Origin of the sequence: Bilifractor sp. LCP19S3_H10, assembly GCF_052119185.1 — a bacterium.
In the GTDB taxonomy this organism is placed as follows: Bacteria; Bacillota; Clostridia; order Lachnospirales; family Lachnospiraceae; genus Bilifractor.
Genome location: NZ_JBQKFT010000010.1, coordinates 1 through 115,343, shown reverse-complemented (window position 1 = coordinate 115,343; position 115,343 = coordinate 1). Strand labels below are relative to the sequence as shown.

Sequence of the window (115,343 nt, the reverse complement as noted above, 5' to 3'; positions counted from 1 at the left end):
TGGTGCGCCGCAAAGGAATGACGCATCGTATGCGGTGTGATATCCTTTTCAATTCCCGCCCCCGACGCATAGCTCTTCAAAACCTTCCAGAATCCCTGCCGGCTCATCGGCGTACCGGAGCAATTGCAGAACAGGTACTCGCTTTCCTTCCCTTTCAGCAACTCCATACGGGCGGAATCCAGATACTCCTCGACAATAATCCTCGTTCCCTGCTCCAGCGGTATTCTTCTCTCTCTGTCATGATCACTGCATGTGAGGTAACCGAATTCCAGGTCCACATCCCCCATCTTCAGGTGAACCAGCTCGCTCACACGCATCCCGGTCGTATAAAGAAGCTGAAGCATAGCCCTGTCGCGCATTCCTTTCGCCGTTCTGCGGTCCGGAAGCGCAAGCAGCCGGTCAACCTCATCAACAGTCAGTATCTCCGGCGCCTTCTTCTCCACCTTCGGCGGTTTCAGATTCTCCGTCGGATCCTTCTGGATTCTCCGGCTGCGCACCAGGTACTGAAAAAAGGAGCGAAGCGAAGCAATGCTTCGCGATACTGTGGCGGCTGATTTGTGATTTTCCTCCAGATAGAGCAGGTAGGAATGCAGGTTCACCTCTGTCACCAGACAGAAATCACAGATCTCGTTTTCCGAGAAGTAATCCGCCGCTTTCTTCAAGTCTCGTTCGTAAGAGATCTCTGTATTATAGGAGGTCTCTCTCTCATTGTGCAGATACGAAATATATTCCTCTATCGCACTTTCCTGAATTGCATTTATCATAATACTTCAACCTTCTGTTTTAAAATATTATAAAAGCAATTCACCCTTCAAAATAAATCAATTATACGCAAAAATATTTTTAAATGCAAACGCGGAAAACCGCTGAAGCAGGCATAAAAACAGCTTTTCCTGTGCCTTCGTACCAGATGTACGCACGCTGTTTTGTTATGTCTACCATATCTTGTGCCACATTATTTTTTCACAAAAATTTTATTATTTTCTTGTGCGAAAACTACACGCACGTGCCCTTATTCTGTACGATTTTTATCCGCCTGCTCTGATTCGGCATCTTTCTGTTCCGCCTGCTCTGATTCGGCGTCCTTCTGTTCCGCCTGCTCTGATTCACCATGCTCCGGCGCTGCTGCGCCCGCTTCGATCCGCTCCGGATCTTCCTTCGCGGTCACAGATTCTGAATTCTCTATATTGCGGTCATTTTCCTCCGTCCCGGATCCGTCGTCTGGTTTTTCCGCTTCCTTTAACAGGCTTTTCACCGACCAAAGTCCGATCCAGATTCCGACAGCAATAAACACAATTCCGAAGATCACAAAAAGGATCTGGCGGCCTTCGGTCACCCCCTTCATCACATCACCGATTACCTTCACACCGAGATAGATCAGGTACGCGGCAGCCGCGATCCGTATCCCGTCCTTGAATTTCGAGCCCCTGCTCATATCCATGGATAAACACCTCCGATTAATTCTAAATCATTTTATGCTGCATCGCTGCTTCTAAGCTTTATATCCCTGCTGTTAACATTGTAAAACGTTTCGTTCCTTTTTGCCACCCCAAAAAGAATACCTCGCAGATCACCAGAGCTGCGCGTGTATCCGATATTCTCCCATGGCTGCAGAATTATTCTGCCGCAATCAGGGCGGCACCAATGGCTCCGCAGAGCTGCGCATATTCCGATACGCGGATTTTCTCACCGATCCGCCCGCTCAGAGCCTCTACAATTCCCCGGTTTCGCGCAACGCCTCCCGTCATCATGTACGCGCCTTCCCCGTGCACGCGTTTTACAAGGCCGGCGGTCCGGTTCGCCACTGAGACATTCAGTCCGTGAATGATGTCAGCGGTTGCTGTATTGCGGGCAATCAGCGATACTACCTCGGATTCGGCAAACACCGTGCACATACTGGAAATCTGTGTTTCATTCTTCCACTTCAATCCGATTCTGCTCATGTCCTCCATGGAAAGCTCCATGGTTTTTGCCATCATCTCCAGAAATCTCCCGGTTCCCGCCGCACATTTATCATTCATCACAAAGCTTTGAACCGTTCCGTTTTCGTCGATCCGGATGACCTTGGAATCCTGTCCGCCGATATCGATAACCGTGCGGACCTCCGGATCCAGATAATGCGCACCCCTGGCATGGCAGGTGATTTCTGTGACGGAAGCGTCACCGATTCCGATGGTCTCCCTTCCGTATCCTGTAGAGACGATGCCGCGCAGATCCTCCCGGCTCAGATGCGCCTTCCGAAGAGCCTCGTCCAGTGCCTTCTTTGCCCCGGATGAAGCGCCAGCCCCGGTGCTCACAATCGCCCATCCCGCGATCTTTCCGTTCTGGTCCAGTATAACGGCGTCCGTGCTGGACGAGCCGCTGTCCACTCCCGCCGTATAATTTCCCGTACCGCTCATACTCTTCCTCTCTGTCTTCAGATGAAGGCTCTCTGCAAAAGCTTCAAGCCTGGTAGAAATCTGTCCGCTGTTCTGGCCGGTTCCGTCAGTCTCGATCTTCAGGATCGGTTTCTCGGAATTCTTCTTAAGTGCGGCATATTCAAAGCCGTAATAATCACAGAACTTCATGGTGTGATACACAATGCCGAGCGAATTTCTGCCGAGTTCCCCGCGCGATTTCACATCTGCCATCCTCATGCAGGGCATCTGATGGAGAAGCGCATGTGCGTACGCGCGGATCAGGATATTCTCCGCGCCGGTCTCCGACTCTGTCCCGTTCTGTTTTTCCCTTCGGCAGGCCGCGAAAATTTCCTCAGGAAGCTCTACATTCCGGTTTCCGGTGCAGGTGTCGTCACGAACGGAAATCCCCGTTACTCTTCGGATCATCTCGGGGAACTCCTCCCGGCTGTGCGCTCCCTGCAGGCTGATGTATGCCTGTTCGGATTCGACATGCTCCTGACTGTTCTTTCTCTGAGACTCTGTCTTTACCGTCCCGCACATGCCGCATCCGGCAGCAGAGGGCCACTGCGAAAGCACTGCCGCTGCGTCAAATTGCTTTCCGCTGTACGCCGCGTATGCGGATATCAGGCCGCGGATCTGCCCTTCCATATATCTTTCTTCCGCCGCACCGGTCTTGTGCGGAAGATCGAGAAGATATAAAAACCTCTGGTTTCCCTGCCGCTTTAATATGTCATAGATTCTCTTCACCACGTCGCAGCAGCTGACCAGCACAAGCTCCTGAACCTCCGGATTCTGAGCGGCCTCCAGGATTCCTTTTCCGTAGCCGCACATATTCGGGTGGCCGAGGCTCTCGGCAGCTTCAAAAGAATCCCCCATCGGGGCAAGTCTCTGCGTCTGCTCGCCAAACCCCGCGAAAATCTCAAGCGGGGTGTATTTACACATGTAATATATCATCTGACCGTCCTGTTATCTGAATTTCTGCCTTATCTTTCATCCGACTGTCCTGTCATCCGAATTTCTGCCCTATCTTCCATCTGTACTTCCGGCTTTTCTGGCTTCCAGCATTTCGATAAACGCCTGCATCCGCGTCGCAATCTGTCCGTTGCTCGAATTTCCGGAATCGCATCCGTCACCGTCCAGAATCAGGGTCGGATACCCGTTTTCCTCCAGAATTGCCCTGGCATTCTGCGCCGCTGCCTGCGTCTGCTTGCAGCCCCAGTGACAGAAATACACGACGCCGTCCGCGTCCAGCTTCCGGCACATACTGAGACTTCTTCGGATTCTCCGGTCCGATGGTCCGTTAAATGAATCATAAACCAGCCGTTTCGCCATACTTTCAAACGGTTTCTCCGGATCCACCTCGCAATACTCGTCGTAGTTCATATCACATGCCACGACCTGACACCGGTCGCTGAAATTCAGCATTTCGCGGAGCGGCTTCTGATAAAAGGGAATGGTGTGCATCCACAGAATGCGGATTCCCCTTGACGGCTCCGCCTTCTTCAGATCCCGAAGAAGCGAATCCGCAAACCGCTCGACCTCCGGCATCCCGAGCAGAACATGATTTCCGAATACCTCATACAGCTCATCCGTGATGTCATTCGACAGATAGAGGTCATGCTTCAGCGTCTGACATGCGGCAAGCTTCTTCATGGTCCTTCCTCCAACCGCGACTCTTCGTTTCAGTTCTTCCATGTCAAGAGGCTTCTTCTGATCCTCCTCGAGAAACTTCGCGAATTCACGCAGCTGGTCCGCCGTGTACCGGACAGACTCCTCCGAGCACTCATACGGCACATCGATGTAGAAATGCGGCACATGGTAATGCTCCGCTGCCATGCGGAATGTCAGATTGTTGGCATCGCAGGCGAGAGAGGTGTTGACGATGAACCGCGGCCTTCGGATTACCTCCGACAGAATACCTCCCAGCAGAATCTTGTGATAGGAGCAGAATGTCTCCGGCACGCCCTCCTCACCTGCATAGTCAATGAATCCTCGTTCCGCGTCCGCGCCTGTAATATAACAGGACATCGCCTCTGCAACCATAGGATAGATTCCGTAGGTCTGAAGAAGTTCGCAGGGGGTAAAAATACTGACCAGCCCTGTTTTTTCCGGATGTACCAGAGGATGAATCACCGCATTCATCGATGTAACCGCCATGTCGTTTCTTGCCGGGCTGAGTTCTTTCGGCGGAAACTTCTTCAGCTGAACTCTTTTCGCATAATATGCGGCAAGGAGCAGCCTCCTTGCCGCATTGGGATGATCGGGAATCTGTGCGTCCACAAGATTGCCGAACTTCTGAATCATGTCTGCCATTACATTTCCTTCCTGTTTCCTCTAAGATCACTCGAATGTCCCGGGTTCTGAAAAAAACCTGTCACTGGCTGCGTACTCTTCTGTTCCACTTGAAACAGCTCCTGTACGTCGGGTTCATCCGATCTTGTACTTCAGGTTCATCTGGTCTTGTACTTCGGGTTCATCCGGTTCTCACCGTTCCTCCATAAAGTCTGACCCTGTATCTTCGCCGCTCATCAGATCCATATTGCAGTCGTAAACCATACCGTTCACCGCGTCCCCGAGCCATTTTGCCATGGTCTTCCCTGATTTCGTCAGAAAATAGAACCTCTTGTGCCGGACCGTAGTGTGAACAGTGCCCCCGAGGAACCATCTCAGATTCCGGAAATTGTAAATAAACATTCCGAATTTCGGTGTAATCTCCTTAAGAGAGCGGATCATCCGCTGCATCTCGCGGTAATACTCCTCCTGTACTTCCGCATTGGTTCCGTACTGATGAGTCAGCACGTCATTCAGGTAGGAGCTAAGCAGATAATCTCTCGGCGACCCGGCATACAGGTAACGGATCCGGTCGCCCCAGATCCGATACAGCTGCCGGTACCAGTCCACTGTGATATTGCCGGAGCCAAGCGGCTCCCAGTACACCGGATCCGTCTTCCAGACCTCCTTTGCTGTCTGCCTCCATTTTTTATAATTCAGCTGGCCGCTGTCCGAAAATACTGTCACATCTTTGCATTCCGGGTAAAAATCCTCGAGGATCGGTGTTGTGACGGCGGGAACCGCAAAGGCGCCTGCGCTGTCCCCTGCAATCAGAAGCTTGTCCGGCCTTGGAAAAAAAGCGGTCCCCGCTTTCATGCCTTCCGTGAAGTTCTCGTATCCATGGAAATGGAGGATCTGCTCTGTTCCGTCCTCTGCGATATAGTGAAAATCGTTTTTCCCGACGTGGAAATCACCGGTCGCGTAAGTAATGACAATGAAATTCCAGTCATTGAAGGGATTGTGCTGGTTTCCGATTTCCGTGATTCCTGTATTGATGTTCATGATCTGTGTGAATGGCCGCAGATTGTTCCAGTAATAATTCGGAAGCCCGGCTGCCACTTTCCCGCCCGTAACAGGACGCGCCGCGGTATATTCATTCCACGCGACTCCTCCGCCCGACAGAAAGACGCAGGTACAGTTGACTATGCCCTTTTTGATATAGATGTGGTACTCGGAGCCATCTCCGGACTTTCCACGGGGTATCGGGATCCGGTACCAGACATCCGTCTCCGGTTCCCCTTCGAGCACCGGAGATTCAAACCGCTTCTCGATCTCCGCGCCGATAACATTTTCCGCAAGGTCCCCGAGCCGTCCCATCGCACTCCGGCTCCGTTCTTTCTGTTCACCGTGATGTTCTTCCGGCTTCCCATGTGCTGAGATTTTCTCACCGAACGCTGTCTCGTATTCGCTTATCCACGATCTTTTTTTCTTTCCGCTCATTTCTCTGAATACCCGTGCCCGCTCCGCCGTTCTGAAAACATACCCGGGAAGCGGCTTTCTGCCTGAAGATCTTATCGATATCGCTATCATATCATTTCTGACCGTCCGCGCACAAGACGAAAGCGCCACATACTATCTAAGTCCCTGCGTCACTTGTTGCTGTTCACCAAACTATGTTCAGCAAGGATTTTACAGCCCTGTTATCCTTCGCATCTTTCGTGCTGCGAATGTTCCTGCCCTCTTGTGAACCAGCTCCCTGCGGACCAGGGACATTGCGGCTGGACTGATACACGAACATTGCGGTTCGACTGATACACGAGCATTGCGGTTGGTCTTATAGCGTAAAAAAAGCACAGGCCAAAGCCCGTGCGTACAAAAAATATGGGACCTACAGGGCTCGAACCTGTGACCCTCTGCTTGTAAGGCAGATGCTCTCCCAGCTGAGCTAAGATCCCATACACATATGAACTCCGAATCTGCCGTGAAGCAGTTCAGAATAAAGCGACCCGGATCGGGATCGAACCGACGACCTCCGCCGTGACAGGGCGGCGCTCTAACCAGCTGAGCCACCGGGCCACAAACTATTTTCTTATAATCAGGTAAGCAGTAAACACAAGGCTGTGTTTAAAATGGACCTTCAGGGACTCGAACCCGGGACCGATCGGTTATGAGCCGACTGCTCTAACCAACTGAGCTAAAGGTCCATAGAGCCGATGATCGGACTCGAACCGATAACCTGCTGATTACAAATCAGCTGCTCTGCCAATTGAGCCACATCGGCATAAGTCTTACCCGATTCATAAGAAGTGACCCGGACGAGAATTGAACTCGTGTTACCGCCGTGAAAGGGCGATGTCTTAACCTCTTGACCACCGGGCCTTATGTTATGCGTGCTTTACGGCACGCATGAAATATTAACATATTCTAAAGGCAAAGGCAAGGACTTTTTTAAAATTTCCTGCCTGTTTTTTGTTTGGTTTTTTTGTTTGGTTGCGTCACCGTGGAGAAACCACAACGAATTCTGTGTATGATATGTTTTTTTGTTTGTGTCACGGCTGCGCGACCTCTTCCAGAATACCTCTGTCAATCACAATCGTGCATTCATAATCCGGATTGATCTCCTTCATCAGACTGACAACCTGCCTCGCAACCTTGTGTTCCTGTTCCTGTGAATACGAGTAAGGAACGACCAGATCAAAGGAAATCAGAGCTTTTTCGCCCTCGAAATTCACCCTGAAATCGTGAAATTTGAGTTCCTCATCCAGGATGTTCAGAACCCGGGTGACCTCATTCCGGATCTTCAGCACTCTGCTGTCACTGAGTTCCACCGGATCGACATGGACGACGAGCACAACTCCCAGCTGATCCAGCACCTTCTTCTCGGCCTGGTCCGCAATATTGTGTCCCTCCTCCAGGGTGTGCTTCACAGACACTTCCACATGTATGGTCGCAATATAGCGGTTTGGTCCGTAGCTGTGTATGATCAGATCGTGCGCGCCCGCCACTCCGTCGACACTCTCGACGATTTTCCCGATCTTATCTGCCAGCTCGGGATCCATGGCTTCTCCGAGAAGGGGTTTCACGGTATCCCTTACGATTCCGACGCCCGCATAGATGACTACAAATGATACAATGAGCCCCGCAATACCGTCGATGTTGATATCAAAGAGAAAATACACGCCGATGGACACCAGTGTCAAAGTCGTGGTGATCGCGTCGAACAGAGAATCCATCGCCGTCGCGTTCATTACCTCCGATCCGATTCTCCTGCCGATTTTCCGGTTAAAAAAGTACATCCAGAGCTTGACTGCCACCGATATCAAGAGAAATACAATTGCTGCGGCGGAAAAGTTCAGTGCCTCAGGATTTTTGATTTTTTCAACGGAGCTTTTCAGAAATTCCATACCGACAGCTACAATCAGAACGGATATGAGCAGGGCGGCGATATACTCCATTCTTCCGTGTCCGAAAGGGTGATCCTTGTCGGAGGGTTTTCCCGCCATCCGCATCGCAACAAGACTGATCACGGAGGAAACCGCGTCCGACAGGTTATTGAAAGCGTCTGCGATAACCGCCATCGACATCATGAAGAGTCCTACGCTCAGCTTTACCGCAAATAGAAAAAAATTACAGACGATTCCGGTGATGCCCGCGAGAGTCCCGTAAGCCGTACGCACCCTGGTATCATCTGTATTCTGATAGTTCTTTACAAATTTCCGAATCAGAAATTCCGTCATCCTGTCCCCCTATGCCCGAGCATATTTGCATTTTCGTCGTTCTTCGATTCTACTCTGTCAGAGTATACCGTGTCAATCTGTCATTATAATTCTGTCTTTTCCTGTGGAACGCCCGGTTGCCGCGTCCCGGAAGCGCATGTGGCCTGTGCCGCAGATCAGTCCTGGATCCGGTGCAGACCGGTTGCCGCGCCCCGGAATCGCATGTGGCCTGTGCCGGTCGTAATATGCAATTTTTATGCCAGAATGCGCGCCGCAGCATAACCGGAATTCAGCACTGGCGCCGCTTTCGCCGGTTGTATTTTGCTCTCCGGAGTGTTATACTTTTTGCAACTTACATCTGACAGAACATCTTTGTTTTTAGATATATATAAAACCGGACTTCGTCAGATTCTGGTCATTACATCAACAGAATAAGCGGAGGTTTGAATAATGGCAGATAATCGAAATTTGACGATGATGACCGATCTCTATGAACTGACCATGATGCAGGGTTATTTCAAGAATCCAACCGATCAGATCGTCGTCTTTGATGCTTTTTACCGCAACAACCCATGCAACGGAGGCTATGCCATAGCCTGCGGCCTGGAACAGGTAATCGACTACATACGCAATCTTCATTTTTCTCCGGAGGATATCGAATACCTGAGAGGTCTCGGTCTGTTCGACGACGATTTTCTGGAGTATCTGAGAGGCTTCCATTTTACCGGGGATATCTACGCAATCCCGGAGGGAACCGTTGTCTTCCCGCGAGAGCCGCTCGTCAAGGTCGTTGCACCATTGATGGAGGCCCAGTTTATCGAGCCTGCACTTCTGAACATTATCAACCATCAGTCTCTGATCGCCACAAAGGCGTCCCGTGTCGTTGACGCCGCGAAGGGCGACGGAATCATGGAATTCGGTCTCAGACGCGCCCAGGGTCCGGACGCCGGCATCTGGGGCGCCCGCGCCGCTGTGATCGGCGGATGTATCGGCACCTCTAATGTCCTGACCGGCGAACTCTTCAATGTGCCGGTGAAGGGGACGCATGCCCACAGCTGGATTATGAGTTTCCCGGATGAGCTGACCGCTTTCCGTACCTATGCAAAGCTGTATCCTTCCGCATGCATCCTCCTGGTCGACACCTATGACGTACTGAAGTCCGGCGTACCGAACGCAATTCAGGTATTCCGGGAGATGCGCGACGAAGGTATTCCGATGAAGGGATACGGCATCCGGATCGATTCCGGAGACCTCGCATACCTCTCCAAAAAAGCTTATGAAATGCTTGACGGGGCAGGCTTCGGAGACGCGATTATCTCCGCCTCCAGCGACCTTGATGAATATCTGATCACGTCTCTCAAGCAGCAGGGCGCCCGGATCAATTCCTGGGGTGTCGGCACCAACCTCATCACTTCAAACGGCTGGTCCGCCTTCGGCGGCGTGTACAAAATGGCTGCCATCAAAAACAGAAATGACAGGGATTTTGTACCGAAGATCAAGCTTTCTGAGAATGTCGAGAAAATCACGAATCCGGGCAACAAGACCATCTTCCGTTTTTATGACAAACAAACCGGAAAAATCCGCGCAGATCTCATCGCCCTCGCCGATGAGAAGTTTGATCCCGAAAAGGACATCACGATCTTCGACCCGAACGCAACGTGGAAAAAGACAACGCTCAAGGGCGGAACCTACCGGATCCGCGAACTGCTGATTCCGATCTTCCGAAACGGGCTTTGCAGCTACGTTTCTCCCTCCACAATGGAAATACAAAAGATCTGTACAGACGAGAAGAACACGCTCTGGGACGAGACAAAGCGGCTCACGAATCCACAGGAGGTCTATGTAGACCTCTCGGACAGGCTGTACGAGATGAAGCAGAAACTTTTTCACGAAATGAGCAGAAAATAACGCATATCTGTCTGGTTTCGTATGCTCTGACTAAGGTGCAATATACCTTTACGCGGACATTTACTATGTCAAAAAATCATCTGCCCGGCTCACCGTTTCGCAGGAAAAGTACCTGCACGGGCCATCAGGCTAAACCTATGTTAAAGGGGCTGCCGCACGGATCACTTCGTGCGGCAGCCCCTAACTTTCTGCTATTCACAGGGTTATGTACCCTTCGGTCACCTTTCTACAAATCCCCTCTTCTTCTCCTGCTGTTTCAGAAAAAGGATCACAGCAATCAGAATTACAATTCCACACGGAAGCGAGATCCATGCCGATTTTGTAAATCCGGCAATAATATATGTCACAAATGAAATCGCCGCGCATGTCATAGCATAGGGCAGCTGTGTCATCACATGATTCAGATGGTTTGACTGCGCTCCTGCCGAGGACATGATTGTGGTATCCGAAATCGGCGAGCAATGATCGCCGCACACAGCTCCTGCCATGCAGGCGGACATCGCAATGATCATCATTCTGTAATCCGATCCCTCAAATACATTTACCACAATCGGAATCAGAATACCAAAGGTTCCCCAGGAGGTTCCGGTCGCAAAGGACAGGAACACCGCGATCAGGAAAATGATACACGGCAGCCAGTTCATGAAGCCTTCCGCGGAATTCTTCACGATGGCAGCGACAAATTCCTTCGCGCCAAGGCTGTCTGTCATCGCCTTCAGACTCCATGCAAAGGTAAGAATCAGGATCGGAGAGATCATCGCCTTGAAGCCCTCCGGTATGCAATCCATGCACTCCTTAAAGGACAGGACTCTTCTTACAAGATAGAGAATCAGTGTAATCACCAGTCCGACAAAGGAGCCGAGCACCAGGCCTACCGATGCGTCACTGCCCGCAAAGGCATCAATAAAATTCTTGCCGCTGAAAAAACCGCCGGTGTAGATCATGCCGATTACACAGCAGATCACCAGTGCGACAACCGGGATGATCAGGTCAAACACGGTTCCGCGGGAGCTGATCTTCTGACTTTCCGAATCCGCGTACGGACGATCCGGCGTTGTGTACAGATCATTGTTCTCAATCGCATTCTTCTCGTGTATGGCCATCAGACCATAGTCCGTTTTAGTTACGGTAAGCGTAATCATCATGGCAATCGTCAGCAACGCATAGAAATTGTACGGAATCGTCTGTACAAACAGAGAAATGCCGTTCTTTCCCTCCACGAAGCCGGAAACCGCTGCTGCCCAGGATGAAATCGGAGCGATGATGCAGACCGGAGCGGCAGTCGCATCGATCAGATAGGCCAGCTTCGCTCTGGATACGTGATGCTTATCTGTGACCGGCCTCATAACCGATCCCACCGTCAGGCAGTTGAAGTAGTCATCAATAAAGATCAGGCAACCCAGGAGAATCGTAGCCAGCTGTGCTCCTACTCTCGTCCGGATGTGTTTTCCCGCCCATTCTCCGAAGGCTGCCGATCCTCCGGCGCGGTTCATGAGCGCCACAAGGATACCAAGCATCACAAGGAATACCAGGATTCCGACGTTGTAGGAATCAGCGAGAACGGTAATGATTCCGTCCTGAAACACATGATTCAGTGTGCCCTGAAAAGAGAACCCGGAAAAGAGCAGGCCGCCCGCAAGGATTCCAAAAAACAGGGAGCTGTACACTTCCTTTGTGATCAGTGCCAGAACAATCGCGATGACCGGCGGGAGCAGCGCCCACGCCGTCTCCTTTACGGAATCCGCGGTTGTCGTAACCGCGGCGACAACCAGCAGAACAATCATTGCCGCAATAATAATAAACCAGATCATTTTCCTGGTTTTTGAAGGTTTCTTGTCCATTTTCATCCCCCTCAGACTTGTCTGTTATTTATATTCTCCCTCGGCGTTTTCCGAGATCGTCTGCTCCCTCATGGCTTCCTTGGTGTCGCCCTGGAAATCCCTGGAGATTCCCATTTTCTTCCGTTCCTTCTCTGTGTACATGAATCCCGGAAGTCTTCTGCCCTCTTTTAGCCACACTCTGTATTCCGCGATGGCGGCAAACACAACATCTCCGGACGAATTCAGCATCGTTTCAACCGAATCCTGTACTACCCCGATGATGAATCCGACAGCAACCACCTGCATGGCAATATCATTGGAGATTCCGAACAGTGAGCAGGCCATCGGAATCAGCAGCAAAGACCCGCCGGCTACGCCGGAGGCACCGCAGGCAGCAAAGGTGGAGAGCACACTGAGAATCAAAGCGGTCGGTATATCAACAGTGATCCCCATCGTATGTGCGCACGCAAGTGTCATCACGGATATGGTGATCGCCGCGCCGTCCATATTGATGGTCGCTCCAAGCGGTATGGACACCGAATACATATCCTCATCCAGGCCGAGGCGTTTGCAAAGTGACATGTTGATCGGGATGTTTGCCGCGGAACTTCTGGTGAAGAACGCCGTAATGCCACTCTCCCTGATACACTTCCAGATCAGCGGATATGGATTTCTGTGCAGATGAATCCAGGCAACAATTCCATTGACAAGCAGAGATTCGAAAGCCATGCATCCCACAAGCAACAGCAGCAGTTTTCCGTACGTTGTGAAAATGGAAAGACCGTTCTCATGCACCGTGGTGAACACCAGACCCATAATTCCGAACGGAGCGAAGTTGATGATCCAGCGCACCACCTGTGACACTGCCTCAGATACATTTGACATGAATTTTTTTGAGGTATCGGCGGCAAATTGCTTCATCGCAGCTCCAAACAGTGCCGCCCAGAACAGAACGCCGATATAATTCGCATTTACCAGTGCGTCGACCGGATTTGACACGACATTCATCAGCAGGTTTTTCATGACCTCTCCGATTCCCTGCGGAACGGTATCGGCCTGTGCCGCTTCCACACCGGTCAGTACCAGGGTCTGCGGAAAGGCGAAACTGGCAACTACTGCGACAAAAGCCGCCAGAAAGGTTGTCAGCATATACAGAAACAGTACGTTGCCGAACCTTTTGTCCAGCTTGCCGGATCCCTGCGCAAGAGCTCCGCTGACCAGAACAAAAACCAGAACCGGGGCTATCGCTTTCAGTGCGCCGACGAAGAGATTCCCCAGAATCTCAAGCCAGTTCCAGCCGGGAAGCAGAAAAGCGAGAGCAATACCAATGATGATTCCGCACAAAATTCGCAGAATCAGGCTGGTATCGTTATACTTCTTCGCAGCCCTCTTCAGAAAATTCAAAAAAGCCATACAATGTTCCTCCTCATTTTACGGAGCTGGCAGAAGCACAGCTTCACCCGTGTATTAACCTTGCATCATTTTACCACAGTGAAGCGCTGAAAAAAATACCTTTTATAGAACCTTAAAGTACTTTTATTGTTTTTATGCACCATTGCCGTTTTATTGTATTGCAACGCGCCGTTGGCGTTTTCTATTGTATTGAAACGCATCATTGACATTCGATATATCGCTTCAGTTCCCGGTATATTTTGTCCTCATCGGGAGGACATCCCATCACACAATAATCGAATTCCCTGGTGCACTTTCCGATCCCAAGCTTTCCTTTTTTCCCCTGCTGACCCTGACCAATGGCAATCTTGTCATTCAACTGATCCAGGAGACCTTCCTCCTTCAGACGGATCAGCGCCGGCACCAGACTCCCATAGCAGGCGCTGCAGGAATCCACCTCATCCACAGCATAGGCGACCTCAAGAACCCGGTTCTGCTCCGTTCTTGCCTCTTCCTCTCCGTCTTCTTCCGGCCGACTGATCCTGAAGGCGCCGTCTGCACCCTGGATTGTCACGATCTGCGCATGTGCAAAATCCGTACTGCCGATTCCCAGCCGTCCGGCTTCGATCACATAGGGGACCTCCTCCGGACGCAAGCCGAGCAGATAGCAGGCATAGCAGTCGGTCAGTACAGGATCCGCGGACGCCATGATGCAGTTCCTCACAAGCGGGTTCCCGCCCTCCTCAAAATCAGGGTCGCCGCAGATGTGATCAACCACAATAAAATCCTGGTGAATGCCTCCGGACAGATGAGCGATCGGGTCATGGAGTCCCATTTTGTGAAAGCGCCGCTTCTCCGAATTTGGAAGAAGCCCTTTCAAATTCTTCAGCGCACACGTCATCTTCGTCTGACAATGCCCCTTCAGGACCGGAACATTGATCAGAAAATCATACGCATCCACGACATCCGTGACATGGAGCTGCATACCGCAGCAGTCAATGACATGTGATTTCAGTTTCTGCGTATCAATAAAGGGCACACCATACGTTTCCGATATCGAGCGGTAACCGCAGTATTCATATGCCTCTGATGTCCGGTCACCCACCCAGGATCCCTCCGCAATCATCAGGTTTTCAAATCCGTTTTCCTGCAGGTACTCGATGATTCCCGCCACGATTTCCGGATGCGTTGTCGCTCCGAAATCCGCCGGAGAGGGGCACACCAGGTTCGGCTTGATGCAGATCCTGCGTTTCCGATCACGGATCCGTCCCGCGAGATCCGTACTTTTCAGAAGCTGGACCGTCATCTCCTTATACGCTGTTCCGTATATTTTCCAGATCTGATTGTCCTTCATAAATGAAATCCTTTCCTTTGCCGCAGGCGGAAGCCCACGATCTTCATGTTGTGGATAGCCGACTCATCTGACCTCTTTTTTTAATTGGCGGATCATATCTTCGCAGATCTCAGATGCGCTCCGTCCGTCCGTCGCGATGCGGATATCCGCAGCCGCCTCATACTTTGGCCGGCGCTTTTCCATCAGCTCAGCGATGTATTCTACATCTTTATGGTTCTCAAGCAGCGGACGGTCATGGCTGTCCTTCACACGCTCGAGGATTGTCTCCGGTTTCGCGTCAAGAAGCACAACTCTTCCGTTTTTCTTCATGGCAGTTACATTTTCCTCCCGCATCGGAACGCCTCCCCCGCAGGACACAACTGTATTGCGCTGGTTCTTCATTCCGACCAGCAGAGAGGTCTCAAGCTTCCGGAAATACTCCTCTCCTTGCGTCCGAAATATTTCCGGGATGCTCATGCCCTCCTGCTCCGCAATCATCCGGTCCATCTCAATCACCTTCATCCCATAGGTCTGATTGAGATATTTCGCGACGGTTGACTTCCCGGCGCCCATAAAGCCGATCAGGAAAATGTTGTAATCAAATAATTGTTCCATATCCGGATCCCCTATCTGTCTTATTCGTGTGGTTCCTGCTAAGTTACGTGATTCGTGCGCTGTCATGTGATTTATGCGCACTTACGTGATTCGTGCGCAGTCATGTGATTCATGCGCACTTACGTGATTCGTGCGCTGTCATGTGATTCATGCGCACTTACGTGATTCGTGCACAGTCATGTAGTTCGCGCGCGATCCTCTTCAATATTTCTACGACATCAGTCAGAAAAATACCGTTCCTTCACTTCCTCTACCGGCATATCCTCTCCGGTATACAGCTTGAATGCCGCCACTCCCTGCCAGAGCAGCATGCCCTTTCCGTTTATGGTCTGAAGGCCGTGTTCTCTCGCCTCACGCAGGAGTTTTGTCTCCTCCGGATTATAAACAGTGTCGGCAACCACAAGTCCTTCATGAAAGGCAGAAAGATCCTTGACCACACTCTGGTCATCGAGCGGCTTCATCCCGACAATCGTCGCGTTAACCATGATATCGCTGTCCTGAATCTCTTGTGTCATCTTTGCCACGTCCGCAAGATCATAGACGTTGATCTCACAGGTCGGAACCTCCGCCCTGATTCTGGCGGCCATATCCACCGTTCTCTGGAAGAAGTTATCCTTGATGTTAAATATAGAAATCTTCTTCGCTCCATCGAGTGCGAGCTGCACCTGGATTGCGGTGGCAGCTCCGCCTCCTCCGGCTATGGTCACCTTTTTCCCCTTTACCTCAACGCCATGATCCCGGAGATTATCAACGAATCCGACGCCATCGGTCATATGACCGATCAGTTTTCCGTCCTCGTTGACAATTGTGTTCACTGCTCCGATAATACGGGCAGCCGGCGAAAGCTCATCCATACACTTTGCCGCCGCAATCTTGTCCGGCATGGTTACGTTCATGCCGCGCATGTGGAAGAGCCGCATGGCATCGAGCGCCTGCGGCACATCATCCTCCTTCACATCAAAGGCTGTATAGACATAATTCAGCCCAAGTCTTTGAAAACTATAGTTGTACATGGCAGGTGAGCCGGAATGGCCGACCGGAGAGCCGATCAGAGCAAGCAGCGTCGTGTGACCATCAATCTTATAATCCATGATATATTCCTCCTGAGACTTTAAAATATTCTGTCGATATATTCTCCAGGCAGATAAATTTTGTTTTATTATAACTTTGCTCCAACACCGGCGCAAGATGGATTGTTCACATCGATGCTCCCGCCTGTCAGACACCCGGATGCTCTGTATCTGCTGTTTGACCGCTGCACACACGTATGCTCAGCACTTGCCACCTTAACGTTGCACACATATGCTCCGGTGCTCTTTCCGGCGCTCATTCCGGATCAATACATCGGCAACAATCTGTCTGTCAGCAATATGTCATTCCTGTTCAGCAGCCTCAGAACCGGCAGTTCACCACCTCATCCATGACAGGAATGGAAGGTGCCGCTCCCGGTCTTGACACCGTGACCGCGGATGCCCTCGCCGCCAGATCCAGCGCTTCCTCAGGTGTTCTTCCGCCAATGACGGATGCAAGGAAGTAGCCCGTAAACGTATCTCCCGCAGCTGTTGTGTCCACTGCTTTCACTTTGTAAATGCTTTTTCGGATGATCTCCCCTTTATAAATATATACAGAGCCGGCAGATCCCAGAGTCAGTATTGTATGTGCCTCCGGGAAAATACTTCCGAGCCCCTCCATCAGCTTCTCCGCATCGTCAGACGGATATCCCGTGATCTGTCCTGCCTCGATTTCATTCACAAAGAAATAGTCCACATATTCGAGAGGGAGGTCATTGATCTTTTCATTCATCGGAGAGGGATTCAACACGATTGTCATCCCCGTTTCATGCGCTTTCTCAATGATATACTTCAAATTGTTGATTTCATTCTGAAGGACGATCCAGTCCCCCTGTTCAAAATGGCACAGAGTCTGATCCACCTGTTTCTCCGTCACCGCCTGATTCGCACCGCCGAACAGAATGATGCAGTTGTCTCCATCATCCGTATTCTGTATGATCGTGTGTCCGACCGGTATGTCATCCAGGCACCGTACAAAATCAGTATTCACGCCCGCATCCCGTAAAACCTGAAGTAGAATTTCCCCTCCCTTTCCGATACATCCCGCATGGTAAACCTCAAGTCCCGCGCGGCTGAGTGCCACGGACTGATTCAGTCCCTTTCCACCCGGAAAAATATTCCTGTCTGTCGCAGAAAGCGTCTCTCCCCTGACAATCACGTGCGGCACCTTGTACACGTAATCTACATTAAGTGAACCGAAATTGATCATCTTCATAAATTAATATCCTCCTGCATGATCGCATGTTCTCTCCCGATGGCCCATCTTTTTCTTCCGCTGTTCCGGCAATAGAGAAATTGCATGGCAGTCTGACACACCTGCCGGTGCAGATACTCTCCGGACAGCGGACAGATGTTCGCTGGCTGCACTGTCAATCCGTTATTCATATATTCAATATAGCATATCCAGACACTATCCTAAATCTGCATTTTTTTATAAGCATCATTTATTTACAGTGAGCTCACAACAGCTCCATCAATACCCTGTTTCTTACGAAAGCATTGAAAGCCGACCGATACCGGATTATTACAGCGCTACTGTCCCATCAATACCCTGCTTCTCATGAAAGCATTGAAAGAGTTCTGCACGGTCCTAATATTACGAACCGATAACGCACGCATTATCCACACTTAAAATAAAATCATCTAAATTTAAAGTGAGATAGTAGAATTCGTCAGACATCTGCGTTAAAATACAATTACAAGAAACAATTTGTATTCCGGACAAGCAGATTCCGGAACCTTTGAATGGAGGGATATGAAATGAAAGCTATGAAAACAAATCAGTTTCATGCCGAAAATAATACAGCTTCCGCAAATCACCATCTGTCGCTTCAAAGGAAGCTTGCCATCGTGATTATGGCAATCGCACTCGCAACAATCGGCATTTTCTATTTTGTCTGCTACATCAACGGCGGCGATATGCGGTCCGTATACGAGGCGGTTCTTCCGTATCTGATGTCCGGAATTCTGGTCCTGAGTCTCGCGATAATGGGGATCAGTCTTCAGAAATGAACGCAAGAAACAGACCTCAGGAAATGAGACATAAGGAATGAAACGCAGGTATTGACACGTAAGAAATGAATCGCAGCAAAAATGCCGCACCTTTATCTCCCGAGATGGATTTGAGTTTTATCCATTCCGGAGCATAAGGGTGCGGCTTTTTCTGCCGGTTATATTCTTAACTTTATGTTTTCTTAGATTCCTCTGAAGGAGAACTCGATCTCCATCGGCTTCGTGTTGTCCAGGCGATATTCCGGATGAACCTGTGCGCCCCAGGAGTCATCTCCTCCAACGCCCATCTGAAGCCCGACTCTCACGCAGGTATGAACCGTCTCCGGAAGCTCGTTCGGATGCGATGCGCATTCCAGCTCCTCGGGCGTGTACGGAAGCGCGGAGAACTGCAGTCCGTTCACCTTGAAACGAAGGCCTCTTCCAAGACTGTCGGTCACCTCGGCCCATCTGACATCTGTGTGATTTCCGCACTCCTGCGGGCGAAGATACCCGGCCATACACTTATCGACAGTGGTCCGATAGACTCCGATTTTCGCGTTGCGGCGGTCCAGATAGGTTTCCTCAGGGCCCGCGCCGTACCATTTCAGATGATTCTCGTCAGCGTCCAGCATAAACAGCATACTGAACTCCGGGAGCTCTCCGATTTCCCGGGATGCATCCATCTGCATACGGACAGAAATCTCTCCGTCCGGCTTCACGGAATAGGTCACCAGGCAGTCCTTCGCCGGCATAGTCGCGAGATGATATGTGTACGTGACGGATACCAGATCCTCCGAAATGTCGATCTTGTAATCAGTCACCTGCCTCTCTTCCTGCGAAATCGTGGTTGCGAAAAGCCCAGCCTGTCTCCACTGTCCCGCGCGCATCGGGAAGAGGCATCCCATATCATTGTCTGTCATTGCTCTCCAGAAATTCGGGCGCGGATTTGCCTTGAACATTTCTCTTCCTGCATATACGTAGGAGACGAGACCGCCGTGGAGGTTAGAAAACAGAACACGGAAATGCTCACCGGAAACACCAAGATTAACCGCGCCCTTTACGACCTTCATCCTGCTGCCGGATTCCGGTTCCGTCCGGATATTATGGATTCCGGAAACGGAGTCTGTCTGTACATCCTTCTCACCAGAAGCGATCATCTTCTGCGCCCATGCAATCTCGGTGCCTGCCGGCGCCCAGGGTGTCTCCTCCCTGGTGACGAATGATACTGTGAGGGCTGCCTCTCCTGCCAAAACCGGTATCTCAACTGGCAGAGAAATTGTTTTCTCCTCCTGCGGTCCGACCGACACCGAAGTTTTCACACGGCAGATCTCGCGATCCTCCCCGGTCAGGGTAATTACGCAGTCAAACCGGTCTGTATTCGTAAACAGGAACTTGTTCTTTACAACAGCGGTGATTCCCGTGGCAGCGGTTCCGGCTGATCTGTCTGCAGATGCCGGATCCGAGGCCCTGACAGATTCCGCTCCAATGCTTACACAGATACTTTGATATCCGTTCCGAACCTCCTGCATCTTCGGAGATGGAGTCCTGGTATCTCCGTAGACGATTCCGTTTCCGGAGAAATTCCCGTCATGCGGACGGTCGTCAAAGTCACCTCCATAGCCCAGATATGTTCTGCCGTACCGATCCTTCCGGAGGATCGCCTGGTCGATATAGTCCCAGATGAATCCGCCCTGATACAGCGGATCGTCTTCCGCAAGCTCGATATATTTCAGAAACGCCCCGCAGGAATTGCCCATGGCATGCGCATATTCACAGCAGATATAGGGTTTCTCCCTGTGCTCCGACAGGAATTTTCGAATCTCCTGAACCGACGTATACATGGTACTGACCACATCTGTCGTGTCCGGATAGCGGTCATCGTGGGCCACTCCCTCATAGTGCACAAGTCTCGAAGCATCCTCTGCATGGAAAAAGCGGGACATTTCGTAGAGATCTTTTCCTCCCAGTGACTCGTTTCCGCAGGACCAGAGCAGCACGCATGCATGGTTTTTGTCCCGCTGAAGCATGCTGTTCGCGCGGTCCAGAATCAGATCCAGGTACTCAGGTCTGTCCCCGGGAACCGTCTCCTCGAGCGTGATATCGCCCCGGAATACCATGTCCCACAGCCCATGCGTTTCCAGATTCGTCTCGTCGATGACGTAGAGGCCATAAAGATCACAGAACCGGTAGAAAGCGGTCTGGTTCGGGTAGTGGCTCGTACGGACCGCATTGATATTGTTGCGCTTCATCGTCAGAAGATCGGTGCGAATCGTCTCCGCATCAATCGCCCTTCCCCTGTCCGCGCTGAACTCATGGCGGTTCACTCCGTTAAACACGATGCGTTTTCCATTGATATGCATCATATGATCAATCATCTCAAAACGGCGGAATCCGAAGAGCTCAAGGACGGTCTCTCTGCGGATATTTTTGTTGTCGAAGGCACGTATTCTCACCTGATACAGGAAGGGATCCTCCGCACTCCAGAGCCGCGCCTCACCGGCATCCAGAAGAATTTCCGCCCGATATACGGATTTTTCATCTTCTCTCGCATGAGCAAAGCGCTTTCCGGCGCCATTGATGGAATCCTCGGCCCCCTTCTCTTCTGTCCGCGCTTCCACAGGTCCGGCTTCCACTTTGTGAAGCTCCGCCTTCTTCACAGAGATTACCTTACCCTCTCTGTCTTCCAGTGATAGCTCAATGCTCCCCTCTTTCGTGGCACAGATTTCTGCCTTCAGAGAAGCGTGGCGATAATCATCTGCCACCTCCGGTGTGAGACGCAGATCGCTCACATGAAGATCCGGTATCATGATCAGATATACATCCCGGAAAATGCCGGAGAACCGGAAGAAATCCTGATCCTCACACCAGCTTCCCGCCGTAAACCGGAACACACGAACCGCCAGCTTATTTTCTCCATCCACGAGATATGGCGTCAGATCAAACTCTGACGGGGTAAAGCTGTCCTCACTGTATCCGATATAACTGCCATTCAGCCAGAGCGCGAACCCGCTCTCAACGCCTTCAAAGCAGATATGCAGCTCATGATTTTTCATGCCCTCGGGGACTGTAAAATACCGTACATAACTCGCAACCGGGTTGAACTCCTCCGGGATCTGTCCCGGTAAGATTTTCTCGATTCCGTCCCACGGATACTGGGTGTTGACATACTGCGGATGTCCGTATCCCTGCATCTGGATGTGCCCCGGAACCCGGATGTCCGCCCAGCCTCTGCAGTCATAGTCAGCCGCCTCAAATCCCTTAATCGCTTCCCGGTAATTCTCCGCATAGGAAAACTTCCACACTCCGCTCAGCAGATAACGGCAGTCAGACTCCTCCCATGCTTTTATGGGCTCACGCTCATAGAACATGTGATCCGAATGCGCCGGCAGACGGTTCTGGCTGAAGATCCGTGGATCTTTTACTATGTTGTAATCAAATTCTGTCATTTTCTTATTCCTTCCGTTCTCACACTGTATTCGGATTATTTAACGGCACCGGTAATACCTTCCGCAAACTGTTTCTGCAGTACGAAGAAGATGATCATCGTAGGAATGGAGCAGAAAAGTACACCGAGCATCAGCACGCCATAGTCTGTCGTATGACCCTTTCCGTTCTGAAATATCTGTTCTGACCGCATAGTTTCTGATCGCAGAATGCCCGACTGCACAACATCTGACCTCAGAATGTCTGAGCTTTCACGCTGGTGACCCGTCATCACCTCCGTCTTCTCAGTTTTCTTCCTTTCCGCGGGCTCTGTTCCCGACCCACTGGTTCCGGATATTCCAGAGTTTGTCAAAAGGCATCCCCGTCACCTTCTCGCATACGCGGATCTCCTCCGGCGTTGCCTCTGAGCTGTCCTCTCCTCTGCGTCTGCGGATCTCCTTCTTGACAATATTGAATTCCTTTTCTGTCATCGGGAAAAGATACCCGAATACAAATAAGAGTACGCAGAGAATAACCGGCATGAGTACAAAAATCGCCGCGATTCCCTTCTGTGTGAACGCGGACTGCCTCGCCCCTTCGTTTGCCAGCTTCTCACTGTAGCCGACCGCAGTGAGCAGAATACCGATCAGCCATGCAGAGAGCCCCGAGGAAATCTTCCTGGCAAAGGTTGACATCCCGGATACCACGCCGGGGCGGTGAATTGAAGTGATCAGCTCGTCCACATCAGGCATATCCGCCATGATGGCAAAGATACTTGTGAGCGTAGCCGCATTGCCGATTCCGATTCCGACCGCAAGCGCGAGAATCGGATAAATGCTGGCGCCCTCATAGGAGAACGGTATCAGAAGCAGTGTGCAGGCGACACGTATCGGAGCACCTATCAGGATCGTTGTACGCTTGGAGGTCTTCGCCATCACCGGGCCCCAGATCAGCATGCCGATCAGCTGCGCTACAATCAGAGCCGCCATCAGATAGGTGACATAGTGATTCTGATAGCCGTTAATGACGTCATCCACATAGTATACCGCCATTCCGGATACAAAATCCATGCCGCACTGCCCCGTCAGGTAGATTCCAATAAAAAGGCGGAATGACCGGCTGCGGAATGCGCTTGCCGCATGATCGAAGCTGCTGATCATTTTAGAGCGAACCGGCGCGTGATAATTCTCCCAGGTTCCCCCAACCGTGATCAGGCAGGTCACCAGGAACAGAAGTCCGAAGAGAACGCCGCAGCGAAGATACATGGTTGTCTTTGTCGTATCTGTGATCAGAAGCGTCGGAGCAACTCCGCAGACCATCGCTCCAAGCGTGGACCAGATCATACGGACATTGGAGAAACGTGATCTGGTGTCGTAATCATCCACCATGTCCGGCAGAAGCCCGTTATAAGGAACCATCAGGATCGTCGATCCGGTTGAGAACAGGCAGTACATAATCACATAGAAAATGAACATCGTGACAGGTCTGTCTGTGCGAAACGGTACCCACAGCGTGGCAAAGGTCAGCGCCGTCGCAAAGGAACCGATCAGCATATAGAAACGCTTGGCGCCCATCTTCGCGCTGGTCCGGTCCGCGATATTTCCCATGACCGGGTCTGTGACCGCGTCCCAGAAATGTCCGATCAGGGGAACCGTTCCGGCGAGCGCCGCCGGCATCCCGATCGCCTTGATCAGAAAGACAGAGAAGAACGCATTAATGATGACGAAGGCTCCTCCGTTGAAAAACTCACCCGCCCCGTACATGAACTGGGACGATAATCCTGTACTGTGCTTTCCTGACTGCATGTGTCACTCCTTTCTCATGGAGTCAAGCTCCTGGAACAGCTTCTCGTAGTAGTCCTTACGCACATCCGTCGCTGCATTGAAGATCTCATGCCGCGATGTCGGAAACTCATAGCGGTGCGTCTGCGGAAGTGTCCGGAAGAGATCACGGTATCCCTCAGGATCAACCAGATGATCCTGTCCCGCCATGAAGACAGCGAGCGGTGTCCGGATCTTCTGCGCGTCACGTATCAGTCTCGATGTCGCGTCCAGACTGGCAATTGACCAGCCGAATGTTGCTCCATAGGTCTGGTAGTTATCGTCCGCACACCGCATCTCAAACATGTAATCATAACGGGAACGCGACTGACAGCTGGACTGTTCAAAAATATTGACCCCGTCGAAACGGCTCTGTCCCGCCGAAAGCTTTTTCTTCATATGGAACAGCGTCACCAGAAACCGCATCGCCCGTATCTGCGCCTCAGAATAACCCTTTGTCTTCAGCTTCAGCATCGGGCTTGAAAGAACAGCACCCCTGAAATCGTCCGGATATTTTTCCAGATACAAACACGCGATCGCTCCTCCCATCGAATGGGCAAACAGAAGCCTTTGATGGCTGTCCGCCGAAACGACCTGATCATAGAATCCCTTCATATCTGAGACATACGTATCATAATTATCAATATGGACCAGATCTTTCTCCTTCAGTTTTCCACCGGACAACCCGTGTCCCCGCATCTCCGGAAAATAGAATCCGTATCCGTGCCTGTAAAAATACCAGGACATCTCATGATACTTGCCGTAAAACTCACAGAAGCCGTGAAACATCACCACGACAGCCGCTGCATTTTCCGGTATCGCATAATAGTAATGGATCCTTGTCCCATCGGAGGAGATAAAATAATTCTCCTTCACGCACTCCTCCCGCCATCGGCGGCAGGGCCCGTCCATTGCCTGTCTGTAATCATCTTCACCGAGGAATTCCATGATTATTTCCTCCTGAACAGCTCCAGCGCCTTCTTCGGATAATTTGTAATGACCGCATTCACGCCGGCATCCTGGCACATCTTCATGTACTTCTCATCGTTTACCGTCCAGACATTCACATCAATGCCCTTCTCCCTGCACTCCTCCATGAATCCTGGGAACTGAAGATTATAGAGCGCCGGATGAAGTGCGTCCACTCCGTGATTTTTTGCGTAGGAAGGCATGTCGAGTGTTCCGTCCGCATACAGGAATCCGGTCCTGGCATTCGGATCCAGTTCCTTGATCTTCATGACGGAATAATGATTGAAGGAGGAATAAATGACCCTGTCCTCATAGTGATTTTCCTGCGTCATTTTGACGATGGCATTTTCAATGTCCTTATAAAAAATGATTCCGGTCTTCAGCTCGATATTAATCACAAGACCGGTATCCCGGAGCGCGTCAAAAACCTCCTGCATCGTGGGAATCCGGGCTCCCTCATACGCCTTGTTGCCGTTGTCGAAATTCATCTTCTTCAATTCTTCCAGCGTATAATCCTTCACCCATCCGGCCCCATCAGAGGTACGGTCAATCTTTTCGTCATGGCATACGACAATCTGATTGTCACGGGTCAGCTGAACATCCAGTTCCACGCCATCGGCGCCCATCTCCGCGGCCAGTCGGAATGCCTCCAGCGTATTCTCCGGAGCATATCCACTTGCCCCTCTGTGTGCCCAAACAAAAGGTGTACTCATAATAAGCCTCCATTCAAAAGAAATGTTCTATTTCGCTGCATCTCAACAGAATATGATTCATACCCCATTGTGCTGCAACAGGATATGATTCATACCCCCATTGTACTGCAGCGAGAAAAAATTCACATCTCATTGTACCGCAACACCAGATAGAATTTCAATATTTTTACCTAAACTCCGAATTATGCTTATGTAAAAATTATACGTTTTCTACAAAACACCGGCCTCTCCGGCAAGTATTTCCCTGTTGATTCCTTGTTTTTTCGCACGTACTTATGATATAATAGCGTTAATTGAGAGTTAATCTTAAAGCGCAGAATGAGGGGGATACCGCTGCAGTATTAAATTCTAGCGAAATGGAGTGACCGATCATGGATAAGGAATCAATCAAGGCAATTATCGATGCCATTCAGGCAAAGAAGAACAGCACAACGATGAAGAAGGGTTCTCTGCTCAGAATTATTGCGATAGCCGTCGCCGCAACCGCTGCGGTCTGCGGAATTGCATACGCAGTATACCGCTACTTCACACCGGATTATCTGGAAGATTTCGATGACGAAGACTTTGACGATGATTTTGACAGCTATTTTGATGAGAACGACAAAGACGAAGAAGAGAAATCCTCCGGAAAGAGTTCCGATGAATCCGGCGAAGACTGACATCATCCGCTGAATGGATCGCCTCAGACCTGCGGATATCCGGCGGAAAAACCGGTATTCAATCATAAGCGACAGGCAAATGCGCTTAACTGCGATTTTGTTCCGGCGTGACAGCCGGTGTTCAATCATAAGCAACCGGGCGGTAAAGCGAGATAAAACGCGCTGCGCGAGTTTTATCTCGCTATCGCGACGCTCGCTGCACACGAATACTTCGCATTCGGCTGCGGCTCACTGTTCGCGTAAATTATACAAAGCTCCGACACATGATGTGCCGGGGCTTTTTTGAGGAGAAGTTATTTTTTTATCCGTTCTTAAGCCGTTATCATTAATCCACGTTATTATTCATTATTCATCCGTTATTACAACCGAAAGGATTTTATTTATGAAAAAAGGTGAGATCTACGAGGGCACTGTCGACCATATTTCCTTCCCGAACAGAGGACACGTCCTTGTCGCCGGGGAAGACAGTGAGGTAATTGTCAAGAACACTATCCCCGGCCAGACCGTACGCTTCCGCATCAACAAGAAGAAGGCCGGACGCTTAGAAGGACAGCTTCTGGAGGTTCTTCAGCCATCCGTTCTCGAGACAGCCGACCCCGGATGCAGTCTGTTTCCACGCTGCGGCGGCTGCACCTACCGCACACTTCCTTATGCGGAACAGCTTGCGCTGAAGGAAGGCGAAATCAAGTCTCTGATCAGCAGAGCGCTGGCCGAGGGCGGGCAGATCCGGAGCGACGGCTCCCCGGACTATGTATTCGAGGGTGTCAAACCGAGTCCCGCAGAAAAAGGTTACCGCAACAAGATGGAATATGCCTTCGGGGACATGGAAAAGGACGGCGAACTGACCCTGGGTCTTCACAGGAAGAACAGCACCTACGATATTCTGACGGCTGACCACTGCCAGATCGTGCACGAAGATTTCAACCGCATCCTCTCCTGCGTACTTGAATTCTGCCGGGCGCACCACTGGCCGTATTTCCATAAGATCTCCCACGAAGGATATCTGCGTCATCTTCTGGTGAGACGCGCATCCATAACCGGTGAGATACTGGTCGATCTTGTCACAAGCTCTCAGTATCCGGAGCAGGAAGCTCTTCAGGAACTGTGCGCGAAGCTGAGAGACCTTGACCTGGAGGGAACGCTAACCGGCGTTCTGCATACCGTAAACGACTCCGTCGCGGATATCATCCGTAACGATCGCACCGATCTGCTCTACGGAAGAGACTATTTCTACGAGGAGCTTCTCGGTCTCCGGTTCCGCATCACTCCTTTTTCCTTTTTCCAGACAAACTCCAGAGGCGCGGAGGTCCTTTACAGCACCGCCAGAGAATTTCTGGGAGATGTCGGGAATCAGACTGTCTTCGACCTCTACAGCGGTACCGGAACCATCGCGCAGATCATCGCTCCGGTGGCAAAAAAGGTCGTGGGTGTCGAGATCGTAGAGGAAGCCGTAGAGGCAGCCCGTGAAAATGCCTGCCTGAATCATCTCGACAACTGTCATTTTCTCGCAGGCGATGTTCTGAAGGTTCTCGACGAAATTCCGGACAAGCCCGACTCCATCATTCTCGATCCGCCCCGCGAGGGGATTCACCCAAAAGCCCTGCCCAAAATCATCGCCTACGGCGTCAACAAGATTATCTACATTTCCTGCAAACCCACGAGCCTTGCCAGAGATCTCCCGGTCTTTCTGACGCATGGCTACCGGCTGGAGCGAATTGCCTGTGTTGACCTGTTCCCCGCGACCGTGCATGTGGAAACGGTTGTCCTGCTGTCGCGGACCGGGATTTGATTCCGTTCACTCCTTCTGGTGCGCGAGGCGCTTGTCTTCGTAAAGCATGCGGTCCGCCGCGGCAGTCAGCTCTTTTGGCGGCATTGAAGAAGACATACACAGCGAGTATCCGACGCTGATCGAAAGACGATATGGAAGGTGGAATCTGTCTGCATCCCCCTCTACCTGCTGATGCAGCAGTTCCACAAAACTGCTGACCGGCTCCAGCGCACTCTGCGTACCAATGATCAAAAATTCATCGCCGCCCCAACGGGACAGGAATACCGGATATTTTCCCGAGACCTGTGTCAGAGATGATGCTATGGTCTGGAGTGCGCGGTCACCTTCCAGGTGTCCGTACTTATCATTGATCAGCTTGAACCGGTTCACATCAATCATAAAAAGATAGAAGCCATTGGATGCATCTGCCTTCTCGATGTATTCCTCAAGAATCTGATCGGAACGTCTGCGGTTGTTCAGGCCCGTCAGCGCATCGGAATAAATCTGCATCTCCTGTACATTGACAAAGAACAACAGCAGCGCTGAGAGGATACTCGGTGCCATTGTCGGTGTGTCCGGCACAATGCTGTCCAGAATGCCCGCGGCAAAAGGGAACAGAACGAATGTAATCATCGTGAAATATCCCTTCTTTATCGATCTGGACTTTGCACGTATTGATTTGATGACCGCATGTATTGTCACCAGCAGCAGGTAGATAAAATCAAATACCATGACCAGGTCATACAACGGTCCGTGATATTCGGATACAGCATCGCTGTAGAAGATCAGGCCCGTCTGCAGGGAACTGAAAATCAGTATCACAGATATAAGCATCGGTGCTGCTGTGACGGGCAGGAACCATTTTCTGCCAAACAGCTGGTGCTTCATCCGTACCTCCGAAAATAAATACCAGATAAAACACATCACCGGCTGACACGCAAGCCCGACCGCGTTCAGCACACTGCGCGCATGCCATGGCATATAAATCATGTGACTGGCACCGATTTCCCACAAACTGTCATCGATCATGAAGATACAGAAAACAGACAGAAGGAGTCTGAACAGATGAATCTCAAGCACTCCTGCCAGGTCATCTCCTGTATGGAACAAAAGAATAGCAGCACATATAAGACAGCTCAAATTTATGATCAAATAATTTACCGCAGCCATTTGTATCCGGTCACCGCCTTTCCACTCCCCTCCTGCCGGGAGATTCAATTAACAAAGCATTAACAAGCTGCAACAGCCAAGTGTAAAAGCAGAACGTGTTGAAATAGAACGTGTAATACGGAAAAAAGGAAGTCAGGCAAAAACCTGACTTCCCGATTATACGTAGCGAGAGGGAGACTCGAACTCTCGACACTGCGGGTATGAACCGCATGCTCTAGCCAACTGAGCTATCTCGCCATATTGAATTGCCGCGATGTGAGCGAAAGATATGGGACCTACAGGGCTCGAACCTGTGACCCTCTGCTTGTAAGGCAGATGCTCTCCCAGCTGAGCTAAGATCCCGTTTGCTTTGTTTCTTTCCTCAACTCGCTTTGCTATTATAACCTGATATTGTTTCAATTGTCAACACTTTTTTGAAAAAACATTTATGGCTTTTTTGAAAAAACATTTATGGCTTTTATGCACAGTTATGAAACATTTATGAAATGCCGAACCCAATGGGAAAGGGCTGCCTGATCGTCTCATTCAAATCAAGCAGCCCTCTTAATGAATATCCTGAAGTTTCACTGTATAACCTCACTTTCTATTCATTACACCATATTCACTTTTCTGGCAGATCTTCCGGATCAAATGTTTCTTCGCCTTCCGACTTCTCAGATCTCGTTCTTCGCTTATCGCACTCCTGCGATTTGATTTTTCTGTGAGTATTTTTTTAGCTTTATCAGTTAAATCCTATTGAGCTCGCATAACATTCAACTGCTTTCCCGTTCTCTGATTATCCGGCTTTCACTTTCCCATCGGACCATCCTCCTGAAGTAAATATATTCGAAAGAAAATCGGTAACTTTTATTCCTTATTGGTTATCTCTTTTCTTGAGTCTATAATACAGAACTAATTGAGATTTGTCAACCGTTTTTTGTAAATAATTTTATTAAAATATATTTGTCAGAGTATTCTGCATACTTAGTAATTTACCTGCTCTCACAAACAAGGCGCCCACGAGATAAAACACGCTGCGCGAGTTTTATCTCGCTATCGCGACGCTCGCCGCACACGAATACTTCGCATTCGGCTGCGGCTCACTGTCGCGTAAAAAGTGCGGAAGCCCACACCATACTGCCGTGTGAGCTTCCGCGCAATATTTTTATGATGTTTTCCACAACAGCTCTGCTCTAATCTGCCAATCTGCCATTCTGCAGTGCCGCTGTCTGTTCAGCCTCTGAACGCATTGATTGGACGAGGCGGCCGCAAAGGGGATTGTGAAGATGCTGTCGTCTCCTCAGCCTTTGAACTCATCGATTGCGTGACCGATATCATGACGGTAATACTTATTCTGGAAGTCAATCCAGTCCACGGCCTTGTAGGCGTTTGCTCTTGCTTCCTTCAGATCCTTACCGAGTGCCGTGACGTTGAGCACACGTCCGCCGTTTGTCACAATCTCACCCTTGTCATTGAATTTCGTTCCGGCATGAAAGACATAATATCCGGGCTTGTTCTTGAAGTTCTCAAGTCCGTGAATCGGGAATCCCTTTTCATAGGAGACCGGATATCCGTCGCTGGCAAGCACGACGGTCACACAGGCGTCATCCCTGAACTGCAGATCGATCTGATCGAGCGTACCATCAATGCATGCCTCGATGACATCGATAATGTCATTTTTCATTCTTGGAAGCACGACCTGTGCCTCCGGATCCCCGAACCGGGCATTGTACTCAAGCACCTTCGGGCCGTCGTCCGTAAGCATCAGGCCAAAGAAGATAATGCCCTTGAATGGGCGTCCCTCGGCCTTCATCGCATCCACGGTGGGCTGGAAGATGTATTTCTGGCAGAAATCGTCCACATCCTTTGTGTAAAACGGCGTCGGTGAGAAGTTGCCCATTCCTCCGGTATTCAGGCCCTGATCCCCGTCCTTGGCTCTCTTATGGTCCTGAGCGGACGCCATTGTCTTCACGATATTTCCGTCTACATAAGACAGAACCGATACCTCACGGCCGGTCATGAACTCTTCAATAACCAGTTCATCGCCTGCGTGGCCGAATTTTTTATCGACCATCAGCTCCTTCACACCGTCCTTCGCCTCCTGAAGGTTGTTACAGATCAGCACGCCCTTGCCCAGCGCGAGGCCGTCCGCCTTCAGAACAATCGGGTACTTCTGATTTTTCTCGAGATAGGCAATCGCATCCTCCGGAGATGTAAATGTCTCATAGGAGGCCGTGGGGATATTGTATTTCTTCATCAGATTCTTTGAGAATGCCTTGGAGCCCTCGAGGATCGCCGCATTTTTTCTCGGTCCGAAGACACGCAGTCCTTCCGCCTCAAACGCATCGACAATTCCGCCTACCAGCGGATCGTCCATTCCGACGATCGTCAGGTCGATTTCCTTTTCCCTGGCGAAGGCGGTCAGCTTATCGAATTCCATCGCCCCAATCGGAACGCATTCTGCCAATTCTGCGATTCCGGCATTGCCCGGCGCACAGTATATCTTTTCAACCTTCGGGCTCTGCGCAACCTTCCATACGATTGCATGCTCCCGTCCGCCGCCTCCGACTACCAGTACTTTCATTCCCATGTCGCGCTCCTCGCTTTCTTTTTATCCTGCAGGCAGCCGATCTGTATACAGGCCGCATACGCCCTATCCCATACCGGATCACCTGTCTGCACTCAAATCAATACCTGCGCTGTCGTTTCCTGTCAGAATGCCTGTACACCGACAGCATCCTCCGCGCAAATCATCCGCTGTTTATCAGAACTTCTCTGTCCCTGTGTGATCGCTCAGATCTCACCAAAGGTATAATCCCGGATCTGCACCTTTCCGTCTCTTACGGATACCCTTCCATTTGCGATCAGGTTAATCGCCTCCGGCATGATCTTCCATTCCGCCTGTTCCATTACGCGCCGCTGAAGGATCTCCGGCGTGTCTCCGTTCTGTACATAGACTGCCTTCTGAAGAATGATCGGCCCCGTATCCGTCCCGGCGTCTACGAAGTGAACCGTCGCTCCGGTCACTCTGACGCCACGCTCCAGCACCTTCTCATGCACATGCAGACCGTAATAACCAGTCCCGCAGAAAGCAGGGATCAGTGCCGGATGGATATTGATCATGCGATTTGGAAAGGCTTCCACCATCTTCTTCGGGATTACAACCATACAGCCGGCCAGAACCACCAGATCCGGATGATAGGACTGTGTCTTCTCCAGATATGCGTCCTCAAATTCCGCCCGGCTTGCGAAATCCGCAGGTCTTACCACCGCGGCCTCGATTCCCTTTTTCTTCGCCCGCTCCAGGGCATAAGCCTTCGGATTATTGCTGATCACTCCGACAACCTCGGCATTTGTAATTGTCCCGCTGTCAATTGCATCCAGAATGGCCTGCAGATTTGTTCCGCCGCCGGAAACCAGCACTGCGATTCTCAGCATTATTTTTCCCTCCTGCCCTTAGAATTTTTCGAAAACGCAGACCCTCTCTTATGCTCGCTTTGCGTGCGGCAATCCTGTCTGCGTTTTCGAATAGCTTATACACTACATCAGATCAGCTTTACGCCCTTCTCACCTGCTCTGATATGTCCGATCTGATAGGAATATTCGCCGGCATCACGAATTGCCTTCATTGTTGCGTCCACATCCTCCGGACGAACCGCCAGCACCATGCCGATTCCCATGTTGTAGGTGTTGTACATCACATGCTCGTCGATATCGCCTTTTTTCTGCATCAGTTTGAAGATCGGGAGCACCGGATAGGAGTTCTTCTCAATTTCTGCGTACACGCCGTCGCGGAGCATACGGGGAACATTCTCGTAAAAACCGCCGCCGGTGATATGACTGCAGCCCTGAATTCTGACGCCGGCCTTTTTGATGCTCTTGAGTGCTTTCACATAGATCTTTGTCGGCGCAAGAAGAACATCGCCCAGTCTTCCGCCGAGTTCGTCATAATAGGTGTCCAGTGATTCCGGAGTCATATCGAACACCTTCCGGACAAGTGAAAATCCGTTGCTGTGCACGCCAGAGGACGCGAGACCGATCAGTACATCTCCGTCACGGAGATCCGCTCCGGTGATCATATCCTTCTGATCCACTACACCGACAGCAAACCCCGCAAGATCATATTCGTCTGTGGGATAAAAGCCCGGCATCTCAGCGGTCTCGCCGCCGATCAGCGCTGCCTCGGACTGCAGACAACCGTCCGCGACTCCCTTGACGATCTCCGCGATCTTTTCCGGATAGTTCTTTCCGCACGCAATATAATCCAGGAAAAACAGCGGCTCGCCGCCCGCACAGGCAATATCGTTCACGCACATGGCAACGCAGTCGATTCCGACAGTATCATGCTTGTCCATCAGAAATGCGATTTTCAGCTTTGTCCCTACGCCGTCAGTTCCGGAAACCAGTGTGGGATGCTCCATGTTCTTGAACGCATCCGCTGAAAACGCACCGGAAAAGCCGCCCAGTCCGCCGAGCATTTCAGGACGCACCGTTTCCTTTACATATTTTTTCATCAGCTCCACTGATTTGTATCCGGCTTCGATATCTACTCCAGATGACTTATAATCCATTTTGTCCTCCATTCTTCTCCAGACAGACATATTGTGGCGCGGGCAAATCCCGCATGGCCTGGTGTTGTTCCTGTTGTTCCTGTTGTTTCTGTTCTTTCAGTTGTTTTTGTTCTTTCCGTCTTTTCGCATTTCCACATTCCCGGTGATTGCGTGGCAGCTGTGAGGGCAGCGAAGTGACGCGGAAATTTATACAGTTTGTGGTGCCCCGCCTGCGGGGCATGCAGATTTACTTTGTGTAGTTTCTGTAGCCGGTTTCCTGCAGTCTTGCGTCCTTTGCCACGACGCTCTTTCTGCCCTCTTCGCCGTAGTCCCGGATTTTCTGAAGAAGCTCCGGGTCTGAAACCGCAAGGATCCGGGCCGCAAGAATCGCCGCGTTCTTCGATCCGTCGATCGCAACCGTCGCAACCGGAATACCGGACGGCATCTGAACAATAGAATAAAGCGCATCCGTACCTCCGAGCGCCTTGCTGCTCATCGGTACTCCGATGACAGGAAGCGGGAAGAGTGCCGCAACCATTCCCGGAAGAGCTGCCGCCATACCGGCTCCCGCGATGATCACGCGGATTCCTCTCTCTTCCGCGCCCTTTGCCCAGGACACAAGTTCCTCCGGTTCTCTGTGAGCTGAAATAATCCGCATCTCATAATCGATTCCAAACTCCTCGAGTACCGCTGCCGCCTTGGACATGACTGCCATGTCCGAGTCACTTCCCATCACAATTCCAACTTTTGCCATCGTCTGTTATCTCCTTTCATTTGACGTCATTCATCATATCTGATTCCGTTAAATCTTTCAACGGCTCATTTAATTCTTCCGTTCCCGGAAGCACGAATTTTCCATTCCGAATCAGCGCAATCTCTTCTCCATCCGCCTTTTCCACGGTAATGCTTCCCAGTTCCTCATAGGGAATCGTGATATCGGTGTGACAGCCGAAATAAGCCTTGCCCGGGTCTGTTTTTCGCAGGATGGAACGCTCGTTATCCCTCGCGATGATTTCCTTGCCATCCGGATTATAAACCGCATTGTCTTCCTCCCAGCTATAGCAGGTATCGCCGAACGCGAAATGCGGTCCCATCTTTTCCGCGATCAGGATCGGCAGCTTGTCCGCGATCCCATAAATCTTCGCCATACGGTACGCCGTTGTATTGGTTCCAATGGCACATTCGCCCATTGGAAGTGACGCGTGATGGAACAGAATATTTTCCTCGATATAGCGGCGGTTTGCCTCCTCCGACGCGAAATTGCCGCAGCTGTAGCCGGCAACCATACCATCTCTGACCTCAATCTTCAGGTCCCGGTACTGGAATTCCCCGAGATAAACCCGGCTCACATGCAATACTCCGTTTGTCCCCTTCAGAACCGGAGAGGTGAATACTTCTCCGACAGGAATATTCACATCTGCCACACAGTTTTCAAAATTTGTCTGATGTTCCGGATCCGTCAGTGTGTGCAGTGCCACCCTGAGGTCGGTACAGTTGCCGTTCATTCCTCTGACACGGACCGCCGTGCCCTGATCCAGGGCGTCGATGAGCTTCTGCTGGATTTTCTGATACTTCCGGTAATCGAGATTATTGATCTTCACGGTTTCCCGGAAAATATCACGGAAGCGTTCTCCGATTGCGGGTACGGGATAGGCAATGATCGTAAAGCTTCGCTCCGATCCGATGATATAACGGTTCGTAATCTGTCCCGCCTCATTGTTGTACCGCACCTGCTCCTTCTGCTGCTCCTCGGTCAGAGCACAGCTGTGCCGGGATTCCGCCGGAGTGAAAGGCGTCTCACCAAACACATCCATACACGCCGGACCGCCGTGGACCTTCGCCAGGTCCTTGTATTTCTCGTATGCTGCCCGCAGTCCCTGCAGCTTCCGGGTGACGAACTTCTCGTCAAGGAAAATGCCTGCGTCATTTCGGTGGTCATATTCAAACTGAGGATTCGGCACGGCTCCGTAGTAGCCGATCCTCAGATGCTGTCTCTTATTCACCGCATGTGTGGCGGAGCGGTATATGACGCTTTCCAGCCCCATTTCCCGGAACTGAAGAACCGCCTGCCGCACAACCCGCTCGAAACCGAGCCGGTATCGGATGTTGACCGTCTTTTTTTTGCGGATGTCCTTGCGCCCGACCTCAAATCCGATCCGATACCCCTCCGTCCATGTGCGGGCAATCGACGCGATTTCATCCTCGGAGAGGGTGTTCAGAAATAACGCCGTCTGTTCCTCATTCTCTGTCACATATTCCCCAAACCGGTACAGATACCGCAGGTCGCCAAGATCCTCCTTCATGATGATGTCCCGTGCAAAGGAAAGTCCGGGATCCAGACATTCGCGGGTTCTTCTGTCCATCATCTCCGCGGAGTAATCACTGCAGTACCAGTACAGCGACTCCCGGATCAGTTCCGGTTCCGGAAGCTCACCGTCTGTAAACAGCTGATATACCTCGAGAAAAATTTCCAGAGAAATCAGCATGTCCCATACCTTGTCCTCAAATGCATACACAATGGTGCCTCGAAGTTCCATGTACAGAAAAGAAAAAAGCTGCCCGTAATCCTCACCGAGGGTATCCGCAGAGAAATCAGGATTTCCAAAGCTCTTCCCATAATTTTCTGGAAGTATGTCCTGATACATGCTGTGGTTCTGTTCTCTCAGCTCCTCCAACGAGGCATCCCTGAATTCTCCTCTTTCCTTCTTCAGCATCAGCTCCGCCATATCCGAGAGAAAAGCGGCCTCCTGCTCAAACCAGGCTCTGAAGAGTTCTCTCACCCTTTTCTCCCCCGGGATCTCTCTTACGCGTCCGAGCGCAAGTGAGAAGCGTTCCTTATAATCTTCGGTATCCGCAATAATCTGTTCGTTCCTCAAGGTTTTAAACTGCCCTTCCTGATATTTGCCGCAAGAATTTCCTGCATATAAGACCAGATCTCCTCTGATCCGGTTCCCGTCTTCGCGTTTCTTTGCCTGACCTGAGACTGGTTCACGCCATGCTCCCTCCAGTCTCCACCGCCGTTCGAATTGTTCAGAAGCATCGGCTGAAAATTATCCATCACATGCGCGAAACGGGCTTCCGGTGTCTCGTATGCGTCAAACTCCTCCCAGATTTCACGGAGCTTACGCCCCTGATCCTCCGGCAGAAGCCCGAATATCCGCTCCGCCGCCTTCATCTCCCGATCTGCTTCTGTCTTTTTGGCCTCAGCATCGTATGCGTAAGTGTCCCCGGCATCGATCTCCACGATATCGTGAATCAGTACCATCAGAATCGTACGCACAATATCAATCTCCTGATTGGAATACTCCCTGAGTATCCATGTCATGACAGCCAGATGCCATGCGTGGTCCGCGTCATCCTCACGGCGGCCGTGTCCTGTCAGATGGGTCTGACGGAGAATGTTTTTCTCCTTGTCAATCTCAAGAATAAAAGCAAGCTGTTTCCGGAATCGCTCCTGATCCATTTCCATATAAAATCCGCCTCCATTCTGCCGCACAGCATCACCGGCATTCACGGTCCTTCTTCTGACGCACATTGGCGCCGATATATCCTGTCCCCATTTCTGCAGGCACCTTAATCGGCGCTTATGTATTTTCTGCTTTCTGCCTCTGCTTTCTTTAATGAATGCCCAACAGGAAAAGCACAACCCACAGGATCGACATGATTCCTGAGGCAAGTGCCGCCAAGGTTCCTCTTTGAACGCTCTCGGATTTTTCCGACAGCGCACGCATACCCAGGTAAAACGCGTAGAAGGAAAAAAGCATCGCGATCAGCCCCGCGCAGCCGAGTGCAATCCCGCCCTGCGCCTGCACAATAAAGGAGATCAGAACCGTTACCAGAAGCACGCCTAACGAGATCACCGAGAGTGTCAGTGATACTCTGGTGTCCGTAAATTTATCCTTTTTGATAAAAGTATATTTTACATTTTTCTTCTTAATCATGCCGCCTCAGAACAACCCCTGATATTCCTCTGCGCCGTACTGCGCGTAGTAGCTCCGGATCGCCTGCTTCTGTTCATCCGTAAGCGTCATTCGTCCTGCCTGCTGATTTTCTCCGAGATAGCGGAAGACATCGGCCATCGAGACAATGGCCTTTGCCGGGAATCCGTACTTTTCAGTGATCTCCGAAAGCGCGCTTCTGGTTCCTTTTCCACGCTCCATGCGGTTCAGGGATACCATGAGCCCCTTGATCTGCACATCGCCCTGCGCCTGGATAATCGGGAAAGTTTCCTCGATCGACTTTCCGGAGGTGGTCACGTCCTCGATGATGACAACCCGGTCTCCGTCCCTGATTTCGCTCCCCAGAAGAATTCCCTTGTCGCCGCCGTGATCCTTCGCTTCCTTCCGGTTGGAACAGTACTTCACATCGACACCATACAGCTCACTGATGGCGATCGCGGTTACAACCGAGAGCGGAATCCCCTTGTATGCAGGTCCGAAGAGAATATCAAAGTCAAGCCCGTAGCTGTCATGAATGGCTTTTGCATAAAACTCGCCGAGCTTCTTCAGCTGCGATCCGGTTACATACGCGCCGGCATTCATGAAGAAAGGCGATTTTCTTCCGCTTTTCAGCGTAAAGTCTCCGAACTTCAGCACATGACTGTCAATCATAAAATCAATAAACTGTTTTTTGTATTCTTCCATCTTTATCTGTCGCTCCTTCCAATCTCCAGGAGACCGGCTGCACCGGTCTGCCGCGGCGGATAAGCCCATCGCCTCACACCTCATGTGAGCAGATCCATGCTGCCCATCGCCCCCGGATCTTTCAGTATCAGTACTGCCGCACATCATTCCTCAACTGCGCCGACCAGATCCTGTACGCTGTCGATTCCATTTTCTTCCAGGTATCGTTCGATTCCCGCGACAACATCCAGGGTTGCGCGCGGATTTATGAAATTCGCGGTTCCCACCGACACAGCCGTCGCTCCCGCGAGAATAAATTCCAGTGCATCCTCCGCGGACGCGATACCGCCCATTCCAATGACCGGAACATGTACCGCATGCGCCGCTTCATAGACCATCCGGACGGCAATCGGCTTTACGGCCGGCCCGGACATGCCTCCGGTCCTGTTCGCCAGGACAAATTTCCGGCGGTTCACATCGATTTTCATACCGGTCAGGGTATTGATAAGCGAAACCGCGTCTGCGCCGCCTGCCTCCACTGCCCTGGCCATCTCTCCGATATCGGTGACATTCGGACTGAGCTTCATGATGATCGGCTGCTTCGCCACTTTCTTACATGCTTTTGTGATTTTTTCCGCGACAGACGGAACCGTTCCGAAGGCAATTCCTCCTTCTCTGACGTTCGGGCAGGAGATATTGATCTCCAGCATATCCACAGGTTCATCCGCCAGCCGTTCCACCACTTCCGTATATTCCTCGACCGAATGGCCGCAGACATTTACGATGATTTTTGTGTCGTATTTCTTCAAAAATGGAAGGTCTCTCCTGCAGAAGACCTCAACACCCGGATTCTGGAGACCGATGGCATTCAACATGCCGCCGTACACCTCGGCCACCCTCGGTGTCGGGTTGCCGGGCCACGGCACATTGGCCACTCCCTTTGTGACAACGGCTCCGAGTCCGTTCAAGTCTATAAATTCACTGTATTCCTCGCCGGACCCGAAAGTTCCGGACGCGGTCATGACCGGGTTTTTCAATTCAATCCCGGCGATCTTCACGCTAAGTCTGTTCGTTGTTCCCATCTATCTGTGCCTCCAGCTGCTTCTGGTTTTCCTGCCATGTGCTCGGATAATCTCTCAGAGATCCAGAGTCATCACATTAAACACCGGTCCGTCCTTGCAGACCCTGGTATTCTTCACCTGGGAATGCTCATCGATCTCCCGTGTCCTGCAGACACATGCGAGGCAGGCGCCGATTCCGCAAGCCATCCGCTCCTCCATCGAAACCCAGCACGGTATCTGCTCCTTTTCCGCCCAGCCCTTCAGAGCGCGGAGCATAGGAAGCGGTCCGCAGGCAAAAATCACCTCCGGCTTCCTTCCATCGGCACGGATCGCGTCCATTACATTTCCTCTCGTTCCCACGCTTCCGTCTTCCGTCGCGATGATCGTATCGCCGTACCGGTCAAATTCGGACTTCAGAAAGCAGTCACTGCGATAACCGATGACGCTGATCACCTCTGTATCACGAATCTTCGCATTGACTCCGTCGGACTTTTCGGAAACTCTCTGCTCATCTTCAATCACATCTGACTGTTCCTCATCAAGTGCCGCGCTTTCGGAAAGTACTTTCGCCGTTTCCAGAAGCGGCGGAACTCCGATTCCTCCGCCAATCAGAAACACTCTCTTCCCCGCCGCTTCCTCGAGCGGGAAGCCATTGCCGAGAGGTCCCAGAATCTCCAGCTTTTCACCGGCACTCATCTGCGCCATCTCATCCGTTCCCGCCCCGGAAACGCGGTAGACGAGCCGGATCGTCTGCCGGTCCGCGTCTATTCCGCAGAGGCTTATCGGCCGCGGAAGCAGTCTGCTTTTGTCATTGAGAAAAACATTTACAAACTGTCCGGGAACTGCCTCGCCGGAAATTCCCGGCGCCTGGAGAACCATGTCATATATGCCGTCGCTGATCCGGTTCTGGCTGACGATTGTTGCCGTCTCCTTTACTTTCATATGTTTTCGCTGTCCTTTCAAAGATTCATCTGACTGCTTCCAGAGCACTGTTGATATCCCGGATCATGTCGACAACCGCCGCCCTGGAGGCATCCGCGAAATGGTCCTCGCCATACTCCGCATATTCTTCCTTCCGGTATGCACAGATGATTCCGCGGGAGGAATTAATAATCGCGCCGAGTCCGTCCTCATTGAAAAAGTCAGTGAGATCGGCGCCTTTTCCACCCTGCGCACCGTATCCCGGAACCAGTATGAAGGTCTTCGGCATGATTTTCCGGAGCATTCTTCCCTGTTCCGGATAGGTTGCTCCTACAACGGCGCCGATATAGCTGTATTCATCGCCCATCGCCTCGCGTCCCCACTCAGCTACCTTTTCACCGACCATCTCATACAGAGGCTTGCCATCCACCAGCCGGTCCTGGAACTCTCCGCTTGACGGATTTGACGTCTTCACGAGAACAAATATTCCCTTCTTCTCCTCGCGGCAGACCTTGATAAAAGGATTGATGCCGTCGCTTCCCAGATAAGGATTGACCGTTGCAAAATCCTCATGGAAACCGGAGTACTCTTTATTTCCGACCTTCACATGCCCGAGATGGCCGACGGCGTAGGCCTCAGAGGTTGATCCGATATCGCCGCGTTTCACATCTCCGATCACGACAAGACCCTTGCTCTGGCAATATGAAACTGTTCTCTCATAAACAGCCATCCCCGGTACGCCGAACTGCTCATACATCGCGACCTGCGGCTTCACCGCAGGGATCAGATCGAAGGTTGCATCTACAATTTCCTTGTTGAACTCCCAGACTGCCTCCGCAGCGCCTTCCAGCGTTTCTCCGTACTGATGGAATGCTTTTCTCTGGATAGATTCCGGCACGTAGGAAAGCATCGGATCCAGACCGACGACCACCGGCGCGTTCTTTTCTCTGATGTTCTGAATCAGGCGATTAATCATAGTACATTCTTCCTTTCTGATATACGATTTTCCCGCCGCAGATCGTGGTGTCGACCCGGCCGGTAACCTCACAGCCGTCAAACGGTGTATTTTTTCCCCGGGATTCAAATTCCCGCGCGTCAATCTTATAGGATACATCGGGATCGATGATCGTTATATCCGCTTCCTTGCCCTCTGCTAGAGATCCCCTCTGATCCAGATGCAGAATTTTCGCCGGACCGGCGCTCATCCGCTCCGCCATCTGCATTGGCGTCAGGATACCGGTTCTGACCAGATATGTGATCGTCAGCGCGACAGAGGTCTCCAGACCGACAATGCCGAAGGGGGCCTTTTCCATGGGCTGATCCTTCTCCTCGCGCGTGTGGGGCGCATGATCCGTGCTGATTGCCTCAAATACTCCCTCAGCCAGTCCCCTGCAGAGTGCCTTCCTGTCCTCTTCGGTGCGCAGCGGCGGATTCATTTTGTAGTTCGTGTCGCCGTGCACTCTGTCGCTGCTCGTCAGAATGAAATGATGCGGGCAGACCTCGCCGGACACATCCCAGCCTTTTTCTTTTGCCGCCTTCAGCATCTCGTAGCTTCCCTTCGTGGAGCAGTGACAGAGATGAAGATGCGTGCCTGTCTCATGAGCAAGGATCATATCTCTCGCGATGATGACATCCTCCACCGAATTTGTGATACCGGGCAGGCCCTCAGCTCTGGATATCTCATCCGCATTCACACAGCCGCCCTGAACGAGATTCCTGTCCTCGCAGTGATCCAGAAACGGAATGTTCAGTTCACGGCAGATTTTCATTGCCTCCCGCGCAAGCTCGGCGTTCATGACAGATTTTCCGTCCTCGGAAACAGCGGGGATTCCATGCTCCGCCATTCCTCTGATATCTGCCAGCTTTTCACCGGCCTGCCCCTCAGTGACCGCTCCGGCCTGAAGCACATGGATCGACGCGGTATGCTCCGCCTTATGCATCACATAGTCGATGCGGTCCGGGCTGTCACAAACCGGTTTTGTATTTGGCATTGCGACGATGGTGGTGATGCCTCCTCTGGCCGCCGCCTTCGAGCCGGTGGTCACATCTTCCTTCCAGGTAAGTCCCGGATCACGAAGATGCACATGCAGATCGATCAGCCCGGGCATGACCCACATGCCCCTTGCATCGATCTCCCGGTCCGCCTTCTCTGTTATATTTTTCGCGACTCTGGTGATTTTTCCTCCCGACAGATAGAGATCAGCGATGCCGTCAAAACGGGTGTCCGGATCGATGATTCTGCCGTTTCTAATCAGAATTGTATCCATAATGATTTCTGCCTTTCCGTATGAGGGACATCCGGCCGGATTTCATCAAACCCTCTTTTGTGCCTTTCCTGTCCCGGGCATAAATTTCCGTTTACAGTATACAAGATGGTGCCTGAGAATTCAAGGATCTCACTTCGCCTGGACATTGAAATGAGCTCCCGGAAAAAAGCGTGAAAAAGGCGGAAAAACTTTGCCGATACTGCCCCGGAGGCTGTTGAAGGGGCCACTGAAAAGAAAGCCGAATTGTTCAAATATTCTTGACTTTTCGACCTTTCAAACCTATAATCAAATCACGGTGAAAGCTTCACCGATTCATTATTTTTCTTAGTAAGTATGGAGGTACTTCAAATGAACAAGGGCACTGTTAAGTGGTTCAATGCTGAAAAAGGTTATGGTTTCATCACTGGTGAGGACGGAAAGGACGTATTTGTTCACTTCTCAGCAATCCAGGGTGAGGGATTCAAATCTCTGGACGAGGGCCAGGCTGTTTCCTATGATCTGGTTGAAGGCGCAAAGGGAATGCAGGCAGCAAACGTTGTTAAACTGTAATTTCAGCGAATGAACCCGAATCACTAATCCAGACATCGAAAGAATTGCTTTTCTTGTTACAGCATTTTGAAGCATTGATTTATATATAGAGATATTAAGTTACGCATCAAGTGTTTGCACACGTAATAATCAGTTCAATCGAAAAATCACCGTCTTCCGCTCCGGAAGGCGGTTTTTTTCTGCTGTCTCATCTCAAAAAGGCGCCCTGCTCTCGCAGAACGCCTTGTAGATCTTGTGCTATATTATTGCTGCCATACATAGTCCCTATGGCTGCTGCTGTAAAATATCTTTTATGCCTGCACTTCTTCTATGACTGCTGTCATGCATGGCACTTAAGGGCATTGACGGGAGAAATCATTCTCTCGTTCTGCCGGAATCCGTCACTGCGCAGCCGACGCCGATGATACGGATGCGTCAGAAGAAGCTGATGCGGCTTCACTGCTGTCGGATGCTGTCGCAGATGATGCTTCAGCTGAAGTGCTGTCTGAACCGGTCTTCTGCTCTGTGACATAGCTGTTCAAAGCTGTCGTGTAGGACTCGATGGCAGAGAGGTCAAGCTCCGTCGTCGTTGCCTTTGCCGTGGTTGCCTGATTGTTCTTTACGTTATTATAAACTGCCCAGCTGAACCAGCCGATCAGGAAACCGAAAACTACTACAACCGCAACTACGGTCAGTCTCGTTCTGATCTTTTCTCTCCGCATGATTTTCTTGCGGTTCTTTTTCTCTTCCTTATATAAATCGACCTTTTCCTGACTCATTCCAACATACTCCTTACCTGTCTCTTGATCCGGGCTCCGGCTGATTCGGGCAGAAATTTCTCAGCATCTGCCATAATTCCTGCGTCGGCCCAATGTAAACAGTATACAACAATTCCAATCAAATGCAAAGCACAATCCGTAAATTCCCGGATTGTGAGATACCCGGAAGTCTATTATAATGGATACTGTATTTCGGAGGTTTTTACTATGATCGCATTACAGATTGAACATGTCGGCAGCTTCATGAATCACCTTCTTCTGAAGGAAGCGTTCGACCGTTTTCTGGTCTCGGAAGCGCAGATCACAACCTTTACCACATTTTCCATCGACGGTCAGGCTCACCCCGAATATTATGAGGGCGACGCTTCAGATGGCGGAATCACGAATAAAGCCACGGACACACAGACACACCGGGAACCTCTGGTGCACTGGAAGGATATCCGCTCCTTCTGTGTACAGATCCTGAAAGGCCGGAGGCTTCCTCTCTCCTTCCGTTTTGTCTTCCAGCTGAGTGCCGGACAGATCCGGCGTTTTATGGAAAAGAACGAACTGAATTACGATCCGGATGATATCCTTGGACTGTTCCTGAACATTCAATACCGGAATCAGACACTGACAGTAACTACCGGATCCTCCCTCCGGGTCTTTACGCTGGATCACTCCGTTGACCAGGCGTGGGACCGGTATGTGCAGAAATTTTTCACCGCCTGCGGGCTCGACTGATCACCTTTAAATTGTTGTTGTACAAATACCGGAATGTGTTTTTTGTGTAAATACAAGGAAATATTTTATACGAATACCAGGAAAATGTTTTGCACGAACACAAAAGGAGCGGGAAAAACGCCCACCTCGCGTTTTTATCCCGCTCTGCTTTCAATCTTGCTTATTCAGATTTCTTCTCGTCCTTTGATTCCTTTGAAGTCTTCTTGGCCGGTGCCTTGGTGTCCTTCTTCTCCGACGCTTTCACTTCTTTCTTTGCTGTATCCGCCTTTTTGATCTGGGCTTTTCCCGCTGGCTTCGCGTTCTCTGCAAGCTTTACCATGATCTCATTGCTCCTGCTGATGAACTTTGTCATCTCATCCGGAGTCAGAGCGCGGTTGCTGATAACTGCCAGATCATAAAGCTGCTCACAGAAGAGGCTGACATCCTCGGATGCCTTATGCTCGAATACATATTTCACAAGCGGATGCTTTGCATTCAGAACAAGTGTCTGCTGTCCCTCGAGTTCATCCACGTTGATGTTCTTGTCCGCCATTCCGTACATGCGCATCATCTCGCTATAACGGCGCATCTCCTCGGAGATCGTGACCATGGCTGAAACACTGGGATCCTTCAGATTCTCCACCCGGACGGACAGCTGACTCTTGTTCAGAACCTTGCGGAAGAGCTCCTGCAGATCCTTGCTCTCTTCCTTCAGGGATTCACTGTCTTCCTTCATATCATCGGTGAGATCCGCATCGATTCTCTGGAAATGAAGATTTTCATTCAGCTGCTCCACATGGGAGATAAACGGAGCGTCGATGGTATGAACCAGCTTATAAGCCTGTTTCTTCTGGCTCCGGAACATGTTGATGTACTGGCTCTGCTGCACCTCATTTGTCACATAATAGATCGTGATCTTCGGCGCATCCTTCTTGTCGTCCTTCTGATCCGCCTCACCGGATTTACTCTCTTCTGAAGCTTCTGCCTCAGGCTTCTTCTCACCATCGGCACCCGTCTCAGATTCCTTCGCATCTGCTGCTTTGCTCTTGTCTTCTGCGCTTCCCCCTGTTTTCTCTTCCTCAGTCTTTTCAGGAGTATTGGCGGCGATGATATCTTTCAGCGTGTGATACTTGCCGTCGAGATCCTCATAGAGGATGTAATCCATCATTCTCTCAGAGAACTTGGGATCCTTCAGCGTTCCGAACTTGATGAACGGACTGATGTCGTTCCAGTATTTCTCATATTCTTCTCTCTTGGTCTTGCACATGCCTGAGAGCTTGTCCGCAACCTTCTTTGAGATGTAATCGGAAATCTTCTGCGCGAAACCGTCATTCTGAAGCGCGGAACGGGAGACATTGAGCGGCAGATCCGGGCAGTCAATCACGCCCTTGAGCAGGAGCAGATATTCCGGGATAACTTCCTTGATATTGTCCGCGATGAATACCTGGTTGTTGTACAGCTTGATTTTTCCCTCAATGGACTCGTATTCCGTGTTGATTCTCGGGAAGTACAGAATGCCCTTCAGGCGGAACGGATAATCCATATTCAGATGAATCCAGAACAGCGGCTCCTTGTAATCCAGGAATACATGGCGGTAAAATTCCTTGTACTCCTCATCCGTGCACTGACTGGGCTGTTTTGTCCACAGTGGATGCGTATCACTGATGGATACCGGCCGCTTCTGAATCTTTACCTGATTTTTCTCCGGGCTGGTCTCGACCTTTTCGGTCTCGCCCTTATCATTTTTCTTCTCCTCGTACTTCGCGTCCTCATGGATATGCTCAATGACAACATCGGTATCCTTGAGATCCTTTTCATCGATGATCTCTGTCTCCGGCTCTTTTGTCTCGTTCTCGAGATAGATTTCTACCGGCATGAAGGAGCAGTATTTCTCCAGAGTCTCACGCACCTTATACTCGTTAGCGAATTCCAGACTATCCTCTGCCAAATGCAGCGTGATTGTCGTTCCGGCCTCGGTTCGCGTTCCCTCGCTCATATCATACTCTGTTCCGCCGTCACACTCCCAGTGAACAGCTTCCGCGCCCTCCCGGAAACTCAATGTATCGATTTCCACCAGATCCGCTACCATGAATGCTGAGTAGAATCCGAGTCCGAAATGTCCGATGATCTGGTCGCTGTCCGCCTTATCCTTATACTTTTCCAGGAACTCCGTCGCGCCGGAGAAGGCGATCTCTGTGATGTCGCGGATTACCTCGTCCGCTGTCATACCAATTCCGTTATCGATGAATTTCAGTGTTTTTTCCTTATCGTTAACCGATACGGTGATCTTCGGCTTATATCCCTCCGGAAGCCTTACCTCGCCTACGGCATCCAGTTTTTTTCTCTTGGTTATGGCATCGGATCCATTCGAAATCAGTTCCCGGATAAAGATATCCTTATCCGAATACATCCATTTCTTGATTATTGGAAAAATGTTGTCGCTGTTAATCGACAGATTTCCATGTCTCATTTCCATACTAATACACACTCCTTTTCACTTTTAATCCTTCATTTTCGTGACATATCCCCGTCAGGAAAACGGATATCTATGTTATCGCCGCTGATGATCCGCTGTCTGTGGAAACCCGACTTCACGGACCATTCCGGCTGTGATTTCTGTCATTATGACCGGTATTCATTTTATACCCGACAAGTGTTATATTAGTACCCTTATTACAGAAAGTCAAGAAAAAATTAGCACTCGATTTTGTCGAGTGCTAGCAAGGTACTGTATAAGTCCAGTCGCAATGTTCTTGTCTCACGGGGAGCTTGCTCACCAGTGGGCAAGAACATTAGCGACGACAACAGGTATGAACACGAAGTGACGCGTAAGCGGCACGGAAGTGCTCATACCTGTTAGCGGCACGGAAGCTGCGAAGCAGCGAAGTGACGCGGGGACTTATACAGTGTGTGGCACAATGTATCGTATAGCCGGTACTGTATAAGTCCAGTCGCAATGTTCTTGGCTCACGGGGAGCTTGCTCACCAGTGGGTAAGAACATTAGCGACGACAACAGGTATGAGCATGGAGCGGTGCGAAGCAAGATTATCCGGTAAAATCGCCCGACAATATCTTCTCAAGATATTCCTCTACCGTCGGCGTATGGTCACGGCTAGCGCCGAGAATTTCCGGCTTAGCGTTGTCTACCGCAACCGGCCATCCAACCAGCTTCATCATCTCCATGTCATTGTAGTTGTCCCCGAACGCCATACATTCCTCCGGACGGATATCAAGCTTCTCCAGCAGTTTCCGGATTCCGGTTCCCTTATTCACATTAAGCGGCATGATATCGAGCCAGTCGTTTCCGCCCGTAACAACCGTTGCGTATCTTCCGAATCTTTCCTGCCAGAATGCTACTTCCTCATCGGTAAGGCCGTTCCTCTCATAAATGGAAATCTTGAAATACGGCTCCTCCGTCTTCAGAATATCCGGCACCAGTGTGACATTGTTGCCGACCACATCGCGCATATGATAGTAGTAGCTCATATCCTTCGGCTGAATGTAGCTTGTATTCACTCCCGACAGGAGCACCTCGGCGGACGGCGTCCTTATGATCTCCCGCATAATCTCCTGTCCAAGCGCCCGGTCCATCGTCACTCTGTGCACCATCTCGCCTTCATAGAAGCTGAGGCAGCCGTTCTCGCAGAGATACGCGATCTCGCTGCGAACAGGGGCAAAGAGTCTCTGCAGATTGGCATACTGTCTTCCGCTCGCCGCAAGAAAAATAATTCCTCTGTCAGTCAGCCTGTGAATCAGCTCGCAGGTATTGGGTTTCAGCCTTTGTGCGTCTCCCTGAAGCAGCGTCCCGTCCAAATCGCTTGCAATGAGACGGATATTCGACGGAATTCTTATCGATGGAATTCTTTTATCTGACATTTTCCTTTCCCCTCGAATTGAAACGATCCACAAGATCAACGATCTCCAGAGGATCATCGACAATATCGTCTGCCCGATATTCCTCAAGCTCTGTTCTCGGACGGAACCCCCAGGTCACCCCGACGGTAAAAAGGCCGGCATTATGGCCCGTGAGCATGTCGGTATTGGTGTCACCAAAGTACAGTGCCTCATTCTTATCCACCCCGAACTCCCTGAGGATCTCATAGACGCCCTGCGGATTCGGTTTGATCGGCACAGTGTCGGTCTGTCCCTGAATATGGTCGAAGGTGTCCAGTCCGAAGATCGCCGTCACCACATCGATTGCTCCCTGATGCATCTTGTTGGAAAATACTGCAAGACGGATCTTCCGTTTCTTCAGCTCTTTCAGCATCTCCACAATGTGCGGGTAAGGTTTCACATGATACAGCGAATTCTCGACAAACCATTTCCGGCACAGCGGTCTTCCCTCCTCATAATATTTCAGCTCCGGATCGCCCGCATCCTTCAGTGCCCTTTTGAGCGCATTATCAAGGCCATCCCCCGCGTAGTAATTGTAATTCTCCACCGGCATCGCAGGGAGCCCGAAATGCTCCAGTGTCATATTGACCGGACGCGCAATGGACTCCTGCGTCTTTGTAAGCGTGCCGTCAAGATCAAAAATACATGCCTTTATCATTTCCTGCTCTCCCTTTCTCTTTTCCGATATTCCCCAGTGTATAACGCTTCCCAAGGTTCCGCGTTCCGCAATTTTCTTCCCGTAAATCCGTATTCCAGGGCTCTGCGTCCCGTGATTCTGCTTCCCGCGAGTCTATTTTGGGCAGCTTCTCTATCCATGATTTCGCTTTCCCCAGCTCATCTTACTTTGTGACTGGCCAGGACAGCTGTAGCCCGTCTTTTTAACAGGATACCACAATCGAAGATATACTTCTTCATTATTTCTCTGTCCTTAAGGACATTTATTGCAAATCGACATTTTCAGTAAATGAGCAGAAAAAAGCTGCCGCACCTGCAGGAAGCAGGGATACAGCAGCCTTTTCATTATTCATGTCAGAGTCAATCTGCTCCGGCCTTCTTATATCCTTTGAAGGTTCTCCGGACCTCTTGTGCCTTCCGGAGTTTCTCCGGACCTCTTACGTCTTCTGAAGTTTCTCCGATTCTCTTATGCCTTCGGAAGCTTGAAGGAACTCTTCAGCGATACGATTCTGCCGAACACCGGCTTTCCGGGCTTCGACAGCTTCGCGTCAGCACAGAAGAAACCATTTCTCACAAACTGGAAGCTCTCATAGGGCTTTGCCTCTGCCAGAGCGGGCTCGACCACTCCCTGGAGAACCTCAAGAGAATCCGGATTGATATTCATCGTGCCGTCCTCATTGTACACGCCCTTTTCCTCATCGATCAGATTCTCATAGAGACGCATCTCCACCGGCTTTGCATCCGCCGCATTCACCCAATGGATCGTTCCCTTCACCTTGCGGCCGTCCGGGCTGTTGCCGCCACGGCTCGCCGGATCGTAAGTACAGTGGATCTCGGTGATTTTTCCATTTTCATCCTTGCGGAAATCAACGCACTTTACAAAGTAAGCCTGCATCAGGCGCACTTCATTGCCCGGGAACATCCGGAAATATTTCTTTGGCGGGTTCTCCATAAAGTCATTCCGCTCGATATACAGTTCACGGGAAAAAGTAACCGTGCGGCTTCCCAGCGCCTCATTCTCCGGGTTGTTCGGTACCGTAAACTCCTCGGTCTGCCCCTCCGGATAATTGTCAATGATCAGTTTTACCGGATCCAGGATCGCATACATTCTGGGAACTCTGGTCTTCAGATCATCCCGGATGCAGTACTCCAGCATCGCGTAGTCTGTGGAGCTGTTGGCCTTCGAAATTCCTCCAAGGCTGATAAACTTCTGTATCGATTCCGGCGTATATCCTCTTCTGCGGAGCGCAGCAATCGTGACTAGACGCGGATCATCCCAACCGTCAACGGTTCCGTTCTCCACCAGTTTCTTGATATATCTCTTACCGGTGACTACATTGGTCAGATAGAGCTTTGCAAACTCAATCTGCCTCGGCGGGTGCGCAAAGCCCACATTCTCCACCACCCAGTTGTACAATGGCCGGTGGTCCTCAAACTCCAGCGTACAGAGAGAATGAGTAATGCCCTCGAAGGCATCCTCCAGCGGATGGGCAAAATCATACATCGGATAAATGCACCATTTGTCTCCCGTATTCTGATGATGCAGATGAGCGATCCGGTAGATAATCGGGTCTCTCATGTTGATGTTCGCCGCTTTCATATCGATTCGCGCCCGGAGAACCTTCGATCCGTCCTCGAACTCGCCGTTTTTCATCCTCTCGAACAGATCGAGATTCTCTTCTACGCTTCTGTTCCGATTCGGGTCATCCCTTCCCGGCTCCGTCAATGTTCCACGGTACTCACGGATCTCATCTGCGGACAGATCACTGACATAAGCCTTTCCGTCGCGGATCAGCTTAAGCGCAGCCTCATACATTTTGTCAAAATAGTCTGATGCAAAGAACGGCCCGTTGAACTTCGCACCGAGCCACTCCACGTCACGCTTGATTGCCTCTACAAATTCTCCCTTTTCCTTCGTGGGATTTGTGTCATCAAAACGGAGATTGAACTGACCGTTATATTCCTTTGCGATGCCATAATTCAAAAGGATCGACTTTGCGTGACCGATGTGAAGATATCCGTTCGGCTCCGGCGGAAAACGCGTCATGACCGTGTCATATCTGCCTTCCTTCAGATCCTTATCGATTTCCTGCTCGATAAAGTTCCGGGAAACAACTTCTCTCTCTGTCTCACCCGATCCCTGTTCCTTAGAAGCTTCTTCGATCGCCATTGTGTCAGTTCCTCCTCGATTCCAGTATCATTTATCCGCCGGGGTGCGCACTGCTTCGGCAGATATCTAAAGTCTTTCACTGAGACAACATCATATCATAACTTTTTCAATTTTCAAAGCATAACCTTGCCCTGCGGCTGCCTTCATCTGCCTTTCATACAAACCGTCATCCTGCACGATATCTTCCTTTGCAAAGACTTGCGCTTGCGTGCAAAGGCTTAAACTTGCATAGCAAGGACCCGGGCTTGTGCCGCAGTGACTTAAGTTTGCGTCAAAATTTGAATTTTCTGACAAATTTTCATTGCATTTTGATGGAAAAAGTGATAACCTGAGAACTGATGGGAGCATAGCTCAGCCGGGATGAGCGTTCGCCTCACACGCGAAAGGTCACGAGTTCGATCCTCGTTGCCCCCACTATTCGACGCGTATCCGAGTAATCGGATACGCGTCTTTTGTCGCAGCGGGGTCTGTCTGTTTTTATTCCCAGCTGCTAGGCACCGCCTTCATAGCCTAATTTCACACCCACAGCATACTTTCACAACCACAGCAGAGCTCCCCATCCACAGCATAATTACACATTTACAGCACAGCTCCCCATCCACAGTATAATTACACATTTACAGCAGAACTCCGCATCCACAGCATAATTACACATTCATAGCAGACCGGAACGGTGCATGCGTGGATGGCTGCTGATCTCCGGGAAAACCGTCTCATCCCATAAAAAAGCCTGTCTCCGCATACACAGAAACAGACTCGCAGAATTTTCCGGTAATAATAAAAATATTTCCAACAACATGAAAAAAGATATATCCACCAGTGCCCGGATGCCCGGAATAAAAAGTTCCATACAGCATCACATCATACGCTACAGACTTTCAGACAGTAGTGTTCTCCTTCTCTTTGTCTGTCCTGGTATGCTTTGAAAGGCCGATTTTCGAATCCGGCTCATCCTCTTCCGATTCGTCTCCACCGGGGATCAGTGACATCAGCCACTTCCTCTTCAGGGTGACAAAAATCAGAACAGAGATCTGGAATCCCAGCGCAAGCACCATGAACAGATACTGCCCGTGCTTGATGAACCCGCCCGCGAGACAGTTGAAGAAAATCTGTATCCAGCTTGTAACAGCAATCGCAATAAAATAGTGAAGCGTCGTGATCGAAGATCCGGCAGCAATATACGGAATAATTCCATTCGGAAGAATAGGGAGCAGGTTCACAAAAGCAACCACAAACTCCGGTTTGGTCGTCTTCAGCTTTTCCTTGATCCAGCTGTTCTTGTTCTTCTTCACCGGCGCAAACCCGGCAATCTGATTACCCATCCTTCTCGCAAAAAAGAACACCAGAAGGTTTCCCAGCAAAAAGCCGAAGTAGCACATCAAGAAAGAATGGAACCAGCCATAGATTACACCGGATGCAATCTGAATTGCAAATCCCGGAAAGACTATACTGACAACCTGAAGCGCAGCCAGCACGATGATTGACAGCGGGCCCTTCCAGGAAGCTTCCCTATTGATAAACAATTCAATTTCCTTCTCGTCGCCGCCGCGCAGCAACTTCAGATACTGCGGGATCATGTCGCCGAATGCGAACCAGATCAGCAGCACAGCGACAGCAAGTACGCCGATATAAGCGAACAGCTTCCAGTGTTTTCTCCAGAAGCTGCTGAAATCCTTCTTTTCCATATATTCTCCAAATTCTGATTTGTATACCGCTTCTGCAGCAAAACAGGCTGAATCGGAAGTTCGGATACTTCCCCGCCGGAAAAACCGCATTATCTGCGCATCCGGCCAGACAACCATTAGATTATATAAGAAAAGATGTCTCCTGTCAAATTCAACATTCCCTGCAGGATATGAGCCGTTCCGGTCTCGGTAATACGCCTGATATCCCTTGTCCTGAAGTCGAACCATATCGGCTCCGCCAAGGCTGTACCGTCTCAGTAATACACCTGATATCCCTTGTCCTGAAGTCGAACCATATCGGCTCCGCCAAGGCTGTACCGTCTCAGTAATACACCTGATATCCCTTGTCCTGAAGTCCTTTGACCGTGCGCTCCCTCAGTATATCGTCAACAAAAATTTCTCCGCTCAGCACGACACGGTTTACCTGAATTCCATTCCCGGAAGCATCAGCCACTATATTTTCACACATCTTGACCGTCATCTCCGCTACCGCGTCATGAAATTCCAGTGCAAGCTCATCCGTCGGAATGCCGCCGTCCTTTGCCATGCGAAGATCTCCGATCAGACGCGGGCCGTCAGCAATCCACTCGCCGTTTTTCTTCTCCAGAATCATCCTTACCGGATACCGGTTCTTGAGAACATCAATCTGATGTGCCGCCATTCCAAATGTACCGTCATTCCATTTGCTGACCGCATTTTGGGCTGCCTCCACAAGCCTCTCTGCGCATTCACCGGGATAGGTATTCTCCTCGCAGATGCCGAGCACTGCCGCGGCTGCATCGAACAGCCGCAGAAGTGACGTCGAGATATAAGTGTCTCTTCCCGCGTCAAGTGCAATTGCGATCGTCTGGTGCAGATTCGGATCGAGAATCTGATCTGACTCATAATCCTCCCAGATCAGACCTCTGTCCTCTGCATCATTCATCATGCAGGCAAGTACCATCTGCGCGTTTTTCGTATCGTCCCTGCCTCCGAGAAGCTGAACCGGCTGCAGACACCCCATACGAATGTAGTTGCCGCTGCGCTCCGCGACCTCCGGCTCCTTCTCTTCCTCGTCCAGTTCATCATGCATCGGGACCGCATGAAGAGTCTCCCCACTGTCATCCGGTTCCTTCGTGTATTGAATCTTCAATATATGTTTTCTGTCTCCGAGCAGAAATTCTCCGCCCCATACTGTACCGTCTTCTCCCTGAATATTGTCATCATACACAACGTAGAGAGCGGGTCCCTGAATGTTGTATTTGTCAGCAATCGGTGCCACAACAGAGGTCAGTTTTTTCATATCCTCTGATTCGACTGTGTCCCTCTCGTGCTGTCCTGCTTCGTCGTTCAGTACAAATGTGATTTTATCATCCATGATCTCTGATCCCCTCTTCTGAGATAAGCCCTTTCATCAGTATCCGTGTAGCAGCCGGGATCCGGTTCAAAAGATTTTTCTAAGTCGTCCCATGCTGTCATCTGATTTCAAAATTATACCATTGCATGTACGATATGCAAATATATTTTATGTTTATAGGATTAGCGGACTTTTACCCGGTATTTTTTTACAATTTCGATGTTCTTAACCCGGGTAATGCCTGTGAAGTAAAACGTCAATGAAATATGCCCGGTGAAAATGTAATCTGCCAGTCCTTCAAAAAGCGGTTACAACGAGATAAAACACGCTGCGCGAGTTTTATCTCGCTATCGCGACGCTCGCCGCATACGAATACTTCGCATTCGGCTGTGGCTCACTGTTCGCGTAAAAAAACCCCGGAAGAACCTGTCTTCCGGGGGGATCTCATTACAGCTGATAACCAGACTCGAACTGGTGACCTCATCCTTACCAAGGATGCGCACTACCACCTGTGCTATATCAGCAATCGGTCGGTGTTTCTCACCAACGAGTAAGATCATATCAAAACGGTCTTCTATTGTCAAGCAGATTCTACATTTATTTTCGGCAGATTCTACATTTATTTTCGACAAGGTCTTCCATTCCTGAAGACAGGGGCTTCATTGCCGCCCCAGCCCGCCTTCAGTTATAAATCACAACCGTTGTACCGTAAGGCACATTATCATAAATATATTTTGCGTTTTCAAGCGCAAGCCGCACGCAGCCGTGAGATGTCGCTGCGCCCAGGGTTCCATCCAGAATGCGGACCGGCGAAGAAGACCCATCATAGATTACGGAATGGAATAAATAATCTCCGGAAATCTGGCTGTAATACCAGCATTTGGTGTTGCCGCTCCAGAAATAAAGTCCCTTTATCCCCAGTCTGTATACACCGGTAATCGTAGGCGTCGATGCTTTTCCATTGGAGCAAAGCCAGTACTTCTGGTTTTGCCAGTTATTCCTGCTTCCTGTATACACGCCTGTCCGATGAGCGGAACGGTCAACCATCAGAAGATACCCGGTAGAGCTTGAATATCCCTGCGCTATAGCATCCATACCAGCGTGAGGGTTGACATATTTCCAGAATGTATTTGCCGTACTTCCGGGCGCGCCGCTTCCCTTGGCCACTATTCGGATCTCAATCGCCTCCATACGATATCCATAACCGGCGGATCCGCAGTTCTCCCCGTTGCACGCCCATCCGGTCCAGCCGAATCTCTGCACATGCGTGCGATAATACACATCAAACAAATTTGCCATCTCACCGGTCAGCCGGATCCGAATCGCCTCCAGGCGAAGTCTCTTTCCTACTGTCCCGGTCATCACTCCGTCAGCTTTCCATTCTTTTTCCCATCCGGCTCTCTGTATATGGGAGCAGTACGAAATACCGCCCGTGAATCCGGTTGTGTTGCCCAGATGGATCTTCAGCGCCTCCATCCGCAGTCCCTGTCCGGTCGTCCCGCCAGTAGCCCCGTTTGAAACCTCTCCCAGACTCCATCCGTATTTCTGCACATGGGTCTGATAGGTTACTGTCGGGACGGTGAGATAAGCAACATTACGGGCGGCAGATCTCGCAGGTGCCGCCTCTCCCTTCTTCACAATTGCAACCTCATACGCCTCGACGCGGCGGCTCAGATTCGTTGTGCCGGCCAGCTCGCCGTTTTTCGCCCAGGCAAGCCACCCGAAGCTCTGCACATGCACGCGGTAATAAAGATCATACTTCTCCGCATCGGTTCCGGTCAGCTTCATGACAATTGCTTCGACCCTGAGGCTCTGTCCCGTCGTTCCCGCAGCTGCCCCGTCGCTCTGCCATCCGGTCCATCCGTTCCGCTGCACATAAGTATTATATGTGATGCCGAGATTCTGATCGCCTTTCACGCTGGCCCGGATTGCCTCAACACGAAGGCCTTTTCCCGTAGATCCCGCATATGTCTGTGTGTTTTCCCCGGAAACGACATCCTTGTCCGGCCATCCTGTCCGCTGAACATGAGCGGCATAGCTGACAACAGGTATATCCAGAGCATCGTCTTTCTCCTCTGTCTCTTCCCTCTTTTCTTCAGTAGATTCCTCAGTAGCACTCGCGCTTTCCGAGGATCCGGATACGGAATCTGTCCCCACGATTTCTGCTTCAACTGATTCATTCGAAGCATCTGTCACGGTGTTATCGCCCGCCTTCTCACCGGAATCTTCTTCAGATGAGGTTCCATTTTCTGGTGTACCGGTGTTTTCGGATGATATATTCTCCACTCCATTATCCGCAGATGTAACCGTGTTGTTCTCCGCGGCGTCGCTGCTATTCTCCGCACTGCCTGATGTGCCATCCAAAGAGTCATCCGTTTCTCCAGTTTCGGAAGATTTATAAGAAGCTGCTGTATCCTCTGCATAAACCGGACATGCCGCAGATATCACTCCAATGGCCGTTAATGTTGTGACAAGCTTTAACAGATTTTTTCTTCCCATAAGATCTCCCTTCTGCACAAACCATATTTTGGGCATTATAACCGCCGCGCTTCCCTTGGCTTTCTCCAGTATGAGTTACTTATATTATACGATACAGCAGGAATCCATGATATAAAAATATTATTCCCGGTACACAACCGGAAGCTCCCACTTCTCATCTCCCACACGGAGTTTGAAATCCGCCTGTCTGATTGAAAGATTTGGATTATAATAAGGATCTCCCTGAATAAGCAGATCCTTCCACTTTTCCGCGAACCGGTTAATCTCAGACTGGAATCTCTTCAGTTTCTCCCCCGTGTTGTCCAGGCCTCTGGATTTTGATTCAAAATGATAGAATTCCGCACCTGCGTCATATACGACCAGATACCCTTCCCGCCGCACACGCAGACAGAAGTCGATGTCATTGAACGCGACCTGAAATTTCTCATCCAGACCTCCGACCCTGTCATACACCTCTTTTTTTACCATCATACATGCCGCTGTTACCGCATTCAGATCCTGGGTGCAGATGGCCCGGAGTCCGTATCCTGCCAGTCCGCGTCCCAGTCCTGTGAACATGTGCCCGGCAATTCCGCCGGCTCCAATGATCACTCCCGCGTGCTGAATGGTGTCATCCGGATAGTACAGCTTTGCGCCGACGATTCCCACATCGCTGCGCATGCAGATATCAAGCATATCCTTCATGCTCTCCGACCGGATCATCTCTGTATCATTGTTCAAAAGCCACAGGTACTTCCCTCTTGCGAATCCTGCTCCGAAATTATTAATCGCGGAAAAATTAAACGGGCCCCTCCAGACCACTACCCGGGTATTTGCCTTTTTCTTCAGCTCTTCATAATAAGAAAAGGTCTGTTCTTCCGTGCTGTTATTTTCAACAATAATCCACTCAAAGTTCCGGTACACAGATTTTTCTTCCACAGATTCGATGCATCGTCTCAGATCCCCGACATGATCCTTATTCGGGACGATGACAGACACCAGCGGCTGTTCCGTCCAGCTGTAGACCGTGCGGTATACGCCGAGCACCTCTCCGATCCGTGCCTCTGCGGGAACGCCGATCCTCCGGTAATGAGCTGTCACTGCCTTTGCTCCGTTTTCGAAGGCGTAGCGCTTATGCTCTGGGTCAGCCGCGGTAGAATCCGGACTTTTTCTCCAGTGGTACAGCACTTTGGGAATATGACAGATTCTTCCGGCTTTCTCCGTGTACCGCAGAATCAGATCCTGATCCTGCGCCCCGTCAAATTCAGAATGAAACCCGCCGCACTGCTCATAGAGCCATCTCCGGAATACAAAAAGGTGGCAGATATAATTTGTGCTGCACAGAAGATCCGGATTGAAGTCCGGCTTGAAATTCGGTTCCAGATACCGGTCTCCTCTGTAACTGATTTTATCTTCGTCCGTATAGAGAATATCTATTTCCGGATCCTTACTGACGGCGTCAGCGCATTCATAAAGCGCGTTCGGCGCAAGCAGATCGTCATGATCACACAGCACCATAAAGTCACCAGCGGCCATCTCCAGCGCCGCGTTCGTATTCCCCGATATTCCCTCATTCTTCTCCAGGTACTTCACTTTTATCCTGGGATCCTTCCGGACATACTCCTCAAGAATATCCTGAAGCGGACTCCCGGCGGAAACGGACTGTCCCTCCTCCACATTCTCTGTGCTGTTTCCCGCGATGCTTCCGTCCGCAAGGCAGAGCTCCCAGTGCGGATAGGTCTGCTTCTCCACAGATTCGATCAGCTCTCTGAGAAATTTCTCCGGCGTGCGGTAAAGCGGGACGACGATGCTGAAGGTGACCGGATGATCAAAACGACGCTCTCTCTGCCTTCTCAGCTCCAGTGGCCCCGTCTCGTTTCTTCTCCGAAACGCCTTATAGTCATTCTCCGCAGTGAAGTGAACCCGATACCAGTTGCTGATTTTTCTTCCGGTATCGCGGACGCCGTTTTCTCTCAGGTAATGAAAGGTTTTCGATACAAGATTCATTTTCCGGTCTCCTGTCGAAGGCAGAATGGTCCGATGGTCAGAGAAAAATTCGGATTGTAGCAGGGATCTCCCTTCGCCAGGAAATCCTTCCATGTGGACTCAAATCGCTCCACCTCGGAGCGGAATCTCTCAACCTTTTCCCTGGTATCCTCCAGTCCTCTGGATTTGGACTCATAATGATAAAACTCCGCGGAAGGTTCGTACACAATACGTTTTCCGAGCGTGCCGACCTTCATACAGAAATCAATGTCATTGAAGGCGACCGCATACTCCTCTGTGAGCCCTCCTGCCGCCTCGAAAATTTCCCTTCTCACCATAAGGCAGGCAGCGGTAACCGCGCTGTAATCCTGTGTCATCACTGCGCGGCCCATATATCCCGGATCCCGGGAGGAGAGGTTGCAGAACGCATGTCCCGCAACGCCTCCGAATCCGACGATGACGCCGGCATGCTGAATCGTGCGGTCCGGATACAGAAGCCTTGCTCCTGCGATCCCCACATCTTCTCTGAGGCAGAGATCCGCCATCGCCTTCAGACTCTCCGGGCGGATCATCTCCGTGTCATTATTCAGGAGCAGCAGAAGCTCCCCTCTGGCGTGTCTCACCCCGAAGTTGTTGATCCTCGAATAATTAAACGCTCCCTCATAGGTCAGAACGGTAACATTCTTCCGTTCCCGGATGGAGTCGTAATATCGGAATGTCTCGTCCTCGGTGCTGTTATTCTCGACAATGATCCATTCATAATTCCGATAGATCGTTCTGCTGTCGACAGAATCCATGCATTTCTTCAGATCCCCGACATGATCCTTATTCGGAACAATGATCGAAATCAGCGGCTGTCTGCCCCAGTCGTACACGGTATGATAAGTACCGGCCAATACCCCCTGCCCGACACGGGCAGGGATACCGAGTCTTTCGTAATGTTCCCTGACCGCCCTGGCTCCATTTTCAAAAGCATAGGATTTGGATTCCGGGTTGTCCGCCGTCGAACCATAATGGCTTCTCCAGTGATAGAGAATCTTCGGAATATGGCTGATTTTTCTGGCCTTTTCTGTGTATCGCAGAATCAGATCATAATCCTGCGCCCCGTCGAATTCCTTCCGGAACCCGCCGTACTTTTCATAGAAGCTTCTGGGAAAAAGGAACAGATGGCAGATATAGTTTACGCTGCACAGGAGATCCGGATTGAAATCCGGCTTGAAGTTCGGGTCGAAGCGTCTTGAAGAATCCATGGAGATTTTGTCTTCATCAGTGTATACAATATCAACCTCCCGGTCCTGAAGTGCCTTCACAAGCTCAAACAGAGCATTCGGAGGGATCACATCGTCATGATCACAGAGCACGATATACTCCCCGTCTGCCATTTTCAGAGCCTCATTTGTATTGCCGGAGATTCCCTCATTTTTCTCAAGTCTCCGGTAACAGATCCGTGAATCCTTCGCCATGTATTTCTTTATCACTTCTTCTACACAGTTATCCTCACCGCTGCCGTCGGCAATGCAGAGCTGCCATTTCCCGTAGGTCTGCTTCTCGATCGACTGCATAAGCTCTCTGAGGTATTTTTTTCTGGTGCGGTACGCCGGAATAACGATGCTGATCTTCGGTTCATAAGAGAAGTGATATTTTCTCTGCTTTGCCAGCTCATCTGACCTCACATCGTTCTGTCTCGCCCATTTCTCATATGCAGGAATTCTGTCGGAGCTGTTCAGTCTCCGTACCACAAGTCCCGCGTACCTTCTGGGGCCGAACTGTCTCAGGTATTGAAAATCATCTGTGATCAGCTGCCGGCTGACATGCCTCAGCATATCAGCCGCTCCCTCATAATGGCGGTTTTCCTGACGGCTGAGCATGTTTACGGTGCGGAAGTCCACCGGATATTTCTCCGATTCCGTTCCGTCCGGGGACGTAAAAATGAGGATGTACTGATTCTCGTCCTCTTCCTTACGGAAACGGATCCGAAAACCCATCAGCTCGTCACTTTCCGAGCCTCCAAGCGCGCGGATCACATCGGAACGGTACAAAGTCCTGATATCAGCGGCGACATTTTCCCCGTTCTTCCGTTCCACCCGGATTTTCGTATGGGTCAGAACCTTGTTCCCACCTTCCGGGCTGATCCACGCCGCCCATCCGGTGGCGGTCAGGACATCCTCATCTGTTTTCGTCTCATCTATATTGTACTTTATCATAAAGGCTGTTCAGTTCTTCCGGCCCGTCAGCCGATGAAGAAATCCTCCATTTCTGTGGTGTTTTGACGATGCGGACGCCTCCCGCTGCCTCTGAAGATCCATGAGAGGCCGGATAAAATCGCCATCCATCTCAGTGAAGCTGAAGTCGACGGAAACCGTCTGGCAGCGTTTCCCCAATGACCCTTTCCCGCTCCATCTGATGGTGAAATTTGGATCATCACCGTCAAAATAGATCGCGGAGAGATATACCGGTCTCCCGGATGGAAGCAGTCCGGTCTGCTCCTCTCCTTCTTCTGATTCCCGGAAGACCGGGAGACCATTCGTGCGGATAAGCTCTGGAAGTCTTCCGTCGATTTTCAGGCTGCGGATGCGCAGAATCCCCGGTCTGTCTCCCGGATCCAGACGGATCATCGTCATCCCCTGAGGGACATCCAGGTCAGCGGAAAGCTTTCCGTCCCTCATCCGATAATCTGACGCACGCAGCTCGGAATAGTTTTCCAATCCGTTCCGGTCCGGATAATATACCCGAAGATTTCTGTCCTCATCTCCCGTATGTGCCGCTCCGGAGGAAATCCCGGTGCGAAGATCTCTCACCGGAATTCTGCCTCTCGTGAGCCATCTCTGGAAGGAGTCCTCCATCGATGCGAATATCTTTCGCTTCTGCCCGCTCAGTCCGGCTTTCCGCCAGATGTCGTTCTGCGCAAGCCTCTGCCTGTTCTTCTCAGAGCGCAGGTAATAAAAAAGAATCCGGTATCTCAGGAAATCTGACGGAACCGGAAAATCAAAGCTCCACTCATAATCTATCAGGGTGCTGCTCCCGCCATTTCTGATCACATTCGCCGGGATCAGATCCACATCCGATACCGGAAGCGTCTTAAGAGAATGTATTTCATACTCCCCGGGTATTCCACCTGAAATTTCGCCGGGTATTTCTCCAAAGATTTCCCGGAAGGAATCTGTCATCTCAAACGCGGACTCCAGCTCTTTCGGGACAACCAGGTCGAGATACTCCAGAAGAGCATTTTCACAGGCATCCGGTCCCTGCTTCGCAAGAACCCGGTCCAGATATTCCTCAAAAGTCTCGCCGGTGAGATATTCCATCCGTACGGTTCCTGTTATATCCGTCTTCTCACAGCGATTGATCTTCAATCTTCCCCGGTACATTTCTGAAAGCTTCCCGGAGAGCTCGCTGATGCGGCTCACATGAAAATCCGCAGCCTTCGTAAGCGCTCTCTTCTCCACATACCGCTGACTTCCATCTGTGTTTATTCCGGCGCGCTGCGGTCCGCATTCACCGCTCTGATCCGCCAGTCCCGGCACTTCACCCGCATTCATTTCCCCGCTTTGTGGCCCGCATTTACCGCTCTGATCCGCCAGTCCCGGCACTTCACCCGCATTCATTCCGCTGCTCCGCAGTCCGCCATGCTTCTCATATACAGCCGTATACAAAGCATATCTCCCGGCTCTTTCCCCGGAGAACTTCGCGTACAGCAGAGTATCGGCTGCCCTCTGTGCGCCCTGAATCAGAAGAAGCGCAGGTCTGCCTGCTTCTTCCGTCCCGCAGGCTTCAGCACCGGGGTGATGTTCCGAAAGCCACTGTTCACCCATGATCTCCATGGGGAATGTCGCGTCCGGACTGATCTCATATAAGATGGTCCGGTAACCGGAAAGTGCGCCGCCTTCCATCAGCTGTCGATACTCCCGGATTTCCTTCAGCAGAATCAGCAGGATTCCATCCTGCGCGAGAAAAGAGAGAAGCTCCTGTACCATAGCCCGGCACGGCGTATCTCCCGGTATAATCCGAGAGGCCTTCTGCATTGGACCGATACACGTAATGAGCTCAAATCTGTTCCCGGGATGACCCGAATGAATTTCATTACAGAAATCCCGGAAAGCCCCGGCATACAGTTTCACATTCTCCCGTTCCCTGTTCCGGTACGCGTTGATTCTACACCGCTCTGCATCGGAATCCCAGCTGACGACCTCCCCGCATTTTTCTGCCAATGTCCCGGTCATCGCACCGCATCCGCATCCTGCTTCCAGAACAGATGCACCGTCCGGTACAGAAAAGGCACGCACAAGATTCGCTCTCAGGCCCGAAAGCTCCTCGAGCAAGAATTCGTTCTTTCGTTCCTGCAGCACGGACCTGTACTGGTCCTCGGGGCAGGTTCTAAGGATCTCCATCAGTTCCTTCTCATCTGCCCTTTCCCTCTCTGTCACGGAATCCTCTGGCACTGCATTTCCGGAGATCTTCGCTGCGCCCGGGCCATTCGATGTGGAAAACTCATCTTCTAGAATATATAATTGTACCTTTCCGATCTGTTCCTTCATACACACCTGCCTGATACCTTAGGCAAAGCCTTCAGGACTTTTCGCTCACCTTTTCCACACGGGTAACTGAATTCATATCATAAAAGCCCACGGTGTTCTTGTCCGAGATTACGGTGACATTGATGACATCATACAGCCTGTGATATACGACAAATCCTCCGTTTTCATATCCCGTGCAGCTGATGGAAAGCAGATACTCACCGCCCTGAAGGTTCATCTCCTGCTCAAAGGAGGCGACATAGACATCCCCCTTGTGCGCCAGTCCGATATCCTTCTTCTCATACATGGTATTGCTTCCGGTGATCGCGACTCCCTGAAGGTTTTTGAAGGCATAAGTAAAGATCGGGCTCTGTATTTCTTGGTTAAACTGTACCTTGCTGCGGATCGTGAAGCGGGTTCCCTTGATGATCGTTGAGGTCAGCTCCCCCTGATCGTCCACAATACCATAATCAATGATGTTTGCCCGTCCGTCGCCGTACTCGTTGACATTCGGATTGATCCGGAAGTGATCCATCCACTTTCCACCGTCATTGCCTGACGGATGATCCCTGCCGGCAGATGATCTGTCCGCGGCTGTCCCGGCTCCACCGTCATCCCGCACACCATCCCCTGCATTGTCTGCGATGCGGCCTTCGCCTGTGAGAGAACGTTTTCCGGTCGTGCTGTGAATGTCAGCGTCACCGTTCTGTACGGCAGCCTCGTCAACCTGATGGACCAGGACTTTTTTGTAGAGATCAATCATGTCCTTCGGCTTACCTTCGGAAAGCTTGACTCCCTTGTTCAGAAGGATGACCCTGTCACAGTATCGGGAGATGCTTCCGAGATCGTGACTGACGAAGAGGATCGTCTTTCCCTCTTTTTTGAAGTCCTCGAATTTCTTGTAGCATTTCGCCTGAAAAAAAACATCTCCCACAGACAGAGCTTCATCTACGATCAGAATTTCCGGATCAATATTGATGGCGACGGCAAACGCCAGACGGACAAACATTCCGCTGGAATACGTCTTCACCGGCTGATAGACAAAATCTCCGATGTCCGCGAATTTCAGGATGCTGTCCATCCTCCGGTCGATTTCTTCCTTCGAGAAACCGATCATGGTACCGTTCAGGTAGATATTTTCGATACCCGTGTACTCCATATTGAAGCCCGCGCCAAGCTCAAGCAAAGCGGAAATCCTGCCATTTATGACCACTTCACCCTCCGAGGGGTTCAGTACACCGGTAATAACCTTGAGAATCGTTGATTTTCCGGCGCCGTTGGTTCCAATCAGTCCTACGGTCTCGCCCTTTTTCACATTGAAGCTCATGTGATGAAGCGCGTAATGCTCCCGGTACAGCTTCTTCCGTGTAAGCCCCAGCGCATCACGGATTCTGTATGACGGTTTGTCATATAATTTATAAAGCTTGCTGACATCCTTTACCTGGATGGCGTATTCTTCACTCATACTGGTTGGATTTCCTTTCCCGGGATTGATACCGCGGTATACTCTCTGTATCCGCAGAATTCAGAGCTTCAGCGATATAGAACTCTCCGTGATTCCCGTACAGTTTGCGGCACAATGTATCCATTTACAATACATCCGCAAAATGAGGCTGAAGCTTCCGGAACACATGAGTCCCGGCGAACAGCAATAATACCGTCAGGCACCAGAAATACAGCGTCAGCTGCGGCCGCTGGAAGAACCATATGTGATTGATCAGAGAATCTCTGTACCCGCAGACAATGTAATACATCGGATTAAATTTCAGAATCGCAATGACTGCCGGCGGAAAGCTCACCGCCTCCATATTCCACATGATCGGAGTCGCCCAGATCTGAACCTGCAGAATAATATTGATGATCTGTACCAGATCCCGGAAAAAAACTGCAAGCGCGCTTGTCAGATAGGAGACCGCAAGGACGAAGACAAACATGCAGAACGAATAATATACGAGCTGAACCATATAAACACCGGGGAACAGTCCGTACACCACATACATGCCCAGCATGAAGCAGACAAAAAAGACATGTACGAACAGACTCGAGACTACCTTCACCACCGGAAGCGTGCTGATCCGGAACACCACCTTCTTGACCAGGTAGTCATATTCAAGAAGCGCGCTCGTCCCCGCGGACATCGCGTCAGAGAAATAAAACCAGGGAACCAGCCCGGCGACAAGCCAGAGCACATAAGGGACGGGAATCCCCTGCTTCGTGGACTGCGTTCCCGCGTTCAGTGCCTTCTCGAATACAAACCAGTACACAAAGACGGTGACAACCGGCTGTACAAACGCCCAGACTCTTCCAAGGTAAGAGCCCGCAAATTTTGTCTTGAAATCATTTTTCGCGAGACTCCCGATCAGTTTTCTGCTTCCTGACAGCTCTCCCAGAATCTGAAACAGCGCCGGCTTTCTTGACTTTGACATCTCGATCTCCTAATTATTGTTATCGTCCTTATTAAGTCTTTCGAAATCAGAAGTTCTTTTTCTTCTCAAGGAACTCCTGATAGCTCCAGTTCACCTTATCCTTGTCCGACAGGGTCAGATCCTCCGGTCCCATTCCCTCCGGCATCGGCCACTTTACAGCAATGTCCGGATCGTTCCACATCAGTCCGCCCTCATCGTTGGGATGATAAAAATCAGTCACCTTGTAGCAGAACTCCGCGTAATCAGAGAGAACAATAAACCCATGTGCGAAATTCTTCGGAATAAAGAACTGCTTCTTGTTCTCCTCTGTCAGGAGCACTCCGAACCATTTTCCGTAGGTCTCGCTTCCCTCCCGCAGATCAACCGCGACATCAAAAACCTCACCGCGGATTACGCGGACCAGCTTGTCCTGCGGATAGTGAATCTGGAAATGAAGGCCGCGAAGTACACCCTTCTTCGACGCGGACTGGTTGTCCTGCACAAAATTGCAGTCAATTCCGGCAGCCGCAAAATCATTATAATTGTAGGTCTCCATGAAATATCCCCGGTTGTCACCAAAAACAGTAGGCTCTACCACATAGAGTCCCTTGATACCGCCTGCATTTTCCGTAACCTTGATCTTTCCCATAATTTTTTCCTTTCCGGGCGTCCTGACGCCCTCTGAATATACCATATTGCCAGACAGGCCAGACCACTGGCATTCCCCTGTGAGCCTGTCCGGACTTCTGTCTCCGCGGATTCTCAGAAGCTCTTCTCATACTTTTTGTGAAAGAATTTCGCGCGGAGAAAACCGGTAATCTTTCTTCTCCAGTCAATCTCTCCGAGATAAAGGTATGGCACCTCACCAATCTCGCTTTTCTTAAGCCTGCCTGTGTCTGCCTGATGCATCAGCCACACATTAAAGAGCCTCTCGCTGACCCGTCCGGCATATCTCGCGTCAAAAGCTGACATGCCGCTGGTATCAACCATTTTCTCAAGATCACCAAGAATGTCGAACAGCCACGCAAAATACTCATCCGCGAGATTCTTCGGCATGACAAACATATTGAAAATGTATGCCCCGGTCTGCTTCATGAAGCGGTCGAACTCATCCACATAATCCGGATATTTCCGGGCAAGAATCTCCCTGGCCTTGTCGAGCTGCGTACCGTCGAAGGTATGAGCGTAGTGGGAATAGACACTTTCAATGTAATAATGCCGCTTCTTCGGAACCAGAACGCGGTACCGGGACAGAAGTTTCCTGAGCTCGCCCTCTGTCAGCACCGATGCAAGAAGGCCGTTTTTCTTTTGCTCGTGCCTGCTCTTCAGTGTAAAATATCTCCGGTAATGCACCAGTCCCAGGTAATCGCAGTCCAGATTTTTCCATGCCCAGTAGAGTCCTGTCAATTCACAGTAGACGGGGTTTTTCGAACTGATATTGTCGCCGGTATTGTCGCCGGTGAAGCCAAAGGGCTCCTTTCCCTCTGCTCCTACGTGAAGCGGAAGATAGACAGAATCCTCCGGCACCTCACACTTCTTGTGACAGGCTATGATCAGTCTGATTTTCTTCTCATTCACAGATGTCATTCTATTCTCCTTGTTCTCTCGGTTCCATTACCGCAGAACGAACGCCGCTGCTGGCAGGCCAGGCCGGTGCCCTGCCAGCAGCACGAAAGCTGCAAATTGACGCAAAGACTCATACTATATGCAGAATGATGCATCGCATGGCAGTTTACTGGGCGCCTTCTTCCTTTGTGACCGATTTCACGGTCCGGAACAGAATCTTCACATCAAGACCGAGACTTTGATGATCCACGTAATACATCTCCATCTTCTGTCTTTCGCCGCTCTCGTAGGTAGCATTGTTCCTCGCATAGGCCTGCCAGTATCCCGTGAGACCGGGCTTCACGCTCAGAAGCTTTGCGACATCACTGCCATAGATTGTAGTTTCCTTCTCCACGATCGGCCTCGGACCGACAATTGACAGGTCACCGGACAGAATGTTGAACAGCTGCGGCAGCTCGTCCAGGCTCGTGCGCCGAATGAAGTTTCCTACCTTAGTGATACGCGGATCGTTGTCAATCTTAAACTCCGTGCGATACTGCTCAAGCTGCTCCGGCGTCAGAATCTTTTCCAGATCACCGGCGTCCCGGCGCATGCTCCGGAATTTATAAACCGTGATTTTCTTTCCGTTCTTTCCGATCCGGCTGTGCCCGTAGAAGGGGTTCCCGCCGTCATCCGCCATTACAGCGAACATCAGGATCAGAAGCAGCGGCGAGAGCAGAATGATTCCCAGAAGCGATCCCACAATGTCGAACAGCCTCTTGATGAAATAGTAGACGCGTTTTCCCGCTGTCATCCGGCAGGTGTACGTGGAGTGGTCGTATTCCAGCGGCTTACGGAAGTCCATATACTCCCGGATGAAGGCGCACTCCTCCGGCTCCCACATTGTCTGACGGCTTCTCGCGGAGCGGAACGTCAGATAGCGGATGATCATGATAAATACAATTTCAGCATCCAGGCCAAGACTCCAGTTATTCAGATATCGGTCCTTTTCCGCGCGTCCGGTGCGACGGTCTGTGCACCATGTGCCCACCAATCCGGGCTTTGCGCAGAGATACCGCAGCTCTCCCGGATTTTCAATAAAATAGGGAAGGGACGGAGCCCTCGGGCCGACAAAGCTCATATCTCCCACGAGAACATTCAGGACCTGCGGCAGCCCGTCCAGATGCGTCAGATCCAGAAAACGGCCTAGCCAGGTAAAGCAGCTCCTGCCCTCCGTCTTTCTCTGATCTGAATCCATCCGGTATACCCGGAAATGATACTGGTTAAAACGGCGTCCATTCATGCCTACTCTTACTCTTGTGACAAAAACAGGCCCCTTCAGAAAAATCTTCGTGAGCAATGTGACGATCAGCATCATGGCGAGAACAAAAGGAAGCAGAAGGATAGATACAATGATATCCAGACTCCTCTTTATAACGACATTACGCCCCCGGATCGGAATTTCAGGAAGATAGCTGACTACCGCGCACTGTCCGAGCATATCCTGCATGCGCTTTGTGTCACTTAGTTCAAATTCCGGAAGACTGACATGAACCGTCTTCCCCAATGGCTGAAAATGACGTACCCACGCCCTCTCTTCTTCCGGATCACCTGACACAAGGAGGATAGAATCCACCTCCTCCTTCTGAATACTCGCCATTGCGTCGGAATAATTGCTGATAACCCGGATGCCGTTTATATATTCACCCGCCAGGTCCGCATCGGTGATCACAAGACCAGATATATGAAATCTCCAGTCGATAATCGCGTTCAGCTGTTCCAGAACCCGGTCTGTGTCCCGCTCGCGGCAGACCAGCACCATTTTTTCCGAGGCTTTTCCGTTTTTATAACGGGGAATATAGATTTTTTTGACGGCTTCTCTCAGAATAAAACAGGTAAAGTATGCAATGATGAAAAAAATTGCCATGAAAATTCTGGAGTATCGTTCACTGGTCTTCGTGATGAACAGAATCACGACATCCACGACGATTACCATTACGATCATTCTCAGCGTGGCAAGAAGCTCCGACGAAACATTTCGCGAGAGATACTCCTCCGAATACAGAAACAGAAAATTTACCAGAATATAGGAAATGATCGTGGCAAAAAGCAGCGGCATATACGGAAACTGCTGAAACCGGTATCCGGCAATTATGCTCTCCCTCGTAAGCAGTCTCCACATGGGAAGAATCTTACGAATTTCATAGGATATCACGAATGCGATCAGCAGAGACACGATATCCACCATATTCATAATATAAAGCGATACTCTCTTACGATTACTCATACTTCTCCTGTCGTCACGTCTGCTCCGCCTGTCACGAAGCCCAAGGCCTGCCTTTCGGCGGCTGCCTTCTATGCTCCGACGTTCTCCTAAGAACGAAAAACGTCACTCACTTCTGAGTATTCTGCCGAAATCTGTCTAAACAGCTTTCTTCTCAGCCCGGCAGTACCCTGCAGATCAGATAGCCGTCTACCATATCCATATATTCAAATCCCACGCTGTTCATCGCGTCTGAATAGAAGGTGCTGTCATAGCTCTCCGCGTCCTCCTGCCGGTAGCCCGGTGCCTGGGAGGGGAGCATCACCAGGTAATCATAATCCATGTTCAGCATGCTGCCGCGGACAAGGTTCAGGTCCGGCTGCGGCTGCGTCATCTGCTGATATACAGAGTACTGATCACCCCCGATATAATCGATATAGCCCCACGCATTCCGCCCGTACATCAGATGAACGTCCGGTGAATACTGACGGATGTAACAGAACAGTGAGAAATCCACTACCGCGCGCGGCTCGCTGTCAAGGTCAAGAAGCGCATCAGCCACATCCACCGATGCCTGCGGCAGCTTGTAAAGGTTCTGTGCTCTCACGAAACGATCCTTGTATATGAACGTTCCGGTCGCGGCTGAAACTGCAAAAGCAAGAACGATCACGGCAGCCTTCATGAAGTTTTTCCGCATCCTGCATGCAAGGCTCACCGTTGCTGCCGCGATTACCGGCAGAACCGGCACCATCCAGAATGCCCTCCAGTACGCGTAATCAAAAAGCTTTCTCCAGTAATAGCGGTAAAGAAACGGATTAAAGATCAGAACCCCGAGCAGGATGGACGGATAAACGAGAAGCTTTCGTTTTTCCTTCTCCGCGAAAAACAGATAGACCAGACCGACGGCCCATAAAATCAGAAACCAGTTGCCCGCAAAGGATTCCCGCACCTTATCCAGGACCTGACTCCAAGCGTCTGTCATAATACGATCCTCCCGATTTTACACATGTAGTAGAGCCCGCCGAACACGAAAGAAGGCAGAAGTACTACAGGGGTCTTCCAGATCGCCCTCCACCTGCGGCATCCAAGAATGTACCAGATCGAGCAGATCCCGATCATGGACGCAGCAATGATAATGCCCATCCCGGATAGGAGACAGCATGCCAGGTCTGTAATCAGAAGCATCCAGATGGTCCTCTCTTCCGCGGCGTGCCTGTACAGATAGATAAAGCAGTACAAAATCATCGGGATGCCTACTCCTGCGACCACAGCTTTCCCCTGCCAGATCCGCAGAAGCGCAAACTCCGACTGTGTACGAGTAGATCCCGCAAAAAAGAGCTGGAGAAAAGCGACAATCAGACAGAATAAAATTGCCTTCCGTCTGTCATCCCCGAACAGTTCCATACCCGCCAGACAGTAGATCCCATAGCCAAGGAGCAGAAGAATCACCGGAAGTACCGTGTGCGCAAGGACCGCCGGATGCATTGCGGTGAGTCTCGCCAGCACTGCGATGTAGATCATCCACGGAGAGACAGCGTCCTTCAGATAATCTCCGCCCCAGTTCTGGAGATTCAGCTCTCCTGTCGCAGCATTCTCCGTGAGCATCCGGTTAGTCTTCCATGTGTATACCGCGTGAGCAATAAACCGGGAATCATCCTCATCCAGATGCATTCCGAACAGATATACCGCGCATTGAAAGCCCACGATCACAAGCAGAATCAGCAACAGAACCAGAGCCTTTCTGTCATGGAACAGCCCCGGAAGCTTCCGGTGCCTTGAATCAAACCGGATAAACGGAACCTTTCTGAGAACAGAAACGAAGATAATCACAATCGCCGCCAGAATCAGAAGCCACAGCAGGATCACATTCCGAAAGTCCTGGCGAAGAAAGATCATGGGAACAGCCACCGCCTCAAAGACCGCCCACATCAGCAGATTTCCGGCGACAAGATTCAGGACGGACCGTCTGACAATGTTATTCTCATATAGGTGCAAAAGATCCGTAAGGATAAATCCGCAGATGCCGGGAATCACCAGAAATACAAGCAGCAGTCCCGGAATACTTTTAATCAGCATATAAAACACTTTCTCCGACTTGTTTTCAGATATTGCAGTCTGTTATTTTACCATGTTGCTTCCGGATTGTAAAATCGTCAGATATAGAACAGCTGTCCCAGGATCCTGACCAGATCGCCTTTCAGAAAACGTCCCTTAAGCAGGGCAGCCATCCTTCTCGGCTTTGAAAAGTCCGGAATACGCAGAAACTCCTCAAGTGCGTTCTTCGAGTCTTCAGGCATTATACTGCCGAATCTCTCATACAGCAACCTTGCCTCCGCAAAATTCAGCTTCAGATTATATCTGGTATTCCTGTCCATCAGCTTACCGATACGATAGGAAAAGCTTCTGACATTCACCGCACTCACCACATTATCGCCGTGCTGCCGGTAGTACATCAGCTTTTCCGGAAGATGGACGACCTCACCAATGGCGCTGACATACTGCGCGGCCCACCAGTCATGCATACGGATCCTCGGATCATAATCTCCCATAAGCCGGTAAGCTGCCCGGTTCATCATGACCGTGCATCCCGTCACATAATTCTGCACCAGAAGATGTCGGAAATCTGTGCGGTGTCCGTAGACCTGCAGTTGCTTCTCGCGGACCGGGACGGGATTCAGCGCCGCGTCTGCCACAATATAGTCAGAAAAAACCAACAGCGGGCACTCCGTGCTTCTGGTCTCCTCCTTTTCCGTCATAACCTGCAGCGTCCTCCTGACCTTCTCCTTTTTCCAGACATCGTCCTGATCGCAGAACATAATGTATTCACCGGCCGCATGCTTCACGAGCTCCATGAAATTTGGCGTCGGCCCTCCGCAGCGGATCTGATCAAAGATCACGCGAATCTTCTCCGGATATTTCTGCTCATAATCCTCCAGGATACCCCGTGTGCCATCAGTGGAGCCATCATCGCGGATCAGAATACGAATGTTCTCCTCCGATTGCGAAAGAAGAGATTCCAGCTGCTCTGCCAGGTATCTCTCTCCATTATAGGTTGCAAGCAAAATTTCTACCATATATTTATCCTGCTAAAATGTCTGTTGCGGTTCACGGCCTGTATACATTGCGTCAGCACCGGTCTGTGATCGGATGCAGGCGCGAACGCAAAAAGGAACGCCCGCAGTAAAACGGTTGCCTTCCTCTCGGAATCCCAGGTTTTATGCGACTGTTCCTTTTCTCTCTGATTCGGCTTTCATGACCCGCCCGAATTCCCCGGTTACACTGTCACAGCGGATTTCATGCGCCGAAGTCAGCCGATCTCACCGATCTCAACCAGAAAACGATGCAGCGCATCCTTCCAGTCCGGAAGCGGCCGAAATCCATTCTCAACAAGCTTCGATTTGTCCAGGCGGCTGTTAAATGGCCGCGCCGCCTTTGAAAGTCCATACTCCGCAGTGGTAACAGGGGTAACCCTGGTCTGCATGCCGGCCTGTCTGTATATTTCTTTTGTAAAGTCATACCACGAAATAAATCCGCCCTCATTCGTAGCATGATAATATCCGTACTTTTCGGTTTCGATCATATCCACCAGAAGCCGCGCCAGATCCAGCGTGTAAGTCGGCGTTCCAATCTGATCATCAACCACACGTACCTCCGGGTGCGTCCTGCCTACATTCAGCATCGTGCGGATGAAATTCTTTCCGTTCAGTCCGAATACCCAGGCAATACGCACGATGAAGTACTTCTCAAGGATCTCAGAGACGGCGAGCTCCCCTCCCAGCTTTGACTTTCCATACACATTGAGTGGAGCGTAGTCCCTGCAGTCCGGCTTCCATGGTTCTGTTCCCTGTCCGTCAAACACGTAATCCGTGCTGATGTAGACCATCTTTGCATCCGCTTTTCGCGCTGCGCGGGCGATATTCCTCGTTCCGTCCACGTTGATCGCCATGACCTTCGTCCTGTTTTCCTCGTCCTCCGCAGCATCAACTGCAGTCCATGCCGCACAGTGCACAATGACATCCGGCTTCACCTCGGAAATAACACGGCCAACCGCATCCTCGTCCGTTATATTGAGAGATACATACGGCATCCTGGTTACCGCTGATCCGTCATTGATACCGCTGTAGGAAGGAGCAAGATCCGTTCCTACCCCTTCCAGGCCTCTTGCCGCCAGCTCATTCATTACATCGTGTCCGAGTTGCCCGGCCACGCCTGTCACAAATACCTTCATCAGCCGATAACCTCTTTCTTCCCGTACATCTCATTATAATAGTTCTGATAATCACCACGGATGATGTTCTCCCACCATTCCTTGTGATCCAGATACCACTGAATGGTCTTCTTGATTCCATCCTTGAACATCGTCTCCGGCAGCCAGCCGAGCTCATTGTGGATCTTGGTCGGGTCAATGGCGTATCTCTGGTCGTGTCCTTTTCGGTCGGTAACATGCTCAATCAGAGAATACGGCTTGCCCAGATAATCCAGGATCAGCTTTACGATATCGATGTTGTGCATCTCATTGTGTCCGCCGATGTTGTAGACCTCTCCAACTGTTCCCTTCCGCATGATGAGGTCGATGGCCTTGCAGTGATCCTCCACATAAAGCCAGTCACGTACGTTCAGGCCCTCTCCATAAACCGGAAGTTTTTTGTCCGCCAGCGCATTCGCGATCATCAGAGGAATCAGTTTCTCCGGAAACTGATAGGGACCGTAGTTGTTCGAGCAGCGGCTGATCGTTACCGGGAGCCCATAGGTTCTGTGGTATGCGTTAACCAGAAGATCCGCAGATGCCTTGGATGTGCTGTACGGACTGGAGGTGTGAATCGGCGTATCCTCATGGAAAAACAGATCCGGGCGGTCCAGCGGAAGATCTCCGTAAACCTCATCCGTAGAAACCTGATGATACCTGTGAATGCCATACTTGCGGCAGGCGTCCATCAGCACAGAGGTTCCGATGATATTCGTCTCGAGGAAGATCGTCGGATTCTCGATTGAACGGTCCACATGAGACTCCGCGGCGAAATTCACGACGATGTCCGGCTTTTCCTCCTCAAACAGTCTGTAAACTCCCTCTCTGTCGCAGATATCAAGTTTGACGAAACGGAAGTTCGGCTTTTCCAGAACCGGCGCCAGCGTAGACAAGTTGCCTGCATACGTCAGTTTGTCCAGGCAGATGATCCTGTCCTCCGGATGCTGCTCCATCTCATAGAAAATAAAATTACTTCCGATAAATCCGGCGCCGCCGGTTACAATAATATTCATGATTTTCTCCTTTGCTTCCGTCATGCTTCAGTCATTGTGAAGGATATCGACGTATTTGTTGTTCAGAACATCCATAAGATACTGGCCATACTGATTCTTCTTCAGCTCCTCATACTCCCGGAGTACCTGTTCCCTTGTGATCCAGCCGTTCAGATAGGCAATTTCCTCGAGGCAGGCGATCTTGCGGTGCTGATGCTGCTCTGTGATCTTTACAAAGTTTGTGGCATCCACAAGACTCTCATGTGTACCGGTGTCCAGCCAGGTAAAGCCCTGCCCCAGAAGCTCGACATTCAGCTCTCCCTTCTGAAGATAGATCTTGTTCAGGTCCGTGATCTCCAGCTCTCCTCTTGCCGACGGTTTTAACTTCTGAGCATACTCCACCACGCGGTTGTCGTAGAAATACAATCCGGTCACACAGTAATTGCTCTTGGGCTTCGCCGGCTTTTCTTCGATGGAAACTGCTCTTCCGTCCCTGTCAAACTCCACGATGCCAAATCTCTCCGGGTCATCGACATAATAGCCGAACACAGTAGCTCCCTTTCCGGTTTCCGCATTTTCTACGGCAGCCCTCAGGCGCTTCTTCAGCCCATGGCCGGCGAAAATATTGTCACCAAGGATCATGGCGACCGGCTCATCCCCGATAAAGTCTGCTCCGATGATAAAAGCCTGAGCGAGACCATCCGGAGACGGCTGCACCTTATACTGCAGCGAGATGCCGAACTGATGCCCGTCTCCGAGAAGTTCCTCAAAGCGCGGCGTGTCCGCCGGCGTTGAAATAATCAGGATGTCCCGGATCCCCGCATTCATCAGAACGGAAAGCGGATAGTAGATCATGGGTTTGTCATAAATCGGGAGAAGCTGCTTCGATGTCACCTTAGTCAGCGGATATAACCTGGTTCCGGATCCGCCTGCCAGAATGATTCCTTTCATATCAATGCCTTTCTGTACTTGGTATATCTTTTTTCTTTTGTTACCTGTTTCTCTGTTGACCGTTTTCCCTGTTAACCGTTTTTATTTACGCGAACAGTGAGCCGCAGCCGAATGCGAAGTATTCGTGTGCTGCCTGCTCCCTCTGTTACGCAATTATGGAAGATCGCGGCAGAAGCTTCTGTTCCTCCAACGCTCGTTCGAGTGTCCGATCAAACGCCTCCTGTGTAAAATTCCTGCGGTACAAATCCACGCATTTCCTGCGCGCCTGCGGGTCTTCCGCAACTGCAAGCAGCCTGTCCAGAAGCAAATTCAGGTCTCCCTGCGACATCGCCATAAGATCGTCGGGAATATTTACACCAATCCCGCATGTCGACGCGAATTCCCATAAATCTCCCTTGATACTGTTGATCAGCGGAACCCCATACGAAAGATAGTCAATCGATTTCATCGAAAGACCGACATGCACATCGGTTCGCATCACATTGATGCCCAGGCAGCAGCGGGAAAGAATTTCTTTCTTCCGTTCTTCTTCATAGACAGCTCCGCGACAGACAGTCTCGATCCCTCTGTTCCGAAGCTCCCGGATAAAATCATCTCTGTGCTCTCCCTCTCCGATAATATCCGCAATAACCTTCCTCCGGCGGTTCAAAGCGCCCAGAAGATACGCAATCCTCGGAATATCTATGATGTTGTTGATTGCGCCGATGTATGCAATGCGAAGACTTTGTTCCGGACATGACGATTTCCTGTCCACGGCCTCATGAATCACGGCATCATGGACCGCAGCATCGTGGGCTGCGACATCTTCGGCTGCGACATCTTCGGCTGCGGCATCATGGACTCCTGTCTTCTCAGGATTCGGCTCTCCTCCGGAATCTGTCCGGATTCCTTCGCCTGACGCTCTATATTTATTATCGCCGGAAAGTTTGCACCAGTAAAGAGTATATGTTCTGTTCTCTGGTAAATCAAGCTGTTCCCGATAAAAACCACATTCCGTGAAGATCACGTCAGCACATCCCAGATGATGATCCCGAAGATTTCTCCATCTCAGGATCGGTGCAAGGTGAGCTGCCGCCCTCAGAGGGAGTGATTCCGGCCAGAGATCAATCAGGTCAAAAATCACACGAACACCTGTTTTTCTGCGAATCCGTTCTGCTTCCGCAGCAAAGGAATTGGCAGGAATCATAAAATAAATCAGATCGAAGCCCCCAGATTCCAGATATGCCCCTGCGTCGAGCGCAAATCGGCGGATTGCCATGAGACGCGTAAGCGAAAGATTCCTGGTATATGGTCTGAGGTGGATGTAGACATGATTTTCCGCTTCTCTTTGAACCGTTCGTTTGCCATGATGATCGAAATCTGAAAAAACGCGAACAGCGGTATGCCCTTTTTCCTCGAAAAACCGGGCTACCGCCTCTGCTCTGTCTTCAAATGTTGAGGAATGCGTTACGATCGCAACCTTCATAAAGATCCCTTTCCAAAAATATCAGGATAATACCTGGCAAAAATCCGACGGCAGAAGCCGCTGCTTCCCCACATAGACTGTCCTGTTCTTCTCGCTGTCAACGTTCTCCGCGCCATACACAGATCACGTCTCTCAGCTGCCGTGCTGTTCCTCATTCTGCCTGGTTTTTTCGTTCATCTTCTGCTGAGCTTCCTGATCAAAGCCCTCCGTGCTTTCCGGCTGAAATACAGTTCTTGCAGTCAGCAGCACCAGCTTGATATCCATCAGGATCGACTGATTCTCGATATACATCAGATCGAGGAGAAGTTTATCATGCGCGGAGGTGTTATACTTGCCAAATACCTGAGCGTAACCGGTAAGTCCTCCCTTGACCGAAAGACGGTAACGAAATTCCGGTATTTCCCTGACGTATTCGTCCACGTGTTCCACCCGCTCCGGTCTGGGGCCGACGAAACTCATATCCCCCTTCAGAATGTTGAAAAACTGGGGAAACTCGTCCAGCCGGAACTTCCGGATCACTCGTCCGGTCCTTGTAATTCTGGGATCCTTATCCGTTGTCGGAAGGACTCCGTACTTATCCGCATCGACAACCATACTCCGGAACTTGAGGATCTCAAAAACTCTCGCGTCCTTGGTATAACGCTTCTGGCGGAAGAATACCGGCCCGTGATCCTCTGCCTTGATGCAGATGGCGACAAACAGCATAACCGGAGAAGTGACGATGATAAGAAACAGAGAAAAAATAATATCCAGCGCACGCTTTATCCCCTGATATTTCTTGTTATTATAGTTATACTCATATTTCATCAGAGGAGTATCCAGAAGATGCTTCGGCTCACAGCCGAGGCCAAAGATATCCAGAAGCTCAGGGGTGTAGTAGAAATTCTTCTTGTGCTCAATGCACATCTCACTCACAGACGCCCTTGTCTCAAAGGTAACCCCATACATGATGACGGTGCAGCAGCCCTGCATGTGCTGCAGCAATATTTCTTCCCCGATCTCCTCTCTCTCGGTATAGATAACGGAAAACAGATGCTTGTATTTCTTCAGGAGTCTCTGTTCAAAGGCAAGCACCTCCTCCGGGCTGATCTTTTTCCCGTAAAGTACCAGCGTCTTCTGCGGAGCGACATGCTTCATGAAGTACCGCTTCGTAAAAACGACAATGTTTATCGTTCCGACCAACTGAAGCAGAACAATAAAAGCTCCCGGCAGAATATTGACCACCTGGTTGTAGATCAGGCAGCACTCTACATACAGGATAAAATCCGTAATGGCAAACGAAATAAACTGCGAAAAGACAATTTCTCCCATATTGGTGGACGCGATACGGAATGCCTTGTACACACTGCAAAGGAGATTGTAAATGATATAAAAGATCAGGATACTGGCGATCATGCCGGGTATCTTGTAGGTGTCAAACGCGTAGTCGTTATAAAAGAATGCCCATACAAGCGCAAACAGGCCGACATTCCATAGACGGAGTACCAGCCTGGCAGAGTGGGTAACTTTTTTGTTCTCCATATTTATCCTCGTTACCTTTCGTCAGGAAAGGATGATGACATAGTTATTACAATTTTAGCATACGCGAAGTTCCTTGTAAAGAAGCCGGGATCTGACGTTCTCACCGGTAAAAGCCGGAATCTGTCGTTCTCTCCGGATTCATACTCCCCAACCTGCCATCTGGGCAGAATTTTCTCTACATGTTCACGGCCCTTTTCGGATTACAATCTCCTGCACCTTTCCGCGAATTCTCTGGAGAGCATTGTCTATGGATTTCGGGGTCCGGTTCATTCTCCCGGCAATCTCATGATAATCCATTCCGTCCAGATAAAATTCGAGAACCTCTCTCTCCATCCGGCTCAGTGCCTGATTGATCTCATCTCTGAGATTTCTGGCATTTTCAAAATCAATCAAAATATTCTCCGGGCTGTCCGCGGCGCCCAGCTCCGCGTCTTTGCGGTTATCCTGGAGCTCACTTATGGAAATCGAGCTGTTTAGAGGTCTGTGCTTTTGCCGGCTGGCGGAGACCACAGCTGTATACATCTGTCTGGATATCAGGAGTCCTGCATAAGTCCGGAAGGATGCGTTTTCATCCGGGTTATAGTCCCGGATTGCCTTGAACAGGCCAAGCATACCCTCCTGCAGCAGGTCCTCCCTGTCTCCGCCGGCCAAATATAGCTCCCTCGCCAGAGAACGGACTGTTTTCTTGTACTTTTCAAGCAGAAAATCCTCGATCCCGGTCTCGCCGCTACGGAGCCGGCGAATCAGCTCCTCGTCCGGAATTCCCTCGTACTCACTGTTTTTCATAATCCTGTATATTGAAGAACAATTTGCTGTCTGAAGCCTCACGGTTTCTGCCAGGCCATTCTGTGGCTGCCGCGAGCCTCTGCGTATCTAACCTGAATCAACCGCCTCGCGTGCAGACGTAATAGGCATTCTGTGGTTACCGCAAGCCTCTGCGTATCTAGCGGATAATTCTACAATTGCCGGATACTTCAGCGTCTCTGACGAACAATTTCATAGGCCAGCACACCAGCCGCCACGGATGCATTAAGGGAATCGATATCTCCCTTCATTGGAACCGAAGCGACAAAATCGCACTTTTCCCTGACCAGCCGGCTCACACCCTCTCCCTCATTTCCGATGACAAGTCCAATGGGGCCGGTGAGATCCAGGTCATACATCGGGGTTCCGCCCATATCCGCGCAGACAAACCAGATGCCTTCTTTCTTCAGCTCGTCGATGACAGCCGCAAGATTCGTGACCTTCGCGACCGGCGTGTAGTTAATTGCACCGGCAGAGGCCTTTGCGACGGTCGCCGTCAGGCCTACCGCGCGGTGTTTCGTAATGATTACGCCATGCGCCCCCGCAAGATTCGCGGTACGGATAATGGCTCCAAGATTGTGCGGATCCTCGATCCCATCCAGAAGAAAGAGGAAAGGTTTCTCTCCCTTTTCCCTTGCCGCCTTCAGCATGTCGGAAACCTCGGCATAAGGATAAGAGGCGACAACTGCAATCACCCCTTGGTGGCTCCCGGTCTCGGACATCATGTTCAGTCTTTCCTTCGGAACGTAGCTGATGATTGTCCCGGCTTTTCTGGCCTCCCTTGCAATTGTCATGATCATTCCATCGTGCAGGTTTTCCTGCAGATAGACCTTGTCTACGCTCCGGCCTGAACGAAAGGCCTCAAGCACCGCATTTTTCCCTTCCAGACGGTTCGGATTCTCCTCGAACTCCCGGTCCGTCTCCGTCTGAGGCAGCGCTACTGTTCTTTCCGCTCTTTCCCTTCTTCTCAGGTTCTTATCCTTATAACTTTCGTTTCTTCCGGACGCTTCATTGCTTTCGTTTTTCCCGTACATTCTTCTGTAACTGTCATTCTTGCGGGATGCGCCTCTATAACCGCCACTTCTGCCGGATTCGTCCCTCATATCACTCTTATAAAATCCGTTTCTTCCGGATCCATCTTCACGATATCTGTCCGAACCGCCTCCGTGCCTCCCGGCACCCGGCCTCTGTCCTCTCGAAGATCCATTGTTTCTATACGAATTTTTCATCATATCCTCCTGTGTGTCGATCCATCTGGAATTGCGGGAGCGCATAGCACGGATCAATCCGTCACTTATGCAGTACGTGGCGCTGTTAGCAGCATACGCGTTACTCTAATTGTTCTTAAAAAGGCAGACAGACCGCCCTGTCGCGAAGCATAAGCAGGTTTCTATGGCTTTGCCGTCTTCCCTGTGTGGTTGTCCGGATCTGTTTCCTTTTCCGCAATACGGAAGGGAGATTCTCCGAGATTCCGATAATGTTCTGAAATCCCTGTACTGACGAGCTCCACCAGTCTTCCGACATCTCCCTTCAGATACAGATATCCGCAGACAGCCTCAAAACCTGTAGCTCTCCGGTATTCCTGAATACTCGCGTTCTTAGCGTGCGTATATGCCTTGGCATTCCTGCCCCGATGAAATACACGCTTCTCATCCTCTGTCAGGAGATCTCTCTCCTCGAACACACCAATCATCTCCGACTGTGTCTCCGCCTTGACCAGGCTGCTGGCCGTCCGATGAAGCTTATTCACAGGAGCATTTGATTCCCGCACAAGCAGCGTCCGTATGATCAGCTCATAGATGCAGTCACCGATATACGCAAGCGTCAGCGGTGAATACTGTTTCGCGTCAAAATCCGGAAGCGCATATTTTTCCTCCAGATTGCGGACGAGCTCCGCCGCCAGATTTTCTCTCTCATCCAATCTGTTTTCCCTCTGCTTTTCTTCTGCTTTTCTTCCGTCACAGGCAACCCTTCCGGAAAAATTGCTTGCTCTCCTGTTTCACCTCTGCTGTTTCTTCCGATTCTTCCCGCCCACATCAATCATCCAGGAAGATCACTTTCTCTCCCACTTCACGCCATCCCGGGTATCTTTCAATATGATGCCTTTTGCGAGAAGCTCATCGCGGATGGCATCGGCCTTTGCAAAATCCTTCGCCTTGCGGGCCGCATTCCGTTCAGCGATCTTCTGCTCGATCTCTTCGTCCAGATCTTCCTCCCTGACATCAACGATCAGTCCGAGAATATCGGACAGTTCGACAATCTCCTTCTTCACCGCCTCAGCAAACTCCCGGGAACTTTCTGCGGTCACTTCTACATTCGCGAATTTCACGAGATTAAAAATAGCTGTCTCGGCATCCGCCGTATTCAGGTCATCGTCCATTGCCCTCTCAAATTCAAGGCGGAAACGCCGCATATCCTCCGGCCAGATCTCCGCTCCGGTCATCGGGTCCTTTTTGAATTCAAACGGGATCTTCTTTCCCTCTTCATCAATGCCGAGCTTTCTCTTCTCATCCTCCGTCAGAGGCACACTCTTCGCCCCGGAAATGTGATCATTCAGAGTGCTCACCGCGGTTCGGATTCTGCCGAGGGATGCCTTTGCGGCCTCCATGATATCGGCACTGAAGTTCAGAACCCTGCGATAATGCGCCGAGAGCATGAAGAAACGGAGAACCTGAAGGTCATAATGCTCACCGACCTCACGCACTGTCTTGAAGTTTCCAAGTGATTTCGACATCTTCACGTTGTCAATATTCAAAAATGCGTTGTGGAGCCAGTAGTTAGCAAACTCCTGACCGGTCGCGCACTCCACCTGAGCGATCTCGTTCTCATGATGTGGGAAAATCAGATCCTCTCCGCCTGCATGAATGTCGATGGTGGTCGCGTGCAGATACTTTCGGGACATCACGCAGCACTCGGTGTGCCAGCCCGGTCTTCCATCTCCCCAGGGGCTTTTCCAGAAGGGTTCCCCCTCCTTTTTAGGCTTCCACAGTACAAAATCAAGCGGATCTTCCTTCTCCGCCTCGCCCGTTACCTTCAGATCCCTGAACCCCGAACGCAGATCATCAAGATTCTTGTGGGAGAGCTTTCCGTATCCCGGGTCCTTTCTGGTGCGGAAATAAACGGTTCCGTTTACATTGTAGGCGAATCCCTTCTCCTCCAGATCCCGGATCAGGCGGATCATACCGTCGATCTCCTGCGTCGCGAGAGGATGCGTCGTGGCCGGAAGAACATTCATGTCTGCCATATCCTTCTTTGTCTCACGGATATACTTCTGCGAAAGCTCCGCTGCCGTTACTCCCTCCTCATTCGCTCTCTGAATGATCTTGTCATCGACATCGGTAAAATTCGACACATAGTTCACATCATAACCCTTGTAAGTCAGGTAGCGCCGAAGCGTATCAAACACGATCATGGGTCTTGCGTTGCCAATATGAATCAGGTTGTAAACGGTTGGTCCGCATACATACATCGTAACCTTGCCCGGTGTGATCGGTTTAAACTCCTGTTTCGTCTTTGTCAGTGTATTATAAAATCTGATTGACATCTGGTCTGCCTCCTGTCATATATCATAACGGCCACGCTGTGGCCGGATTCTTCTCTTTTAATCTGTATCCGGCTTAATCTGCATCCGGTTTAATATGTATACGTTTAATATGTATACGTTTAATATGTATACGATTTTTAATCTGCATCCGATTTAATCTGTATCCGATCATCCGGATCCGCGTCCGGGAACTGTCTGACAATTACCGGACATCCGCTTCGGTCTTGGCAAGCGTACGCATCGGACAGGAAGCGCATCCATGTCCGGAGCTTTCCATACGGTCATCCGGCATCCGCTCCAGCGCTCGTTCAATCAGGCACACCGCCTGCGCGGAAATTCCTTCTCCGCTCCCTGTGAAGCCGAGGCCTTCCTCCGTAGTCGCCTTGATATTCACCTGATCCTCAAGCAGGCCAAGCGCTTCCGCGACGTTTCCGGCCATCTCATCCAGATACGGCCTCAGCTTAGGCCTCTGGCAGATGATCGTGCAGTCAATATTCGAAATGATGTACATGCCGTCTTCAAGCATCCCGCCGACTTTCCGGAGCAGATCCATACTGGATGCGCCCTCATATGCAGGATCTGTATCCGGAAAATGATAGCCGATATCCTTCATTGCAGCCGCGCCGAGAAGCGCATCCATGATGGCATGCAGAGCAACGTCGGCGTCAGAATGCCCCAGAAGCCCTTTCTCATAAGGTATTTCAACGCCGCAGAGGATCAGCTTCCGCCCCTCTGTCAGCTTGTGTACATCATATCCTGTTCCTATTCTCATTCTGTGATAAGCACCTGTCGCACCATTCCCGAATCAGTCAAAGCCGAAGACCTTCTCCAGAACATGATACCCTTTCTTCACTACTTTTCGTCCACCCTCCCCGGGAAGATTCAGCGCCACACCGGACGCGCTGGCACGAATTTTCAGAAACGCCATATAATCGACCTTCTTCAGACGATTCCACAGCGGAGCCTTTTCCTTCAGCATCTCCGGGTCCTCGGAACGCATCATCATGGAAGTCGTTATCATCATGATGATCAATACATCATGGATCAAAAATTCTCTCTGCTTCGGATGAAGCCGGAGTTTATGGAACTGTTCAAAATAATCCAGCATCAAATAGGCAACCCGGAGCTGCTGCGGAAATCTCGACATCATGACCTTCTCGTTCACGCTCTGATCCGAACGTCCAATGAAATAGCGGTACAGATTGACATTCAGATAATACATGGTCTTCACCCTGGAAAAAGGCACAAACGCATAGATATTATCAACATAGAACGTATGCTCCGGAAGCCTAAGTTCCACCTCCCTGAGCAGCTCTGTCCGGTAAATCAGCGAATGCATCAGCACATAGTGGAACACGTTCATCCGCTTTACCTGATCCCATCCGAAGATTCTGCCTTCCGGAAAATACATTCTGTATCGCATCACATATTTTCTGTATTTCCGATTCTGCTTCTCATACACATAGTTCGCAAAAAAAGCGTCGACGATATTGCCGGACTTTGCAAGTCCCCGCAAAGCGTCGAGCACCTTTTCAAAAGCGCTTCTGTCCAGCCAGTCATCGCTGTCCACAACCTTGAAATAGAGTCCGGTCGCATGATCGATTCCGGTATTGACAGCCCCGCCGTGACCTTTATTCTCCTGATGAATAGCCCGGACAATCGTTGGATATTTTTCCTGATATTCATCCGCGATCTCGGCTGTCCGATCCTTCGTCGATCCGTCATCAACGATCAGAATCTCAACATCCTCACCTCCGGTAAGGAGAGATTCAATGCACTTTCTCATGTAGCTTTCGGAATTGTAACATGGTACAGTAACGCTGAGTAACTTCATCTTCCCCGTTAAACCTTTCTTTCAATTCGGCAGAATATACCGTTTCTATAATGCCACAAGACCTGTCAAATTGCAATCTCGCATATCCTTGCCAGATCACGCAGGCTGTTCTCCGCACATCATTCTTCACGCCGTCTGCTGTTTTCGCCTGTCCCTCCGGCCATTCCATTCTACGCAAACATCCGCTCACACTGCCTTACCGTCTGTTTCCGGCACGGTTTCGTGAGCTGATACAGTTATGCACATACGAATATATAACTACAAATATGCAGATACAGACTTTTTCCTGACGGAATACCTGACGAGCTGATTCCCACGGATTTATCTCTTTTGCGATCCGGCGCTCTCTGCTCTGTTCATATTCAGCGCGCGCGCATAGGCCTTGTAGGCGGAGGGAACAGCATATTTTCTTCTTATTTCATCAATCTCCGCAAAAAACAGACCGGCTCCCGCTTTCTTGCCAGAAGTCTCGTCTGCCCCCACGGACAGGCGATCCGGAAAAGAGCCGACCCGGATTTCATATCCCCTCATCTGCCACTCAATATGCGAAAAAATGTGTCTGCTGTCTTCCAGTCTCCTAATATAAAGAGCCGGCAGTCCCAGCTCCTTCACCTTGTTCAGCGCCTCTTCTTCACTAAGACTCCCCTCAAGGTTCGGAAACTCATACAATCCCGCAAGCAGCCCCTTCTCCGGCCTTCGGTTCAAAAGTACCCTGTCTCCGTCCCGCACCACAAGGATCGTCCGCATCTCCATCCGGCGAGGCTTTTTTTCAGACTTTACGGGAAAATCCATCTCCCGTCCCTGTTCATGCGCTTTGCACCACTTTACAAGCGGACACTCCGCGCATTTCGGCACCCCCACTGGCAGACAGATCGTCGCTCCCAGGTCCATCATACCCTGGTTGAAATCCCCGGGTGTAATCGGATTCTCTGCTGTGGTGCCGGATAACTCCAGCTTCATCGCCCCTGTCAGACTGTCTTCAATCTCTTTGCGGTATTTCTGTCTTGTGATGTCAGAGGGATCTGCCAGTACCCGGGTTATTACCCGGAGTACATTTCCATCCACTGCCGCCTGCGGCTTTCCGAATGCAATCGAAGCGATTGCTCCGGCTGTGTAGTCTCCGATCCCTTTAAGGGTTTTCAGTGTCTTCACATCGTCAGGAATCTTTCCTCCGAAATAATTCATGATCTGGATTGCGGCTTTCTGCATGTTACGGACTCTGCTGTAATACCCGAGGCCCTCCCACAGCTTCATGAGGCGGTCCTCCGGGCAGCACGCAAGGTCTCTGACCGAGGGAAGCGCAAGCAGAAATTTCGTGTAATACTCCTTCACTGCCTCCACCCGGGTCTGCTGAAGCATAATTTCCGATATCCACGTGTGATACGGATTTTTCTCCCTTCTCCAGGGAAGATCTCTCCTGTTCGCCTGATACCATCTGCCCAGAGGAAGTAAGATCCGCCGCATCTCCCGGATCCTCTCCTCCGAGACCTTTTTCTTCAACATCAGTTCCTCCGGAATCACATTCTCTGAGATCCTGTCCACTGAAAATTCCTCCGATTCTGCTGTCTTCTGATTTTCTATCCTCTGATTATCCACATTGTTTTACCTGGCAGTTATACACGATATTCTCCGAGCCATCTTCAAGTTATTATAACAGACTCAATGTAAATCGAACAGATACTCCGGACCACTCAGGACCATACACCAGTCTGGACAGCAATAAAGATTGACACCTGCCGCATAACCTATATCCCTAATCCCCAATCTGGACGGCAATAAAGATTGACACCTGTCGCATAACCTATATACAATAGGAAAAGCAGCTCCACTTCCCGTCAGGCGCGGCCACCCGCTTCTGCCTGAATACCGGTGACACAGATATCCGGAAGCTGCAGCAGAAGGCAATAGACGAACAGAAAAGAGGTTATATGAACAAACTGCAGACAGACGGAATCATCTTCGATGTAGACGGCACGCTTTGGGATACCACACCGGTTGTTGCCGAGGCATGGAATACCGTGCTGGATTCTATGAACCGGGACTACCGCTCCCGTCATCTTCCTCCCCTCCATCTGATTCATCCGGAGGGCGGCGGTTCAGGCGCGCGGATTAACAGCGAGGATCTGCGCCGTGAATTCGGAAAGCCACTTGAGACTATCGCCGACGATCTTCTTCCGGATCTCCCCGATGCGGAAAAGACTGATCTTCTTCGGCAATGGTATGAGGCCGAGGAAATTGCAATCGACCGCAACCCTCCCGAGCCCTATGAAGGACTGGAACGAACTCTTCAGGCTCTCACAGGAATAGACCCACACAAATCCGGAGAATCAAAAGCCGGTCTGCCCCGCACAAAAGCCTCGCACCAGCTGCCGCCAGGTATTCCCTGCTTCATCGTCAGCAATTGCCAGAGCGGTTATATTGAGCAGTTTCTCCGGCTGACCGGTCTTGGTTGCTATATCACGGCTCATCTCTGTCCCGGAGACACAGACCGACTTAAGGCGTATAATATCTACCGCATTGCTTCTGAATATCATCTTCAGAACGCTCTTTACATCGGCGATATTCAGGCGGACTTTGACGCGACAAGGGAGGCGGACCGTCTCCTGAAGAAAGAGGCCCGGCAGAAACAGGAAAACGAATGTTGCGATTCATCGCATAATGATTGCAAGGCCCCCGATCCCTCCATACGCTTCCTCTGGGCATCCTACGGTTTCGGAAGTGTAACAGATCCGGATGGAATCATCCGGCGAATCTGCGACCTTCCTGATCTGATCATCTCCTCAAAAACGAAGGCAGGTCACATATAAGAGCGCGTGTGAGGCACGCGAAAGAGATAACATTAACATCACACATATACACAGAAAGAAGGATTTTTATGCATTACCAGTACAAAACAAAAGGAACCTGTTCCCAGCTCATTGATTTCGACATCAATGACGGCATTCTCACAAACGTAAGCTTTACCGGAGGCTGCAACGGAAATCTCTCCGGCATCAGCCGTCTGGTCGAGGGCCGCAAGGCAACTGAGGTCGCAGACATCTTAAAGGGTACAACCTGTGGATTTAAAAACACCTCCTGTCCGGACCAGCTTTCCAGGGCACTCCTCGAAGCTGTTGAAAACGCCTCGAAATAACCGAAAAGCAGTCTGTTTCGCGCCGGTTCCTGCAGCCGGCGCGATTTTTCACGCAATCCTGTTTAATTTTTTAAGAAAAATTAGCACTCGCCACTTGACAGTGCTAGTAACAAGTGTTATAACAAAATTGTTCCAAAAAGAAGGAACTCATAAAACAACAATAAAGAAACAATAAAACAATAGCAATAAAACAGTACCAATAACAGTGCCAATAAAATAGCACCAATAAAACAACAAAAAAACAGCAGCAATAAAGCGGCACAAAACAGAAGCAGCACAGAAAGACCGCTTCTATGGAACAGGCTTCCTGAATAGCCGCCTCGTATTACAGAAAATCAAAAACATAAATCAAAAATATAAAGGAGGAATGACTTATGTTACTGCCGGAACTTTTTGGAGATACTTTTGATGACTTTATGGATCAGGCATGGAATGGACGTTGGTTCAACACACCTTCTGCTCCCGCTCACCGCATGAATACAGATATTAAGGAAACAAAGGACAGCTATCAGCTGGAGATGGAACTTCCGGGATACGGAAAAGATGAGGTACACGCCGAGATTAAAGACGGTTATCTGACAGTCACCGCAGCCAGAAACGAGAATAATGACAAGAAGGATGAAAACGGCAGATATGTACGCCGTGAACGCTACACAGGCACCGTGACCAGATCCTTCTATGTCGGTGAAAACATCGAGCCGGAAGACATTCACGCGAAATTTGAAAATGGAATTCTGACTCTCAGTATTCCAAAAGAAGTACCGAAGAAGGAAGAAACAAAAAAGACCATTGCCATCGAAGGATAAAACCATTCTGATCCTTCCTCATTTCCTCGAAGGATAAGACTATTCTGGTCCTTCCTCACTTTCTCACAGAATCATATAGAGTAAAACGGCAGAGCCATCCGAACCGGCATTCCGGTCACGGATGGTTCTTGTCTTTTAAAGTATCGCATTTTTATTAGTATCGCCTTTTATTTTTATAAGTATCGTATTAAAGCCGTATCCGTGAGTCTTTCCTGTGCCGGCTCCGGAATTCCTTCGGCGTCATCTGATATCTCTCGCGAAAAATCCTATGAAAATAGCTGTGATTCTCATACCCCACCGCATCAATGATATCATTTACCGGAAGGTCCGTGTCGCAGAGCAGACCTACCGCCTTGTTCAGGCGTTTCCGCTGAAGCAGTTCCTTAAAGTTCACTCCGGATGCCTTCTTAATCATGCGGCTCAGCGTATGCGAAGGCAGGCAGAGTCCTGCGCACAACTCAGTCAGCGTCGCGGTACGATAGTTCTGCTCAATATATTGGAGGGATGTCATGAGTATCATATTCTCATATGAATCCGGTTCCATCGTTCCTGCCTTCGGAACCGCCTCCAGCAGATACATGAAAATCAGTCCCATCGTGGTCTGATTGATCCGATTCATCCTCTGAAGCATGAAGGGTTCTCCGCCATTCTCCTTCTGAGAAATCAGCGAATAGATCATATTTTCGATCAGATTTTGTATCTGAAGCACATCTGCAACTTTAAAATAAAGGTACTCCCCACGCCTCTCATCCTGTCTCAGCGTATTGACGATGAAATCAGCCAGCACATTGTTTGTTCCGATCATCTCAGAGGCAACATCGAAAAATTCAGGAAGAATCACGAAGTTGATCGCGATATCATTCCTGCCTGCCGGAAGAATCTCATGCCTTGTATACTGATTCAGGAAGAGAAGCTCACCCCTGCTTACCCGAATCTTTTTGCGATTGATGATATGTGTCACAGAGCCCTGACAGATGTACATCACTTCCACATAATTATGCCTGTGCATGGGAAAATGCGCAAACCTTGTATGTGTCCGCACGGTAATCAGCTGACCTGTCTCCAGCAGCTTCGCATAATCAATGGTGAATTCCTCCCCGGAGGCATATAACTTTTTTTCAATTCCGGCTGTACCGTCCAGAATGCGCTGTTCCTCCTCTGTCACTCTGCCAAGCCGATCCAGAAGTTCCTGATTCATTTATCTTACCTTTTTCCTCATTCGGCCCGGAAAAGAGCCGCAGAACCCGAAGAGCCCGCGGCCGCACCTGCAGAGGCTTCCGAGCCATCCGCCGGTGTCATTTCGATGTCGAGATCCACGCTTCCGCTGACTCCATCAACCGTCCCCGTATTCGAGTACTGCCATACCCTGAATTTATACGGAGTGCCCGGCGTCGCACTGTAATTGGAAAACCAGACCGGGAGATCATAGAGCTTTGTCATATCCAGAGTAAACGACTCCCAGTGCAGATTTGTATAGAGCATCGGTTCATAGCCAGCATCCACGATTGCAAGGCTAAAGGCCTTGATATTTTGCGTGAACTGGTCACCGCTGACACCATCGGTCCGCGCAGCGCCCTCTTCCACCGTTTCCATGTCTATCGCAGCCGGAAGATCCAGATGACGTCCGTTCAGCGTATCCGTCACAAATTTTGCCTCTTCTTCCGCCTCTGCTTCATCAATCGCCTGTGAATAAAAATAAACACCGACATCCAGTCCTGCCTTTCTGGCTCCCTCATAATTTGTCTCAAACATAGCGTCTTCCACAAGAGAACCGTCGCTGCCATATCCACGATATCCGATTCTGAGATACGCGAATTCATAGCCGGCATTTCGGACAGCTTCCCAGTCAACCTCCCCATTATGCTCGGAAACATCGATTCCGATACGGCTGGAATAATGATCACTGTCCGTATACGTCATCTTCTGCCCATCCAATGCAAAATCCGCTGAATTGTAGTCGTTATACATATCACTCATTGAATACGAAGTGGAAAAAAGGCGCTCTGACACCTGATTATCCTCTGCGGCGTGGCTGCCGAATGCTGCAATCGCCACAAACGCTGCCGTAAAAGCAACCACTATGCCCGCGAGTATGCGGTTTCGGAGAATCTTCCTCCTCTCCGCTCTCGTCACCCGGTGACGTGCACCGTTTCTTCCCCTTTTTTTCCTGTTTGCTGCCATATGCGATCAGGCAGACGCGATGCCGCCCGTTCCTTTCTTAAATCTTCTCTCACATACCTTACACACAAAAAAGGAGTGTGTCAATCTTGACACACTCCTTTTCAATATCTCTCTTCTGCCGCAGACAGATTCCGTCAGCCCTCGTCGCTGATACCCTGAATCTGATCCTCTGTCTTCGGAACATAATCCGGATGATCGGATGCCCAGAGTTTCTCGGCAACCGGCGCCCAGTTCTTCGCGTATTCCTCAACCTTATGTGTCAGATGGTCAACATTCTCCGGATCTGACATATCGGTTGACTTCGCTCCGGTCGCATGAACCATCGCGCGAAGCTTTGCCGGATTCTCAAGCATCGGACAAGGACGAAGCAGGTTGTCGCTGAACGGCTGTCCGTCATGATATGCCTTGAACAGCGGCTGCTGCAGGCACTCAAGAATACTGTTCTGGTGAATATTCGCCCCGGAATAATGAATGAATACACAGGGCTCAGCGTCACCGTTCGGATTGATGTGGAAGTAAGCCTTACCTCCGGCGATACATCCGGATACCCACTCACCGTCATTCTGGAAATCCATAAGGAAGATTTCCTTGCCTCCGTGGTATCCGCGGACCTCACGGATTCTGTGATACATATACTCTCGCTGCTCCGGTGTCGGAACAAGCTCCATTGTTGTATCATTTCCGGTCGGCATGAAGTGGAAGTACCAGCTGAACAGAACTCCCTTGTCAATCAGGAAATCAAGGAACTCATCGCTGGTAACTGCCTTATAGTTCGCGCTGGTATAGCAGATGGAAGTACCATATGGAAGTCTGTTCTCACGAAGAAGATCCATCGTCTTCATAACCTTATCAAATACGCCTGCGCCGCGGCGGTTATCTGTTGCATCCTCAAGGCCCTCGATCGACATGGAAAGCACGATGTTCTTGCATTCCTTCATGTCATCACAGAACTGCTGATCTACCAGAGTTCCATTCGTGAAGATCATAAATCCGCAGTCCTTATGAGCCTTTGCGAGCTTCACAATATCTTTCTTGCGGACCATCGGCTCTCCGCCGGTCAGAACATAACCGCGGGTTCCCAGTGCCTTGCCCTCGGTGACAATACGGTCCATATCCTCATAGGAGAGGTTCAGCGCACGGCTGTACTCAGATGCCCAGCATCCTACACAGTGCAGGTTGCATGCCGAAGTCGGATCAAAAAGGATGACCCACGGCACATTAATATTGTATTTCTCAGCATTCTTCCTGGTCTCATGATATCCTACATAGCCGGCCTCGAAACCAAATGCCATGAACAGACCCTTTACGACCTCCGGATCAACGTCGCGGAGAATACGATCAAAAAAGTTTGCGTACTTTTCGCCCTTGGTAAACGTCTTTCTTAAATTGTCAAAAGCTTCCGGTTTCCATGTATCTCCAAGGAATTTCTGCGCCGTATCAATAACCTTGATATAGCCATCTTCCTTATTTGCTGTTTTGATTACCTGATTTAATACAAGCTCGAATGCTTTCCTCTCGGCAGCATGCACGATTGCGTTTGGCATCTTATTAACCTCCTGATGAAACATTTATCTGACACTGCAACAATTATAAAATTTCGCTAAAAAAATGTCGAGAAAAATTCCTTCAAATCAGTGGGACAAAATAAGATACCTGTCCAATTAGTGGACAGCTAGCCGAAAACGTCAAATGGCCATTTTCAGCCGTAGCGGCGCCATTTGTTGTACAGATTCATTAACAGGCTTGTCTTTTTAGACGAGTCACGTTGTCAGAACTGGTCAATATTTGCGTGTAGTATTTACACGCAGGCTCAGATGTATCCCCTCCTCCAGGAGCTTCCCCTATGTTTCAGAAGGCAGCTTCAGCAGTCTGTCCATCCTGCAGCCGCCTTATCGCCGCCAGAATCCTACAAGCAATCTGACAGGGACGCATTGCCAGACCATACCGCAGCCTGTCTTCTCCAGACATTGCAATCAGTCTGAAAAATCAAGGTAACGGCTGTCAATGGAGTCTGTCAGTACACGCTTAATGTAAGCCAGATCAAATACTGTTCCATCCGTAATGTAACCGTTGATCCCGTTGGCCTTCGCCTGTTCGTCAGTGTAATCCTTCAGGAGAACCACATGCGCGTCCGCTCCACCCTCTCCGTAGTCCGTAACAATCGGTACAAGGCTCGGATCGATAACGGTAACCTCTGGTTCTGATTCATCTGCTCCGTCGTTGCGGAAACGAAATGTACAGTCAAGCGCCGTCCCGATCAGCTCGTCAGGCTGTTCCTGCGTTGACACAAAATTTCCCAGACAGTATGCGCAGAAAACCTTACGCCCATCGGAAGCTGTCAGCATCTCAGCCGGCTGCACGACATGCGCATGATCACCGATAATCAGGTCGGCGCCCCAGTCTGCAAGGTTCTGAGCCATTTCCTTTTGAAAATCCGTCACCTCATGACTGTCCTCATCGCCCCAGTGACACGCAACAACCACAGCGTCCGCTTTTTCATCCGCCTTCCGGATCTGTGCTTCAATCAGCGAGGTCTCATACAGATAGATCACCCTCTGGTCCGTATCTGACGGCGTATCATATATTCCTCTTCCATCCAGCTCATTCGTCATCTGTGTATACGTCAGAAACGCTATGGTCTTACCATTTGAACAGGTGTATATCGGAATATCATCGTACTTCACTTCAAACTGAGGGCTGAGGCCCGCATCGCTGTAACCCGCAGTATAACTCGTGCTGCCGTCCGTGTCTTTTTCCCAGAGACCGGTTGTCAGGAACTTCGCGCCCGAAGGCATGTCGTTCTGCCAGAACTTCACGGCCGCATTGATTCCTTCCGTTCCAAGATCATAAATATGGTTGTTCGCGAGACTGAAGATATTGAAACCGGCTTTGTACAAATCAATCCCGTCTTGGCCCGGTGTTGAAAACTCCGGATAACCCGACGGCGTGATTTCATTGTTGATATCTGTTTCCACATCGATCCAGTTCACCTCGTGCTCCTGAATAAAAGAGGAAACGCCGTCATACAAATAGCTGAAATCATACGAGCCTCCGCTGCCTCGTTCCTGAGCCTGCGTGAGCATCCGCTCCGATATCAGGTTGTCACCCACGGCAGAAAAACGGACCTCCATGCTGTCTTTTCTGTCATATGCTCTCCCTCCGGATCCTGAGTTCACCGACTCAGACCCTGCAGTCACTTTTTCCTGTCCGGTGCTTGAAGCATCTGTTACACCAGCCGACGAATCTTTTCCGTGATTCGACGAGGACCTCTTTGCAGACATTCGGACTCCGCTCACGATTCCGATCATAGCGACAGCCACAGCTGCACCGGCAACAATCCGGACGGTTTTTTTCCGGAACCTGACGCGCCTCTCTTCCTCTTCGCGGCGGCGCCGCTCTCTCTGTTTTCGTCTCCTCTGCAGCTCCTCCAGTCCTTCCTGCTCATCCTGCTCTATTTCACGGATCTCTTCCTCAAGATCCACCTGTTCAGAGGCGGTGAGCCGTCTGACCTGCTTCTCCCCGTTCGCAGAATCTACGGAATCTCTCATTCTATGATGGTTTTCCTTATTTTCCACCCGTTTCTCTCCCTTTTTTACTCATTTCTCTCGAGCCATGGTTTTCTCTAAGCCCGATGCAGACATCTTGTACGCTCCACACCAGCGGAAATCGCAGAAAAAGATCGTTGACGGCCTCTGCAAAAATGTTGATATCATATCTTCCTTATATTCTATCTCTACAATATAAAACGCACAAGGAGCTCCTTTTTTCAAAATCTCCCTGAGGTAATGAATCTTATTGAATCTTATTCTTCTCTTTATGCTGTATTAAGGTCCTCCGTGCATACTATCAACTGTAAATAAGACACCGCAAATGTGTAAACAGCACATCGAAAAATGGAGGTAACAAATGAATACAAATACGGAAAACAATACCGGAAAAAAGAGAAAAGGTTTTCGTAAAATGATGACTGCCGGTCTCCTGGGCGTGATGACTATGTCCATGGTTGCATGCGGATCAAACGCTGCTACGCAGTCCTCTTCAACGAAGACTCCCGCTTCGACGACACAGTCTTCCTCTTCCGCAGCACCCGCCGCATCATCAACATCTTCTTCGACGACTTCTGTTTCCGGAAACTCTTCCACAAGCGCTAGTTCCGAAAAATCCAGCAAGGAGAACGCAAAGAGCAGTTCATCCTCCTCCACCAAAAAAGCACAGAACAAGTCGAACAAATCTACTGCAAAGAAAAATACACAAAAGAAAACCGCAAAGAGCTCCAAGACAAATTAATCCATGATCCCCGAACATCCGGCCCGCCTGAAATTCCAATGGCAGACCGGATATCCGGGGTTTTTTTAACAAGTCCGTCTATTCTCATTCACCGGAAGTAAAATTTCATATACGCATCCCGGCCGGTCTGTCAGAGAAATGCTGCCTCCGTGAAGCTCCACAATCTGCCGTGCGATGGATAAACCGAGGCCCGTTCCCTTTCCGCTGGTTCTCGACTCATTGCCGACCACAAACGGGTCAAAGATAGATGCCCTGTATTTCTCCGGAATCCCCGGACCGTTGTCTCCGATGAGGACACGCAGATAATTCCGGTCATCTTTCACGACGAGGCCTGCCTCTATGCGAAGCCTTGTTCCGGGTCCGCAATACTTTATCGCATTACCCAGAATATTATCAAACACCCGCCTTAACTGCATCCGGTCAAAGCTGGCATCCATTCTTTCCTCCGGAAGATCTGCTTCCAGATCGAATCCCCCTACCTCCAGCTCCGAATATCTCCCGGCGATATATTCCCGAATATATTCGCAAAGATCTCCCTGTTCCATATTTAACTGAAATCCCGGATGGTCAAGCCGGCTGTAATCACTGAAGCTGTTGATCAGACCTGTGAGAAGCTCTGTCTTGTTCTGTATGATCTCCAGATATTTTCCCTGTTCCTTCTCAGGAATCAACCCGTCCCGCAAGGCGTTGACATACCCCGAAATCACGGTGATCGGCGTCTTCAGATCATGAGAGATATCCGCGATCATCTGTCTTCGCTGATCCTGAAGCTTCTTCTGCTCTTCTTCACTTTTTCTCAGAGCCTCCTCCATAAGATTAAAGGACCGGATTACCTCAAGCATTTCCCTTGGCTCTTCGCCTTCATGGATCTGAATCCAGTTTCCTCCGGCGGTTTCATCAATGGCCCTTGTCAGCTTTCGGATCGGTGCCACCACCCTGGCGGAAAGCCTCCTCCCTGTCAGAATAATCAGAACCACCAGAAGGACAATATAAAGGCCGAAGAAAAAGACAAAGGTCACTCTCTGGGCATTCACGGTCCCGGCAGAATCTGAATTGCTGTGTATCAGAAGATATCGCTGTTCTCCTTTCGCGTTTGTAAATTCGTATTTCTGAATAAAAAGATTATTGCTGTCCGCCTTATAGAAAAGATAATTCATCGTTTCCGATGAAATCTGACTGTTCTTCAAATCCAGATCGCTGTAAATAATCCTCCCGTTTTCATCCAGCATTGCAATTCCGGTAAGCTGATCATCATTATACCGAATCAGAAGAGAGCCTTTCTGTTCTCCGTTTTCCAAAGGAAGCAGATCATATACCACATCCGTGTCAACAACGGGAAGATATTGCAGAATATCCCTGTTGTAAGTATTCCTGTGCCGGGAATCACTCGTATACAGCACCGTAGCTTTATTATCCGTGATTTCAAAATAGCCGCTTCTCCCCAGCGTATTTCCTACGTTAATAGAAGAATAATCGTCATTCTCCAGAGAATCCACTCTCCGGATCAGTTTTTTGATTCCCGCGGGTTCTACCTTCTGCGGCATGAAAATCCATCCCACTCCCCAGAAAATAGCTGCCAGTATCAGTACGATTCCTGCCAGCCGGATGGAATTGTGAAGCACCAGCGTATAGATGCTCCCCTTTTCTCTTGCTATAAACAAATTGATTTTTTTTCGCATAGGCTGTTTCCTATTGTCTTGCCACACCCAGCTTATATCCCAGTCCGCGAACCGTCAGAAGATACTCCGGTTTTTTCGGATCTTCCTCGATCTTATCCCGAAGATTTGAGATATGGACCATGATCGTATTTTCATCATTCTCAAAGTATGCCCCGCGAAGGTACTCATAGATCTGTACCTTTGTATAGACCCGTCCCGGATTCTTCATCAGCAGCATCAGAATCCGGATCTCTGTAGGTGTGACCTTGATTTCTTCTCCATCCTTAAAGAGCTGGAGCGTCTGCATATTGATCTCCAGCCCCTTATACCGGAGAGCCTCCTGATCCCTCACTTCATCGGTCCCCGTGTTCAGATCATAAAATCTTCGGAAGGCTGCCTTTACCCTCGCCACAACCTCCAGAGGATTAAATGGCTTGACCAGATAATCATCCGCACCGAGATCGAGTCCGAGAATCTTGTCACTGTCCTCTTTCTTCGCGGACAGCACGATGATCGGAAGATTATACTTTTCCCTCACCTTCCGGATCAGCTCAAAACCATTCATCCTCGGCATCATGATATCGAAAATTCCCAGATCGACCTTCTCTTTTTCTATCAGGCGAAAAGCAGCCGCCCCATTCTCCGCAGACAGAATCCGATATCCCTGGTTTTCGAGATAAAGCTTCAGCACCTCAATGATATCCGCGTCATCCTCCGCAATTAATATCGTATATTGTTTTTCCTCCATGATCTATGAATCCCTTTCCCTTTTAAAAATTATCATAAGGCAATCCACAGCTTATACAGGATGTGGAACAACGTATCGTGTGAGCATTTTACAGATTTACACTCTGCTCAGCGGTCAATGCGACGGCAGTATTTTTCTCCCGGATCTGTTTCGTGTATTTGGAAGCCTGCTCCTGATAAGTCCGGGACAGTTCTTCCCAGTCGTGATAGGAAGCGTCCATTCTGTGGTCTGTCAGGTCGAAGGCTTTTAGAATGGATTCCATATACGCCGTTGTCTTCTGTGCTCCGGATATGTTTAGATGATCCCCTCCATCCAGAGTATCTCTGCTCCAATCGATCCCGATCTCCTTACTCTTCATATTCATATCGATATAGAGGAGCTTCTTTTCAGATGCAAGCCTCTCCAGACGGTTATGCTTTCCCAATGTATAATTGACCGGGGACGGGGCGCTGTACAGCACCAGACGGATTCCATTTTCCCTGCACAGCTCCACGATTCTGTCAAACACTCTCCCATTCAGCCAGGAGATGGACGTTTCCTTCGAATCCCCCTGCATGTAGTCAGCTGTCCCCTGATACGGTCGGATCGCGGTTCTGATTTCAAACCCTTTGTTGTTCATGTGAACAGGCTCTATCCTCGGCTTTATGATAACATTTTTCCACAGATTGTGATATTGAAAAATCGGAAGAAAGGAGGCCGTCCTGGCCGCTACCAGATCCTGAAGCTGATCCAGATCCTTGCCCGACCGGAAAAGCACATTGGTCTCCATCAGCACCACCTTGGGCTTCTGGGTATGCAATCCGGTCTCCAGCATGGTAAGCGTCTCATTCATGGTCTGACCAGACTGACCACCCACGAAGGCCGTGTAACCGGTATTCCTCCAGATCTGAAGGGGTGAAATCGAAGTATAGCTCTCACTGTCTCCGATGACCAGAACATCGATTGTGTCAGCCTTCTCTTCCTGAAGTTTGACAACGGCCGCATGCCGCTTGAGCGAGCTCATTCCCAGCACGTTCATGGCATACGAATTCAGCAGAAACGATCCAAGAGCCAGGAGCAGAAGCAGTCCGATCACAAACCCTGCTTTTTCTTTGATTGATATTTTTTTGATGTCCATTTTTTGTCTCCGCCTTAGAATCCCGCATAGATCAGATCTACCTGCCGGTACCCAGATCCGTAGGCGCCAAATATCAGCACCGCAAAAATCAGGGCATAAAAGGCAGCCCAGCGCACCGGAAGGCTTCTCTTCGCGAGCACCGCCTTCACGTCTATCTGCTTCTCTTTTAACAGATCTGCCACAAATACAACTGCAATCCCTGCAAGGATCACGATCCAGTCTGCCTTATCGAGTCCCATCTTCAGCAGGGTGCCGTCCCACAGACGCTGTATTCCAAAGTTGCGGAACCCGCTGCGGAACATCGATACGCCCGCCCGCAGACCCTCCGCGCGGAAAAACAGCTCGCCGGTAAAAATGATCAGCCAGGTGCGCAGGATCCGGAAACCGGTCCAGAAGCGTCCGTTCTTTGGAAAACCTGTGTGCCTGTAAAAGGCTTTCTTCGCTGGCTCCAGAATCACTTCCAGCATCAGCAGCACCAGATAATAGATGCCATAGAAGATGTAATTCCAGCTTGCCCCGTGCCAGAGTCCGTTAAACAGCCATACCGGCGTGAGCGCAAGGAAGGACGTGCCGATCTTTGTGATGTATTTTCCGAATTTTTTTCTGGCGAACCGGTTCCACTTCATCGTGAGATCCGAGGTCGTCACCGGATAAAAGACATAGGTCTTCAGCCAGATACCAAGCGAGATATGCCATCTTCTCCAGAACTCCGAAGCGCTCTGTGAGAAAAACGGCTGCCGGAAATTTTCGGGCAGCTTTACGCCGAACATACCGGCGGAACCGATGACGATATCCATGACACCGGAAAACTCCATATAAAGCTGCAGCGCGTAAGACACCGCCGCCACCGGAATCATCACCCCGTCATAAGCCAAATGATTGTGGTACAGCTCGGTAACGATCACAGACAGCCGGTCCGCGATCACAATCTTTTTGAACATGCCCCAGAGGATGCGGGTCACCCCGTCGAATACCCCCTGCTCCGTCACCGGATTTCCGGCTGTCAGCTGAAGCGCAGTATCCTGATACCTGGCAATGGGGCCTTCCATCGTCTGCGGGAAGAAGCCCAGAAACAGTGCAACTCTGCCAAAGTTCCTGTCCGCCTCAAGCCGTCCCCAGTACACCTCCAGCAAATATCCCACCGCCTCCAGCGTATAGAACGAGATTCCGATGGGAATCAGCATATGTCTGAACGGGATCGCCGTCCAGCCGCTCTTCCCGGCCATGGCCAAATTTACGGTATTGATAAAGAAGTTGATGTATTTGAGATAGAGGAGAATTCCGAAGAGGCCGCCTATGCTGACCACAACAAGAAACGTTTTCAGACGCTTCCGGCTTCCGGCACTTTTCATGGCCAGACCTGCCAGCCAGACGCCGGCGGATGTCAGAAGCAGATAAAGAATCAGCTCTCTGCTGCAGAGGAAGAAGTAGATCCATGAAGCAATCAGCAGCACATATTTACGGAATTTCCTTCCGCTCACCTGATACACGATCAGCGAGAGCGGAAGAAACAGCACGAGATAAGGTAAGGTGTTGTATCCCATGCCGTCAGCCCTGCAGTCTCCGGATCATCGCCGCCATTGCCTTGATGGAATTGAAGTTTTCAGGCATCATCTCTACGGCATTGATCCGGACATCGAATTCTTCCTCCAAATCTGAGATCAGGGAGATAATCGCAAAGGAATCCAGGATCCTGTCGTCGATCAGATGCTTTTCTTCCTCATAATTAATACTGTCGTCCTGCTCCATTAAGATTTCATTGATTTTTGACTCGATTTCACTCATGATATTTACCTCTTTTCTAACGGAATGTTTTTCATTCCGGCTACAATGTATTTTCTATTTATTCTTTCTACTACATGGTATTTATGGTTGAATGGCTGAAAGCCTCATCACCCGGATGGAATCCTGACAGTCCTTACAATTCTTTTTCTTCACCTATTCTGTTCTTCCGCTGTTCCATTCCCAGCACTCCCTCGGCTGCCGCAGACATCTGCTCCCCTCACCCTTTGAATAGGAAAAGATTGCCGGAAGCTCATGACTGAGGAACAGGGCCATGCCCTCGACCATGGAATAGGCCCCCACATTTCCAAACGCCAGTATGTCGCCGACCTTCAGCGGGCCGAGATCCTGCTCTGCACAGAGAACATCGTTTGCCGTGCACAGGCAGCCGCAGACGGTCCAGTTGCCATTGGCGGACGGATTGCTCTTCTCCCCGTCCCTCTCTCTGCCGTTCTCCCGCCTCCTGTCATTCTCTGTCAGCACGGTGACGAATGGATGATACATTCCACGTATCTGACCGTCATAGTTCATCTGATGCATTCCACCGTCTGTGATGGCATAACCGGTTTCTCCGCTGTATTTGATGTCGCAGACTCTCGTCACATAGTACCCGCAGGATGCCGCAAAGACCCGTCCCATTTCCATCGTCACGCGGCCCTTCCATGTCATATCCGCAATCGCTTTTCGAATTTCTTTGAAAAACGACTCGTCCAGCTTCTCCGGCTGATCCTCAAAATAACGGGCAGGAATCCCGGGACCGTATTCCAGTTCCGGAATCGTGACGTGAAATCTGTCCTGCAGCTCCAGAAGCAGCCGGTCCAGCTTTTCCAGTTCCCTCACCGGCTTTGCTGCCTTTCTCTTCTGCGAGCCGGAATAATAATGGATACCTGCAATTTCCAGATATGGAGTCATTCCTGCCAGCTCAAAAACTGTGTTCGCGCTCTCCCTGTCCAGTCCGAACTGATTGCCGCTCGTAAGCCGGATATAAACCCTGAGCTTCTCCCGGTGTTTCCTGGCAAGTTCGGCTAACATCGCAAACTGCCCCATCGACTCCACCGTATATCCTGCCTTGCTCCCACATTCTTCCACAATGCGTTTCAGTTCCGCCGGCTTCTTCAGAACACCGGAAATCAGAAGCTTTCCCGGATCGATACCATCCTTTCGGCAAATGCAGTACTCCCCATACGAGCACACCTCGATCCGGTTGACCTCCAGTGCCGCAAGCGGCATCAGAAACGGATTGCATTTCATGGCAAAGCAGAGCTTCGCCGCATTTCCTGTTTCTCTCCGGATCCGTCTGATATTCTCGCGGAAGGTGTCCAGGTCAAAGAGATAAAAGGGACTGTCTGTGACTGCCGCCTGATCTTTCAATACCTTGATGATCTTGTTGTCCATATACTCACCTCATATTCCGACTGACAGCCTCAGGGCATTGCGGTCAATCTTTCCATGTGCACTGAGTGCAAAGGCATCCACCTTCCTCCACTTATTCGGAACCATATACGAAGGCACCTTCTGTTTCAGTTCCTTTCTCACCTCACTGGCGGAAGGTTCTCCCTGATAAAATCCGTAGACGCAGTTGTGATTTTTGTCGAAGATGCAGCAGGCGCGCTGCACACCTGCAATCTGCGCGATGGCATTTTCCACTTCCCCGAGCTCGATGCGGTGGCCCATATGCTTGATCTGGAAATCCTTGCGCCCCACAAAATACAGAAGCCCGTCATTTCCAAAATACCCGATATCACCGGTTCTGTAGATTCTCTCGCCATTACAGACCGCAAAAGCCTGCTCTGTCTTCTCCGGATCGTGATAGTAACCGTCCGCCAGTGACTCTCCGCCCACACAGATTTCACCGGAGACATTTGCGCTGTGGATCTCCCTCTGATCCTTATCGGTCAGGAAAACCTTCCTCCCCGGAAAAGCTGTCCCGATCGGAAGAGTGCTCCCCGAAAAATACCTGGGGACCAGATAATAGGTACAGTTGCAGGTGATTTCGGAAGGCCCGTAAAGATTCACAAACTGTGTTTTCGGAAGAGCGTCCTGCCAGATCCTCAGCTGCGCCATCGGCATGACCTCGCCGCTGAACATCACCTTCCCGAGGTTCACCGGCACCCGGTAGTCAAAGCCTCCGAACTGAGAAATCATGCACAGAGCCGAAACCGCCCAGATCAATATGGTCACCCTTTTCTCACACAGATAATCGATGAGCTGCCGCGGCATTGCAAAGTAGGTTCTCGGCACCAGAACCAGTCTGGCCCCTGTCAGACACGAGGAAAAAATATCCTTCACCGAGACATCAAAGTCAAACGGCGCCTGATTTCCAAGAATATCCTCTCTGCTGATATTGAAAGTCTCCGTGAAGTGTCCGATAAACCTTGCCGCCGCGTCATGGCTCACGGCGATTCCCTTCGGTTCTCCGGTCGATCCGGATGTGAAGACCGCATAAAGCGTATCCTCCGCTTTCGCCTCCTCCCGAATCCTATCCAGTTCCCGCCGCCTGATCTCTCCTTTGAACATGCTTTCCGGTTCCAGGACCTCTCCGTCATAGCCCATCGCAAGCAGCCGCTGCTTCTGCTCCTCTTCTGCAGCCACAACCCGCGCATTCAGCTTCTTTATGATCTTCCGGATCCGTTCATCCGGCTGCGCCGTATCTATAAAAACATAAAACCCGCCGCTGTACAGCACACCGTACAGAAGCGCAAGCGCTTCACAGGATTTTTCCATCATCAGGACCACCGGTTTTCGCTGGCATCCGATTGACGAAAGAACTGTTCCGGCCCTCTGCGCCGCATCCCGCAGCTTCTTCCAGCTGTAATGCCTGTCGGCATCTTCTACTGCGATCTGATCCGGAAACGCATTCACGGTTTCCTCAAATTTTTCCAAAATTGTATGCATATTTCTTTCCTTTTCATCGTTCTTCACACATAGCCTATCCTGCAGACAGCCATGTGAAGCTCTTGAAATGTATCAATCTATGCATACACTATAAAAGGGCTCCCTAAAGGAGCCCTTTATAAAACATTAAGATTTCTTAAGGTGTGCTGTATAAGCTCTTCTAAAAACGCCGACAGGATCGTCTTGCCTTTCGTTTCCTCCTAGAATTTTCCACCGCCTCCCCCGTGTATTGTCCCGGAAGACGATGTGTGCGTGCTGCTTTCAGAACCATTATTTTTTGCTTTTTCCGTGCGTTCAATCTTGTGATACAGGAACAGATCTTTGCTTTCCGTCACGATCATACTTCCTTCCCTCACATAGCTGCCCGCTGCAGCCTGGGCACGGACCGTCTTCAGCTGCTGTTTCATGGAGGCTACGATAAGCAGAGCTGTCACAAAGCCGATTGCCACGGAGACCAAAAACCAGACCGCAGACAACGGCTTCCGGGGAATATCAGACTTATCGAACGGATTGCCCTCTCTTGCCTGCGTCACATACGAACTGCCCAGACGGGCAAACGTACGAAAGGCTTCCGTATAGTTCCCGGCAGACAGATCTCCTTTCATCTGCTCTCCGAGATATTGAATGCCCTCGTCTGTAAAAGCCGTAATTCCATATCCGTGCGTGGAAACTGCCCAGTCCCTGTCCTCTGTGCTGATCAGAAGCAGAGCTCCATCCTTATCGCTTCCATAGCCGTACTGGCAGGAATTATACCAGTCATCCGCATAATCTCTGGCGGTCCGGCCCTCCAGACGCTCTACAATCACAATGCACAGATCAAATTTCAGCTCTGTGCTGTCTTGATCAAGAAGCTGCTGAATCTCGCTGTCCTCTTCTTCTGTTATAACAGCGGCCTGATCCTGCAGACGGTGATATGCGTCTGCGAATCCGCCTGTTTCTTCTCCACTGTCCGCTGCAAAAGCCGGCACTGCCATGCCAAGACAAAGTGCGAGCAGAAGAAAAATCGAAAAAATACGCTTTTTCATTGGTCTGCCCTCCCTATAAGATTCTCGCCAGATGCAGAAGCCAGATAATCCCGTAGGCCGCGGCACTGCACAGGGCTGTCAGCCCTAATGTCCATTTACGGGCTGCGCCTTTATCTACCGGAAGATCGCCCACCAGTTTTCCGGTCTGACCGTTCATCGCGAAGGTGTAGTTTTTTCCATTCCAGGTGGTGTTGAGCATCCACACCGGATAGAGCGCATAGGCTGCCTTTCCGCCCCGAAGCTTTACGCTGCCTGCTTCCCGAACCACACTCGTATAGTTCCTGACCGTATCCGCAAAGGCTTTCTCCGTGCTCTGTTTGATCCTGGCATTGGCCCGTTCTATGCTCTGTTCTTCATCTACATCATATTTATCTGCCAGATATCCCGCCAGATAAGCTGTTTTGAAATCTACCGCATCGGAAAACAGGAACGGCTCAATCGACTCCATCAGATCGTCCGGCATTTTGGAAGAGCCGTCCACAGGAACCCTCTCAAAGCCAATCTCCCCGCCCCGGGTGACCAAATAGTAGCTGGTCTCCTTGTATTGATAGCTGCTGTCGCTCCAGGTCCGGACGCTGGTCGCCTTATATCGGATGTTCGCCTCTGCCTCCGCGTCAAAAAGCCAGAACGGCACGTATATGCCCTTGATCTCATCAATGTGATTCTGATCCTTGAACACCTTGGGAAGAAGCCGCTTTCCACCGTAATGCTTTTGAAGCGCTTCCTTCGCAGCCTTCTTGTCCAGCTTGAAGGGAATGATATAATCCGGCTTCAGCGCGCCGGAAAACTGCCCCGTCATAACCACCGGATTCCCGCAGAACGGACAGGATGCCGCCGCGGTATTCTCATCGCCTACGATCTCACCGCCGCACGACTGGCACACATAAGTGCGAAGTCCCTCCGCTTCTCCTTCCTGCCACGCTCCTCCTGCGGCTGTTTCCCAGTTCATCTCATCCTCCCGGACAGAGGCCTGTTCCCCGGCATAGGCTTCTAGGGTTTCCACTTCAAATTCCGTATCGCAAAACGGACATTTCATTTTCTGCGTCCCGCTGTCAAAGGCAATTGCGCCTCCGCAGCACGGACATTTATATTCCTGTAAAGCACTCATATGCGCTTCCTCCCTGCATGCTTTCTATATCTGCCGCCCATGCAAGAGGGCTTCCGCGAAACAGCAGTCCTCTTGTTCATAAACGTCCTTTTATGCTCCCTGTCACGCCCTTGCAGCCGGTTTTGTTTTTACCGCTCCAAGGATATATAAGACGGGTACCAGAAGATTGACCACAAGGTTAATGATTTTAAACTCCCCTCCGCCTTTCACATTGACCGCCATAGAAATCATGCTGAGAGCCACTATCGCAATACCAAGGATCACGCACTCGCCGGCTTTTCCCGGCAGCCTGCACGCTTTGAGGCCCTTTGCGCCTGCAAGAATCTCAACTGCCGAGGTGACCACTGCAAGAACGGAGCCGGCATAGAGAAGTCCGGTTCCTTCCGCACTCCCCATCAGTGCCGCCAGCGCGCTGACTCCCAGAATTGCAAATACTCCTGCGAGCAAGGCGATAATTCCACCGATGACCATTAAAATCGATGTGACCTTCAAAAATGTCTGTTCCTGATTCTTCATAGCTTTCCCTCCCCTCATCAAGATTTACTTCCGGTCACTGTCGTCAAAAGGATCCCCGCATTCCGGGCAAAACTTCGGTGGGTGCGCCGGATCCTCCGGCTCCCATCCGCACTTGTCACACCGGTACACCGGTGCGCCTGCAGGTTTTGGGGCGCCACAATTTGAGCAGAACCTGCCTTTATTTACCGTTCCGCAGGAACAGGTCCAGCCAACCTCCTCCGACGGCCTCGGTGAGCCGCATTCCGGGCAGAACTTTCCGGTCGCCGTGGCCCCGCATTTGCACTTCCATGCCCCTGCCGGTACCGGCTCCGGTCTCTTTGCGCCGCACTCCGGACAGAACTTCCCGGTCACCACTGCTCCGCAGCTGCATTTCCAGCTGTTCTGTTCAGGCGCTGCGGTCTGCGGCTGCCGGGATTGCCCGGACTGCATCTGCTGAGACTGCGCCTGTTGTGCCTGCATCTGCTGTCCCATGCTGTACAGGTTCTGCGCCGCGCCGAATCCGCCCTGACTTCCGATGCCGGCCATTCCCATGCCAAGGAAACCGGTCATGGCCCCGGCAGAATTTCCGGCGGCAGTCTCCATGGCATCCGCTGTCGCATTTGTCACCCGGCCTGCCATCATAAACGGATTGGTTCCCACCGTAGCCGCATCCTCCATCTCGTTGATCTTCTTCATATCGGCTTCGGTCAGCGTAATCGGATTCAGTGCAATCTTCCCGACGGAAATGCCGCGGTTGTCGATCCATTCCTGCCGCAATGCCTCGTTCATCGCGGCTTTCAATTCTCCGGATTTGGCCGGAATCTGTGCAGGCCTGAGCTCCTGCTCGGCGAGCGCTCCGAAGGCCGGCTGAAGTGCGTCTATGAATTCCGTCTTGAGCTGCGCGTCAATCTGGTCACGGGTATATTCGTCCGCGACATTCCCGCAGAGCCGCTTATAAAAAACCAGCGGATCAGAGATCACATAGGTATATACTCCGTTGCACCGCAGCTGAACCGTTCGGCTCATGCCGATCCGCTTATTCACGACTTCAAAAATGATCGGATTTGCCGTTCCGAACTTATTGTCCAGGATTTCCTTTGTATTAAAATAGTAGACACGCTGATCCCTGCCCGTGTCGCCGCCGTAGGTGAAACGCCTCCCAAGCGTGCGGAAGCTTTCCTTCAGGCTCTCCCCGAACCTCCCGCTGAAGATACTGGGCTCCGAGGATGTATCATAGGTAAACTCTCCCGGCTCGGCACAGACCTCGACAATTTCACCCTGATCCACAATGATCATGCACTGACCATCCGCCACGGCGATGCCGGAGCCGTTTGAGATCACATTGTCATTTCCCCTGGTATTGGAAGTACGCCCGGTGATCCGTTTCTGCCCGCGTCTCATTAGAACGTCATTGGGAAGCGCATCACAATAGAAAAATTCCTTCCACTGGTCTGCTAATGTAGATCCAAGCGCCCCGATTCCTGCTTTGATAAGTCCCATACCATTACCTCCCGTCTCGATTTTTGTTCTGTCACAGTGCGTCAATGACTGCCGACAGATAACTGGAAGAAACCGATCCATAGATAAAGTTGTCAATCAGACCATCTTTTTTGGCCTGTCTGACCCGGTCCGCCAGTTTTTTCTCCGTGTTCTCATCAACTACCAGCACCACCTTGCAATCCGGATTGCTGTTCTTCAACGCATCACGAATTCGCATTCTTCCCTCCAGCATCCATGGCGCATAAGCGGTAACCTCCATAACCAGAATGTTCGCCAGTATGGCATTGCATAATTCCAGAGTCTTGTCCGGACTTTCACTCATGACCGGATCAAAATCAGAATCAAATTTACGCAATGCTTCCGCTATCGCATCCGCAAACAGCATATTCTGCATATCAATCACGACCCGACGCAATATCCTTACCTCCAAATGTTCTGATTCATATCCGACCCCAGACATGAGACAATGCGTTTCTTTCTGTACACTCTCATTATAAGAGCAGCGAATTCTTCCTTCCCTACCCATAAGGGTAAAGTTATCGAATCGGTACCTTTTACAAAAACGAAACCGCCTGAAGTTACATACAAAAATCCCCGGCTTACTCTGATATGTATCCGGAATTCCGGGTACACATCAAAATAAACCGGGGACTTAATAAATCAGACATCCTTTCAATCAAACAGCTTCGGTATAATATATTGTTTTCCTGTAACGGCAATGGCGAGCTGTGTCTTGTTTGCATAACCTGTTTTCTGCAGAATGTTTCGAATATGATACTTTACATTGTCTTTCGTGTAGTGCAGCCGTTCTGCGATTTCGCTGTACTCCAGCCCTTCACAGACCAGGCGCAGCACCTTGATTTCAGTCTCCGTCAAATCATTGCTGGTCGTAATGCCGATCTTTACCGCCGGTGTCTCCGCAGGCCAGATCTGTCTGCCCTGCATAGTCGCATCCATGACGGTCAGCAGGTCCTCCGGACTGACGTCTTTATACCAGAAGCTATCCGCCCCTGCTTCTCGCGCACGCTTGATAAAGCTCTCCTCAACCATCGAGGTGACAACAATGATTTTCAATTCCGGAAACTGTCTGCGCAGCTCGGAAGCTGTGTCGATACCGTCTTTCGTACTATGGGTACAGACATCCATGAGCAGCAGATCGACCCTGCTCCTGCGGCAGACGGTTTCTGCAAGGTCCGCTTTCGACAGACTGCCCACCAGTTCGTAGTCTCCTCCATTTTTCACGATATTCTCCATATATTCCCTGGCAATCCGCTGGTCATCAATGACCAAAACCTTCGTCATACTGCCCCTCCTGTTCTCTCCCGATCTCACAATCTGACGCCAACACAGTCCGGCAGCCTCACGGTCAGAACAAACGACGGATGCCAACAGATTTCCATCCTTCCGTCCTCTTTCACAACCAGTCTCTCCAGATCCGCCAGACCGCCCCGCGGCGCAGCCGCCTCTTCCGGCGGCTTTCCGTCATTGGTCACGCGAAGCATGTGCCAACCCTGCCCGTGCTCTACTTCCACAAAAAGTTTAGTGGCATCCGCATGGCGAGCTGCATTGACACATGCTTCCCGCATAATCTTCAAAAACAGCTCCAGCGTCTCCCTTTCTTTCGGCATTTGCCCTGTTATTTTTACATGAATACCGGATACCGCTGCATCATGGATAAACTCCGTCAGGCCGTCCTGCGGACAGCTGTTTTCCTCCTGCAGCACCTGAATAGCGCGGCGAAACTGCACGACTGCTGCAGAATTTTCTGAAGAAGCAGTACCGCTGCGCAACATCTGCCGTATCGCGGTGACTCCGAGGTTCATTTGGTCATGCAGCCGTGATTTCATGTTCAAAATTTCCTGTTCCCTGGCTGCTTCCTTCATATGATCCGACAGATTTTTCAATTCCTCATACATCTTTTTCAGCTCTTTTGACTGACGTTTTAATTCCTGCCGCCTTTCATACAATTCAGTCACATCGATGAACACCGTCTCTATATAGATCTTTCCATATTCCGTTTTGACCGGAGCTTCCGAATACTTCCATACGCTTCCATCGGGGAAGAGAAAGACATTACCGTCCCGTACAATACCGGTCGATGAATCGCACCCGTCCAGTGCACTTTTCAGCTCCTGGTAGCTTTGAAGATCACTCTGTGCCATTTTTCGAAACAGCCTGTACATGACTGCGTTGCACAGTTTCACTGATCCGGAGGAGTTAAAATAGCAAACTGCGGCCGGAAGTGTGTCGAGTGCTTCTTTTACGGCAGTACGCAGTGCATATTGATGCCGGATCCGTTCTGCCGCTTCTCCAATCCACATGATCACACCCCGCCTTTCCGCATTCGGAACGAAAAGCGATACGTTCCCTTGTCTTCGGCCGAAAAAAAATCAGCGATCTGCGCAAACTGCGTCAGATCCGTCTCGCAGACAAATTCCATATGCAGCAGATAACCGCCCGCATCGTTCCGCAGATGAATCCAGACGTTGGAGAGGTCATACAAACAGGCCTCCGTCATCGTCTCGAAGCTCCGATACACCCGAAGCATATCCGAGGTTGCAAGCGGAACCCCCGTTGGCAGTGTATGGAGACAGTTTACACCGAGAAGCTCCAGATTCATAAAGGATTCCTCAAAGCACCTGGACAGGTCCCGGATATCCGCGGATGAACTGCGCTCGCGGATAAGAAGCAGATTGCCGTATCGTTTGATATAGGCGCCGATTACCGCCGCGCCCGCCAGAAGCCGGCCGCATCTGCTGCCATCCGTTTCTGTCTCGTAATTTTCCAGAATCCGTTCGATCAGATCCATCTGCCGCTCTGTTTCGCTCTGGAGCAGATCATTTACCCTGTTTTTCTCCTGAAGGGCAAGAATCCTTTTCTTCATTTCCAGATTCTTCCGTCGGATACGGTTACGTTCCGCAAGCTCCGAGCAGTTATCCTCAATCTGATCGATGGCTTCGGTCAGTTCAGAAACATCCTCCTGCCAGAGAACATGACCGAATCCGATCGGCTGACTCCTGACAAGCGTATTTTTATCTGCCAGGATGGCCTCGTCCCCTGCCTTTCTCCTCTGTTCCTCCGTCAGCGTGACTGCGTTGAGGCTTGCAAGACAGACATTATTCTCAGCATCCGTTATCTGCGCTCCGAGCCTGCTGACCGGAAACAGTTCGTCGTAACCGGTATTGCTCTGGATCAGGCCACATTGGATACAGCTTTCAAGCGCTGCCGAGAACAGCAGGCAATATACAATGGTAATATCACCGGCAAGCATCCTCAGCCATAACAGCTGAACAATACCGAACGAATCTAAAATCCACAGCGTGCCGTAGATCATTGCAAGGATGACCGGAAGAAAGGGCAATATCAGGACTTTGCGGCTGTGCGGAATCCGGCATTTAATCAGCATGATCACAAGAGCAGTTACACTGCATAACATCATCCAGACGACAACCAGAAAGTAACCAATGCCATAATTATAATCATCCATCCACACCACAGCGTCGGCAGGAAAAATGAATACGATCTGGTGCAAATCGTTGGTCAGAACCAGCATCAGGAGCAGCACCGTTGGTATATAAAACAATGCTGTCCACTTCGGCAGTCGGAAATTTTCTCCTTTTCCCAGCGACAGCGCGATAAACACTGCCAGCAGCGGAATCATCAGCAGGGGAACATAGTACAGGTGCCACAGGAACCGGATCAGCCATACACCTTTCTCCAGCGAATACCGGATGGTTCTGACGGCAATCCAGAATATGATGAGAGCAGAAATAACGATGAGATGACGGCGCACCTGAATCTGAATGATCCGTCTGTGGATCGAAATCCCCCAAACGAGAAACAAAACCAGATAAATGCCCGGACGAAGTATGTCGCTGATCCGGTCCAATACGCCATCGGTCCGGTAAGCAGCCTGCCGCAGCGCCATCGCCGCCATGACAGAAAGAAGCACATACAGAAAAACGCGAAGCTTTTTCAGAGAAGATTTTGTCACCGCGCATTTCCTCCTTCCCTTCGGGGAGTGCCCGGCACGGAGCCAGCCGTGTCATAAACAAGTTATACTATCATGTATTGCATATTTGTTTCGTGTTAGTTTACCCCATGTATATATTTTATTCTATTATCGCAATCCCCACAAGAACTTCAGGATTTTTTTTGGATATATTTTTCTGTTCCAAAATCTAATTTCTGTTTCAACCAAAACCTCCCGAGCTTCCAGCTGTCATATCCGGACCCAAAAAACGAGTCCGCAGTGACGACCAGGCCGCAGCGCAGCTGCGGTAAAAAGAAACGGCGGGCCGAGACCCGCCGTAAAATGGTTATTGTGGTTTGATAAATCGGGTATTAGAGAGCGCTCGCCGCTTTATCCACCGGCCAGGATTTTCTGAGCCATGGGTGTGCGCAAATGTCAATGAATCTCAATACAGCAAAAAGTCATGGCCACTTAACCGGAAATCTCCGGACTACTTTCTAAATGCTTTTCTTTATGGGTAACACATCATTGACAAATCTACACGTATCGTAGACAAATTCCGATTCTTCAATGGCTTAAATATTTCGTTTCAGTACATCCGATGCAGAACAGCAGAAACTTGATATACGCCTTCCTCCAGATGCTTACGCAAAAACACATAATATGCCGCTTCATCTCAAATACTCCGTAAAGAATGCGTTGAGCTTTTCAAACGGAATGATATCCATCTGATCGTAAAGGTCAGTGTGGTTTGCACCGGGGATAATGAGCAATTCCTTGTTATCGCCGGTCATCTTGCTGTATGCTGTTTCGCTGAAATAGCGGGAGTGCGCCTTTTCCCCGTGTACCAGCAGCACGGCAGAGCGGATTTCGTTGCTGTATTGCAAGATCGGCATATTCAGGAACGACAGCGAGGAGGTCACATTCCAACCGCCGTTGGAGTTCAGGCTGCGGGAGTGATAGCCACGTGGCGTTTTGTAGTAGGCATAATAGTCCTTAACAAACTGCGGTGCGTCCTCCGGCAGCGGATCAACCACACCACCCGCCAGCGCATAGCTGCCGTTTTTATAGTCCTCGGTGCGCTGTGCATTCATGGCTTTTTTCTTCTCAAAGCGTGCCTGCTCAGAATCCTCAGCATCATAATATCCGTTGGCCGTTACACGGGTCATGTCGTACATGGTCATAGCCGCAGTAGCTTTGATGCGGGTGTCAATGGCTGCGGCATTGAGCGCCATGCCGCCCCAGCCGCAGATACCGATGATACCAATGCGCTCCGGGTCAACATTCTCCTGCACGGAAAGAAAGTCTACCGCTGCGCAGAAATCCTCGGTATTGATGTCCGGCGATGCGACATAGCGGGGTGTACCGCCGCTCTCGCCGGTACAGGACGGGTCGAAGGCAATCGACAAGAAGCCAAGCTCCGCCATTTTCTGCGCATACAGACCGGAGGACTGCTCCTTTACCGCACCGAACGGACCGCTGACGGCAATGGCGGGCAGCTTGCCCACCACACTCTTTGGCGTATACATATCCGCCGCCAGTGTGATGCCGTAGCGGTTGTGAAAAGTTACTTTCTTGTGATCCACCTTGTCACTTTTCGGGAACAGCTTATCCCATTCCTGTGTTAAATTCAGTTTTTCCATATTCAGACCTCCTTGCCTGTTGCCTTAAAATATACTGTGTTGTCCACGGCTTCCAACCATTCATTGGATGTTTCGTCCCCCGGAACCTCTACCGCCAGATGAGAGAACCAGCTATCCGGCGCAGCACCGTGCCAGTGCTTGACGCCCACAGGGATATTTACTACATCGCCGGGGCGCAGCTCCTGTGCCGGTTTGCCCCATTCCTGATAGTAACCATGCCCGGCTACGCAGACAAGAATCTGTCCGCCGCCGCTTTTGGCGTGATGAATGTGCCAGTTGTTGCGGCAGCCCGGTTCAAAGGTCACATTGTAAATGCCGACCTGCTGCGTAGAAAGCGGTGCGAGATAGCTTTGCCCGATAAAATATTTCGCAAAGGCGTCATTTGGTGCGCCGATGGGAAAGACCATTTCATTCTGATGCTTGGCTTTTGCGTCGGCAGCATCGTCTTCCGCCCATACGTCCTTTACCATACGGAAGGCCGCCCATGCCTTGGGCCAGCCTGCATAAAATGCCGCGTGGGTCAGGATCTCCGCAATTTCCGTTTTCGTCACGCCGTTGTTCTTTGCAGTTGTCAGATGGTACTGAAAAGACGAATCCGTCAGCCCTTGCGCCATCAGCGCCACCACTGTTACAATGCTGCGGTCTCGCAGGGAAAGCTTGTCTTCCCGGCTCCACACCTGCCCGAACAGTACATCATCATTCAATTCCGCAAATTTGGGAGCAAATTCCCCCAAAGCATCTCTGCCTGCCGTTTGTTTGATTGCCATGGCTCACACCTCCCTGCCCATCTGATAAGCTTGCTCCAGTGCGGCATGACCAGCGATCTCTCCCGCGCTGTTTACGCCGCCCGCAAACACTGTGCCCGCCAGCGCACAGCGGGGGAAACAGTCCACCCAGCCCTGCACGGCTTTCTCTGTACCCGCAAAGGTTTCCGGTGCGTCCTCTGCCGCCGCTGCAAGCAGATAGGCTTTCGTAAAGGCGTAGTCCGTATCAAACAGCGGGTTGGCACGATCCAGCATAGTCTTGAGCTGACCGCTGACGCAGTAATAGTAGACAGGCGTTGCGAACACCAGCACATTTGCATCGTGCATTTTGGCGGCAATTTCCACGGCATCGTCTTGGATGACGCAGTGCCCCAACTTCAAGCAAGCGAGGCAGCCCTTGCAGAAGCCAACCTGCTTTTCTCGAAGATACACAGTTTCTACCTGATTGCCCGACGCCTGTACACCCTTGGCAAACGCTGCTGCCAGCGTTTCGGAGTTGCCGCCCTTACGGGGACTTGAGGAAATGATTAGTACCTTTTTATTCATCGTAGAACACTCCTTGCATTTTGATATTCTCTGTGGTAATCTCATGGTAGTGTCTAAACCTAACTTTAGGTCAAGATATTTTTTGAAAATTTTCGGAGGAAAATTTATGTATTCAATTGGGCAGGTGGCAGAGATGTTCGGATTGCCTATCTCCACGCTGCGCTATTATGACAAGCAGGGACTTTTTCCGAACATGGAACGAGTATCCGGCATCCGCAAATTCGGTGACACGGAGATTGAAGCACTCCGGGTCATTGAATGTCTGAAAAAGGCCGGCATGGAGATCAAGGACATCCGGCAATTCATGGATTGGTGTGTAGAAGGGCCATCCACCTATCCACAGCGCAAGGCCATGTTTGAGGAGCGGAAAGCCCACATGGAAGCAGAGATTGCGCACATGAACCGGGTACTGGATATGCTGAAATTCAAGTGCTGGTATTATGAGCAGGCGATCCAGGACGGCAGTGAGGACAGACTAAAGGCACTGATTCCCGACCACTTGCCGGAGGAAATCAAAAAAGCATATGAAAACGCGCATAGCTGTTAGAACAAAAAAGCGAGTCCGCAGTGACGAGCAGGCCGCAGCGCAGCTGCGGTAATCAAAAAGGCTCCCCGCCACAACAGCAAGGAGCCCTTTGCAACAGATTCCACGGGGAGTCTGTTTGATTATCTCTTTGAGAACTGTACGAGCGACCAGAAGATGTGCCTGTGGCACATCTTCCGCGAGTACCTGCAAGTCCGCAGTGACGAGCAGGCCGCAGCACAGCTGCGGTAATCAAAAAGGCTCCCCGCCACAACAGCAAGGAGCCCTTTGCAACAGATTCCGCGGGGAGTCTGTTTGATTATCTCTTTGAGAACTGTACGAGCGATCAGAAGATGTGCCTGTGGCACATCTTCCGCGAGTACCTGCGAGTCCGCAGTGACGA

Annotated in this window: 93 protein-coding genes, 9 tRNA genes and 1 pseudogene (1 of these 103 running past the window's edge); 12 read left to right on the top strand and 91 right to left on the bottom strand. The window is 50.5% G+C overall.

What is annotated here, in order from left to right:
* The 11 genes from ACTQZS_RS09570 to ACTQZS_RS09520 all read right to left on the bottom strand — a co-directional run.
* Positions 1-764 carry the 5' portion of a tyrosine recombinase gene (locus tag ACTQZS_RS09570; RefSeq protein WP_441100984.1) on the bottom strand. 94 nt of this gene lie to the left of the window's left edge, so 764 of the gene's 858 nt are visible here — the first part of the coding sequence; it begins with the start codon at positions 762-764; the stop codon falls past the left edge of the window.
* Between the two features lie 248 nt (positions 765-1,012).
* Positions 1,013-1,441 carry a hypothetical protein gene (locus ACTQZS_RS09565; protein WP_441475598.1) on the bottom strand — a complete coding sequence of 143 codons (429 nt, stop codon included), beginning with the start codon at positions 1,439-1,441 and terminating at the stop codon, positions 1,013-1,015.
* Positions 1,442-1,616: 175 nt separating this feature from the next.
* Positions 1,617-3,353 carry an acyl-CoA dehydratase activase gene (locus ACTQZS_RS09560; RefSeq protein ID WP_441475597.1) on the bottom strand — a complete coding sequence of 579 codons (1,737 nt, stop codon included), beginning with the start codon at positions 3,351-3,353 and terminating at the stop codon, positions 1,617-1,619.
* A gap of 69 nt (positions 3,354-3,422) precedes the next feature.
* Positions 3,423-4,712 carry a 2-hydroxyacyl-CoA dehydratase subunit D gene (locus ACTQZS_RS09555; RefSeq protein WP_441475596.1) on the bottom strand — a complete coding sequence of 430 codons (1,290 nt, stop codon included), beginning with the start codon at positions 4,710-4,712 and terminating at the stop codon, positions 3,423-3,425.
* A 171-nt stretch (positions 4,713-4,883) separates the two neighbouring features.
* Positions 4,884-6,170: a pectin acetylesterase-family hydrolase gene (locus ACTQZS_RS09550; protein ID WP_441475595.1), complete on the bottom strand. Its 1,287-nt coding sequence runs from the start codon at positions 6,168-6,170 to the stop codon at positions 4,884-4,886.
* A gap of 382 nt (positions 6,171-6,552) precedes the next feature.
* Positions 6,553-6,625 (bottom strand) — tRNA-Val (locus ACTQZS_RS09545).
* A 47-nt stretch (positions 6,626-6,672) separates the two neighbouring features.
* Positions 6,673-6,746: transfer RNA gene (locus tag ACTQZS_RS09540), tRNA-Asp, on the bottom strand.
* A 54-nt stretch (positions 6,747-6,800) separates the two neighbouring features.
* A tRNA-Ile gene (locus tag ACTQZS_RS09535) sits at positions 6,801-6,874 on the bottom strand.
* Between the two features lie 4 nt (positions 6,875-6,878).
* Positions 6,879-6,951, bottom strand: a tRNA-Thr gene (locus ACTQZS_RS09530).
* Between the two features lie 26 nt (positions 6,952-6,977).
* Positions 6,978-7,049 (bottom strand) — tRNA-Glu (locus tag ACTQZS_RS09525).
* Positions 7,050-7,219: 170 nt separating this feature from the next.
* Positions 7,220-8,407 (bottom strand): cation diffusion facilitator family transporter, encoded by a 1,188-nt coding sequence (locus ACTQZS_RS09520; protein WP_441475594.1) that lies wholly within the window; start codon positions 8,405-8,407, stop codon positions 7,220-7,222.
* A gap of 429 nt (positions 8,408-8,836) precedes the next feature.
* Between ACTQZS_RS09520 and ACTQZS_RS09515 the strand changes: the two genes are divergently transcribed.
* On the top strand, positions 8,837-10,294 hold the full coding sequence (locus ACTQZS_RS09515; RefSeq protein WP_441475593.1) for a nicotinate phosphoribosyltransferase: 1,458 nt from the start codon (positions 8,837-8,839) through the stop codon (positions 10,292-10,294).
* 218 nt (positions 10,295-10,512) lie between these two features.
* On the opposite strand, the gene ACTQZS_RS09510 is transcribed toward ACTQZS_RS09515, so the two are convergent.
* From ACTQZS_RS09510 to ACTQZS_RS09485, 6 genes are all read right to left on the bottom strand, one after another.
* A complete protein-coding gene (locus tag ACTQZS_RS09510) occupies positions 10,513-12,135 on the bottom strand; it encodes a Na+/H+ antiporter NhaC family protein (protein WP_441475592.1) in 1,623 nt (540 codons plus the stop codon).
* A 24-nt stretch (positions 12,136-12,159) separates the two neighbouring features.
* Positions 12,160-13,509 (bottom strand): serine/threonine transporter SstT, encoded by a 1,350-nt coding sequence (sstT, locus tag ACTQZS_RS09505; protein WP_441475602.1) that lies wholly within the window; start codon positions 13,507-13,509, stop codon positions 12,160-12,162.
* 217 nt (positions 13,510-13,726) lie between these two features.
* Entirely contained in the window at positions 13,727-14,860 is a 1,134-nt protein-coding gene (locus ACTQZS_RS09500) for a DUF362 domain-containing protein (protein ID WP_441475591.1), read from the bottom strand.
* 63 nt (positions 14,861-14,923) lie between these two features.
* The gene (locus ACTQZS_RS09495; protein WP_441475590.1) at positions 14,924-15,454 is read right to left on the bottom strand and encodes a shikimate kinase; all 531 of its coding nucleotides are present in this window, start codon (positions 15,452-15,454) and stop codon (positions 14,924-14,926) included.
* Between the two features lie 218 nt (positions 15,455-15,672).
* A complete protein-coding gene (aroE, locus tag ACTQZS_RS09490; protein ID WP_441475589.1) occupies positions 15,673-16,545 on the bottom strand; it encodes a shikimate dehydrogenase in 873 nt (290 codons plus the stop codon).
* A gap of 301 nt (positions 16,546-16,846) precedes the next feature.
* Positions 16,847-17,740, bottom strand: a complete 894-nt coding sequence (locus tag ACTQZS_RS09485; protein WP_441475588.1) for a ribokinase — start codon at positions 17,738-17,740, stop codon at positions 16,847-16,849.
* A gap of 545 nt (positions 17,741-18,285) precedes the next feature.
* Here ACTQZS_RS09485 and ACTQZS_RS09480 point away from each other — a divergent pair.
* Positions 18,286-18,537 carry a hypothetical protein gene (locus tag ACTQZS_RS09480; RefSeq protein WP_441475587.1) on the top strand — a complete coding sequence of 84 codons (252 nt, stop codon included), beginning with the start codon at positions 18,286-18,288 and terminating at the stop codon, positions 18,535-18,537.
* Positions 18,538-18,719: 182 nt separating this feature from the next.
* On the opposite strand, the gene ACTQZS_RS09475 is transcribed toward ACTQZS_RS09480, so the two are convergent.
* The 5 genes and pseudogenes from ACTQZS_RS09475 to ACTQZS_RS09455 form a co-directional block, all read right to left on the bottom strand.
* Positions 18,720-21,962, bottom strand: coding sequence for a glycoside hydrolase family 2 TIM barrel-domain containing protein (locus tag ACTQZS_RS09475; protein WP_441475586.1), 3,243 nt, complete (start codon positions 21,960-21,962; stop codon positions 18,720-18,722).
* Between the two features lie 35 nt (positions 21,963-21,997).
* Positions 21,998-22,120, bottom strand: a pseudogene (locus ACTQZS_RS09470) (carbohydrate ABC transporter permease); the annotation flags it as partial.
* Between the two features lie 124 nt (positions 22,121-22,244).
* The gene (locus ACTQZS_RS09465) at positions 22,245-23,744 is read right to left on the bottom strand and encodes an MFS transporter (RefSeq protein ID WP_441475585.1); all 1,500 of its coding nucleotides are present in this window, start codon (positions 23,742-23,744) and stop codon (positions 22,245-22,247) included.
* A gap of 3 nt (positions 23,745-23,747) precedes the next feature.
* Positions 23,748-24,707 carry an alpha/beta fold hydrolase gene (locus ACTQZS_RS09460; RefSeq protein WP_441475584.1) on the bottom strand — a complete coding sequence of 320 codons (960 nt, stop codon included), beginning with the start codon at positions 24,705-24,707 and terminating at the stop codon, positions 23,748-23,750.
* A 2-nt stretch (positions 24,708-24,709) separates the two neighbouring features.
* Positions 24,710-25,441: a glycerophosphodiester phosphodiesterase gene (locus tag ACTQZS_RS09455; RefSeq protein ID WP_441475583.1), complete on the bottom strand. Its 732-nt coding sequence runs from the start codon at positions 25,439-25,441 to the stop codon at positions 24,710-24,712.
* Between the two features lie 371 nt (positions 25,442-25,812).
* Here ACTQZS_RS09455 and ACTQZS_RS09450 point away from each other — a divergent pair, with 371 nt between their 5' ends.
* Together ACTQZS_RS09450 and rlmD are read left to right on the top strand one after the other, a co-directional pair.
* Complete coding sequence (locus tag ACTQZS_RS09450) at positions 25,813-26,100, top strand: hypothetical protein (RefSeq protein ID WP_441100659.1); 288 nt, start codon at positions 25,813-25,815, stop codon at positions 26,098-26,100.
* A 382-nt stretch (positions 26,101-26,482) separates the two neighbouring features.
* Positions 26,483-27,889, top strand: a complete 1,407-nt coding sequence (gene rlmD, locus ACTQZS_RS09445; protein WP_441475582.1) for a 23S rRNA (uracil(1939)-C(5))-methyltransferase RlmD — start codon at positions 26,483-26,485, stop codon at positions 27,887-27,889.
* A 6-nt stretch (positions 27,890-27,895) separates the two neighbouring features.
* Here rlmD and ACTQZS_RS09440 read toward each other — a convergent pair whose 3' ends face one another.
* The 15 genes from ACTQZS_RS09440 to ACTQZS_RS09370 form a co-directional block, all read right to left on the bottom strand.
* Positions 27,896-28,948 carry a diguanylate cyclase domain-containing protein gene (locus ACTQZS_RS09440; RefSeq protein ID WP_441475581.1) on the bottom strand — a complete coding sequence of 351 codons (1,053 nt, stop codon included), beginning with the start codon at positions 28,946-28,948 and terminating at the stop codon, positions 27,896-27,898.
* 253 nt (positions 28,949-29,201) lie between these two features.
* Positions 29,202-29,275 (bottom strand) — tRNA-Met (locus ACTQZS_RS09435).
* 32 nt (positions 29,276-29,307) lie between these two features.
* Positions 29,308-29,380, bottom strand: a tRNA-Val gene (locus tag ACTQZS_RS09430).
* A 937-nt stretch (positions 29,381-30,317) separates the two neighbouring features.
* On the bottom strand, positions 30,318-31,601 hold the full coding sequence (gene purD, locus ACTQZS_RS09425) for a phosphoribosylamine--glycine ligase (protein ID WP_441475601.1): 1,284 nt from the start codon (positions 31,599-31,601) through the stop codon (positions 30,318-30,320).
* 209 nt (positions 31,602-31,810) lie between these two features.
* On the bottom strand, positions 31,811-32,455 hold the full coding sequence (gene purN, locus ACTQZS_RS09420) for a phosphoribosylglycinamide formyltransferase (RefSeq protein ID WP_441100662.1): 645 nt from the start codon (positions 32,453-32,455) through the stop codon (positions 31,811-31,813).
* Positions 32,456-32,562: 107 nt separating this feature from the next.
* Entirely contained in the window at positions 32,563-33,588 is a 1,026-nt protein-coding gene (purM, locus tag ACTQZS_RS09415) for a phosphoribosylformylglycinamidine cyclo-ligase (RefSeq protein ID WP_441100663.1), read from the bottom strand.
* A gap of 226 nt (positions 33,589-33,814) precedes the next feature.
* A complete protein-coding gene (purE, locus tag ACTQZS_RS09410) occupies positions 33,815-34,321 on the bottom strand; it encodes a 5-(carboxyamino)imidazole ribonucleotide mutase (protein ID WP_441475580.1) in 507 nt (168 codons plus the stop codon).
* A gap of 16 nt (positions 34,322-34,337) precedes the next feature.
* Positions 34,338-36,443 carry an aminopeptidase gene (locus ACTQZS_RS09405; RefSeq protein WP_441475579.1) on the bottom strand — a complete coding sequence of 702 codons (2,106 nt, stop codon included), beginning with the start codon at positions 36,441-36,443 and terminating at the stop codon, positions 34,338-34,340.
* On the bottom strand, positions 36,440-37,036 hold the full coding sequence (locus tag ACTQZS_RS09400; RefSeq protein WP_441475578.1) for an HD domain-containing protein: 597 nt from the start codon (positions 37,034-37,036) through the stop codon (positions 36,440-36,442). The genes ACTQZS_RS09405 and ACTQZS_RS09400 overlap by 4 nt, the downstream gene beginning before the upstream one ends.
* A gap of 148 nt (positions 37,037-37,184) precedes the next feature.
* On the bottom strand, positions 37,185-37,508 hold the full coding sequence (locus tag ACTQZS_RS09395) for a hypothetical protein (RefSeq protein ID WP_441475577.1): 324 nt from the start codon (positions 37,506-37,508) through the stop codon (positions 37,185-37,187).
* Between the two features lie 6 nt (positions 37,509-37,514).
* Positions 37,515-38,210, bottom strand: coding sequence for an orotate phosphoribosyltransferase (gene pyrE, locus ACTQZS_RS09390; protein WP_441475576.1), 696 nt, complete (start codon positions 38,208-38,210; stop codon positions 37,515-37,517).
* Positions 38,211-38,353: 143 nt separating this feature from the next.
* On the bottom strand, positions 38,354-39,271 hold the full coding sequence (locus ACTQZS_RS09385; protein WP_441475575.1) for a dihydroorotate dehydrogenase: 918 nt from the start codon (positions 39,269-39,271) through the stop codon (positions 38,354-38,356).
* 54 nt (positions 39,272-39,325) lie between these two features.
* Positions 39,326-40,192: a dihydroorotate dehydrogenase electron transfer subunit gene (locus ACTQZS_RS09380; RefSeq protein WP_441475574.1), complete on the bottom strand. Its 867-nt coding sequence runs from the start codon at positions 40,190-40,192 to the stop codon at positions 39,326-39,328.
* Between the two features lie 25 nt (positions 40,193-40,217).
* Positions 40,218-41,147, bottom strand: a complete 930-nt coding sequence (gene pyrF / locus ACTQZS_RS09375) for an orotidine-5'-phosphate decarboxylase (RefSeq protein WP_441475573.1) — start codon at positions 41,145-41,147, stop codon at positions 40,218-40,220.
* Positions 41,140-42,438: a dihydroorotase gene (locus tag ACTQZS_RS09370; protein ID WP_441475572.1), complete on the bottom strand. Its 1,299-nt coding sequence runs from the start codon at positions 42,436-42,438 to the stop codon at positions 41,140-41,142. Before ACTQZS_RS09370 ends, pyrF begins: the two co-directional genes overlap by 8 nt.
* Positions 42,439-42,786: 348 nt before the next feature.
* Here ACTQZS_RS09370 and ACTQZS_RS09365 point away from each other — a divergent pair, with 348 nt between their 5' ends.
* Positions 42,787-42,987, top strand: coding sequence for a cold-shock protein (locus ACTQZS_RS09365; RefSeq protein WP_441100673.1), 201 nt, complete (start codon positions 42,787-42,789; stop codon positions 42,985-42,987).
* Between the two features lie 380 nt (positions 42,988-43,367).
* Here ACTQZS_RS09365 and ACTQZS_RS09360 read toward each other — a convergent pair whose 3' ends face one another.
* Positions 43,368-43,745, bottom strand: coding sequence for a hypothetical protein (locus ACTQZS_RS09360; RefSeq protein WP_441475571.1), 378 nt, complete (start codon positions 43,743-43,745; stop codon positions 43,368-43,370).
* Positions 43,746-43,952: 207 nt separating this feature from the next.
* On the opposite strand from ACTQZS_RS09360, the gene ACTQZS_RS09355 reads away from it, so the two are divergent.
* Entirely contained in the window at positions 43,953-44,468 is a 516-nt protein-coding gene (locus ACTQZS_RS09355) for a DUF5721 family protein (RefSeq protein WP_441475570.1), read from the top strand.
* 160 nt (positions 44,469-44,628) lie between these two features.
* Here ACTQZS_RS09355 and htpG read toward each other — a convergent pair whose 3' ends face one another.
* The 4 genes from htpG to ACTQZS_RS09335 all read right to left on the bottom strand — a co-directional run bounded on the left by htpG (position 44,629) and on the right by ACTQZS_RS09335 (position 51,187).
* Positions 44,629-46,923 (bottom strand): molecular chaperone HtpG, encoded by a 2,295-nt coding sequence (gene htpG / locus ACTQZS_RS09350; RefSeq protein ID WP_441475569.1) that lies wholly within the window; start codon positions 46,921-46,923, stop codon positions 44,629-44,631.
* A 570-nt stretch (positions 46,924-47,493) separates the two neighbouring features.
* Positions 47,494-48,324, bottom strand: a complete 831-nt coding sequence (locus ACTQZS_RS09345; RefSeq protein WP_441475568.1) for an HAD family hydrolase — start codon at positions 48,322-48,324, stop codon at positions 47,494-47,496.
* Positions 48,314-49,000: an HAD family hydrolase gene (locus ACTQZS_RS09340; protein WP_441475567.1), complete on the bottom strand. Its 687-nt coding sequence runs from the start codon at positions 48,998-49,000 to the stop codon at positions 48,314-48,316. The genes ACTQZS_RS09345 and ACTQZS_RS09340 overlap by 11 nt, the downstream gene beginning before the upstream one ends.
* A 483-nt stretch (positions 49,001-49,483) precedes the next feature.
* Positions 49,484-51,187, bottom strand: coding sequence for a glutamine--tRNA ligase/YqeY domain fusion protein (locus ACTQZS_RS09335; protein ID WP_441475566.1), 1,704 nt, complete (start codon positions 51,185-51,187; stop codon positions 49,484-49,486).
* 340 nt (positions 51,188-51,527) lie between these two features.
* Between ACTQZS_RS09335 and ACTQZS_RS09330 the strand changes: the two genes are divergently transcribed.
* Positions 51,528-51,601: transfer RNA gene (locus ACTQZS_RS09330), tRNA-Val, on the top strand.
* A gap of 464 nt (positions 51,602-52,065) precedes the next feature.
* On the opposite strand, the gene ACTQZS_RS09325 is transcribed toward ACTQZS_RS09330, so the two are convergent.
* The 27 genes from ACTQZS_RS09325 to mutY all read right to left on the bottom strand — a co-directional run bounded on the left by ACTQZS_RS09325 (position 52,066) and on the right by mutY (position 86,298).
* Positions 52,066-52,872 carry a TVP38/TMEM64 family protein gene (locus ACTQZS_RS09325; protein ID WP_441475565.1) on the bottom strand — a complete coding sequence of 269 codons (807 nt, stop codon included), beginning with the start codon at positions 52,870-52,872 and terminating at the stop codon, positions 52,066-52,068.
* A 322-nt stretch (positions 52,873-53,194) separates the two neighbouring features.
* A complete protein-coding gene (locus ACTQZS_RS09320; RefSeq protein WP_441475564.1) occupies positions 53,195-54,229 on the bottom strand; it encodes a Kae1-like domain-containing protein in 1,035 nt (344 codons plus the stop codon).
* Positions 54,230-54,659: 430 nt separating this feature from the next.
* Positions 54,660-54,732 (bottom strand) — tRNA-Thr (locus ACTQZS_RS09315).
* 157 nt (positions 54,733-54,889) lie between these two features.
* The gene (locus tag ACTQZS_RS09310; RefSeq protein ID WP_441475563.1) at positions 54,890-56,707 is read right to left on the bottom strand and encodes a L,D-transpeptidase family protein; all 1,818 of its coding nucleotides are present in this window, start codon (positions 56,705-56,707) and stop codon (positions 54,890-54,892) included.
* A gap of 120 nt (positions 56,708-56,827) precedes the next feature.
* A complete protein-coding gene (locus tag ACTQZS_RS09305) occupies positions 56,828-58,693 on the bottom strand; it encodes a glycosyltransferase family 2 protein (RefSeq protein ID WP_441475562.1) in 1,866 nt (621 codons plus the stop codon).
* A complete protein-coding gene (locus ACTQZS_RS09300) occupies positions 58,690-60,876 on the bottom strand; it encodes a glycosyltransferase family 2 protein (RefSeq protein WP_441475561.1) in 2,187 nt (728 codons plus the stop codon). Before ACTQZS_RS09300 ends, ACTQZS_RS09305 begins: the two co-directional genes overlap by 4 nt.
* 9 nt (positions 60,877-60,885) lie before the next feature.
* Positions 60,886-63,207: a class I SAM-dependent methyltransferase gene (locus ACTQZS_RS09295; protein ID WP_441475560.1), complete on the bottom strand. Its 2,322-nt coding sequence runs from the start codon at positions 63,205-63,207 to the stop codon at positions 60,886-60,888.
* Between the two features lie 31 nt (positions 63,208-63,238).
* Positions 63,239-64,651: an ABC transporter ATP-binding protein gene (locus tag ACTQZS_RS09290; RefSeq protein WP_441475559.1), complete on the bottom strand. Its 1,413-nt coding sequence runs from the start codon at positions 64,649-64,651 to the stop codon at positions 63,239-63,241.
* A gap of 124 nt (positions 64,652-64,775) precedes the next feature.
* A complete protein-coding gene (locus ACTQZS_RS09285) occupies positions 64,776-65,612 on the bottom strand; it encodes an ABC transporter permease (RefSeq protein WP_441475558.1) in 837 nt (278 codons plus the stop codon).
* Between the two features lie 46 nt (positions 65,613-65,658).
* Entirely contained in the window at positions 65,659-66,240 is a 582-nt protein-coding gene (gene rfbC, locus ACTQZS_RS09280; protein ID WP_441475557.1) for a dTDP-4-dehydrorhamnose 3,5-epimerase, read from the bottom strand.
* Between the two features lie 113 nt (positions 66,241-66,353).
* Entirely contained in the window at positions 66,354-67,178 is an 825-nt protein-coding gene (locus ACTQZS_RS09275; protein ID WP_441475556.1) for a DUF4422 domain-containing protein, read from the bottom strand.
* 145 nt (positions 67,179-67,323) lie between these two features.
* On the bottom strand, positions 67,324-69,423 hold the full coding sequence (locus ACTQZS_RS09270; RefSeq protein ID WP_441475555.1) for a sugar transferase: 2,100 nt from the start codon (positions 69,421-69,423) through the stop codon (positions 67,324-67,326).
* Positions 69,424-69,574: 151 nt separating this feature from the next.
* On the bottom strand, positions 69,575-70,381 hold the full coding sequence (locus tag ACTQZS_RS09265) for a hypothetical protein (protein ID WP_441475554.1): 807 nt from the start codon (positions 70,379-70,381) through the stop codon (positions 69,575-69,577).
* On the bottom strand, positions 70,378-71,475 hold the full coding sequence (locus tag ACTQZS_RS09260) for a DUF6077 domain-containing protein (RefSeq protein ID WP_441475553.1): 1,098 nt from the start codon (positions 71,473-71,475) through the stop codon (positions 70,378-70,380). Before ACTQZS_RS09260 ends, ACTQZS_RS09265 begins: the two co-directional genes overlap by 4 nt.
* 77 nt (positions 71,476-71,552) lie before the next feature.
* The gene (locus ACTQZS_RS09255) at positions 71,553-72,473 is read right to left on the bottom strand and encodes a glycosyltransferase family 2 protein (protein WP_441475552.1); all 921 of its coding nucleotides are present in this window, start codon (positions 72,471-72,473) and stop codon (positions 71,553-71,555) included.
* Between the two features lie 233 nt (positions 72,474-72,706).
* Complete coding sequence (gene rfbD / locus ACTQZS_RS09250; RefSeq protein ID WP_441475551.1) at positions 72,707-73,627, bottom strand: dTDP-4-dehydrorhamnose reductase; 921 nt, start codon at positions 73,625-73,627, stop codon at positions 72,707-72,709.
* Entirely contained in the window at positions 73,627-74,658 is a 1,032-nt protein-coding gene (rfbB, locus tag ACTQZS_RS09245) for a dTDP-glucose 4,6-dehydratase (protein ID WP_441475550.1), read from the bottom strand. Before rfbB ends, rfbD begins: the two co-directional genes overlap by 1 nt.
* Before the next feature lie 27 nt (positions 74,659-74,685).
* A complete protein-coding gene (gene rfbA, locus ACTQZS_RS09240) occupies positions 74,686-75,588 on the bottom strand; it encodes a glucose-1-phosphate thymidylyltransferase RfbA (protein WP_441475549.1) in 903 nt (300 codons plus the stop codon).
* A gap of 145 nt (positions 75,589-75,733) precedes the next feature.
* Entirely contained in the window at positions 75,734-77,053 is a 1,320-nt protein-coding gene (locus ACTQZS_RS09235) for a hypothetical protein (RefSeq protein WP_441475548.1), read from the bottom strand.
* A 132-nt stretch (positions 77,054-77,185) separates the two neighbouring features.
* Complete coding sequence (locus tag ACTQZS_RS09230) at positions 77,186-78,574, bottom strand: exopolysaccharide biosynthesis polyprenyl glycosylphosphotransferase (protein ID WP_441475547.1); 1,389 nt, start codon at positions 78,572-78,574, stop codon at positions 77,186-77,188.
* Between the two features lie 183 nt (positions 78,575-78,757).
* The gene (locus ACTQZS_RS09225; protein ID WP_441475546.1) at positions 78,758-79,360 is read right to left on the bottom strand and encodes a sigma-70 family RNA polymerase sigma factor; all 603 of its coding nucleotides are present in this window, start codon (positions 79,358-79,360) and stop codon (positions 78,758-78,760) included.
* A 188-nt stretch (positions 79,361-79,548) separates the two neighbouring features.
* A complete protein-coding gene (gene rlmB, locus ACTQZS_RS09220) occupies positions 79,549-80,313 on the bottom strand; it encodes a 23S rRNA (guanosine(2251)-2'-O)-methyltransferase RlmB (RefSeq protein ID WP_441475600.1) in 765 nt (254 codons plus the stop codon).
* 455 nt (positions 80,314-80,768) lie between these two features.
* Complete coding sequence (locus ACTQZS_RS09215; RefSeq protein WP_441475545.1) at positions 80,769-81,299, bottom strand: Mini-ribonuclease 3; 531 nt, start codon at positions 81,297-81,299, stop codon at positions 80,769-80,771.
* Between the two features lie 132 nt (positions 81,300-81,431).
* Positions 81,432-82,916, bottom strand: a complete 1,485-nt coding sequence (cysS, locus tag ACTQZS_RS09210) for a cysteine--tRNA ligase (protein ID WP_441475599.1) — start codon at positions 82,914-82,916, stop codon at positions 81,432-81,434.
* 208 nt (positions 82,917-83,124) lie between these two features.
* Positions 83,125-83,694: a 2-C-methyl-D-erythritol 2,4-cyclodiphosphate synthase gene (gene ispF, locus ACTQZS_RS09205; protein ID WP_441475544.1), complete on the bottom strand. Its 570-nt coding sequence runs from the start codon at positions 83,692-83,694 to the stop codon at positions 83,125-83,127.
* A 33-nt stretch (positions 83,695-83,727) separates the two neighbouring features.
* Positions 83,728-84,756, bottom strand: coding sequence for a glycosyltransferase family 2 protein (locus tag ACTQZS_RS09200; RefSeq protein ID WP_441475543.1), 1,029 nt, complete (start codon positions 84,754-84,756; stop codon positions 83,728-83,730).
* A gap of 321 nt (positions 84,757-85,077) precedes the next feature.
* Positions 85,078-86,298, bottom strand: a complete 1,221-nt coding sequence (gene mutY / locus ACTQZS_RS09195; RefSeq protein ID WP_441475542.1) for an A/G-specific adenine glycosylase — start codon at positions 86,296-86,298, stop codon at positions 85,078-85,080.
* Positions 86,299-86,684: 386 nt separating this feature from the next.
* On the opposite strand from mutY, the gene ACTQZS_RS09190 reads away from it, so the two are divergent.
* The 3 genes from ACTQZS_RS09190 to ACTQZS_RS09180 all read left to right on the top strand — a co-directional run bounded on the left by ACTQZS_RS09190 (position 86,685) and on the right by ACTQZS_RS09180 (position 88,695).
* Positions 86,685-87,563: an HAD family hydrolase gene (locus ACTQZS_RS09190; RefSeq protein ID WP_441475541.1), complete on the top strand. Its 879-nt coding sequence runs from the start codon at positions 86,685-86,687 to the stop codon at positions 87,561-87,563.
* A 68-nt stretch (positions 87,564-87,631) separates the two neighbouring features.
* The gene (locus ACTQZS_RS09185) at positions 87,632-87,889 is read left to right on the top strand and encodes a TIGR03905 family TSCPD domain-containing protein (protein ID WP_441475540.1); all 258 of its coding nucleotides are present in this window, start codon (positions 87,632-87,634) and stop codon (positions 87,887-87,889) included.
* 374 nt (positions 87,890-88,263) lie between these two features.
* Positions 88,264-88,695, top strand: coding sequence for an Hsp20/alpha crystallin family protein (locus tag ACTQZS_RS09180; protein ID WP_441475539.1), 432 nt, complete (start codon positions 88,264-88,266; stop codon positions 88,693-88,695).
* A gap of 187 nt (positions 88,696-88,882) precedes the next feature.
* On the opposite strand, the gene ACTQZS_RS09175 is transcribed toward ACTQZS_RS09180, so the two are convergent.
* The 4 genes from ACTQZS_RS09175 to ACTQZS_RS09160 form a co-directional block, all read right to left on the bottom strand.
* Positions 88,883-89,893 (bottom strand): AraC family transcriptional regulator, encoded by a 1,011-nt coding sequence (locus ACTQZS_RS09175; RefSeq protein WP_441475538.1) that lies wholly within the window; start codon positions 89,891-89,893, stop codon positions 88,883-88,885.
* A gap of 17 nt (positions 89,894-89,910) precedes the next feature.
* Positions 89,911-90,876 carry a glycoside hydrolase family 25 protein gene (locus ACTQZS_RS09170; protein ID WP_441475537.1) on the bottom strand — a complete coding sequence of 322 codons (966 nt, stop codon included), beginning with the start codon at positions 90,874-90,876 and terminating at the stop codon, positions 89,911-89,913.
* Between the two features lie 134 nt (positions 90,877-91,010).
* Complete coding sequence (locus ACTQZS_RS09165) at positions 91,011-92,420, bottom strand: radical SAM protein (RefSeq protein ID WP_441100709.1); 1,410 nt, start codon at positions 92,418-92,420, stop codon at positions 91,011-91,013.
* 429 nt (positions 92,421-92,849) lie between these two features.
* Complete coding sequence (locus ACTQZS_RS09160; protein ID WP_441475536.1) at positions 92,850-94,451, bottom strand: CapA family protein; 1,602 nt, start codon at positions 94,449-94,451, stop codon at positions 92,850-92,852.
* 331 nt (positions 94,452-94,782) lie between these two features.
* On the opposite strand from ACTQZS_RS09160, the gene ACTQZS_RS09155 reads away from it, so the two are divergent.
* A complete protein-coding gene (locus tag ACTQZS_RS09155) occupies positions 94,783-95,163 on the top strand; it encodes a hypothetical protein (protein WP_441475535.1) in 381 nt (126 codons plus the stop codon).
* 65 nt (positions 95,164-95,228) lie between these two features.
* Here ACTQZS_RS09155 and ACTQZS_RS09150 read toward each other — a convergent pair whose 3' ends face one another.
* From ACTQZS_RS09150 to ACTQZS_RS09065, 18 genes are all read right to left on the bottom strand, one after another.
* Entirely contained in the window at positions 95,229-96,842 is a 1,614-nt protein-coding gene (locus ACTQZS_RS09150) for a HAMP domain-containing sensor histidine kinase (protein WP_441475534.1), read from the bottom strand.
* A gap of 10 nt (positions 96,843-96,852) precedes the next feature.
* The gene (locus tag ACTQZS_RS09145; protein WP_441100713.1) at positions 96,853-97,569 is read right to left on the bottom strand and encodes a response regulator transcription factor; all 717 of its coding nucleotides are present in this window, start codon (positions 97,567-97,569) and stop codon (positions 96,853-96,855) included.
* Between the two features lie 88 nt (positions 97,570-97,657).
* Positions 97,658-98,686, bottom strand: coding sequence for an SGNH/GDSL hydrolase family protein (locus ACTQZS_RS09140; protein ID WP_441475533.1), 1,029 nt, complete (start codon positions 98,684-98,686; stop codon positions 97,658-97,660).
* Positions 98,687-98,700: 14 nt separating this feature from the next.
* Positions 98,701-100,230: an MBOAT family O-acyltransferase gene (locus ACTQZS_RS09135; RefSeq protein ID WP_441475532.1), complete on the bottom strand. Its 1,530-nt coding sequence runs from the start codon at positions 100,228-100,230 to the stop codon at positions 98,701-98,703.
* 4 nt (positions 100,231-100,234) lie between these two features.
* On the bottom strand, positions 100,235-100,471 hold the full coding sequence (locus ACTQZS_RS09130) for an acyl carrier protein (RefSeq protein ID WP_441100716.1): 237 nt from the start codon (positions 100,469-100,471) through the stop codon (positions 100,235-100,237).
* Between the two features lie 153 nt (positions 100,472-100,624).
* The gene (locus ACTQZS_RS09125) at positions 100,625-101,863 is read right to left on the bottom strand and encodes a diaminopimelate decarboxylase family protein (protein WP_441475531.1); all 1,239 of its coding nucleotides are present in this window, start codon (positions 101,861-101,863) and stop codon (positions 100,625-100,627) included.
* 9 nt (positions 101,864-101,872) lie between these two features.
* Positions 101,873-103,363, bottom strand: a complete 1,491-nt coding sequence (locus ACTQZS_RS09120) for an amino acid adenylation domain-containing protein (protein ID WP_441475530.1) — start codon at positions 103,361-103,363, stop codon at positions 101,873-101,875.
* Between the two features lie 200 nt (positions 103,364-103,563).
* Entirely contained in the window at positions 103,564-104,388 is an 825-nt protein-coding gene (locus tag ACTQZS_RS09115; protein WP_441475529.1) for a TPM domain-containing protein, read from the bottom strand.
* A 13-nt stretch (positions 104,389-104,401) separates the two neighbouring features.
* Complete coding sequence (locus ACTQZS_RS09110; protein ID WP_441475528.1) at positions 104,402-105,496, bottom strand: hypothetical protein; 1,095 nt, start codon at positions 105,494-105,496, stop codon at positions 104,402-104,404.
* Between the two features lie 102 nt (positions 105,497-105,598).
* Positions 105,599-106,012 (bottom strand): hypothetical protein, encoded by a 414-nt coding sequence (locus tag ACTQZS_RS09105; protein ID WP_441475527.1) that lies wholly within the window; start codon positions 106,010-106,012, stop codon positions 105,599-105,601.
* Between the two features lie 24 nt (positions 106,013-106,036).
* A complete protein-coding gene (locus tag ACTQZS_RS09100; protein WP_441475526.1) occupies positions 106,037-107,491 on the bottom strand; it encodes an SPFH domain-containing protein in 1,455 nt (484 codons plus the stop codon).
* Positions 107,492-107,522: 31 nt separating this feature from the next.
* Positions 107,523-107,885 (bottom strand): hypothetical protein, encoded by a 363-nt coding sequence (locus ACTQZS_RS09095; protein WP_441100737.1) that lies wholly within the window; start codon positions 107,883-107,885, stop codon positions 107,523-107,525.
* Positions 107,886-108,163: 278 nt separating this feature from the next.
* The gene (locus tag ACTQZS_RS09090; protein WP_441475525.1) at positions 108,164-108,793 is read right to left on the bottom strand and encodes a response regulator transcription factor; all 630 of its coding nucleotides are present in this window, start codon (positions 108,791-108,793) and stop codon (positions 108,164-108,166) included.
* Positions 108,794-108,819: 26 nt separating this feature from the next.
* Positions 108,820-109,812 carry a hypothetical protein gene (locus ACTQZS_RS09085; RefSeq protein ID WP_441475524.1) on the bottom strand — a complete coding sequence of 331 codons (993 nt, stop codon included), beginning with the start codon at positions 109,810-109,812 and terminating at the stop codon, positions 108,820-108,822.
* A 2-nt stretch (positions 109,813-109,814) separates the two neighbouring features.
* Entirely contained in the window at positions 109,815-111,485 is a 1,671-nt protein-coding gene (locus tag ACTQZS_RS09080) for a histidine kinase N-terminal 7TM domain-containing protein (protein ID WP_441475523.1), read from the bottom strand.
* Between the two features lie 650 nt (positions 111,486-112,135).
* Positions 112,136-113,107, bottom strand: coding sequence for an alpha/beta hydrolase (locus tag ACTQZS_RS09075; RefSeq protein WP_441475522.1), 972 nt, complete (start codon positions 113,105-113,107; stop codon positions 112,136-112,138).
* 2 nt (positions 113,108-113,109) lie between these two features.
* Entirely contained in the window at positions 113,110-113,874 is a 765-nt protein-coding gene (locus tag ACTQZS_RS09070; RefSeq protein WP_441475521.1) for a carboxymuconolactone decarboxylase family protein, read from the bottom strand.
* Between the two features lie 3 nt (positions 113,875-113,877).
* Positions 113,878-114,417 carry a flavodoxin family protein gene (locus ACTQZS_RS09065; protein WP_441475520.1) on the bottom strand — a complete coding sequence of 180 codons (540 nt, stop codon included), beginning with the start codon at positions 114,415-114,417 and terminating at the stop codon, positions 113,878-113,880.
* A 106-nt stretch (positions 114,418-114,523) separates the two neighbouring features.
* Here ACTQZS_RS09065 and ACTQZS_RS09060 point away from each other — a divergent pair, with 106 nt between their 5' ends.
* On the top strand, positions 114,524-114,964 hold the full coding sequence (locus ACTQZS_RS09060; protein ID WP_441475519.1) for a MerR family transcriptional regulator: 441 nt from the start codon (positions 114,524-114,526) through the stop codon (positions 114,962-114,964).
* Positions 114,965-115,343: the final 379 nt, after the last annotated feature.

Coding starts and splice junctions, on each gene's coding strand:
- ACTQZS_RS09565 (WP_441475598.1), bottom strand. CDS start 1,441: ATGGATATGAGCAGGGGCTCGAAATTCAAGGACGGGATACGGATCGCG.
- ACTQZS_RS09560 (WP_441475597.1), bottom strand. CDS start 3,353: ATGATATATTACATGTGTAAATACACCCCGCTTGAGATTTTCGCGGGG.
- ACTQZS_RS09555 (WP_441475596.1), bottom strand. CDS start 4,712: ATGGCAGACATGATTCAGAAGTTCGGCAATCTTGTGGACGCACAGATT.
- ACTQZS_RS09550 (WP_441475595.1), bottom strand. CDS start 6,170: ATGAGCGGAAAGAAAAAAAGATCGTGGATAAGCGAATACGAGACAGCG.
- ACTQZS_RS09520 (WP_441475594.1), bottom strand. CDS start 8,407: ATGACGGAATTTCTGATTCGGAAATTTGTAAAGAACTATCAGAATACA.
- ACTQZS_RS09515 (WP_441475593.1), top strand. CDS start 8,837: ATGGCAGATAATCGAAATTTGACGATGATGACCGATCTCTATGAACTG.
- ACTQZS_RS09510 (WP_441475592.1), bottom strand. CDS start 12,135: ATGGACAAGAAACCTTCAAAAACCAGGAAAATGATCTGGTTTATTATT.
- ACTQZS_RS09500 (WP_441475591.1), bottom strand. CDS start 14,860: ATGAAGGACAATCAGATCTGGAAAATATACGGAACAGCGTATAAGGAG.
- ACTQZS_RS09495 (WP_441475590.1), bottom strand. CDS start 15,454: ATGGAACAATTATTTGATTACAACATTTTCCTGATCGGCTTTATGGGC.
- aroE (WP_441475589.1), bottom strand. CDS start 16,545: ATGGATTATAAGATTGATGGTCACACGACGCTGCTTGCTCTGATCGGC.
- ACTQZS_RS09485 (WP_441475588.1), bottom strand. CDS start 17,740: ATGAAGATGATCAATTTCGGTTCACTTAATGTAGATTACGTGTACAAG.
- ACTQZS_RS09480 (WP_441475587.1), top strand. CDS start 18,286: ATGAAAGCTATGAAAACAAATCAGTTTCATGCCGAAAATAATACAGCT.
- ACTQZS_RS09475 (WP_441475586.1), bottom strand. CDS start 21,962: ATGACAGAATTTGATTACAACATAGTAAAAGATCCACGGATCTTCAGC.
- ACTQZS_RS09465 (WP_441475585.1), bottom strand. CDS start 23,744: ATGCAGTCAGGAAAGCACAGTACAGGATTATCGTCCCAGTTCATGTAC.
- ACTQZS_RS09460 (WP_441475584.1), bottom strand. CDS start 24,707: ATGGAATTCCTCGGTGAAGATGATTACAGACAGGCAATGGACGGGCCC.
- ACTQZS_RS09455 (WP_441475583.1), bottom strand. CDS start 25,441: ATGAGTACACCTTTTGTTTGGGCACACAGAGGGGCAAGTGGATATGCT.
- ACTQZS_RS09450 (WP_441100659.1), top strand. CDS start 25,813: ATGGATAAGGAATCAATCAAGGCAATTATCGATGCCATTCAGGCAAAG.
- rlmD (WP_441475582.1), top strand. CDS start 26,483: ATGAAAAAAGGTGAGATCTACGAGGGCACTGTCGACCATATTTCCTTC.
- purD (WP_441475601.1), bottom strand. CDS start 31,601: ATGAAAGTACTGGTAGTCGGAGGCGGCGGACGGGAGCATGCAATCGTA.
- purN (WP_441100662.1), bottom strand. CDS start 32,455: ATGCTGAGAATCGCAGTGCTGGTTTCCGGCGGCGGAACAAATCTGCAG.
- purM (WP_441100663.1), bottom strand. CDS start 33,588: ATGGATTATAAGTCATCTGGAGTAGATATCGAAGCCGGATACAAATCA.
- purE (WP_441475580.1), bottom strand. CDS start 34,321: ATGGCAAAAGTTGGAATTGTGATGGGAAGTGACTCGGACATGGCAGTC.
- ACTQZS_RS09400 (WP_441475578.1), bottom strand. CDS start 37,036: ATGGAAATGGATCAGGAGCGATTCCGGAAACAGCTTGCTTTTATTCTT.
- ACTQZS_RS09395 (WP_441475577.1), bottom strand. CDS start 37,508: ATGATTAAGAAGAAAAATGTAAAATATACTTTTATCAAAAAGGATAAA.
- pyrE (WP_441475576.1), bottom strand. CDS start 38,210: ATGGAAGAATACAAAAAACAGTTTATTGATTTTATGATTGACAGTCAT.
- ACTQZS_RS09385 (WP_441475575.1), bottom strand. CDS start 39,271: ATGGGAACAACGAACAGACTTAGCGTGAAGATCGCCGGGATTGAATTG.
- ACTQZS_RS09380 (WP_441475574.1), bottom strand. CDS start 40,192: ATGAAAGTAAAGGAGACGGCAACAATCGTCAGCCAGAACCGGATCAGC.
- pyrF (WP_441475573.1), bottom strand. CDS start 41,147: ATGATTAATCGCCTGATTCAGAACATCAGAGAAAAGAACGCGCCGGTG.
- ACTQZS_RS09370 (WP_441475572.1), bottom strand. CDS start 42,438: ATGGATACAATTCTGATTAGAAACGGCAGAATCATCGATCCGGACACC.
- ACTQZS_RS09365 (WP_441100673.1), top strand. CDS start 42,787: ATGAACAAGGGCACTGTTAAGTGGTTCAATGCTGAAAAAGGTTATGGT.
- ACTQZS_RS09360 (WP_441475571.1), bottom strand. CDS start 43,745: ATGAGTCAGGAAAAGGTCGATTTATATAAGGAAGAGAAAAAGAACCGC.
- ACTQZS_RS09355 (WP_441475570.1), top strand. CDS start 43,953: ATGATCGCATTACAGATTGAACATGTCGGCAGCTTCATGAATCACCTT.
- htpG (WP_441475569.1), bottom strand. CDS start 46,923: ATGGAAATGAGACATGGAAATCTGTCGATTAACAGCGACAACATTTTT.
- ACTQZS_RS09345 (WP_441475568.1), bottom strand. CDS start 48,324: ATGTCAGATAAAAGAATTCCATCGATAAGAATTCCGTCGAATATCCGT.
- ACTQZS_RS09340 (WP_441475567.1), bottom strand. CDS start 49,000: ATGATAAAGGCATGTATTTTTGATCTTGACGGCACGCTTACAAAGACG.
- ACTQZS_RS09335 (WP_441475566.1), bottom strand. CDS start 51,187: ATGGCGATCGAAGAAGCTTCTAAGGAACAGGGATCGGGTGAGACAGAG.
- ACTQZS_RS09325 (WP_441475565.1), bottom strand. CDS start 52,872: ATGGAAAAGAAGGATTTCAGCAGCTTCTGGAGAAAACACTGGAAGCTG.
- ACTQZS_RS09320 (WP_441475564.1), bottom strand. CDS start 54,229: ATGGATGATAAAATCACATTTGTACTGAACGACGAAGCAGGACAGCAC.
- ACTQZS_RS09310 (WP_441475563.1), bottom strand. CDS start 56,707: ATGGGAAGAAAAAATCTGTTAAAGCTTGTCACAACATTAACGGCCATT.
- ACTQZS_RS09305 (WP_441475562.1), bottom strand. CDS start 58,693: ATGAATCTTGTATCGAAAACCTTTCATTACCTGAGAGAAAACGGCGTC.
- ACTQZS_RS09300 (WP_441475561.1), bottom strand. CDS start 60,876: ATGATAAAGTACAATATAGATGAGACGAAAACAGATGAGGATGTCCTG.
- ACTQZS_RS09295 (WP_441475560.1), bottom strand. CDS start 63,207: ATGAAGGAACAGATCGGAAAGGTACAATTATATATTCTAGAAGATGAG.
- ACTQZS_RS09290 (WP_441475559.1), bottom strand. CDS start 64,651: ATGAGTGAAGAATACGCCATCCAGGTAAAGGATGTCAGCAAGCTTTAT.
- ACTQZS_RS09285 (WP_441475558.1), bottom strand. CDS start 65,612: ATGTCAAAGTCAAGAAAGCCGGCGCTGTTTCAGATTCTGGGAGAGCTG.
- rfbC (WP_441475557.1), bottom strand. CDS start 66,240: ATGGGAAAGATCAAGGTTACGGAAAATGCAGGCGGTATCAAGGGACTC.
- ACTQZS_RS09275 (WP_441475556.1), bottom strand. CDS start 67,178: ATGACATCTGTGAATGAGAAGAAAATCAGACTGATCATAGCCTGTCAC.
- ACTQZS_RS09270 (WP_441475555.1), bottom strand. CDS start 69,423: ATGAGTAATCGTAAGAGAGTATCGCTTTATATTATGAATATGGTGGAT.
- ACTQZS_RS09265 (WP_441475554.1), bottom strand. CDS start 70,381: ATGACAGACGCTTGGAGTCAGGTCCTGGATAAGGTGCGGGAATCCTTT.
- ACTQZS_RS09260 (WP_441475553.1), bottom strand. CDS start 71,475: ATGCTGATTAAAAGTATTCCGGGACTGCTGCTTGTATTTCTGGTGATT.
- ACTQZS_RS09255 (WP_441475552.1), bottom strand. CDS start 72,473: ATGGTAGAAATTTTGCTTGCAACCTATAATGGAGAGAGATACCTGGCA.
- rfbD (WP_441475551.1), bottom strand. CDS start 73,627: ATGAAGGTATTTGTGACAGGCGTGGCCGGGCAACTCGGACACGATGTA.
- rfbB (WP_441475550.1), bottom strand. CDS start 74,658: ATGAATATTATTGTAACCGGCGGCGCCGGATTTATCGGAAGTAATTTT.
- rfbA (WP_441475549.1), bottom strand. CDS start 75,588: ATGAAAGGAATCATTCTGGCAGGCGGATCCGGAACCAGGTTATATCCG.
- ACTQZS_RS09235 (WP_441475548.1), bottom strand. CDS start 77,053: ATGAAGGTTGCGATCGTAACGCATTCCTCAACATTTGAAGACAGAGCA.
- ACTQZS_RS09230 (WP_441475547.1), bottom strand. CDS start 78,574: ATGGAGAACAAAAAAGTTACCCACTCTGCCAGGCTGGTACTCCGTCTA.
- ACTQZS_RS09225 (WP_441475546.1), bottom strand. CDS start 79,360: ATGAAAAACAGTGAGTACGAGGGAATTCCGGACGAGGAGCTGATTCGC.
- ispF (WP_441475544.1), bottom strand. CDS start 83,694: ATGAGAATAGGAACAGGATATGATGTACACAAGCTGACAGAGGGGCGG.
- ACTQZS_RS09200 (WP_441475543.1), bottom strand. CDS start 84,756: ATGAAGTTACTCAGCGTTACTGTACCATGTTACAATTCCGAAAGCTAC.
- ACTQZS_RS09190 (WP_441475541.1), top strand. CDS start 86,685: ATGAACAAACTGCAGACAGACGGAATCATCTTCGATGTAGACGGCACG.
- ACTQZS_RS09185 (WP_441475540.1), top strand. CDS start 87,632: ATGCATTACCAGTACAAAACAAAAGGAACCTGTTCCCAGCTCATTGAT.
- ACTQZS_RS09180 (WP_441475539.1), top strand. CDS start 88,264: ATGTTACTGCCGGAACTTTTTGGAGATACTTTTGATGACTTTATGGAT.
- ACTQZS_RS09175 (WP_441475538.1), bottom strand. CDS start 89,893: ATGAATCAGGAACTTCTGGATCGGCTTGGCAGAGTGACAGAGGAGGAA.
- ACTQZS_RS09170 (WP_441475537.1), bottom strand. CDS start 90,876: ATGGCAGCAAACAGGAAAAAAAGGGGAAGAAACGGTGCACGTCACCGG.
- ACTQZS_RS09165 (WP_441100709.1), bottom strand. CDS start 92,420: ATGCCAAACGCAATCGTGCATGCTGCCGAGAGGAAAGCATTCGAGCTT.
- ACTQZS_RS09155 (WP_441475535.1), top strand. CDS start 94,783: ATGAATACAAATACGGAAAACAATACCGGAAAAAAGAGAAAAGGTTTT.
- ACTQZS_RS09150 (WP_441475534.1), bottom strand. CDS start 96,842: ATGCGAAAAAAAATCAATTTGTTTATAGCAAGAGAAAAGGGGAGCATC.
- ACTQZS_RS09145 (WP_441100713.1), bottom strand. CDS start 97,569: ATGGAGGAAAAACAATATACGATATTAATTGCGGAGGATGACGCGGAT.
- ACTQZS_RS09140 (WP_441475533.1), bottom strand. CDS start 98,686: ATGGACATCAAAAAAATATCAATCAAAGAAAAAGCAGGGTTTGTGATC.
- ACTQZS_RS09135 (WP_441475532.1), bottom strand. CDS start 100,230: ATGGGATACAACACCTTACCTTATCTCGTGCTGTTTCTTCCGCTCTCG.
- ACTQZS_RS09130 (WP_441100716.1), bottom strand. CDS start 100,471: ATGAGTGAAATCGAGTCAAAAATCAATGAAATCTTAATGGAGCAGGAC.
- ACTQZS_RS09125 (WP_441475531.1), bottom strand. CDS start 101,863: ATGGACAACAAGATCATCAAGGTATTGAAAGATCAGGCGGCAGTCACA.
- ACTQZS_RS09120 (WP_441475530.1), bottom strand. CDS start 103,363: ATGCATACAATTTTGGAAAAATTTGAGGAAACCGTGAATGCGTTTCCG.
- ACTQZS_RS09115 (WP_441475529.1), bottom strand. CDS start 104,388: ATGAAAAAGCGTATTTTTTCGATTTTTCTTCTGCTCGCACTTTGTCTT.
- ACTQZS_RS09110 (WP_441475528.1), bottom strand. CDS start 105,496: ATGAGTGCTTTACAGGAATATAAATGTCCGTGCTGCGGAGGCGCAATT.
- ACTQZS_RS09105 (WP_441475527.1), bottom strand. CDS start 106,012: ATGAAGAATCAGGAACAGACATTTTTGAAGGTCACATCGATTTTAATG.
- ACTQZS_RS09100 (WP_441475526.1), bottom strand. CDS start 107,491: ATGGGACTTATCAAAGCAGGAATCGGGGCGCTTGGATCTACATTAGCA.
- ACTQZS_RS09095 (WP_441100737.1), bottom strand. CDS start 107,885: ATGCAGAATATGCTGTTTGCGGATGCGATAGCGGAAGCATTGCGTAAA.
- ACTQZS_RS09090 (WP_441475525.1), bottom strand. CDS start 108,793: ATGACGAAGGTTTTGGTCATTGATGACCAGCGGATTGCCAGGGAATAT.
- ACTQZS_RS09085 (WP_441475524.1), bottom strand. CDS start 109,812: ATGTGGATTGGAGAAGCGGCAGAACGGATCCGGCATCAATATGCACTG.
- ACTQZS_RS09075 (WP_441475522.1), bottom strand. CDS start 113,107: ATGGAAAAACTGAATTTAACACAGGAATGGGATAAGCTGTTCCCGAAA.
- ACTQZS_RS09070 (WP_441475521.1), bottom strand. CDS start 113,874: ATGGCAATCAAACAAACGGCAGGCAGAGATGCTTTGGGGGAATTTGCT.
- ACTQZS_RS09065 (WP_441475520.1), bottom strand. CDS start 114,417: ATGAATAAAAAGGTACTAATCATTTCCTCAAGTCCCCGTAAGGGCGGC.
- ACTQZS_RS09060 (WP_441475519.1), top strand. CDS start 114,524: ATGTATTCAATTGGGCAGGTGGCAGAGATGTTCGGATTGCCTATCTCC.